The organism is Streptosporangium sp. DT93, from assembly GCF_049844535.1.
Lineage (GTDB): Bacteria > Actinomycetota > Actinomycetes > Streptosporangiales > Streptosporangiaceae > Streptosporangium.
Window position 1 is genome coordinate 165011 of the sequence record NZ_JBNCLF010000013.1, and the last position, 115343, is coordinate 280353.

General features: G+C 73.8%; 93 protein-coding genes, 1 pseudogene and 1 riboswitch (2 of these 95 running past the window's edge). Of the genes and pseudogenes, 51 read left to right on the top strand and 43 right to left on the bottom strand.

Annotated elements, in window-relative coordinates:
* From ACLQ2R_RS26035 to ACLQ2R_RS26045, 3 genes are all read right to left on the bottom strand, one after another.
* Positions 1-41 carry the 5' portion of a (2Fe-2S)-binding protein gene (locus ACLQ2R_RS26035; RefSeq protein ID WP_425963210.1) on the bottom strand. The gene continues 658 nt to the left of window position 1, outside the view, so 41 of the gene's 699 nt are visible here — the first part of the coding sequence; its start codon is at positions 39-41; its stop codon lies off the left edge, out of view.
* A 79-nt stretch (positions 42-120) separates the two neighbouring features.
* Positions 121-1503, bottom strand: coding sequence for a hypothetical protein (locus tag ACLQ2R_RS26040; RefSeq protein WP_425963211.1), 1383 nt, complete (start codon positions 1501-1503; stop codon positions 121-123).
* 196 nt (positions 1504-1699) lie between these two features.
* The gene (locus tag ACLQ2R_RS26045; protein WP_425963212.1) at positions 1700-2656 is read right to left on the bottom strand and encodes a proline dehydrogenase family protein; all 957 of its coding nucleotides are present in this window, start codon (positions 2654-2656) and stop codon (positions 1700-1702) included.
* A 202-nt stretch (positions 2657-2858) separates the two neighbouring features.
* Between ACLQ2R_RS26045 and ACLQ2R_RS26050 the strand changes: the two genes are divergently transcribed.
* Entirely contained in the window at positions 2859-3827 is a 969-nt protein-coding gene (locus ACLQ2R_RS26050; RefSeq protein ID WP_425963213.1) for a helix-turn-helix domain-containing protein, read from the top strand.
* Between the two features lie 232 nt (positions 3828-4059).
* Here the strand turns inward: ACLQ2R_RS26050 and ACLQ2R_RS26055 are convergent, their stop codons facing one another.
* The gene (locus tag ACLQ2R_RS26055) at positions 4060-4908 is read right to left on the bottom strand and encodes a universal stress protein (protein WP_425963215.1); all 849 of its coding nucleotides are present in this window, start codon (positions 4906-4908) and stop codon (positions 4060-4062) included.
* 383 nt (positions 4909-5291) lie between these two features.
* On the opposite strand from ACLQ2R_RS26055, the gene ACLQ2R_RS26060 reads away from it, so the two are divergent.
* Positions 5292-5441: a hypothetical protein gene (locus tag ACLQ2R_RS26060; protein ID WP_425963217.1), complete on the top strand. Its 150-nt coding sequence runs from the start codon at positions 5292-5294 to the stop codon at positions 5439-5441.
* Positions 5441-6427 (top strand): Acg family FMN-binding oxidoreductase, encoded by a 987-nt coding sequence (locus ACLQ2R_RS26065; protein WP_425963218.1) that lies wholly within the window; start codon positions 5441-5443, stop codon positions 6425-6427. The genes ACLQ2R_RS26060 and ACLQ2R_RS26065 overlap by 1 nt, the downstream gene beginning before the upstream one ends.
* A 123-nt stretch (positions 6428-6550) precedes the next feature.
* On the opposite strand, the gene ACLQ2R_RS26070 is transcribed toward ACLQ2R_RS26065, so the two are convergent.
* On the bottom strand, positions 6551-6967 hold the full coding sequence (locus tag ACLQ2R_RS26070) for a pyridoxamine 5'-phosphate oxidase family protein (RefSeq protein WP_425963335.1): 417 nt from the start codon (positions 6965-6967) through the stop codon (positions 6551-6553).
* A gap of 161 nt (positions 6968-7128) precedes the next feature.
* Here ACLQ2R_RS26070 and ACLQ2R_RS26075 point away from each other — a divergent pair, with 161 nt between their 5' ends.
* From ACLQ2R_RS26075 to ACLQ2R_RS26085, 3 genes are read left to right on the top strand one after another with little or no spacing between them, the layout of a single operon-like run.
* Positions 7129-8172: an iron-containing redox enzyme family protein gene (locus ACLQ2R_RS26075; protein ID WP_425963219.1), complete on the top strand. Its 1044-nt coding sequence runs from the start codon at positions 7129-7131 to the stop codon at positions 8170-8172.
* Positions 8169-9194: a glycosyltransferase gene (locus ACLQ2R_RS26080; RefSeq protein WP_425963221.1), complete on the top strand. Its 1026-nt coding sequence runs from the start codon at positions 8169-8171 to the stop codon at positions 9192-9194. The genes ACLQ2R_RS26075 and ACLQ2R_RS26080 overlap by 4 nt, the downstream gene beginning before the upstream one ends.
* A 52-nt stretch (positions 9195-9246) precedes the next feature.
* Complete coding sequence (locus ACLQ2R_RS26085; RefSeq protein WP_425963222.1) at positions 9247-10044, top strand: NAD-dependent epimerase/dehydratase family protein; 798 nt, start codon at positions 9247-9249, stop codon at positions 10042-10044.
* Between the two features lie 52 nt (positions 10045-10096).
* On the opposite strand, the gene ACLQ2R_RS26090 is transcribed toward ACLQ2R_RS26085, so the two are convergent.
* A complete protein-coding gene (locus ACLQ2R_RS26090; RefSeq protein ID WP_425963223.1) occupies positions 10097-10720 on the bottom strand; it encodes a TetR/AcrR family transcriptional regulator in 624 nt (207 codons plus the stop codon).
* A 92-nt stretch (positions 10721-10812) separates the two neighbouring features.
* Here ACLQ2R_RS26090 and ACLQ2R_RS26095 point away from each other — a divergent pair, with 92 nt between their 5' ends.
* Entirely contained in the window at positions 10813-11757 is a 945-nt protein-coding gene (locus ACLQ2R_RS26095) for a quinone oxidoreductase family protein (RefSeq protein ID WP_425963224.1), read from the top strand.
* 261 nt (positions 11758-12018) lie between these two features.
* On the opposite strand, the gene ACLQ2R_RS26100 is transcribed toward ACLQ2R_RS26095, so the two are convergent.
* Positions 12019-12870 carry an amidohydrolase family protein gene (locus tag ACLQ2R_RS26100; RefSeq protein ID WP_425963225.1) on the bottom strand — a complete coding sequence of 284 codons (852 nt, stop codon included), beginning with the start codon at positions 12868-12870 and terminating at the stop codon, positions 12019-12021.
* Between the two features lie 87 nt (positions 12871-12957).
* Between ACLQ2R_RS26100 and ACLQ2R_RS26105 the strand changes: the two genes are divergently transcribed.
* From ACLQ2R_RS26105 to ACLQ2R_RS26140, 8 genes are all read left to right on the top strand, one after another.
* Complete coding sequence (locus ACLQ2R_RS26105; protein ID WP_425963226.1) at positions 12958-13971, top strand: LysR family transcriptional regulator; 1014 nt, start codon at positions 12958-12960, stop codon at positions 13969-13971.
* Between the two features lie 233 nt (positions 13972-14204).
* A complete protein-coding gene (locus tag ACLQ2R_RS26110; RefSeq protein ID WP_425963227.1) occupies positions 14205-15446 on the top strand; it encodes a methyltransferase domain-containing protein in 1242 nt (413 codons plus the stop codon).
* 107 nt (positions 15447-15553) lie between these two features.
* Positions 15554-16606, top strand: coding sequence for a LacI family DNA-binding transcriptional regulator (locus tag ACLQ2R_RS26115; RefSeq protein WP_425963228.1), 1053 nt, complete (start codon positions 15554-15556; stop codon positions 16604-16606).
* A 241-nt stretch (positions 16607-16847) separates the two neighbouring features.
* A complete protein-coding gene (locus ACLQ2R_RS26120; protein ID WP_425963229.1) occupies positions 16848-19016 on the top strand; it encodes a carbohydrate-binding protein in 2169 nt (722 codons plus the stop codon).
* A gap of 76 nt (positions 19017-19092) precedes the next feature.
* Complete coding sequence (locus tag ACLQ2R_RS26125; protein ID WP_425963230.1) at positions 19093-21243, top strand: alpha-galactosidase; 2151 nt, start codon at positions 19093-19095, stop codon at positions 21241-21243.
* A 67-nt stretch (positions 21244-21310) separates the two neighbouring features.
* A complete protein-coding gene (locus ACLQ2R_RS26130; RefSeq protein WP_425963232.1) occupies positions 21311-22627 on the top strand; it encodes an ABC transporter substrate-binding protein in 1317 nt (438 codons plus the stop codon).
* Between the two features lie 105 nt (positions 22628-22732).
* Positions 22733-23689: a carbohydrate ABC transporter permease gene (locus tag ACLQ2R_RS26135; RefSeq protein WP_425963233.1), complete on the top strand. Its 957-nt coding sequence runs from the start codon at positions 22733-22735 to the stop codon at positions 23687-23689.
* A 92-nt stretch (positions 23690-23781) separates the two neighbouring features.
* The gene (locus ACLQ2R_RS26140; protein WP_425963234.1) at positions 23782-24681 is read left to right on the top strand and encodes a carbohydrate ABC transporter permease; all 900 of its coding nucleotides are present in this window, start codon (positions 23782-23784) and stop codon (positions 24679-24681) included.
* Here ACLQ2R_RS26140 and ACLQ2R_RS26145 read toward each other — a convergent pair.
* Entirely contained in the window at positions 24659-25147 is a 489-nt protein-coding gene (locus tag ACLQ2R_RS26145) for a MarR family winged helix-turn-helix transcriptional regulator (RefSeq protein ID WP_425963235.1), read from the bottom strand. The two genes, ACLQ2R_RS26140 and ACLQ2R_RS26145, sit on opposite strands and share 23 nt — an antisense overlap.
* A 70-nt stretch (positions 25148-25217) precedes the next feature.
* Between ACLQ2R_RS26145 and ACLQ2R_RS26150 the strand changes: the two genes are divergently transcribed.
* The 7 genes from ACLQ2R_RS26150 to ACLQ2R_RS26180 all read left to right on the top strand — a co-directional run bounded on the left by ACLQ2R_RS26150 (position 25218) and on the right by ACLQ2R_RS26180 (position 31238).
* The gene (locus tag ACLQ2R_RS26150) at positions 25218-25646 is read left to right on the top strand and encodes a MarR family winged helix-turn-helix transcriptional regulator (RefSeq protein ID WP_425963236.1); all 429 of its coding nucleotides are present in this window, start codon (positions 25218-25220) and stop codon (positions 25644-25646) included.
* Positions 25647-25896: 250 nt separating this feature from the next.
* Positions 25897-26487: an RNA polymerase sigma factor gene (locus tag ACLQ2R_RS26155; RefSeq protein ID WP_425963237.1), complete on the top strand. Its 591-nt coding sequence runs from the start codon at positions 25897-25899 to the stop codon at positions 26485-26487.
* Positions 26484-27350, top strand: a complete 867-nt coding sequence (locus tag ACLQ2R_RS26160; RefSeq protein WP_425963238.1) for a zf-HC2 domain-containing protein — start codon at positions 26484-26486, stop codon at positions 27348-27350. The genes ACLQ2R_RS26155 and ACLQ2R_RS26160 overlap by 4 nt, the downstream gene beginning before the upstream one ends.
* On the top strand, positions 27320-28222 hold the full coding sequence (locus ACLQ2R_RS26165; protein WP_425963239.1) for an ABC transporter ATP-binding protein: 903 nt from the start codon (positions 27320-27322) through the stop codon (positions 28220-28222). Before ACLQ2R_RS26160 ends, ACLQ2R_RS26165 begins: the two co-directional genes overlap by 31 nt.
* Positions 28219-29670 (top strand): hypothetical protein, encoded by a 1452-nt coding sequence (locus ACLQ2R_RS26170; RefSeq protein ID WP_425963240.1) that lies wholly within the window; start codon positions 28219-28221, stop codon positions 29668-29670. The genes ACLQ2R_RS26165 and ACLQ2R_RS26170 overlap by 4 nt, the downstream gene beginning before the upstream one ends.
* Positions 29661-30314 (top strand): hypothetical protein, encoded by a 654-nt coding sequence (locus ACLQ2R_RS26175; protein ID WP_425963241.1) that lies wholly within the window; start codon positions 29661-29663, stop codon positions 30312-30314. The genes ACLQ2R_RS26170 and ACLQ2R_RS26175 overlap by 10 nt, the downstream gene beginning before the upstream one ends.
* A 156-nt stretch (positions 30315-30470) precedes the next feature.
* Positions 30471-31238, top strand: a complete 768-nt coding sequence (locus ACLQ2R_RS26180) for an MBL fold metallo-hydrolase (protein WP_425963242.1) — start codon at positions 30471-30473, stop codon at positions 31236-31238.
* A 156-nt stretch (positions 31239-31394) separates the two neighbouring features.
* On the opposite strand, the gene ACLQ2R_RS26185 is transcribed toward ACLQ2R_RS26180, so the two are convergent.
* Entirely contained in the window at positions 31395-32027 is a 633-nt protein-coding gene (locus tag ACLQ2R_RS26185; RefSeq protein ID WP_425963244.1) for a TetR/AcrR family transcriptional regulator, read from the bottom strand.
* A gap of 65 nt (positions 32028-32092) precedes the next feature.
* Here ACLQ2R_RS26185 and ACLQ2R_RS26190 point away from each other — a divergent pair, with 65 nt between their 5' ends.
* From ACLQ2R_RS26190 to ACLQ2R_RS26215, 6 genes are all read left to right on the top strand, one after another.
* On the top strand, positions 32093-32755 hold the full coding sequence (locus ACLQ2R_RS26190; protein WP_425963246.1) for a hypothetical protein: 663 nt from the start codon (positions 32093-32095) through the stop codon (positions 32753-32755).
* A gap of 67 nt (positions 32756-32822) precedes the next feature.
* A riboswitch (guanidine-III (ykkC-III) riboswitch) is annotated at positions 32823-32889 on the top strand.
* Between the two features lie 18 nt (positions 32890-32907).
* On the top strand, positions 32908-33231 hold the full coding sequence (locus tag ACLQ2R_RS26195; protein WP_425963248.1) for a DMT family transporter: 324 nt from the start codon (positions 32908-32910) through the stop codon (positions 33229-33231).
* A gap of 104 nt (positions 33232-33335) precedes the next feature.
* Positions 33336-33812 carry an NUDIX hydrolase gene (locus ACLQ2R_RS26200; protein ID WP_425963250.1) on the top strand — a complete coding sequence of 159 codons (477 nt, stop codon included), beginning with the start codon at positions 33336-33338 and terminating at the stop codon, positions 33810-33812.
* 175 nt (positions 33813-33987) lie between these two features.
* Positions 33988-34578: a helix-turn-helix domain-containing protein gene (locus ACLQ2R_RS26205; protein WP_425963251.1), complete on the top strand. Its 591-nt coding sequence runs from the start codon at positions 33988-33990 to the stop codon at positions 34576-34578.
* 257 nt (positions 34579-34835) lie between these two features.
* Positions 34836-36176, top strand: a complete 1341-nt coding sequence (gene nhaA / locus ACLQ2R_RS26210) for a Na+/H+ antiporter NhaA (protein ID WP_425963253.1) — start codon at positions 34836-34838, stop codon at positions 36174-36176.
* Between the two features lie 212 nt (positions 36177-36388).
* On the top strand, positions 36389-37030 hold the full coding sequence (locus ACLQ2R_RS26215; protein ID WP_425963255.1) for a response regulator: 642 nt from the start codon (positions 36389-36391) through the stop codon (positions 37028-37030).
* A gap of 321 nt (positions 37031-37351) precedes the next feature.
* On the opposite strand, the gene ACLQ2R_RS26220 is transcribed toward ACLQ2R_RS26215, so the two are convergent.
* Together ACLQ2R_RS26220 and ACLQ2R_RS26225 are read right to left on the bottom strand one after the other, a co-directional pair.
* A complete protein-coding gene (locus ACLQ2R_RS26220; RefSeq protein ID WP_425963256.1) occupies positions 37352-38908 on the bottom strand; it encodes an arabinofuranosidase catalytic domain-containing protein in 1557 nt (518 codons plus the stop codon).
* A 1116-nt stretch (positions 38909-40024) separates the two neighbouring features.
* Complete coding sequence (locus ACLQ2R_RS26225) at positions 40025-41329, bottom strand: cytochrome P450 (RefSeq protein WP_425963257.1); 1305 nt, start codon at positions 41327-41329, stop codon at positions 40025-40027.
* 100 nt (positions 41330-41429) lie between these two features.
* Here ACLQ2R_RS26225 and ACLQ2R_RS26230 point away from each other — a divergent pair, with 100 nt between their 5' ends.
* A complete protein-coding gene (locus ACLQ2R_RS26230; RefSeq protein WP_425963258.1) occupies positions 41430-42608 on the top strand; it encodes a TetR/AcrR family transcriptional regulator in 1179 nt (392 codons plus the stop codon).
* Positions 42609-42651: 43 nt separating this feature from the next.
* On the opposite strand, the gene ACLQ2R_RS26235 is transcribed toward ACLQ2R_RS26230, so the two are convergent.
* Complete coding sequence (locus ACLQ2R_RS26235; RefSeq protein WP_425963260.1) at positions 42652-44358, bottom strand: GAF domain-containing protein; 1707 nt, start codon at positions 44356-44358, stop codon at positions 42652-42654.
* A gap of 204 nt (positions 44359-44562) precedes the next feature.
* Between ACLQ2R_RS26235 and ACLQ2R_RS26240 the strand changes: the two genes are divergently transcribed.
* A complete protein-coding gene (locus ACLQ2R_RS26240; RefSeq protein WP_425963261.1) occupies positions 44563-45024 on the top strand; it encodes a pyridoxamine 5'-phosphate oxidase family protein in 462 nt (153 codons plus the stop codon).
* Positions 45025-45062: 38 nt separating this feature from the next.
* Here ACLQ2R_RS26240 and ACLQ2R_RS26245 read toward each other — a convergent pair whose 3' ends face one another.
* A complete protein-coding gene (locus ACLQ2R_RS26245) occupies positions 45063-45890 on the bottom strand; it encodes a putative protein N(5)-glutamine methyltransferase (RefSeq protein WP_425963262.1) in 828 nt (275 codons plus the stop codon).
* 257 nt (positions 45891-46147) lie between these two features.
* Between ACLQ2R_RS26245 and ACLQ2R_RS26250 the strand changes: the two genes are divergently transcribed.
* The 4 genes from ACLQ2R_RS26250 to ACLQ2R_RS26265 are packed head-to-tail and all read left to right on the top strand — an operon-like array spanning position 46148 to position 49375.
* Entirely contained in the window at positions 46148-47263 is a 1116-nt protein-coding gene (locus ACLQ2R_RS26250) for an acyl-CoA dehydrogenase (protein ID WP_425963263.1), read from the top strand.
* Positions 47260-47985, top strand: coding sequence for a PIG-L deacetylase family protein (locus ACLQ2R_RS26255; RefSeq protein WP_425963265.1), 726 nt, complete (start codon positions 47260-47262; stop codon positions 47983-47985). The genes ACLQ2R_RS26250 and ACLQ2R_RS26255 overlap by 4 nt, the downstream gene beginning before the upstream one ends.
* Entirely contained in the window at positions 47982-48617 is a 636-nt protein-coding gene (locus tag ACLQ2R_RS26260; RefSeq protein ID WP_425963266.1) for an SAM-dependent methyltransferase, read from the top strand. The genes ACLQ2R_RS26255 and ACLQ2R_RS26260 overlap by 4 nt, the downstream gene beginning before the upstream one ends.
* Positions 48614-49375, top strand: coding sequence for a glycosyltransferase (locus tag ACLQ2R_RS26265; RefSeq protein ID WP_425963267.1), 762 nt, complete (start codon positions 48614-48616; stop codon positions 49373-49375). Before ACLQ2R_RS26260 ends, ACLQ2R_RS26265 begins: the two co-directional genes overlap by 4 nt.
* A gap of 61 nt (positions 49376-49436) precedes the next feature.
* Here the strand turns inward: ACLQ2R_RS26265 and ACLQ2R_RS26270 are convergent, their stop codons facing one another.
* Positions 49437-50078: a disulfide bond formation protein DsbA gene (locus tag ACLQ2R_RS26270; protein ID WP_425963268.1), complete on the bottom strand. Its 642-nt coding sequence runs from the start codon at positions 50076-50078 to the stop codon at positions 49437-49439.
* A 17-nt stretch (positions 50079-50095) separates the two neighbouring features.
* Positions 50096-50419 (bottom strand): DUF6183 family protein, encoded by a 324-nt coding sequence (locus ACLQ2R_RS26275; RefSeq protein ID WP_425963269.1) that lies wholly within the window; start codon positions 50417-50419, stop codon positions 50096-50098.
* Positions 50420-50680: 261 nt separating this feature from the next.
* On the opposite strand from ACLQ2R_RS26275, the gene ACLQ2R_RS26280 reads away from it, so the two are divergent.
* Positions 50681-50884: a DUF5999 family protein gene (locus ACLQ2R_RS26280; RefSeq protein ID WP_425963270.1), complete on the top strand. Its 204-nt coding sequence runs from the start codon at positions 50681-50683 to the stop codon at positions 50882-50884.
* Between the two features lie 241 nt (positions 50885-51125).
* Here ACLQ2R_RS26280 and ACLQ2R_RS26285 read toward each other — a convergent pair whose 3' ends face one another.
* From ACLQ2R_RS26285 to ACLQ2R_RS26295, 3 genes are all read right to left on the bottom strand, one after another.
* Complete coding sequence (locus ACLQ2R_RS26285; protein ID WP_425963271.1) at positions 51126-51737, bottom strand: dihydrofolate reductase family protein; 612 nt, start codon at positions 51735-51737, stop codon at positions 51126-51128.
* 156 nt (positions 51738-51893) lie between these two features.
* Positions 51894-52085: a DUF6203 family protein gene (locus ACLQ2R_RS26290; RefSeq protein ID WP_425963272.1), complete on the bottom strand. Its 192-nt coding sequence runs from the start codon at positions 52083-52085 to the stop codon at positions 51894-51896.
* Positions 52086-52147: 62 nt separating this feature from the next.
* Entirely contained in the window at positions 52148-52975 is an 828-nt protein-coding gene (locus ACLQ2R_RS26295; RefSeq protein ID WP_425963273.1) for a TetR/AcrR family transcriptional regulator, read from the bottom strand.
* A gap of 63 nt (positions 52976-53038) precedes the next feature.
* Between ACLQ2R_RS26295 and ACLQ2R_RS26300 the strand changes: the two genes are divergently transcribed.
* Positions 53039-55390: an ATP-binding cassette domain-containing protein gene (locus ACLQ2R_RS26300; RefSeq protein WP_425963275.1), complete on the top strand. Its 2352-nt coding sequence runs from the start codon at positions 53039-53041 to the stop codon at positions 55388-55390.
* Positions 55391-55574: 184 nt separating this feature from the next.
* Here ACLQ2R_RS26300 and ACLQ2R_RS26305 read toward each other — a convergent pair whose 3' ends face one another.
* The 7 genes from ACLQ2R_RS26305 to ACLQ2R_RS26335 form a co-directional block, all read right to left on the bottom strand.
* Entirely contained in the window at positions 55575-56978 is a 1404-nt protein-coding gene (locus ACLQ2R_RS26305; protein ID WP_425963276.1) for a family 16 glycosylhydrolase, read from the bottom strand.
* A gap of 336 nt (positions 56979-57314) precedes the next feature.
* Complete coding sequence (efeB, locus tag ACLQ2R_RS26310; protein ID WP_425963277.1) at positions 57315-58589, bottom strand: iron uptake transporter deferrochelatase/peroxidase subunit; 1275 nt, start codon at positions 58587-58589, stop codon at positions 57315-57317.
* A 102-nt stretch (positions 58590-58691) separates the two neighbouring features.
* Complete coding sequence (gene efeO, locus ACLQ2R_RS26315; RefSeq protein ID WP_425963278.1) at positions 58692-59846, bottom strand: iron uptake system protein EfeO; 1155 nt, start codon at positions 59844-59846, stop codon at positions 58692-58694.
* A 20-nt stretch (positions 59847-59866) separates the two neighbouring features.
* A complete protein-coding gene (gene efeU / locus ACLQ2R_RS26320) occupies positions 59867-60718 on the bottom strand; it encodes an iron uptake transporter permease EfeU (protein WP_425963280.1) in 852 nt (283 codons plus the stop codon).
* A 325-nt stretch (positions 60719-61043) separates the two neighbouring features.
* Positions 61044-62318: a lysine N(6)-hydroxylase/L-ornithine N(5)-oxygenase family protein gene (locus tag ACLQ2R_RS26325; RefSeq protein WP_425963281.1), complete on the bottom strand. Its 1275-nt coding sequence runs from the start codon at positions 62316-62318 to the stop codon at positions 61044-61046.
* A 201-nt stretch (positions 62319-62519) separates the two neighbouring features.
* The gene (locus ACLQ2R_RS26330; RefSeq protein WP_425963283.1) at positions 62520-63557 is read right to left on the bottom strand and encodes an iron-siderophore ABC transporter substrate-binding protein; all 1038 of its coding nucleotides are present in this window, start codon (positions 63555-63557) and stop codon (positions 62520-62522) included.
* Positions 63558-63651: 94 nt separating this feature from the next.
* Positions 63652-76047 carry an amino acid adenylation domain-containing protein gene (locus ACLQ2R_RS26335; protein ID WP_425963284.1) on the bottom strand — a complete coding sequence of 4132 codons (12396 nt, stop codon included), beginning with the start codon at positions 76045-76047 and terminating at the stop codon, positions 63652-63654.
* A 184-nt stretch (positions 76048-76231) separates the two neighbouring features.
* Here ACLQ2R_RS26335 and ACLQ2R_RS26340 point away from each other — a divergent pair, with 184 nt between their 5' ends.
* On the top strand, positions 76232-77545 hold the full coding sequence (locus ACLQ2R_RS26340; protein WP_425963285.1) for a salicylate synthase: 1314 nt from the start codon (positions 76232-76234) through the stop codon (positions 77543-77545).
* Between the two features lie 221 nt (positions 77546-77766).
* Here ACLQ2R_RS26340 and ACLQ2R_RS26345 read toward each other — a convergent pair whose 3' ends face one another.
* Together ACLQ2R_RS26345 and panD are read right to left on the bottom strand one after the other, a co-directional pair.
* On the bottom strand, positions 77767-79458 hold the full coding sequence (locus ACLQ2R_RS26345) for a (2,3-dihydroxybenzoyl)adenylate synthase (RefSeq protein ID WP_425963286.1): 1692 nt from the start codon (positions 79456-79458) through the stop codon (positions 77767-77769).
* 3 nt (positions 79459-79461) lie between these two features.
* On the bottom strand, positions 79462-79869 hold the full coding sequence (gene panD, locus ACLQ2R_RS26350; protein WP_425963287.1) for an aspartate 1-decarboxylase: 408 nt from the start codon (positions 79867-79869) through the stop codon (positions 79462-79464).
* A gap of 56 nt (positions 79870-79925) precedes the next feature.
* On the opposite strand from panD, the gene entS reads away from it, so the two are divergent.
* On the top strand, positions 79926-81224 hold the full coding sequence (gene entS, locus ACLQ2R_RS26355; RefSeq protein ID WP_425963288.1) for an enterobactin transporter EntS: 1299 nt from the start codon (positions 79926-79928) through the stop codon (positions 81222-81224).
* A gap of 103 nt (positions 81225-81327) precedes the next feature.
* Here entS and ACLQ2R_RS26360 read toward each other — a convergent pair whose 3' ends face one another.
* From ACLQ2R_RS26360 to ACLQ2R_RS26375, 4 genes are all read right to left on the bottom strand, one after another.
* Entirely contained in the window at positions 81328-84903 is a 3576-nt protein-coding gene (locus ACLQ2R_RS26360) for an amino acid adenylation domain-containing protein (RefSeq protein WP_425963289.1), read from the bottom strand.
* 95 nt (positions 84904-84998) lie between these two features.
* Positions 84999-86027 carry a FecCD family ABC transporter permease gene (locus ACLQ2R_RS26365; protein ID WP_425963291.1) on the bottom strand — a complete coding sequence of 343 codons (1029 nt, stop codon included), beginning with the start codon at positions 86025-86027 and terminating at the stop codon, positions 84999-85001.
* Complete coding sequence (locus tag ACLQ2R_RS26370) at positions 86024-87073, bottom strand: FecCD family ABC transporter permease (RefSeq protein ID WP_425963292.1); 1050 nt, start codon at positions 87071-87073, stop codon at positions 86024-86026. Before ACLQ2R_RS26370 ends, ACLQ2R_RS26365 begins: the two co-directional genes overlap by 4 nt.
* Positions 87074-87252: 179 nt before the next feature.
* On the bottom strand, positions 87253-88860 hold the full coding sequence (locus ACLQ2R_RS26375; RefSeq protein ID WP_425963294.1) for a helix-turn-helix domain-containing protein: 1608 nt from the start codon (positions 88858-88860) through the stop codon (positions 87253-87255).
* 246 nt (positions 88861-89106) lie between these two features.
* Between ACLQ2R_RS26375 and ACLQ2R_RS26380 the strand changes: the two genes are divergently transcribed.
* Positions 89107-89697 (top strand): cation:proton antiporter, encoded by a 591-nt coding sequence (locus ACLQ2R_RS26380; RefSeq protein ID WP_425963295.1) that lies wholly within the window; start codon positions 89107-89109, stop codon positions 89695-89697.
* A 53-nt stretch (positions 89698-89750) separates the two neighbouring features.
* Positions 89751-90188, top strand: a complete 438-nt coding sequence (locus tag ACLQ2R_RS26385; RefSeq protein ID WP_425963296.1) for a cation:proton antiporter — start codon at positions 89751-89753, stop codon at positions 90186-90188.
* Between the two features lie 66 nt (positions 90189-90254).
* Here the strand turns inward: ACLQ2R_RS26385 and ACLQ2R_RS26390 are convergent, their stop codons facing one another.
* Both ACLQ2R_RS26390 and ACLQ2R_RS26395 read right to left on the bottom strand, forming a co-directional pair.
* Positions 90255-91076 (bottom strand): SRPBCC family protein, encoded by an 822-nt coding sequence (locus tag ACLQ2R_RS26390; RefSeq protein ID WP_425963297.1) that lies wholly within the window; start codon positions 91074-91076, stop codon positions 90255-90257.
* A complete protein-coding gene (locus ACLQ2R_RS26395; protein ID WP_425963298.1) occupies positions 91073-91861 on the bottom strand; it encodes a helix-turn-helix domain-containing protein in 789 nt (262 codons plus the stop codon). Before ACLQ2R_RS26395 ends, ACLQ2R_RS26390 begins: the two co-directional genes overlap by 4 nt.
* 52 nt (positions 91862-91913) lie before the next feature.
* On the opposite strand from ACLQ2R_RS26395, the gene ACLQ2R_RS26400 reads away from it, so the two are divergent.
* Positions 91914-92483 carry a hypothetical protein gene (locus ACLQ2R_RS26400; protein ID WP_425963299.1) on the top strand — a complete coding sequence of 190 codons (570 nt, stop codon included), beginning with the start codon at positions 91914-91916 and terminating at the stop codon, positions 92481-92483.
* Positions 92484-92674: 191 nt separating this feature from the next.
* Here ACLQ2R_RS26400 and ACLQ2R_RS26405 read toward each other — a convergent pair whose 3' ends face one another.
* Both ACLQ2R_RS26405 and ACLQ2R_RS26410 read right to left on the bottom strand, forming a co-directional pair.
* Positions 92675-93085, bottom strand: coding sequence for a RidA family protein (locus tag ACLQ2R_RS26405; protein WP_425963300.1), 411 nt, complete (start codon positions 93083-93085; stop codon positions 92675-92677).
* A 187-nt stretch (positions 93086-93272) separates the two neighbouring features.
* The gene (locus ACLQ2R_RS26410; RefSeq protein ID WP_425963301.1) at positions 93273-94145 is read right to left on the bottom strand and encodes a TetR family transcriptional regulator; all 873 of its coding nucleotides are present in this window, start codon (positions 94143-94145) and stop codon (positions 93273-93275) included.
* Positions 94146-94240: 95 nt separating this feature from the next.
* On the opposite strand from ACLQ2R_RS26410, the gene ACLQ2R_RS26415 reads away from it, so the two are divergent.
* Positions 94241-95458: an FAD-dependent monooxygenase gene (locus ACLQ2R_RS26415; RefSeq protein ID WP_425963303.1), complete on the top strand. Its 1218-nt coding sequence runs from the start codon at positions 94241-94243 to the stop codon at positions 95456-95458.
* Between the two features lie 34 nt (positions 95459-95492).
* Here the strand turns inward: ACLQ2R_RS26415 and ACLQ2R_RS26420 are convergent, their stop codons facing one another.
* Entirely contained in the window at positions 95493-96521 is a 1029-nt protein-coding gene (locus tag ACLQ2R_RS26420) for a LacI family DNA-binding transcriptional regulator (RefSeq protein ID WP_425963304.1), read from the bottom strand.
* A 252-nt stretch (positions 96522-96773) separates the two neighbouring features.
* Here ACLQ2R_RS26420 and ACLQ2R_RS26425 point away from each other — a divergent pair, with 252 nt between their 5' ends.
* The 4 genes from ACLQ2R_RS26425 to ACLQ2R_RS26440 all read left to right on the top strand — a co-directional run bounded on the left by ACLQ2R_RS26425 (position 96774) and on the right by ACLQ2R_RS26440 (position 103676).
* Complete coding sequence (locus tag ACLQ2R_RS26425) at positions 96774-98264, top strand: alpha-N-arabinofuranosidase (protein ID WP_425963305.1); 1491 nt, start codon at positions 96774-96776, stop codon at positions 98262-98264.
* 232 nt (positions 98265-98496) lie between these two features.
* Complete coding sequence (locus ACLQ2R_RS26430; RefSeq protein WP_425963307.1) at positions 98497-99279, top strand: pyridoxamine 5'-phosphate oxidase family protein; 783 nt, start codon at positions 98497-98499, stop codon at positions 99277-99279.
* A gap of 306 nt (positions 99280-99585) precedes the next feature.
* Entirely contained in the window at positions 99586-101562 is a 1977-nt protein-coding gene (locus ACLQ2R_RS26435) for a serine/threonine protein kinase (RefSeq protein WP_425963308.1), read from the top strand.
* Entirely contained in the window at positions 101559-103676 is a 2118-nt protein-coding gene (locus tag ACLQ2R_RS26440) for a protein kinase domain-containing protein (protein WP_425963309.1), read from the top strand. Before ACLQ2R_RS26435 ends, ACLQ2R_RS26440 begins: the two co-directional genes overlap by 4 nt.
* A gap of 82 nt (positions 103677-103758) precedes the next feature.
* Here the strand turns inward: ACLQ2R_RS26440 and ACLQ2R_RS26445 are convergent, their stop codons facing one another.
* Positions 103759-104790, bottom strand: coding sequence for an ATP-grasp domain-containing protein (locus ACLQ2R_RS26445; protein WP_425963310.1), 1032 nt, complete (start codon positions 104788-104790; stop codon positions 103759-103761).
* 8 nt (positions 104791-104798) lie between these two features.
* Positions 104799-105008 (bottom strand): hypothetical protein, encoded by a 210-nt coding sequence (locus ACLQ2R_RS26450; protein ID WP_425963311.1) that lies wholly within the window; start codon positions 105006-105008, stop codon positions 104799-104801.
* Positions 105009-105190: 182 nt separating this feature from the next.
* Here ACLQ2R_RS26450 and ACLQ2R_RS26455 point away from each other — a divergent pair, with 182 nt between their 5' ends.
* Positions 105191-106774, top strand: a complete 1584-nt coding sequence (locus ACLQ2R_RS26455; RefSeq protein WP_425963313.1) for a serine hydrolase domain-containing protein — start codon at positions 105191-105193, stop codon at positions 106772-106774.
* Here ACLQ2R_RS26455 and ACLQ2R_RS26460 read toward each other — a convergent pair.
* Positions 106729-107268 (bottom strand): response regulator transcription factor, encoded by a 540-nt coding sequence (locus ACLQ2R_RS26460; protein ID WP_425963314.1) that lies wholly within the window; start codon positions 107266-107268, stop codon positions 106729-106731. The genes ACLQ2R_RS26455 and ACLQ2R_RS26460 overlap by 46 nt on opposite strands.
* Before the next feature lie 114 nt (positions 107269-107382).
* Here ACLQ2R_RS26460 and ACLQ2R_RS26465 point away from each other — a divergent pair, with 114 nt between their 5' ends.
* Positions 107383-107901, top strand: a complete 519-nt coding sequence (locus ACLQ2R_RS26465) for a hypothetical protein (protein WP_425963315.1) — start codon at positions 107383-107385, stop codon at positions 107899-107901.
* Positions 107902-108315: 414 nt separating this feature from the next.
* Positions 108316-109305 (top strand): annotated as a pseudogene (locus ACLQ2R_RS26470) (RNA polymerase sigma factor); the annotation flags it as partial.
* Between the two features lie 231 nt (positions 109306-109536).
* On the opposite strand, the gene ACLQ2R_RS26475 reads toward ACLQ2R_RS26470, so the two are convergent.
* Positions 109537-109941: an SRPBCC family protein gene (locus tag ACLQ2R_RS26475; protein WP_425963316.1), complete on the bottom strand. Its 405-nt coding sequence runs from the start codon at positions 109939-109941 to the stop codon at positions 109537-109539.
* Positions 109942-110610: 669 nt separating this feature from the next.
* Between ACLQ2R_RS26475 and ACLQ2R_RS26480 the strand changes: the two genes are divergently transcribed.
* Positions 110611-111549, top strand: coding sequence for a CPBP family intramembrane glutamic endopeptidase (locus ACLQ2R_RS26480; RefSeq protein ID WP_425963317.1), 939 nt, complete (start codon positions 110611-110613; stop codon positions 111547-111549).
* Positions 111550-111951: 402 nt separating this feature from the next.
* Here ACLQ2R_RS26480 and ACLQ2R_RS26485 read toward each other — a convergent pair whose 3' ends face one another.
* The 3 genes from ACLQ2R_RS26485 to ACLQ2R_RS26495 form a co-directional block, all read right to left on the bottom strand.
* The gene (locus ACLQ2R_RS26485; RefSeq protein ID WP_425963318.1) at positions 111952-112947 is read right to left on the bottom strand and encodes a substrate-binding domain-containing protein; all 996 of its coding nucleotides are present in this window, start codon (positions 112945-112947) and stop codon (positions 111952-111954) included.
* A gap of 155 nt (positions 112948-113102) precedes the next feature.
* Positions 113103-114134 carry a LacI family DNA-binding transcriptional regulator gene (locus ACLQ2R_RS26490; RefSeq protein ID WP_425963319.1) on the bottom strand — a complete coding sequence of 344 codons (1032 nt, stop codon included), beginning with the start codon at positions 114132-114134 and terminating at the stop codon, positions 113103-113105.
* A 343-nt stretch (positions 114135-114477) separates the two neighbouring features.
* On the bottom strand, positions 114478-115083 hold the full coding sequence (locus tag ACLQ2R_RS26495) for a TetR/AcrR family transcriptional regulator (RefSeq protein ID WP_425963321.1): 606 nt from the start codon (positions 115081-115083) through the stop codon (positions 114478-114480).
* A 60-nt stretch (positions 115084-115143) separates the two neighbouring features.
* Between ACLQ2R_RS26495 and ACLQ2R_RS26500 the strand changes: the two genes are divergently transcribed.
* Positions 115144-115343, top strand: partial view of an NAD(P)-dependent oxidoreductase gene (locus ACLQ2R_RS26500; RefSeq protein WP_425963322.1) — the beginning only. Its footprint extends 469 nt past the window's final position; 200 of the gene's 669 nt are visible here — the first part of the coding sequence; the start codon lies at positions 115144-115146; the stop codon falls past the right edge of the window.

Below are 115343 nucleotides of genomic sequence, written 5' to 3' on the forward strand. Positions count from 1 at the left end.
GCGGCGACCGATTCCGGCGGGGCGGGACGCGGTGGTGCCATGAACGGGGTCATACCGGTCCGCGCGGCAGGGGTGACGCCGCTCCGTGCGGCCGGCACGACCCGGTGGCGGCCATCTCGGTCACGCGTGTGATCGTTCGACCAGCGCCCTGTGCAGGAGGGTCTCCTCGGAGGTGACCCAGTGGTATCCGGGGCGGACGACACGGACGGGCGTTCCCGGTTCGAGCGTGCCGATCAGGGGTTCGTGGGCCGCCGGGTCGAAGCCCGTCTCCTCGCCCGCGGTGCCGATGGGACGCAGGGCCTGCAGCGCCGCGAGGTCCCGTACCCGTCCCACCACGGTCTCCGGGGTCGCTCCGGCGGTCACCATCTCCTCGGTCTCGGCCGCGAGATCGGCGAGCGCGCGGACGCCGTCGAGCCGGATCCGGCGTTCCTGGGCGGTACGCAGGCCGGTCGCCCTGTCCTCGGCGGTCCGCAGATCACGTTCCAGGCGCTCGTACCGTTCGGCGAGCGCCTGGACCCGCTCCTCCGCCGCCTCGGACGGACCGGACCGGCCGACCGGAACGGACGGGCCGGCCGCCTCGTCGCCCTTCGGAGCGTTCTTCCGACCGGCCTTCTTGTCGGCCTTCCGATCGGCCTTCTTATCGGCGGGGTCGTTCTCGCGGCTCGGCGCGGCCGTCCTCGACACGTCCGCCTTCTCCGGCACCTCGCTCACCGCGGCCGCGGAAGCCCTCGCGACCGCGGAAGCCTGCGGGATCGCGGGGCCCGTGGAGGAGGTTCCCGACGACGTCGCCTCGGGAACCGCGGAAGCCTCGCGGGGAGCGTCAAGGACCGTTTCGGGAACCGCGGAAGCCGCCCGGGAGGGCTCGGGGGCCGGTTCGGAGACCGCGGAAGCCGCCTGGAAGGGCGCGGGAACCGATGTGGGAGCCGGGGAACCGGCCGCCTCGGGAGCCGGAGAGCCGATCACTTCGGGAGCCGGGGAACCGGCCGCCTCGGGAGCCGGAGCCTGCGGGGAAACGTCCGGTGCCGAAGGCTCCGGGGAGGCGGGAGCCGACGAGGGGGCGACCGCGTCCCTGGTCCGGTCCGGCCGCTTCCACCGGTAGGTGTTCGCCTTGATCTGCACGTCGTCGTGCCTGGCCAGTCTCGCCTGCAGGCTCCGCCACGTCCGGTCGACGATCGCCGGGTCCAGGCCCAGCTCGACGAGCAGCTCCTTGATCGCCGGCGCCTTGAGTCCCTTCGGGCTCTCGCGAAGGAGGTCCAGGACCACGGTGACGGGATCGGCCGTGAAGCGCTCGATGAGGGAGGGCAGGTCCATCAGGAACTGGTGCCGCCGGGTGCCGACGACGGCCAGGAGGTTCTCACCGCCGAGCCGTACGTTCTCCTCCACCACGTCGTCGTCGTTCCACCGGACCCTGGCGAGGGTTCCGGTGCGCGAGAGCACCGCTCCCACGCGGAGCCGCTCATCCGGACCCTGCGGCCTGCGTACCGCGACCTCGACTCGATCCACGACAGCAACTGTAGGGGCATCGGCCCGGTGCCACGGTCACCGGGACGGACACCCGAGAGGGACAGGCACCCGAGAGGGACGGACGCTCGGCGGGGGCCTGGACGCCGCCGTCGCCGCGCGAGCGGGGCGTCCCCGGCCGGCGCGGCCGTCGCCGCGCGGGCTCGGCACGTGACCCGCCGTCCCGGTGGCGGGGACCTCAGGCGGCGGCGTCGGCGAGAGCCTGGAACAGGCGCCGGGGGTCCTCGGCCAGGCGGTTGCACACGTACAGCCACCATTCGGTGCCGAAGACGACGTACTCGCGGGTGGGGTGGCCGCGCTCGGCCATCGCGGCGAGACGGTCGGGCCCGAGGCCCAGCAGGGTCTCGAACTCCCACGGCGCGCTCTCGTGGCCCTTCCCGCCGAGGTGGTGGTCGATACGGTCGATCAGGTCCCGGTCGTGGGTCGCGAACGAGCACACGTGCCCGGAGTCGGCCAGCGTCTCGGCGTGGCGCAGGTAGGCGGCGGGGAGCGCGGCGTCCTCGCGGGCGTAGGCGACGTCCTCCGGTTCCAGGAAGGCCCCCTTGACCAGGCGGATCCGGCCCGGCAGGGTCAGGAGCGCCTCCAGGTCGTCGCCGGTGCGGTGCAGCCTCGCCTGGACGGTGATCCCGACGTGGTCGAAGTGCTCGCACAGTGCGCGGTGCACCGCCAGGACCGCGTCGGTGCGGTCGGAGCCCTCGGCGGAGACGACCATCTCCCGGCCGGTGGCGGCGGTGGCCCGGGCGATGCGGACGGCGTTCTCCAGGGCGAGTTCCCGGTCGATCGCCAGGCCGATGTGCGAGAGGTCGAGGGAGACCGAGCAGCCCCGCGGGAGGCGGTGGGCGGCGTCGACGAACACGTCCGTCTCGGCGCGGGCCCGCTCGGGGTCGCGGCAGCTCTCCCCCATGTACTCGGCGTTCGCGCGGTGGCCGCTCGCGATGATCTCCGCCACGCGGCCCAGGGCGTCCTCGAGGTCGTCGCCGGCCACGAAGCGCCGGGCCACCCGCCGGGCGATGGGGCCGAGCACCGGGTCGGCGGGGACGCGCCACTTGAGGTCCTCGTCCAGCGCGAGCGTGCGCAGGACCTGGGCCGCCCGCGCGGAGGCGTCGTCGGTGCCGGTGAGGTGGTTGATCGTCATCGTACGCCTAGCTGTCGCAGGTGGGGAGGGAGAGGGGGGAAAGCCGCAGGAGCGGGACCGCGCCGATCCGTCGGCGGGCCGGACGGCCACCTCCAGCCTTCCAGCCCTCTCCCTCATCAAAAAGTGGCAGGAATGCCTAATATAGTGAAATTACTGCCACTGAGGCTTGTAAAACCTGCTTCCACCCGCCAGGAGGATCCCCATGCTGAGCGACGTCGCCGTTCTGGCGCTCGACGGCGGGCACGCGTTCGAGCTCGGGGTGTTCTGCGAGGTCTTCGGCATGGACCGCGGTGACGACGGCCTGCCGGGCTACGACTTCGCCGTCGTCTCGGCCACGGGAGGAAGGGTGCGGACCAGGCACGGCTTCCACGTCGAGACCCCGCACGGGCTGGAGCGGCTGGAGTCGGCCGACCTCATCGGCGTCCCGGCCTCCGATCCGGACGTACGCCACCCCGAGGAGCTGTACGAGGCACTCCGGGCGGCGGTACGGCGCGGGGCGCGCGTGCTCAGCATCTGCTCCGGCGCCTTCCTGCTCGGCGAGGCCGGGCTGCTGGACGGCCGCCGCTGCACCACCCACTGGCGCTACGGCGACGAGCTCGCCCGCCGCTACCCGCGTGCCCGCGTCGAGACGGACGTCCTCTACGTCGACGAGGACCCGGTCATCACCGGGGCCGGCACCGCGGCCGGGATCGACACCTGCCTGCACCTGGTGCGCAAGGAACAGGGCAGCGCCGTCGCGAGCGACATCGCCCGGCGGATGGTGGCCCCGCCCTACCGCGACGGCGGCCAGAGCCAGTACGTCAAACGCCCGGACATCACGCCCGGCACCGGCCACCTGGCGCCGCTGCTCGTCTGGCTGGAGGCCAACCTCCACGAGGAGCTGACCGTGGACGGCATGGCCCGCCGCGCCGGCATGTCCCCGCGCACGTTCGCCCGCCGCTTCCACGAGGAGATCGGGACCACACCGCTCCAGTGGCTCACCGGCCAGCGCGTCCTGCTGGCCCAGCACCGCCTGGAGAACACCGACGAGCCGATCACCATCGTGGCCGAACGGGCCGGGTTCGGCTCGGTCGCCACGCTGCGCCACCATTTCGCCCGGCGCGTGGGAACCACGCCCCATGGGTACCGGCGCGCCTTCCGCGGCCTGGCGGACGACCGGTCCCGGCGGTAGGCGGCACTCCCATGAGCCTGCCCGCCCAGCGGCAGGCGACGTCCCGCAAGCCTGTCCCCCCTCCGGCAGGCGACGTCCCACGAGCCCGTCCCCCTCAGGCAGGCGACGTCCCACGAGCCCGTCCCCCTCAGGCAGGCGACGTCCCACGAGCCCGTCCCCCTCAGGCCGGGGGCCGCGTCCCCCACGAGCACGCGGCCCCCGGCGAACCGCGCGGCCTCCGCCCCCCGGTCTTCTACGAGCGCACGACCGCCACGGTGCAGCGGGCGTGGTGCAGGACGCCCCGGGAGACCGATCCCAGCAGCAGCGAGCCCAGGCCACCGCGGCCGTGGGAGCCGACGACGACCAGGTCGCCGCCCTGGGACGCCTCGACGAGCGCGTCGACGGGGTGCGCGCAGCGGACGTCCTCGACGAGATCCACCCCGGGGTACTTCCGCCGCCAGGCGGCGAGCCGGTCGGCCACGACCGCGTACTGGGCGGCGCGGATGTCGTCCATGGCGTAGGCGACCTCCGGGGCGAAGGCGTGCACCGGAAGCTGCCAGGCGTGGACCGCGCGCAGTGTGGCGCCGCGCAGACCCGCCTGGTGGAAGGCGTAGGCGAGGGCGGGTTCGCAGGCGTCGGAGTCGTCGACGCCGACCGTGATCTCGTCGCGCGCCGGCCCGGTGACCGGACGGACCACCACGACCGGGCAGTGCGCGTGCCCGGCGACGTGCATGCTCACCGAGCCGAGGAGGGCCGCGGCGAAGCCGCCGAGCCCCCGGGTGCCGATGACGACCTCCTCGGCCCCCTGCCCCTGGTCGCGCAGGACCAGCGAGGCCGCTCCCTCGATCAGGGCGGTGCTCACCTCGACGAGGGGGCGCCGGGCGCGCGCCGTGGCCTCGGCCTCGGCCAGCACCCGGCGGGCGTCCCTGGTGATCACGTCCTCCTCCAGGACGATGGACCTGGGGATGTCGTACGGGCGGCGCAGCACCGCGGTGACGACGCGCAGCGGCAGACCCGTGCGGGCGGCGTCGTCGGCGGCCCACTCGACGGCTGCGGTCGCACCGGCGGAGCCGTCGGTTCCGACGATGATCGGACCGGACATGGCCGTTCCCCTTCCTGTCCCGGAGGGTCCCTCGGACCCTTCCCCACCATCGGACCTCGGCCGGGGGCCCGGCCCCCAGGGTCGCAGGTCCCGACCTCACCGCCTCAGGACAGGGCCTTTCGTCCCTCCGCGCAAGGAGACCCGCCGCACGCGACCGAACGGGCCGTACGAGGTCCCCGCCCGCGGCCGTCCTCCGCGCCGGAGACCCCGCCGCACGCGACCGGCGGCCCCGCGTGGGAAGACCCCGCCGCACGCGACCGAACGGGCCGCCGGGTCCGTGGGACCGAAGTCCCGGGTGAGAGGGTCCTTCGGCCGCTGCGGGGATCGCCGGGCCGTGGTCGTATGGGGGCGAACCGAGGATCGGACACGTCGAGGAGGCCCGCATGACGGCGTACGCGATGGTGGGAACGGACGGCTCGGTCCCGGTGGGCGGGGCGGCCGTGCCCGGCCCGGCCGGTCACGGCGTCCGGCGCCACGTCCGGCACCACGTCCGGCACCCGGTCGCCGTGACCCGCGCCGCCGGGGAGGCGTGATGGAGACCTCCCCGGAGATCGCCTCGGTGCTGCGGGCGGCGGTCGAGGCCGGCAGGTGGGCACCGTCGGTGCACAACACCCAGCCCTGGTCGTTCGTCGTCGACGGCCCCGAACTCGCGCTGCGCGCCGACGACGAGCGCAGGCTGCGCCTGGGCGACGCCACCGGCCGGCAGATGCTGATCGGCTGCGGAGCGGCCCTGCTCAACGTCCGTCTCGCGCTGCGCGCCCTGGGCCACGAGCCCGTGGTGCGCGTCCTGCCCGACCCCGACCGGCCCGCCCTGGTGGCCACCGTGCGCGCCGGACGGGCCGTGGCCGCCGACGACGACACCCGGTCGCTGTACGCCGAGATCGAACGCCGGCGCACCCACCGGGCCGGTTTCACCGATCTTCCCGTCCCCGACCGGCTCCTGCGGGCCCTCGTCGCCCGCGCCGCGAGCGAGGGGGCGCACCTGCACCCGGTGACCTCCGGGACCGAGACCCGCATCCTGGCCCAGATCACCGGCGCCGCCCAGGACGCCCTGTCGCGCGACCGGCCCGCCGACCTGGAGGTGGCCCGCTGGGCCCGTCCCCCGGGCGGCGCCCGCACCGACGGCGTACCCGCCACGGGGTATCCCCGCGAGCCCCGGACCACCCGGCCGCACTTCGCCCAGCGCGACTATGCCCACGGTCATCCCTGGGGCGGGGACGACGACCAGTCCCTCTCCGCCTCGACGGGCGTGGTCGCGGTCCTCACCACCGCCGGTGACCTGCGCGCCGACCAGGTCGCCGCCGGGCAGGCCCTGCAGCGTCTCCTGCTGCACGCCTGCGCCCACGGCGTCAGCGCGGCCTTCCACACCCAGGCCCTGGAGAACCCCCACCTGCGCGCGTTCCTGGGCGAGGAGCTCTGCGCCGGACGCCACCCACAGATGATCATGAGGTTGGGCGTCACGTTCGACCGCCCCTCGGCCGTCCGGCGCCCCGTCGGCGACATCCTCGACGAACGCTGACCGACGGGCGTGCCGGCCGGGGGCGTCCGGCTCCCGGCACGCTCCCCGAAGTTCCCACCCGGCAGCCCTGGTCCGCGCCCCTGTTCTGCGGCCCTGTTCCGCGGCCCTGGTCCGTGACCCCTGTCAGACCTCCACCGAGGACAGGCGGCGGCCGGTGATGTGCTCGGTCCCCACCACGATGTAGTGGTCCCGGCCTCCCGCCGCCCAGGTGTGCAGCGGGAGCCCGGCCAGGTACTCGATCTCCTCGGGTTCGCACACCGCCCGCGCGGGCCCGACCACCGTCACCGACCACCCGGTACGCGTCACGGGGGCGAACGCGTCGGCCTCGAACGCCACGATCGCGTCCCGTGCCGCCACGGCCAGCTTGGAGCCGAGCGCGGTACGGATCACCACCCGCTCGGCGTCCAGGGCGAAGTTGACCGGCTGCACCGCGGGCAGGGCGCGATCGGTGAACACGATGCGCCCGATCGGGACCGACCCCAGAAGCGCCAGGCATTCCTGCCGGGAAAGGATCTGCAGACCTGCCGAGTCGAGCCTCATGCCCTCCAGGCTGCCTCGCGCCCCCGGGCGGACGTCAGAGGCCAAAGTCCCCTCCTTCGCGGCGATCCGCCCCGGCCGCCCGGCACCGCCCCTGAGCAGGCGTTCTCACCATCGGTTTCCCTCACGGGTTAGCCACCGCGACGTGAGGGCACGAGGAGGATATGGCACAGGTGTTCGACCAGCGGGAGCCCGCGATGAAGCTGCCCACACCCCGAGGTCCCCTCACGACCCTCCTCTTCGAAGAGCTGGCGAGCCCGCCGCACCGTTTCGACCCGCCCTCCTTCTCCCCTCGGGGACCGGCCCTGTACGACGAGGACCTGCAACTGGCCCTGTTCGCCTGCTACGAGCTGCACTACCGGGGCTTCGACGGGGTGGACGACGCGTGGGAGTGGAACCCCTCGCTGCTCGCGCTGCGACAGGACCTCGAACGTATTTTCGAGGAGGGCCTGCGCCGCGTCGTCCCCCTCCCGCCCTCTCCTCCGTCCGGCACGCCCATGCGCCACGCGCTGGCCGATCTGGTGGCGGCCACCGACGGCGGCCCCGGGCTCGCGGCCTTCCTGGCCAGGAAGGCCGACCTGGAGCAGTTCCGGGAGTTCGTCGTCCACCGCTCCGTCTACCACCTCAAGGAGGCCGATCCCCACACCTGGGCCATCCCCCGGCTGCACGGCCGCGCCAAGGCGGCCCTCGTGGAGATCCAGACCGACGAGTACGGCGGCGGCCGCCTCGACCGCATGCACTCCGAGCTGTTCCGCGCCACCATGCGCGCCCTGGACCTGGACGACTCCTACGGCGCCCACCTGGACCGGGTCCCGGCCCTCACCCTGGCGATCGGCAACACCATGTCGCTGTTCGGTCTGCACCGCCGCCACCGCGGAGCCCTGCTCGGCCACCTCGCCGCCTTCGAGATGACCTCCTCGCTGCCCAACCTCACCTACGCCCGGGGGCTGCGGAGGCTGGGCGGCGACGACGCGGCCTGCCGCTTCTACGACGAGCACGTCCAGGCCGACGCCGCCCACGAGCAGATCGCCGCCCACGACATGTGCGGCGGGTTCGCCGCCGCCGAGCCCGCCCTCGCCCAGGACGTCCTGTACGGCGCGGCCTGCGGCCTGACCCTGGACCGCCTCTTCGCCGAGCACCTCATGGACAGCTGGCGGCACGGCGCCACCTCGCTGCGCCGGGCCGACCTGATGGCGGCGGGCCGGTGAGCGGGCCGGCGGCGACCATGGAGTACGTCCTGCCGCTGCGCTGGGAGGAGGACGGCGGCCTGGACGAGCTCACCGCCTACCTGCGCGGGCTGGCCCGCCTCGTGGACGTCACCGTCGTCGACGGCTCGCCGTCCCCCCTGTTCGAACGGCACGCCGGCCGCTGGAGGGGCCTGGTGCGCCACGTCCGCCCCGACGCCGACCTGTGCTTCGCCAACGGCAAGGTCAACGGGGTGGTCACCGGCATGCGCCTGGCCCGCGCCGAGCGCGTCGTCATCGCCGACGACGACGTGCGCTACGGCGAGGCCGAGCTCGCCAGGCTCGGCGACCTGCTGGGCGCCGCCGACCTGGTCCGCCCGCAGAACTACTTCGACCCGCTGCCCTGGCACGCCCACTGGGACACCGCCCGCACCCTCCTCAACCGTGCCCTGGGCGCCGACTATCCCGGCACGTTCGGCATCCGGCGCTCGACCTTCGAGGCGATGGGCGGCTACGACGGCGACGTGCTGTTCGAGAACCTCGAACTCATCCGCACCGTCCGCGCCCACGGCGGGCGCGAGGACCGCCCGCTGGACCTCTACGTCCGCCGCCTGCCCCCGGACCCGGCCAGGTTCTGGTCCCAGCGCGTCCGCCAGGCCTACGACGACATGGCGCAGCCGGCCCGGATGGCGCTCTTCCTGGCCGTCGCCCCCCTGACGGCCGCCGGCCTGCTGCGGCGCCGTCACCGCCTAATCCTCGCCGGTGCCGTCCTGACGATCGCGATGGCCGAGAGCGGCCGCCGCAGGGCGGGCGGGCACAGGGTCTTCCCGCCGGCCAGTGTTCTGTTCGCCCCCGTCTGGGTGCTGGAACGCGCCGTCTGCGTCTGGTTGGCCCTCGCCTCCCGCCTCGTCCACGGCGGCGTGCACTACGCGGGCCGCCGCCTGCGGACCCCCGCGCATCCCGTACGCCACCTCAGGAAGTCCCTCCGCGGGCGGGCCGGCGCCCCTCACCGCCCGCCGCCGGGCGGCACCGCCGGTGACCGGTGAGCGAAGGCGCCGGCGGGTGGGGGCACCGGCGGCCGGTGACAGACTCGGAGGCATGAAAACGGAAACGGTCGTTCTCACCGGTGCCGCGGGACGGGTCGGGTCCGCGCTGCGGGAGCCGCTACGCGGCCGACTGCGCCGGTTGGTCTCGGTCGATCGGGCGCCGCTGTTCTCCGGGGGTCCGAACGAGGAGGTCCGCCGGGCCGACCTGTCCTCCGTCGAGGACGTGGCGTCGATCGTCGAGGGCGCAGACGCGGTCGTGCACCTGGCCGGCGTGCCGGACGAGGCCCCGCTCCCCGACCTCCTGGAGGGCAACGTCCTGGGCACCCACCACGTGCTGGAGGCCGCGCGGCGTGCCGGCGTCGGGCGCGTGGTGCTGGCGAGCAGCAACCGGCTGACCGGTTTCCATCCGGCCGGCCGGACGATCTCGGCGGACGCGCCTCCCCGCCCGGACGGCCTGTACGGCGTCAGCAAGGTCGCCGTGGAGGCGCTCGGCCGCCTGTACGCGGACAAGTTCGGGCTCCAGGTGGTCTGCCTGCGCATCGGCAGCATGGAACTCGAACCCACCTCGCCCAGACACCTGGCCACCTGGCTGAGCCCCCGCGACTGCGCCGGCTTCGTCTGGGCCGCGCTGACCGCGCCGGACGTCACGTTCACCGCCGCCTACGCGGTCTCGGCCAACACCCGCCGGTTCTGGGAGCTGGACGAGCGGCTCGGGTACCGTCCGCTCGACGACGCCGAGATCTACGCCGGCCGCTTCCCGGGGACGGCGGGCCACCTGAGCGGCGACGACCCCCAGGGCGGCGACTTCGCCGCCGCCGACTTCACCCTCCGGCACCTCTCCGGCGGGTGAGCACCGGCCCCGCGCGTGCCGGAATAGCGGCGGCCGGCCCGCAAACGGGCCGTCAGCGCCGCGCGTAGTCGCCCAGCCCGGGGGCCAGCAGGCTGAAGGCGCTTCGGGCGCCCCCGGCCAGGTACGCGTGGACCTCCTCCTGGCCGACGCCGCGGGCGGTCAGGCAGAGAGCCTCGTGGAGAAGGACGCGGTAGATCGCGATCATCTGGCCGGCCGCCAGCCGGGGCATCGGATCGCCCGGCGCGGGGCGCGTCTCCCGGATGAGAACGTCGGCCAGCGCCCGCTCGCGTTCCTCGTGGATCTCGCGCAGGCGGGCCAGCAGCGCGGGGCTGCCCAGGAGCATCGCGGCGAACGGCGCTCCGGAGAATCCCAGCGCCGGATCATACCGGTCCAGGGCCTCCAGGAAGTGGCGGCGCAACGCGTCCAGGGCGGACTCCCCCGCCGACCGCGCGCCGACCGCCCGGGCCGGGCCTGCGACGAGCTCCTCGTGCAGGTCGAGGACGAGGTCCTCCTTGCGGGGGAAGTGGTTGGTGACCGTCATCTTGGCCACCCCGGCCGCCGCCGCCACCTCGGCGATGGTGATCGCCTCAAAGCCGTGTTCGAGGAACAGCCGGGTCGCGACGTCCGAGATCAGCTCGCGGGTCCGCAGCTTGTTGCGCTCGCGCAGGCTCGCCATGACCCCACGATAGCCCGGACACACTTATTAGGTTTGACCTAATAATTATGTTCGACCTAATGTATCGGTGGCCACGAGAGAGGGAGGGTCACATGCGCGCGATCCGTGTCGAGCGGACGGGGAACGAACGGTGTTTCCCGATCGACGATCTCCCCGAGCCGGTTCCCGGCCCCGGAGAGCTCCTGGTACGCACCGAGGCGATCGGGGTGGGGGTGACCCTGGTCAGATCGCTGCGCGCCGGGACGGGCGCGACCGGCGCGGAGCTCGTCGGGCGGGTCGCCGCGCTCGGCCCGGGCACGCGGGGGTTCCGGGTCGGGCAGCGGGTGGGCGGCGTCGTCATGCGGGACGCCTTCGCCGAAGCCGCGGTGGCCCAGGAGTCCTTGGTGTCGCCGGTGCCCGAGGAGGTGGACGCCGCCCCGGCGCTCTGCCTGGTCCGCGGCGGGCTGATCGCGCTGAGCGCGCTCCGCGCGGGGCACCTCGCCAGGGGGGAGTCCGTCCTGGTGACGGGGGCCGCCAGTGGCGTCGGACATCTGGCCGTGCAGCTCGCCAGGGCCCTGGGCGCCGGTCGGGTCGTCGCCGCGGTCGGCTCACCGGACAAGGCCGGGTTCGCGTACGGCTGCGGCGCGGACGAGGTCGTGACCTACGACCGGCCGTCGTGGGGCGATCCGGTCGACCTGGTCCTCGACGGGGTCGGCGGCGACCTCGTCCAGCGCGGGGTGGACGGACTGCTGCCCCTGGGCCGGCTGGTGGCGTTCAGCGCGGGCGGCGGCGTCGTCGACACCGGCGGCCTGCTCTCCGGGCCGAAGACCGTCATCGGTTTCTCCATCGGCCCGCTCGCCCGGCGGGACCCCGGGCTGATCGCCGAGCGCCGGGCCGGGCTCTGGGAGATGCTGGCCGCCGGCGACCTGCGTCCCGCCCACACGGCGTTCCCGCTCGAACGGCTCGCCGACGCGGTCACACTGGTCGGGGCACGCCGCAACCTGGGCCGGGTCCTGCTGCGGACGGCCGGGGACGGGAACGGCGCCCCGCGCCCGTGACGGCGCCGGACACCGCGACCGCGGTGTCCGCCTTCGACGCCCTGCCTCGGCGGGCCGAAGGCGGCGGCCGGCACCCGGGCGGGGATCGCCGGGGCCTCCGCGCCCGGCGATCCCCGTCCGACGATCCCCGTCCGACGACCCCCGCCCGCTGTCCCCTCCGGCGGCCCGCCCGCACGTCGTGGACGGCGGCTGGTCCCCGCACCCGCCCACCCCGTGAAGGTCCCGCCGGTCTCGCGGGCGCGGGCCGTCACGCCCGCCCCCTCACCTTCCTCTCCGCGGGACCCTCCCCCCGGGCAGGCGGAACACGCGACGCGCGGTGCCGCCGAGGAAGTCGGCGCGGGCCTCGTCGGTGAGCGGCAGGGACGCGACCTGGGCGAGCGCCTCGGCGTGCGGAAGCTGCGGCCAGTTCGTCCCGAACATCACCTTTCCCCGGCCGTAGGTGTTCATGAAGTGGACGAGCTGCCCGGGGTAGTAGCGGGGCAGGTGGGCCGAGGTGTCGATGTACACGTTGTCGTGCTTCCAGGCGACGCCGATCATCTCCTCCGTCCAGGGATGCCCGATGTGACCGGCCACGATCGTCAGCTCGGGGAAGTCCAGCGCGACCCGGTCCAGGTAGGGCACGGGCCGGCCGGGCTCGGACGGCATGAGCGGCCCGGTGTGCCCCGCCTGGGTGCAGAACGGCAGGCCGAGTTCCACGCAGGCCGCGTACAGCGGGTAGTAGAGCCGGTGGTCCGGCGGGAGGTCCCAGAGCCAGGGCACCACGCGCAGGCCCACGAACCCCAGCTCCCCCACGGCCCTGCGGAGCTCGCGCACGGCCGCGACGGGCCGCGACAGGTCCACCGAGGCGACACCGGCGAACCGGTCGGGACGGGCCCGGACGAACGCGGCCACGTCGTCGTTGCTGATCACCCAGCCTCCGGGCCGGTGCCAGGCCGACAGCAGCAGCAGGTCGACCCCGGCCTCGTCCATCAGCCCGGCCAGCTCGTCCGGCCCGAGCGGGGCCCGGAGCAGCTCCGCGCTGCCGGACTTCTCGAACAGGCGGGTGATCTCGGGGGCGGCGAGGCGGCCGGGGCGCTCACTCGGGACGGGCTGCGCCCAGACGTCGATGACCATGCCCCCACGCTCTCCCGGCACCCGCCGGCGGAACAAGAACGAAGTCCTGAAGCGTCGATCAGCCAGGCTTATTGGTATACCGGAGGCATGGACTTCAGGGAGATCGAGACGTTCCTCACCCTGGCGCGCACCCTGCACTTCGGCCGCGCGGCCGAGGAGATGCGGCTGTCCCAGGCACGCGTCAGCCAGCTCATCCGCGCCCTGGAGAGGCGGGTGGGGGCGCCCCTGTTCGAACGCACCAGCCGCCGCGTCGCCCTGACCGGCCTGGGCGAGCGGCTGCTCGGCACGGCGAGACCGTCGTTCCACGCGCTGGAGCGGGCCCTGGAGGACGCGAGGGCCCACGCCAGGGACCTGTCGGGCGACCTGCGCGTCGGTCACCTGCCGAACCTGGCGGGCGCGCCGCTCACCGGGATCGCCGACGCCTTCCGCCTCGCCCACCCCGGCTGCGCCGTGCACCTGGTCCAGGTGACCATGGACGGCCTGCGCGAGGCATGGGACGGCGGCGTCGACATCCTGGCCACGTTCCTGCCGGTCGAGGACCCGGAGGTGACCGTCGGGCCCGAGCTGGGCTCCCACGACCGCGTCCTGGCGATCGCCGAGGACCATCCGCTGGCGGCGGCGGGCCGGGTGACGCTGGAACAGCTCGGCGACCTCACGGTCCCGGCGATGCCCCGCACGATCCCGCCGCGCCTGCACGCGTCGTACTGGCCGCACAGGACACCCTCCGGGCGGCCGATCCGCCGCGCCCGGGTGGAGGGCACGTACCTGGACTCCCTGCACATGGTCGCGCGCGGCGAGCTCGTCATCCCGGTGGACACCGGCACGACCCGTTTCCGCCGCTATCCGGGCGTCACCTTCATCCCGATCGTGGACATGCCGCCCGCGAGGGCCGTCCTCACCTGGCGCACGGCCCGTACCGGCCCGCTGATCGAGGCGTTCGCCGCCGTGGCCTCTGCGGCGGCCCCGGCGACCTCCGCGACCTCCGCGGCCCCGGCCCCGGTCCCGGTCCGCAGCGACAGGTCCCCCCTCCCCGCGCCCTCCGCCGCCCCGGCCCCCGTCCCTCCCGTCCCGGCGTCCCTGTCCGCGGTGTCGCGCCGCTGAGGCGGCGGGGCGTCCGGTTGCCGGTACGGTCCCGGCCGATTACGATCTCCGTCATGACGTTCGCGTTCTTCTTCACCCTGCGTTAGGCCCCCACCGGCGAGACGAGGCCGTCCCGTCGCCGGTGACGCGAGGCGGCGCAGCGCCGCCTCGGGCCGACGTGGGAGAAGAACGATCATCATGCGCGAACGCGCACGTTTCCTCACCGCTCCGCGTCCCAGCGTCCTCGCCGTCCCGTGACGGCGGCGCGCCTGGTGGCGCGGTGCGTCCGTGGTCTGGAGCAGGCGGTCGCCGCCGAGATCCTCCAGCCCGGCCTCTCGACGGTCACCCGTCTGGGGCATCGCGAAGTCCACTTCCACACCCTCCTGGCCGGGCCCGGGGCCTCCCGTCCGGCCACCGCCGACGACGTGTTCCTCCTCGCCGCGCGGGGTCGCGACATCGGTCCCGCCAGGGACGGGCTCCCGGGTCTCGCCGATCTCGCCGCCGAGGCCGACCTGGAGGCCCTGATCCGGTCACGGCGCCGGTACGGCGGTTCCGGCCCGGTCACCGGCGTCGAGGTCTCGGCGTCGTTCCTGGGCGGGCGGAACTTCAACCGTCACGACGCCGAGGACGCGGTCGGCCGGGTCCTGGCGCACCGGCTGGGAGTGGGGTACCACTCGCGCCGGGGCGGGCTCGCGCCGCCCGCCGGTCACACCGGGTGGCGGCTCACCCTCGACGGCGCGCGGGCCACCCTCATGCTGAGGATCGCCGACCGGCCCCTGCACCGGCGCGCCTACAAGCGGTTTTCCCTGGCGGGGACCCTGCACCCGCCGGTGGCCGCCGCCATGGCGCGGATGGCCGACCTGCGGCCGGGCCTGACGGTCCTCGACCCGTGCTGCGGGGCCGGGACCCTGCTGATCGAGGCCGCGGCGCAGCAGCCTCAGGCGCTGCTGCGAGGCTTCGACCTGTCCCCGGACGCGGTGCGGGCGACCAGGGAGAACGCGGGCGCGCTGGCGGTGACCGCCGGGCGGGCCGACGCCGGACGCCTGCCGCTGCCGGACGGCGGGGCCGACCGCGTGCTGTGCAACCCGCCCTGGGGCGGGCAGGTCACGGCGGGCGGACTGCTCGCCTCCTCCCCGGAGCGCTGGTGGGCGGAGCTGCGGCGCGTCCTGGCCCCCGGTGGCACGGCCGTGCTCCTGCTGCCCGGCGCCGGCGACATCGCCACCGGCATCCGGTGGGGCCTCGTCCCGGCGCAGGTGCAGCGGGTCCGGGTGTCGGGCGCGCAGCCGTTCATCGCCCGGTTCACCGCACCCGGCCGGCCGGAACGGCGATCCACCGCGCCCGCGCGCACGGAACGCCCGGGGCGGGCCGAGGCGGGTCTCCAGGCCGGGCCCGTCGCGCCCGGGCGGACGGAACGCCCCTCCCTCCCGTCCGGCCGGCCGGAACCGCGACCCACGCCGCCCGCGCGCACGGAGCGTCCGAAGGCCGCGGGGAGGTGAGAGCCGGGACGGCCCCGGGCGGGGCGCGCGGGCCTCCCGCCCGGCGGGGTGTCGCGGCGGCCGGGTCGCGTTTGACCTGGAGGTCGCCGACCGCCCACGATGGCGAGGTGACCCGACCGCACGCCGACCGACCCCCGCTGCCCCGGCGCAGGGACGCCGCCCCCAGCATCCGTGACGTGGCGGCGGCGGCGGGGGTGTCGTACCAGACGGTCTCGCGGGTGCTGAACGAGTCGCCCAGGGTCAGCCCGGTGACCCGGCAGTCGGTGCTGGAGGCCATCGGGCGGCTGGGGTACCGGCCCAACCGGGCCGCCCGCGCGCTCGGTTCCGGCCGGGCGAGCGCCGTGACGGTGGTGACGTCGGAGACGACGCTCTACGGCTACGCCTGCACGCTGCAGGGCGTCGAGGAGGCCGCGCGGGTGGCCGGGCTGGCCGTCGGGGTCCGGGTGATCGAGTCCGACCGCGCCGCCGACGTGCGGAACGCCGCCGAGTACGTCAGCGACCCCAGCGCGGGCGGGATCGTGGTCGTCGCCTTCGACCGGGCCGGTTCCGCGCTGCTGAGGGCGCTGCCGGAGAGCGTGCCCGCGGTGGCCGCGATCGAGGCAGGAGCGGCCGTCCCGGTCGGGCGGACCACCATCTGCCTGGACGAGCGGCTCGCCGCGGCGGACGCGACGCGGCACCTGCTCTCGCTGGGACATGGCACGGTCCACCACGTGTCGATTCCGTCGGAGAACACCGGCAGCGGGCGCCAGGCGGGCTGGCGGGACGCGCTGGGCGACGCCGGGGCCGCCGTGCCGCCGGTGGTGACGGCCGGGTGGGACGCGCGCTCGGCCTACGAGGCCGGGCGGCGGCTGGCGGCCGACCCGGGGGTCACCGCGATCCTGTGCGGCAACGACGACACCGCGCTGGCCGTGCGCCGTGCCCTGTACGACGCGGGGCGGGACGTGCCCGGCGAGGTGAGCATCGTGGGCTTCGACGACGTCCCGGGCTCGGCCTACTGGACGCCCGCCCTGACCACGGTGCGGATGGACTTCGCCGCGCTGGGACGGGCGTGCCTGGCCGCGGTGGTCGCCGAGGTCACGGGCCTGCCGCAGCCGCCGGTCTCGCTGGTCGCGCCGAACCTGGTGGTGCGGGAGTCGACCGCGCCCGCGCGTACCCGCTAGACATGTGCCGGTAACAACCTGGTAACGCCCTCTTTTCCTTCGGCGTGTGACCGATCACACTCGTGCCCACGGATGATGTGACCGGTCACATGATCGCGGATCCCCGCGAGACGGCCCCGGAGCGCGACCTCGTCCCCGTGTCCCCGCGTGCCCTTTCGCCCGTCCCCGCGAGCCCGTGACCGGTCCGTCGCCTCCACCCCCCGGGGCGTCACCCGCCCAGCCACAAGGAGGTTCCACCGCAATGAGATGGACGAGATCCAGACGAGCGTGGTCGGCGGCGACGGCCGCCGCAGTCGTGGCGAGCCTGCTGTCCGCGCCGCCCGCCGCGGCGGCCTCCCGGCTCGTCGTCGACCTGGCGGCCCCGACCGGCGCGCTGCGCTACGGCGCCACCGGCTTCCTGTACGGGCTCGGGGACGAAGGCATCCCCAACGAGACCATGCTGGCCGCGCTCAAGCCGCAGGTCACCGCGCAGAAGGCGCCCGACGGCCTGCAGCACCCCAACGGGGACGCGCTGAGGATCGCACCGATGTTCAAGCGGGCCGGCGGACGCGAGATCCAGATCTACATGCAGGACGTCTACAAGCAGTGGCCGTACGAGAACCTCGGGATCGACGACTACCTCGCCAAGATCGACACGATGGTCAGGAAGGTCGTCGCCGACCCCCACCGCACCTCGTACGTGTACGTGCCGTTCAACGAGCCCGACCAGATCTGGTACGGCGGCAACCTGCCGGGGTTCCTCGCCCACTGGAAGCTGGCCTACCGGAGGATCCGCTCGATCGACCCGGGGGCGCGGATCGCCGGGCCGAACTTCGCCTCCTACCGCTCGGCCGACATGCGGGCGTTCATGACCTACGCCCGCGACAACGGCGTGCTCCCCCACGTCACCACCTGGCACGAGCTGGGCGACGACTTCTTCACCGGCTGGTACTCGCACTTCTCCGACTACCGGGCGATCGAGACGAGCCTGGGCATCCCGGCGCGGCCGATCAGCATCAACGAGTACGGGCGCTTCTCCGGCGACCTCGGCGTACCGGGCAACCTGGTGCAGTTCGTCTCCCGGTTCGAGAACAGCAAGGTCGACGGCTGCCTGGCCTACTGGACGACGGCCGGCGGGCTGAACGACCTGGTCACCAGGAACAACCAGGCGACCGGCGCCTGGTGGCTGTACAAGTGGTACGGCGAGCTGACCGGCACCACGGTGGCGGTCACCCCGCCGTCGCAGAACGGCTCCCTGCAGGGCCTGGCGGCGCTGGACCCGGCGAAGAAGCAGGCCCGGGTGATCTTCGGCGGCAACCAGACCGTGAACGGCACCTACGACACCGACGTCACGGTCAAGGGGCTGGGCGCGGCCTCCTACCTGGGCTCCACGGTGCACGCCACGGTGTGGGGCGTGGACACCTCCGGCCTCAACCCCTCCGCGGGCCCGTACCTGGTCTCCGAGGGAGACTACGTCTCCTCCGGCGGGCAGATCTCCGTCCCGCTGACCGGCCTCAAGGGCGCCTCCGCCTACCAGGTGATCGTCACGCCGGACAAGGACCTGTCGGCGGCGGGACCGGCCTCCCGCTACCAGGCGGAGTACGCGGCCCTGGCCGGTTCGGCCCGCGTCGTCTACGGGCCCAGCACCGGCTACACGGGCACCTCCTTCACCGAGGGGTACGGCGCCGGCACGAACGCGAGCACGAAGTTCGTGGTGACGGCGCCCGCGGACGGCTACTACACCGTCGGCCTGCGCTACTCGGCGGGCCCGTACACCGGCGCGCCGGCCGACCGGTCGATCCGGCTGCGGCTCAACGGCGCCGACCTCACCACCCTGGCGCTGCCGGGGACGGCCGACTGGAACACCTGGCGGACCGCCACCGCCAAGGTGTTCCTGACGGCCGGCATCAACAGGATCGACGTCAACGCCTACGCTTCCGACGGCCGTGACGCGATCAACGTCGACCACCTCGACGTCGCGGCGACCGGCGGCACGGTGACGGCGTACCAGGCCGAGGCCGCCGGCAACACCCTGTCGGGCGCGGCCGTGGTGACCTCCGACCCCGCCGCGTCCGGCGGCCGCTACGTCGGCTACATCGGCGCCGGGGCGGCCAACACCCTGCGGTTCAACAACGTCACGGCCCCCGCGGCCGGCCGCTACCGGATGGTCGTCACCTACGCCAACGGCGAGCTGGGCGAGGGAGCGTCCAACTACAACAGCAACATCGTCGACCGCTACGCCGACATCGCCGTGAACGGCGGCACGGCCAGGCGGAGCTACTTCCGCAACACGCTGGGCTGGTCGAACTACCGCACCACGGTCGTCGACGTGGACCTGGCGGCGGGCGCCAACACGATCACCTTCGGCAACGCCTCGGGCGGTTACGCGCCCAACATCGATCTCATCCAGATCGCCGCCCCGCTCGGCTGACCCCCGGACGGCTCCGCGCCGGGTGGGACCACCGGCCGGATGACAGAGTACCGACGAACGCGACAGGGAGCAGCAGTTGACCTCATCGGAGAGCACGCCCGTCCTGATCTGGGGACATCCGGCGTTGCGGGTCGTCGTGGACGTCCCGCCGGACGGCCCGGTGGCCCTCAGGAGCCTGTCCGCCACCGACGGCAGCGACGGCGGTAACAGCGGTGACAGCGACGGCGGCGGGCGCCGGGCGGGCCAGCCGCTGGTGGAACTGCTGACCCCCGGCGCGGGGCACGCGCGGGCCTCGCACCGCTTCTCCGAGACGGCCGTCGGCCGCCGCCTGGCCTTCACCCGCGAGCGGCGGTCGCGCGAGGGGATCTGGCACGTGCTGACGATCGAGCTGCGCGACGAGGCGAGCGGCCTCGGGGCGGAGGTCGACCTCCGCTCGGCGGACGGGGTCGGCGCCTGCCAGGTCCGCACCCGGGTGACCAACCACGGCCCCGAGGCGGTGACGCTGCTGGGCGTCACCTCGTTCGCCGCGGGGTTCCCCGACGGCCCGGCCGAGACGCTCGACGTGGTGCGGGCCGACGCCGAGTGGCTCGGCGAGGGCCGCTGGAGGCGCCATCCGCTCCGCGAGGGCGCCCCCGTCCTCAACCTCCCGCTGCACGGGCAGGACGGCCGCGGGCGCCTGGCGGTCGTCAGCGCCGGGACCTGGTCGACCGGCCGGCACCTGCCCACCGGCGGGGTCGTCCACCGCGACGGCCGGGCGTGGCTGTGGCAGATCGAGCACAACGGCGCGTGGCGCTGGGAGATCGGCGAGCGGCGGGAGGGCGCCTACGTCGCGCTGCTCGGCCCGACCGACATCGACCACCAGTGGCGGCACGTGCTGGAGCCGGGAGGGTCCTTCACCACCGTGCCGGTCTCGATCGCCGTCTCCGGCGACGGCCTGGCCGGGGCCGCCGCCGCGCTCACCGCGCACCGGCGGGCGGTCGTCCGCCCGCACCCCGACCGGGCCGGCCTGCCGGTCGTGTTCAACGACTACATGAACACCCTGATGGGGGACCCGACCACCGCGAAGCTGCTGCCCCTGATCGACGCCGCCGCCTCCGCGGGCGCCGAGGTGTTCTGCGTCGACGCCGGCTGGTACGACGACGACGGCACCTGGTGGGACAGCGTCGGCGAGTGGCAGCCGTCCCAGAGCCGTTTCCCCCGGGGCATCGAGGAGGTCCTCGCCCGCGTCCGCGCGCGCGGCATGGTGGCGGGCCTGTGGCTGGAGCCCGAGGTGATCGGGGTGCGCAGCCCGATGGCCGACAAGCTCCCCGCCGAGGCGTTCCTGCAGCGCGACGGCGTACGCCTGGTCGAGCACGACCGCTACCACCTCGACCTGCGCCACCCCGCCGCGACCGCGCACCTGGACCAGGTCGTCGACCGGCTGGTGGAGGAGCTGGGCGTGGGCTACCTCAAGCTCGACTACAACATCGACCCGGGCGCGGGCACCGACCTGGACGCCGACAGCGCCGGCGCGGGACTGCTGGCCCACAACCGCGCGCACCTGGCGTGGCTGGACGGGCTGCTCGACCGTCATCCGGCCCTGGTGCTGGAGAACTGCGCCTCCGGCGCGATGCGGATGGACTACGCGCTGATGTCCCGGATGCAGCTGCAGTCCACCAGCGACCAGCAGGACCCCCTGCTGTACCCGCCGATCGCCGTGGCGGCACCCATGTCGCTGCTGCCCGAGCAGTCGGCGAGCTGGGCCTACCCGCAGCCGGAGATGTCCGACGAGCAGATCGCCTTCACCCTCTGCACCGGCATGCTGGGCCGCCTGTACCTGTCGGGTCGCCTGGACGTCATGCGGCCGGAGCAGCTGGAGTCCGTGCGCGCCGCCGTCGCCGTCCACCGCGACATCCGCGCGCGCCTGGCCGAGGCCGTGCCGCTGTGGCCGCTGGGCCTGCCCGGCTGGGAGGATCCGTGGCTCTGCCTGGCCCTGCGCGACGGCGAGGACACCTACCTGGGGGTGTGGCGGCGGCCCGGCGCCACCGCTTCCACCGAGCTCTCCCTGCCGCACCTCGCCGGTACGCGGCCCGCGATCGACGTCCTCTACCCGAGGCACCTGCCGGCCTGGGAGCAGGGGTGGGATCCGGGCACCGGGTCGCTGACCCTGACCTCCCGCGGCGACGGGCCGGCCGGCGCCCGCATCCTGCGCCTCCGTTCCGGCACGGACCTCCCCCCTGGCGACTGAACCGCCCTCCCCCGATCGCCCCGGTCCGCGTCGCGGCCCGGCATCCCCCGGAAAGAGAAGTCACACCATGAAGACACGAACGGCCCTCGCGGGCGCGGCGGTACTGGTCCTGGGCCTCGCGGCCTGCAGCGACCCCTCGGCGGGCGCGCCCGCCGCCACCACCACCGCAGCCGCGACCTGGCCCGACCCGGCCGCCAGGCTGGACGGCGTCACGCTGACGATCTGGGCGGCCCAGAACAGCAACACCGTCCCGAAGCAGGTCGTGGACGCCTTCCAGAAGGCGACCGGCGCCAAGGTCGAGGTCGTGACGATCCCCGACCCCTACGAGCAGGGCGTGCAGACCAAGGTCGCCACCGGCGACAAGCCCGACCTGGCGTTCTGGCAGCCCACCGCGTCCATGCTGACCGCGCTCAACGCCACGACCAACCTGCAGCCGCTCACCGACGCGCCCTGGCTGTCGAAGTACGCGCCGGACCTGCGCGACATCACCGGCATCCTCAACGACACCCGCTACGCCACGCTCGTCACCAGCCCCGCCGTGGAGGGCGTCTACTACAACCGGGAGGTCTTCGAGGCGAACGGGATCACCGGGACGCCGAAGAACTTCGACGAGATGATCGAGGTCGCGCGGAAGCTCAAGGCCAAGGGCGTCACCCCCTTCCACGAGATGGCCGGCGACAGGTGGGGAACCCAGTGGTGGGTCCAGGTCCAGCTCGCCGACGCCGCCAAGGACGGCCTCTGGGAGCGGATCAACACCGGCAAGGAGACCTTCGAGGGCCCCACCGTCCTCGGCGCGATCAAGAAGTACAGGTCGCTGATCGACGAGGGGCTGTTCAACGCCGACATCAGGACCGCGAAGTTCGAGGACCAGGGGGCGGCGCTGCTGTCGGGCAAGGCCGCCATGGCCGTGCAGGTGAACTCCTTCTTCGGCCTGCTGCAGGCGAGCTCCGACACCGCCACCCTGGACAAGAGGATCGGGTTCTTCCCGATCTCGCCGTCCGGCAACGTCGGCACCTCCATCCCCGACCAGTCCAACGCCCTGGTCGCCTTCAGGACCGGCGACGCCGGGCGCGAGGCCGCGGCCCGGCAGCTGCTCGCGTACTGGATGGGCCCCGGCTACCCCGCCTTCGTCGCCGACCGCAGCACCGTCTCGCTGCAGACCGCGGTGCCCAGCCCGCCGGACGTGCCGCGCGCGCTGCTCGACGTGCACGCCTCGCTGCCGTCGTCGGTAGGGTCCATGCAGTCGCAGGCCGTCGCCAACCCCGACCTGTACCTGAACCTGGCCGACATGATCACCGGGACGCTGTCCCCGGAGAAGGTGGCCTCGGCCACCCAGAAGCAGTTCGAGCAGCTCGCCAGGGCCGCCGGAGCGACCGGCTTCTGACCCCCGTCCCGTACGGGAACACGGAAAAGACGCGCGGAAGGGCGGGCGCGGGGGCCGTCACGCCCCCGCGCCGTCCCGCCCTCCGCTCTCACGAAGGAAGCACCCATGGTGACGGTCAAGGACCCGGCCGCGAGGGAAGGACCCGCCCGGCCGGTTCCCCAGGCGGCGGCCCGCCGGCGGCGGGCGACATCGGCGATCAGGCGGCGGACGCACCCCATGTGGTTCCTGGCGCCCGCCTTCGCCATCCTGTTCCTCTTCTTCTTCCTGCCGACGGTCTTCAACTTCGTCTACGCCTTCACCGACTGGTCCGGCTTCAAGAGCGAGATCCGGCCGGTCGGGCTGGACAACTTCGACGACCTCGTCTCCGACGGCACCCTGCTGCGCGCGTTGCGCGTCACCGTGGTGTACGCGCTGCTGGTCGCCCTCTTCCAGAACGCGTTCGGCTTCGCCCTCGCCGTCCTGCTGGAGCGCGACACCTGGCTCAACCGCGCCGCCCGGGTGTTCTTCCTCATCCCGGTGCTGATGTCCGCGCTCGCCGTCGGCTACCTCTTCCAGGCGTTCCTCAAGCCCGGGGGCGCCCTCAACCGGTTGCTCGGCGTGCTCTCCGGAAGCGAGGTCGACTACGCCTGGCTCGGCGACACCACCTGGACGATCGTCGTCCTGGCCGTGATCCACGCCTGGAAGTGGATGGGGCTGGCCATGCTCATCTACCTGGCCGGGCTGAAGACCATCCCCGAGGAGATCACCGAGGCGGCCCGCATCGACGGCGCCTCCCGCGCCCGGACCTTCTGGACGGTCAGGTTCCCGCTGCTGGCACCGGCGATCACCTTCAACGTCACGACGGCACTGCTGGGCTCCATGAACGGCTTCGACATCGCCCAGGCCACCACCGGCGGCGGCCCGGCCCGCACCACCGAGATCCTCAACATCTTCATCTACCGCACCTTCGGGCAGGGGCTGTTCGCGCAGGCCACCGCCATGAGCCTGGTGCTGTTCCTGCTGGTGGCCCTGCCGGCCTTCCCGATCGTCCGCATGCTGCGCAAGCGGGAGGAGATCCTGTGACAGCGCCCCCGACGCCCCCGGCACCCCCGACGCCCCCGGTACCCCCGGCGCGCCCCTCGTCCGCGGCACCCTCGACGTCCCACGCCCCTTCGGTGTCCCCGTCGTCCTCCGCTCCTTCGACCCCGGCGCCCGGCGCCTCACCTGCGGGGCGTTCCGCGCCGGCCCTGAGCGACGCGGCCCTGTGGAGCCGGCTGCGCCCCGCCCTGGTGGTCGTGCTCACCGCCGCCGTCGTCGGCGTCCCGCTCTGGCTGGTGGTGGTGACCGCCGCCAAGTCCCGGGGCGAGGCGCTCTCACCCGACCTGTCCCTGCCCGGCCGGTGGCTGCTCCTGGAGAACCTGGGCGAGGTCTGGAACGCCGGGCGGGTCCCGGCCGCCCTGCTGGGCAGCCTGCTCGTCGTCGCCCCCGCCGTGGCCGGGGTGCTGGTGTTCGGCTCGATGGCGGCCTGGATCCTGGCCCGCCGCGTCACCCGGTTCACCGCCGTGCTGTACGCGCTCGCCATCAGCGGGATCGTGCTGCCCCCGGCGGTCGTCACCATGGTGCTGCTCCTGCGGCACCTGGGCCTGGCCGGCAGCGCGGCCGGGATGATCGGCGTCTACATGGGCATCTACATGTCCACGGTGATCTTCTTCGTCACCGGGTTCGTCCGCACCATCCCCTCCTCGCTCGAGGAGGCCGCGCAGATGGACGGCGCGAGCCCCGCGCAGGTGTTCCGGCTCGTGGTGCTGCCCCTGCTGCGGCCGGTGCTGGCCACGGCCACCATCCTGGTCTGCCTGTACGTCTGGAACGACGTCTTCTACGCGTTCTTCGTCGTCGGCGGGCGGCTCGACACGCTGCCCCTCAACCTGTTCCGCGTCGCCGGCGCCGGTCTCCACCTCAACAACTGGCACCTCATCTTCGCCTACGTGCTGCTGATGAGCCTGCCCCTGGTCGTGGTCCTCGCGGTGGCCCAGCGGAGGATCATCTCCGGCATCACCGGCGGCGCGGTGAAGTAGCCGATCGCGCTCCCAGCTCCGCCACGAAGGCGGTGAGCAGGCGGGCGAACTCCCGCCGGTCGTGCTCGGACCAGCCGCGCATCGCCGCGCCGAAGACCTCGCGGCGGAAACGATGAACCCTCTCGGCGTGCCCGGCACCGAGCGCGGTGAGCTCCAGCGTGCTGCGACGGCCGTCGGCCGGGTCGGCCACCCTCCTGACCAGACCCGCGCCGACCGCCCTGGCCACCAGGCGGCTGGCGCGGGGCTGGTCGACGCCCAGGCGGTCGGCGACCGAGGTGACCGTCACGTCGCCCTCCCCCTCCTCCACCGCGTCGATCACCCCGAACAGGGCGGGGTCGAGCGGGACGGACGCTCCGGCGCCGTCGTCCGCCCCGGCCGCGAGCCGCTGGACGGCACGGCGGGTCTGGCTGCGCCGGATCTCCACCATGGCCCGTTCGACGGCGGCGACCGCCTGCTGATCCTCCATGCCTCGATGATACATGTGAAAGTACATGTTATTGTCAAAATACATATATCTGCGGAGAAAGGCGATCACCATGGAGACCTCCGAGATCATCGGCCAGAGCCGTCCCCTCGGTTACTGGATCAAGCATCTGCACGGCCTCCTGGAGGGTTCCCTGGACGACCATCTCTCCCGCCACGGGCTGACCCGCCGCCACTGGCAGGTCCTGAACGTCGTCGCCGTCGGCTCCCCCACCCCCGCCGAGCTCGACACCACCCTCGCCCCCTTCCTCGACGAGGAGGTGCCGACCCTGCGGCCCGTCACCGGCGACCTGCGCGAGCGCGGCTGGGTGCGCGGCGAGGACCGGCTCACCCTCACCCCGGCCGGCGTCCAGGCGCACGAGGAGGTGGGGGCCCTGGTGAACACCACCCGGGCCCGCGCCACCGAGGGGGTCGGCACCGAGGAGTACCTGACCGCGATCGGCGTCCTGGAGCGGATGTCGGCCAACCTGGAATCCCGCTGACCTCGGAGACCGGCATCCCCTGACACGGCACGACCGGCGTTCCCCGCCGGGGCACGACCGGCTCTCCGGCACGGCACCCGCCCGCCCGTGAAGGGGGCGCCGCCCCGGAGACACCGCTCCCGCGAGGGTGCCGGTCCCGCGGGGACGCCCTCCCGCGAGGGCGGCGACGCCCCCCGTGGTCACCCGCTCCCCCGGCGCGAATTCCGGTCCGGGGGAACCGGACGGGCACGCCCCTGCGATAGACCGGGATGTGCGATCTTTTCTTTCGCGTCGCGACCGGCCGCCGATCGGACCGCTCAGTGACGACACCGAACTGCTCGCGGCCGTCGCCGCCGGGCGGGCGGAGGCGCTGAGGATGCTGCACCAGCGGCACGCCCCATGGTTGCGGGCGCGCCTGGCCCGCCGCTGCGCCGACCCCGACCTCGTCGACGACGCGATCCAGGACACCTTCGTCGCCGTCTGGCACGACGCGCGCCGGTACCGCGCGTCCGAGGGGCAGGCGGCGGCGTGGATCTGGACCATCGCCGTCCGCAGGCTCGTCTCCGCGCTGCGACGGCCCGGCGCGGGCCGCAGCGGCGTGCTCCTGGCGGAGGAGAACTGGCCCCACGTCCCCTCCGCGGTCACCCAGTCGGCCGAGGACGCGGTCCTGGTCGGGGTCGAGCACGGTGACCTGGGCGGCGCCCTGGCCCGGCTCTCCCCCGACCTGCGCGCCGCCATCCAGGCCACCGTGCTCGACGGCCTCACCGTGCGGGAGGCCGCCTGCCTGCTCGGCGTTCCGGAAGGCACCGTCAAGACCCGCGTCATGCGGGCCAAGGCCCGGCTCAGGGGGTATCTGGCGTGAACACGCGGTGGCATCTGCCCGGTGAGCTGATCGAGCGCTACACCACGGGCCGGCTGGAGCCGGTTCAGGTCATGTCGGTGGAGTCCCACCTGATGGGGTGCGCGCGCTGCCGCGAGGCGGTGCCGTACGAGCGGGAATGGCTCGCGACCGGCTGGGAGAGGATCGAGGAGGTCGTGGACCGGCCGCGGCCGAGGGTGGCGGCGCGCCTCCTGCGGCGGTGCGGCGTCCCCGAGCACGTCGCCGTCTTCCTGGCGGCGACCCCCGCCCTGGCGAGGGGCTGGCTGGTGGCCGTGGCCGCGACGGTGGCCTCCGCCGTGGCCGTGGCCCACCTCGTCGACTCCGAGGGCGCGGCGCGGACCGTCCACCCGCTGCTGTTCTTCCTCGCGGTCGCCCCCGTGCTCCCCCTGGCCGGGATCGCGCTGGCCTACGGGCCGCGCGTCGACCCCGTCCACGAGACGCAGGCCGCCACGCCCATGGCGGGGTCCCGGTCGCTGCTGCTGCGCGCCCTCGCGGTGCTGGTGTGCGCGATCGTCCTGACCGGGCTCGCCACTCCGCTGCTGCCGGGCCCGCCGGGCCTGGCCGCCGCGTGGCTGCTGCCGGCCCTCGCCCTGACCGCCACCACGCTCGCCCTGGCGACCCGCGTCGCCCCGCAGGTCTCGGCGGCCGTGCTCGTCGCGGCCTGGTTCGGCGCGGTGGTGGCCGCCGGGGAGCTGACCGGCGACCGGCTGGCGCTGTTCTCCCCCGCGGCGCAGATCCTCTACGGCGCGGCGACCGTGCTCCTGATCCCGTTCGTCTACCTGCGGCGTGCCCGCTTCGACTCTGGAGAGCCACGATGGAACCAACCGTCAGCGTCTGGGACCTGACCAAGAGATTCGGCCGCAGGACGGTGCTCGACGGGCCGACGCTGCGCTTCGGACCCGGCGTGACCGGACTGCTCGGCCCCAACGGCGCGGGCAAGACGACCCTGTTGCGAATCCTGGCGACCACGCTCGCCCCCGACGGCGGCCGGGTCCGCGCCCTGGGCCTGGACCCCGCCGACCGCGCGCAGCGCACCGAGCTGCGCCGCCGCCTCGGCTACCTCCCGCAGGACCCCGGCTTCTACCCGCACTTCACCGTCTTCGAGCTGACCGAGTACGTCGCGATCCTCAAGGAGCTGAACGACCGGCGCGAGCGTCACCGGGAGGTGCGCCGGGTGCTGGCGGAGGTCGACCTGACCGACCGCGCCCGGACGAAGGTGCGCAAGCTCTCCGGCGGGATGAGGCAGCGGCTGGCCCTGGCCCAGGCGCTGCTCGGCGATCCCGGCCTGCTCATCCTGGACGAGCCCACGGTCGGGCTGGATCCCGAGCAGCGGATGCGGTTCCGCGCCCTGGTGTCGCGGCTCGGCGAGAGCCGTACCGTGCTGCTGTCGACCCACCAGACCGAGGACGTCGCGGCCCTGTGCGAACGGGTGGTCGTGATGAGGGGCGGCCGGGCCGTCTTCGAGGGCACCCCCGCCGGTCTGGCCGCCACCGCCGCCGGGCGGGTCTGGTCCTCCGACCGCTCGCCGGCCGCCTCGGAGGTGTTCTGGCGGACCGCCGACGGCCGTTACCGGACCCTGGGCACCAAGCCGCGGGGAGCCGTCCCGGCCGAGCCCGGCGTCGAGGACGGTTACCTGCTGCTGCTCGGCGGGGACGCCGGGGACGCCGGAGACGCCGGAGACACCGGAGACACCGGAGACTCCGGGGCCGCCGCGTGAACCGGGCGCTGGTGCTCTTCGAGGCGCGGCGCCTGCTGCGCCACCCGATCCCCTGGACGGCGGCGGCGTCGGCGCTGGCCGTGGTGGTCGCCGGGAACGCCTCCTGGCTGCCGGACCTGACGACGACGGCGATCGACACGGTCGCCGGCTCGGCGCTCGTCGCCGCGGCCATGCTGGTCGTCGCCCACCTCGCCGCGAGCCGGGACCGCAGGCACGGCCTGCCCGAGAGACTGGCGGCGATGCCCGTGCGCGAGGCGGTGCGCACCCGGGCGGTGGTCCTGGCCGCCCCGGCCGTCGGCGGCCTGGTCGCGGCCGCGATGATCTTCCCGTACCTGCTGACGGTGTCGGCGTCCGGGACGGCGGCGGGGCGGCTCGACCTCTACGAGGCGTTCGGCGGGGTGGCGCTGGCGATGCTCGCGGCGTCGGCCGGTGCGGCGCTCGGCCGCTGGACGCCCTGGCCGGTCGCGCCGCCGGTCGCGATCTTCCTGGTCGCGTTCGCCCTCGTCGGCGATCCCCGGGGCGAGTACGGGGGCTGGTTCCTGCCGGTGGTCTCCGCCCACGACGTGAGCTGGGGGGACCGGCCCACCGGGTGGCACCTGGTCTACCTGCTCGCGGCGGCGGTGCTCTGTGCCGCCGTGGCCCTGTTGCGGCACGGCGCGCGACCCGCCCGGACCGTGGTGGCGCTGGCCGCCCTGCTCGTCGCGGTGCCGGCGGGAGCGTCGGCGACGGCCTCGGCCCCGGCGCCGGGGACGGCGTCGCGCGCCGCCGCGGACCCGTCGGGACAGGTGTGCGAACGGCACGACGGCGTCTCCTACTGCGCCTACCCCGGCTACCGGCCGTGGATCGGCGTGTGGGCGCGGGCGGTACGGCCGATCGTGACGGCGGTGCCACGACGGGCGCTGGAGCGGATCCCGGTCATCCGGCAGGGACAGGCCCACGACTCCTCCCTCGACGATCCGGCGACGCCGCGGACCTGGACGGTCTGGTCCACCGACCCCGGCCGGCACGGCACCCTGCTCGCCGGGAGGGTGGCCGCCGCCGTCACCGGCCTGGACGTCACCGGCTCCGAAGGCGGGTGCGGCGACCTCGGCCGGGCCCGTACCGTGGTGGCGCTCTGGCTCGCCGGGCGCGCCGGGCCGCTGCTGGAGGCCCCCGGCCCGGACGACTGGCGCGGAGCGCCCTCCGAGGAGGTGGCGCCCGCGTGGCAGCTCCGGGTGAGGATGGGCGGCAACGGCCACGAGCTCCGGCTTCCCGGCCAGCTCGGCGTGCGCTACGGCGCGGCCGAGGTCGGCTACGCCCGCCGCCTGCTGGAGCTGCCCGACGCGGACCGGCGGGTACGGGCCGGCTGGGACGTGCTCGTCGCCCCCGGGACGACGATCGAGCAGGCGCTGCCGCTGCTGGGCCTGCGCCCGGAGTTCCCGGCCGGAAAGGACGTCCCATGCCCGTGACCCGCCCCGCGCACGGTCCGCTGTCATCGGTGCCCGCGTTGCTGTGCCCGCTGGTCCGGGCGATCGACTGGCTGCCGCCGGCGGTGGCGGTCCCTCTCGTCGCCGCTCTCGCGGCCGTGGTCCAGCCCGGGGAGCCGGTCGATCCCCGTCTCGGGCTCCTCGTCCTGCGGATGGCCGCGCTGCTGCTCGGCGTGGCCGCCGCCTTCGCCCTGGTGGACGCCATGGACACCGGCATCGCGGCCGCTCCGGTGCCCCGCTGGATCCGCCAGTGGGTACGGACCCTCCTGGCCGGCGCGGTCGCCGCCGCGGGCTGGGGCGTGGCGTACGCGATCGTCGCCGTGCGGCTCGCCCCCGGCGACGTGCTCCCCCTGCCCGGCGTCGCGGTCGAGGCGGCCGGGTGCGTGCTGGCGGCCCTGGCCGGAGCGGCACTCGCGGTACGGCACCACCCGGGCAGGCAGGCCGCTCTCGCGGGCATGCTCGTGCAGCTCGCGCTCGTCGTCGCGCTGTGGCTCGCGGGGGACGCCGGGGACACGACGTGGCCGGATCCCGGCGACCCGCACTGGGACACGGTCCACGCCTGGTGGTCGGCGGCGCTGCCGCTGCCCGTGCTGGTGCTCGTGCTGGCTCATCGCGACGTGCGCTGAACACGGCGCCGTACGCGATCCCGGCGGGCCCGTGTCGCCGGGATCGCCAGGCCCGCCGGGACGGGCGGGATCGTCGGGACGGTCGGGATCGTCGCGTCCGCCGGGCGTGACCGCCCGCTCCCCGGACCCTCGGGTCACGTGTTCTACGCTTTCCGGATGGCCGACGATCTCCGTCTCACCGTTCTCGGGTCCGCGACGCCCTACCCGGACGTGGACAACCCGTGCTCGGGTTACCTGCTGTCCTGCGGCGGCACGCGGGTGTGGATGGACGCGGGAAGCGGCACGCTGGCCTCGCTCCGGCGGCACACCCGCCTGGACGAGCTGGACGCGATCTGGATCTCGCACCTGCACGCCGACCACAGTGCCGACCTGCTCACCGCCTACTACGGCGCCCTCTACGCGGACGTGCGGCTCGCCGCGCCGATTCCCCTGTACGGTCCGCCGGGCATCGCCGACCGGCTGGCGCACTTCCTCACCAACGGCCCGGCCCGCAGCCCGGTCGAGTCGGCCTTCGCCGTCCAGGAGCTGCACGACGGGCATCGGGTGCGGGTGGGCCCGCTCACTCTGACCAGCCGGGAGGTGGCGCACGGCATGCCCGCCTTCGCCGTGCGCGCCGAGGCCGCAGGGGTCTCCCTGGTCTACTCCGGGGACACCGCGCCGTGCGCGAACCTGACGAGCCTGGCCCGGGGGTGCGACGTGCTGCTGTGCGAGGCCGACAGCGCGCATGTGCCGGCCGAGGGCGAGCGGGTGCACCACACGCCCGAGGACGCCGGTGAGACGGCCGCCTCGGCCGGGGCGGGCCGGTTGATCGTCACCCACGTGGGCCCGTTCCTCACGCCGCGGCAGGCGGTGGCGCGCGCCTCCACCCGGTTCGCCGGCCGTGTCGACCACGCCGCCCCCGGCGCCGTCTTCCCGATCGGTTAGGACGTCACCGCCCCCGGGGCGTCCGGGGCCCGCCCCTGCGAACGCGCGGTCAGGGCGACGGGGGACGCCGCGCTCCGTTCTCCCGGCGGTCAGGGCGGTGAGGTGGCGCCGGGTTCACGGGCTCCCGGCGGTCAGGGCGGTGAGGTGGCGCCGGGTTCACGGGCTCCCGGCGGTCAGGGCGGTGAGGTGGCGCCGGAGCACGGCGAGCATCGCCTCGGCGTCCAGGCGGCCCGGGTGCAGCACCGCCTGCAGGGACAACCCGTCGAGCAGGGCGCACAGCCGGCGGGACTCCAGCGCGACGTCGGCGTCCCCGGGCAGGCGACCGGCGTCGCGGGCCCCCCGCAGAACACGGGTGACCAGTGAGAGCAGCCCGTCGTACAGCTCGTCGGCGTGGGAGCGCAACTCCGGGCGGGTGCGGGCGGCGGTGACGAAGGCCAGCCACACCACCGTCTCGCGCGTGCGTTCCCGGTCCAGCGGAAGCACCTCGGCGAGCATGCGCACGACCGCCTCCTGCCTCTCGTGCGGCTCCCGCGGCGGCGCGTCCGCGCCCAGCAGGCGCTCGGCGTGCGCGACCAGCCTGTTCCTCACCCGTTCGCTCATCGCCCGCATCGCGAACACCATCAGCTCGGCGTGCCCGTCGAAGTAGTGCCGTACCGAGCCGATGGCGAGCCCCGCCTCGGCCGCGACGTTGCGCAGCGACGCCTGCTCCAGGCCGTCGCGCTCCACCACCTGGAACACCGCCTCGACGACGGCCAGGCGACGCTCCCCGGGGTCCACGATCTTCGGCACCCCATCTTTATAGCACGATCGTGCTACATTTAATTAGCAGTGTCGTGCTACAAACGGAGGTACGAGTGAACGGAACATGGTGGACGGTCGTCGTGGCCGTCCTGGTGGCCGGCGTGGTCGTCAGACGGTTCACCGGGGAGCCGCTCGACGCCCGGGACCTTTTCGTGCCGCCCGTCGTCCTCATCGGCATCGGCGTCCACACCCTGGTCAAGGACACGCACCCGGGCGCCCGGGACGTCGCGTGGATCGTGGTGGCCGCCGCCGTGGGCCTGATCCTCGGCGCGCTGCGCGGCCTGACCCCGCGCCTGTTCACCAGGCGCGGACACCTGTGGCAGCGCTACACGCCCTGGACCCTGCTGGTCTGGGTGGTGTCGATGGCGGCCAATCTCGGGACCGGCGCCCTCGCCGTGGCGGCGGGCGCCTCGGAGCAGGCGAGGCCGATCACGCTGTCCATAGGCGTCGGCCTGCTGGGGGAGGCCCTCACGCTGGGCCTGCGCGCCCTGGCCGCCGGCGTGCCCTTCTCCCCCGGGACCGCCTCGCTCCCGGACCGCCTTCGGCGCTCCGCCGCCCGCCCTTCCGGTACGGCCGGCGCCGCCCCCGGTACGGCCGGCGCCGGCCCCGGCCCGGCCTCGGCCCGCCCCGGAGTCCCGCGCACCCCGGGTCGCGGCACGGCCCTGGACGCCGCCTCGCGCGTCGTCGCGCGGTGGGCCGGCGACGGGCGGGCCTGAGACGAGAGGCGGATCGGATCCTCCCGTGACCGGAGGGAATCAACCTGGGGCCGCCGCCGTTGTCACGGGTGCGGCCCCGGACGGGGTCCGCCCGGACGAGACGCGCCGTACCCGGTCTGAAAAGACGACGCTCCCGATGAAAGGGAGTCGTCATGGCCTGGATCATGATCGTCGTCGCGGGGTTGTTCGAGGTCGTCATGGCCTACTCGCTCAAGCTCAGCGACGGTTTCTCCGTGCCGCTGGCGAGTGCCGGCTTCGTGGTCTCCGCCGTTCTCAGCTTCGGCCTTCTCGCGTTCGCCCTCAGGAGCCTCGACGTCGGCACGGCCTACGCCGTCTGGACGGGCATCGGCGCCGTCGGTACCGCAACGCTGGGCATGGTCCTCCTGGGCGAGAACGCGTCCCCCCTCAAGATCGTCTCGATTCTCCTGATCCTCTGCGGGGTCGTCGGCCTCAACCTGGTGGGCGGAGGTCACTGACCGGCGCTCCTCGCGCCCACGGTACGCCCGCACCGGGGCGCCGGCGGGGCGGGAACGGCTCATCGACGGTCCGGCCTGGCGCTTCCCGCGTAAAGTGATCGTCCATGACGGACGCGTACACGCCTGACATGAAGCCCTGCACCACCGAGGGCGGCCGGCCGGCCTTCGTGGTGAACGTCGAGGTCTTCCTGAGCAGGGGTGACCGCCTGCTGCTCATCCGGCGGGGCGCGCGGGAGGCGCACGCCCCCGGCACGCTCGCCGGGGTCGGCGGCAAGGTCGAGACCGAGGGTGCCGGGGCCGACGTGCTCGAGGAGACCGCGCGCCGGGAGGTCCTGGAGGAGGTCGGCGTCGACCTGACGGGGGTCGAGCTCACCTACGCGGGGAGCGGTTTCTTCGTGACCGACGACGGCGATCCGGTGATCAACGTGGTGTTCTCGGGCCCGATGCCGGATCACGGCCGGCCCGCCGCCGCCTCCCCCGAGGAGGTGGCGGAGGTGATCTGGCTCACCGTCGCCGAGGCCGGGGCCGACCCGGCCTGCCCGCCGTGGCTGCTGCGCACCCTGCGGCGTATGGCGTCGTGAACATCACGGGGGCGCCTGTCCGAATCAGGGGACCGACCGACAGTGGATCATGGCCGAACGGGACCCGGCAATCGTCCGGCAAAGTGGAATGACCTGCGCATATGCATTGTTAGCCCTCACGCCAGAGCACTCCTCCGGTTCATCGAGGCTCTGCGACGACAGGGGGAAAATGACCATGACGATGATCGTGCCCGCACAGGCTCATGAGCAGGTGACCCGCGCGGCGCTCGAACTGTTCGCGGCGAACGGCTACGAGCGAACGACCCTGCAGATGATCGCCTCGGCCGCCGGCCTGTCCGGCAGAGCGATCACCGGCCTGTTCCGGACCAAGGACGCCCTGCTCGACGCGGCGCTCGCCCCCGCGCTGGCCGATCTCGAACTCCTCTCCGAGGAGAACCGGTCGGTGGGTGCCCGACCGCCCCTGGAGGGTCTCGTCGGTTTCCTGGTCAAGCACCGGGCCGTGATCGCCCTGATGGACCGCGACCCCACGGTCCGTACCGTGCCGGTCATCAGCGCGCGGATGAACCGCTACTGCGACGAGGTACGCGGCCTGTTCGACGACGGGCGCGCCGACGCGTGGGAACGCGTCTACCTGACCGCCGCGCTGGGCGGGCTGATCGGCGCCGCGGCGTCCTTCCCGGAGATGTCCGACGAGGAGTTGCACCGCAGCCTGCGGCTGACCGGCATCCGCCTGCTCGGACGAGGACGCAGGACCCCCCGCCCGGCCCCCGCCCGCACCACCGCCCTGGTCTCGCAGACGTGGTGAGAACGATCACGGCGTACACGGGCACGGACCTGGGAACGATCACGGCGGGCCTGTCACGGCGGGCACGGGGACGACCGGCACCATCGTGGCGGACGCGCGCGACGAACACGATCGTGAGGAGTTCGGAGACCCGGTGGAGCCCGCCGGGCACGTACCCGCCCGGCGGGCTCCACCGGGCCCACCGATAGGCTGAACCCCACGGGTGCGCCGGGAAGTCTGGTCGGCAGTCGCTGACCCGACCCCGAAACGGAGCCCTCATGTCCAACCCCCTGTCCGGCACGTCAGGTCTGTTCAGCCGTGGCTCATGGGCCGAGACCAGCCGGATCACCGCCATCCTGCGCAGGGAGACCGTCGGCGGGGCACTGCTGCTGGTCGCCACGGTGGTGGCGATGGCCTGGGCGAACTCCCCCTGGTCGGGCGGGTACCAGGCACTGCGCGAGATCACCTTCGGGCCCGCCGCGCTGCACCTGGATCTGACCCTGTCCACCTGGGCCGCCGACGGCCTGCTGGCGATCTTCTTCTTCGTGGCCGGGCTGGAACTCAAACGCGAGTTCGTGGCAGGCGACCTGCGCCACGTACGGCGGGCGGCGGTGCCGGTGGCGGCCGCGCTCGGCGGCGTGATCGTCCCGGCCGTGCTGTACCTGCTGCTCACCCTGAACGCCGGGGACGGGGCGGGACGGGGCTGGGCCGTCCCCACGGCCACCGACATCGCGTTCGCCCTGGCCGTGCTGGCGGTCGTCGGCCGCCACCTGCCCTCGGCGCTGCGCACCTTCCTGCTCACCCTGGCCGTGGTCGACGACCTGGTGGCCATCGTCATCATCGCCGTCTTCTACACCGCGCAGCTCTCGGTGCTGCCGCTGCTGGGCGCCCTGGTGCCGCTGGCGGTGTTCGCCCTGCTGGTGCAGCGCCGGGTGCGCAGCTGGTGGCTGCTGCTGCCGCTGGCCGCGGCGACCTGGGCACTGGTGCACGCCTCGGGGGTGCACGCCACCGTCGCGGGCGTGCTGCTGGCCTTCACGGTCCCGGTCGTGCGCAGCGAGAAGGCGGGCGGGCCCGAGGCGGGACCCGGCCTGGCCGAGCACTTCGAGCACCGGCTGCGTCCCCTGTCGGCCGCGGTGGCCGTGCCGGTCTTCGCGTTCCTGTCGGCCGGGGTGACCCTCGGCGGTCTGAGCGGCCTGGCCTCGGCCCTGGCCGACCCGGTCTCGGTGGGCATCGTCGCCGGGCTGGTGGTCGGCAAGCCCCTGGGCATCATGATCGCGACCTGGGTGGTGGCCCGCTTCACCCGTGCCCGCCTGGACGAGGGCCTGGCCTGGGTGGACGTGGCCGGGCTGGCGGTCCTGGCCGGGATCGGATTCACGGTCTCGCTGCTCATCGGGGAGCTGGCCTTCGGGGTCGGCAGCGAGCGCGACGAGCACGTCAAGGTGGCGGTCCTGGCGGGTTCGCTGGCCGCGGCGCTGCTGGCGACGGTGATCCTGCGCCTGCGCAACCGCGTCTACCGGCGCATCACCGACGCCGAGACCGCCGACCACGACCACGACGGCATCCCCGACCTCTACCAGACCGCCCCACCCGACCGGGAACGGCCACGGGACGTTCCCTGACCGCGTGACCGCCTCCCCGGAGGTCTTCCCTCTCCGGCCGGACCGGCGCATGCCGGGCCCGGGACGTTCCGCGATCGCCGCTCCGGAGGTCCCCGTCTCCGGCCGGACAGGCCCGGACCAGGCCGGACCAGGCCGGACCAGGCCGGGGCTCCGGGCCGGTGGGGACCTTGGCCTCTATGCGATCCGTCCGGGCAGCGGCTAGCGTGCGGAGCATGATTCGCGTTTTCCTGGTGGACGACCACGAGGTGGTACGGCGGGGTGTGGCCGCGCTGCTGGGCTCCGAGGACGACATCGAGGTGATCGGCGAGGCCGGTACCGCCGAGTCGGCCATCGCCCGCATCCCTGCCCTCACCCCCGACGTGGCCGTGCTGGACGTGCGCCTGCCCGACGGCAGCGGGGTGGACGTGTGCCGCGAGGTCCGCTCCCGGCTGCCGGGGCTGGCGTGCCTGATGCTGACCTCCTACGCCGACGACGACGCGCTGTTCGAGGCGGTCATGGCCGGGGCGTCGGGGTACGTGCTCAAGCAGATCCACGGCTCGGACCTGGTGGGCGCGGTCCGCACCGTGGCCGCCGGGCAGTCGCTGCTGGACCCGCAGACCACCGCCTCCATGCTGTCGCGGCTGCGGGAGAGGTCGCACAGACAGGATCCGCTGGCGGCCCTGTCGGACCAGGAGCGTCACATCCTGGAGCTGATCGGCGAGGGCCTGACGAACCGGCAGATCGGCGAGCGGATGTTCCTGGCCGAGAAGACGGTCAAGAACTACGTCTCCAACCTGCTGGCCAAGCTCAACATGCAGCGCCGTACCCAGGTGGCGGCCATGGCGGCACGGCTGAAGACCGAGCACCGGCGGTGAGCCGGGACCGGCCGGGGGCCGGTCGGCGCCCCATCGGGCCCCGGTGAACGAGGCGGCTTTATGTTAACGCTAACATCTCGGGTCGGGTGTCTGAGGGGAACATCGGCGGATGAGGTGGAGTAAACACGGGCCGGAAGGAGACGTCAAGGGCGCGAGGTGTCGCGGGAAGCCGACGCGACGGGCCTCGCCCGCGTGGCGGCGGCCTCCTCGAAGGCCGTTCGCCCGGCGGGCCGGGCGGATGCGGGGGAGGTTCCGTCCGCCGCTCCGCCGCCGGCCACCGCCTCCCCGTGGGGGCGGGCGGCCGGCGGCGGACAGATGCGATCAGCGGTACCCGGCGGCGACGACGTCGGCCTGGACGGCGTTCTCCGTGGCGTCGGAGGGATACCCGGCGACCATGGCCCCCTCGTAGAAGGTGCCCGCGCTGAGGTTGGCGCCTCCGTCGGGCTTGCAGCAGTCACCGCCGCTGCCCAGGATGATGGCCCCCTGCTTCTTCATCGGGCTGTAGCCGCCCGGAAGCGAGCCGTCGTACAGGGTGTAGAGGTTCCCGGACTGCGCGTTGCTGCCCTTGATGGCGAACCGGCTCGTCCCGTTGTTCTTCAGCGTGGCGGTGACGAACTTGTGGGGAAAACCCCTCTGGTTGGGGTTCCACGACTGGCTTCCACCGGGGAAGAGCCCCCATTCCAGGTCGGCCTGGACCCAGGGACCGCTGCCCTGGCATCCGCCGAACCAGCACTGGGTGCTGAAGTTGATGGCGTCCATGGCCCCGGCGGCGTCGGCCTTCCGGGTCGTCTCGCTGTTGCCGTAGTCGAAGCAGCAGCCGCTGTTGACGTGGGTGCCGCTGGTGACCATGTACATGCCCTCGGGCGCGCTGCCGGTGGGGATCCCCGTCAGGTGGCCGTCCCGCCAGTAGCTGTTGCCGGGGTTGATGTAGAGCGAGTAGGCCTTGTTGCCGCCGACCGTGAGCGACTCGGTGGTCGCGGTCGCGGGCCTGCTCTGCGGGGAGCCGGGGACCACGCTCGACCCCTGGTACCACAGGTCGTTGCCGCGGCCCGACTGGTCGTACACGACCGTGATGACGCACGCGGTACCGGCGCAGAAGGAGTCCTGGGCCGAGGCGTTGGCGGCCCCGCCCGCCGTCAGAACGGCGATGTTCCGGGTGGAGTTGTCCGAGGAGCGCCTGACCTGGTAGAGGTTGCCGCCGTAGGAGCCGTAGAGCGCCCGTGTCGTGCTGTGCGCGGCCACGCACGGCGTGCCGCCCGAGGCGTAGATGTCGCACGAGCGCGCGCCGGGCGGCTGCGGGCTGGGCGTCACGGTCGGCGTCGGGCTGGGCGTCGGGGTGGGCTGGGCGCCGGTGGTCCATTTCTGGTTGGTGGCGCCGGTGCAGGTCCAGATGTGGACCTTGGTGCCGTTGGCCGTGCCGAGACCGGAGACGTCCAGGCACTTGTTCGCGCCGACGGCGGTGATGCTGCCGTCGGAGTTGAGACGCCACTTCTGGTTGTTCTGGCCGTTGCAGTCCCAGATGAGCACCGTGGCGCCGTTGGCGGTGCCGGCGGCGTTGACGTCGAGGCACTTGGTGCCGTAGACGCGCAGCTCCTGCGCGGCGGTGGTGGTCCACTGCTGGTTGGCCTGGCCGTTGCAGTCCCAGATGAGCACCGTGGCGCCGTTGGCCTGGGAGGCGCCGTTGACGTCCAGGCACCGGCCCGAGCCCGTGCCGATCAGCGGGGTGGTGGCCGCCGAGGCCGGTACCGACCACGTCAGGGCGGTCGCCAGCAGGGTCGCCAGTGCCGCCACGACGGCCACGACGGCGGTCGCGGCGGCGGCCGATCGAGAGCTCCACCGTGCCGGACGGCTCGATGGGCGGTCGGGTAGGGGCTGCATGTCGTGCTCCTCGGGGTAGGCATGGCGAAGACGGTCGTGGGCGGGAAGCCGCGGGGCCTCACATGGGCGGCCGGAGGCGGTACGGGCTCGTCCGGTCGGCGCGACGGAGGAGGCGCGAAACGCCGCTCGGACGCCGATCGTCACCTGGTCGAGTCGACTCGCCGAAGGCGGCGATCCGTCGAGCGGAAAAGAGGGCGTGTACGGCGAAGCAGATACAGGAGGCGGATCATCTGTCAAGTTCCGGCCCTTCCCGCCGGCTTCGAGAACTCCGCCGTATGGGACCTGTGCTGCGACGACGCCGATCGAGGTCGATGAAACGTTCAGCCGTCACCCGTTCCCGGCGGTGTTCCGCCACCATCCCGGGAAGGGCGCCCCGAAGCCGGGGCCGCCGGAGACGACGTGACCGCCGCGTCCGGCCGGGCGTCAGGGCACGGACGCCGCCCCGCCTGCGGGCCCGAGTCAGTACGAAACATGTGAGCGGTTTGTGTGGCCGGACCGGTCCGACGAACACACTTCCCCGTATCACCGCTGGTCGAAGAGTCGCGCTGGTTCACAGTGCTCCGAACGACCGAGTGCGCCGGATGAAATAAGTGTGCTTAAAGTCTTGACAGGTATCGGCGCGACGAACGTAATGGGTAACGAGGTCTCAGGAGGCGGCGCTCCGACGAGTACCTCACGGCCGGATCACGAAGGCGGAACGGAGGCGCGTCGGCACCTCCGCATCGTGGCCGGCCACACATCCCCGGATTCCTCCCCGGCCTGAAGGCCGGGGCATCCTCCGGTTTATCAGGTGACCGACCGACCCCCCACGCGGACCGGGCTCCGCTCCCGATCAGGCGCGGACGCCTCCGCCCATGCCGTGACATGACATGACCTTCGTCGGGTGACCGCCCACGGTCACGCCGATCACCTCAGGCGGACCTCCTGCGCCGCTCGCGGGGCACGACCCCGGCGAGCGGGTCCCGTTCCTCGCCTTCCCCTCGGGGCGGGACGCCGGCCGGGCCCGCGATCAGCCGTGCGACCGCCTGTCGCCCTTGCCGCGGAACGTGCACCTGGGCAGGGCGTCGCGGTCACCGTGCCGTGCCGTGCCGTGGCAAGCGTCTCCTCGCGGCGGTGTCAGAGGGCCACGGGAAGCGAGACCAGGCGCCAGGTGCCCGGGTCGAGGGCACGACCGGCCCCCTCCTCCGGCCGGACGAACGCCAGGTCCGGGAAGCGGCGCAGCAGCTCCGTGATCGCGACGTCGGTCTGCACCCGGGCCAGCGAGGCCCCCAGGCAGAAGTGCGCGCCGTGGGCGAACCCGAGGTGCCCCGGCGACCCGGCGGGCCTGGTGAGGTCGAACCGGTCGGGGCCGTCGAACGCGCGCGGGTCGCGGTTGGCGGCGGCGACGACGGCGGTGACGGGCTCGCCCTTGCGCACCGGCACGCCGAAGAGCTCGACGTCCTCGGTGGCGTAGCGGGGGATCGACAGCAGCACCGGGCCGCACCAGCGGGTCAGCTCCTCGACGGCGCGGGGCATCAGGGAGGGGTCCTCGCGGAGCACGACGAGCTGCTCGGGGTGGGAGAGCAGGAACTCCACCGCGTTGGCGATGAGGTTGGCGGGGGTCTGCCCGGCCAGGACGAGATGCCAGACCAGGGTGACGAGCTCGACGTCGTCGAGCCGGTCGCCGTCCTCGGCCTGGGCGCGGATCAGATCGGAGAGCAGGTCGTCGCCGGGCTCCTCGCGCCGGCGGGCGACCGCCGCCCTGGCGCCCTCGATGATCCCGGGGACGGCCGCGGTGAACTCCGGCCCCATGACCGACGCCACGGTGAGGCCGTACTCACGCCAGCGCATGCGGTCGGACTGGGGGATGCCCACCAGTTCGCAGATCACGTCCATCGCCAGCGGCCTGGCGAAGTGCGGCAGCAGGTCGACCGTGCCGTTCTCGGCGTGGCCGGGCAGGGCGTCGAGCAGGCGGGCGACGAGCGGCTCGATCCTCGGACGGAACCGCGCTGCGCGGCGCGCGCTGAACGCGGGCGAGACCAGCCTGCGCAGCCGGGCGTGCTCGGTCCCGTCCATCTCGCTCATGGTCCGCATGTACGGAACGCAGTCCTCGGGGACGTCGGGCCGCATGAAGCTGCCGGCGGTGATCTCGAACCGCGGGTCGCCCAGCAGCGCCTTGGCGTCCTCGTGGCGGGTGACGGCCAGCATGGGGCCGAAGCCCGGCGCCGACAGCCTCGCCAGCGGGGACCGCTCCCGCGCCCGCCCGTAGACGGCGAAGGGGTCGCGCATCACCTCCGGATCGGTGAGGGCGATCTCCGGGATCTCCGGGGTCTCCGGGACGTCCGAGGGCTCCGGGACGTCCAGGGGCTCCGGGGCCGACGGGATTCCTGAGGTCTCGGTGCTCGCGGAGGTGTCGTCCAGGTGCCGGTCGGCGGCGGTCATGTGCTCTCCCGATTTCGAATGTTCTGATCATATGATCTCATCATCTGAGTGGTCACGGTATCTTGGTTCGTCATCGGCGGCAACGAGGGACGGGAGGACGATGGGCCGGCTCAGCAGGGCGCAGTCGCAGGAGCACAACCGCGCCAGGGTGCTGGCCGCGGCCAGGGAGGAGTTCGCCGAGCGCGGCTTCAGGGACGCCAAGATCGACGGCATCGCCGAGCGCGCCGAGCTCACCCGGGGCGCGGTCTACTCCAACTTCTCCGGCAAGCGGGCCCTGTACTTCACGGTCCTGGCCGACCTGGCCGAGCGTGCCCCCGAGCCGCCGCACCAGGAGCCGGGGCTCACCCCCCGCGAGGCCCTCGGCGCACTGGCCCGCGCCTGGCTGGCCCGGCTCCCCCTCACCACCGACGGGCACCGCGGTCTGGCCCGGCTCGGCATGGAGCTGATGCCCGAGATCCTCGCCGACGAGCGGCTCCGGCTGCCGTTCGCGCAGCTGATGAGACTCGACGCGATCCTGCTCGGACTGGCCCTGGAGCGGCTGCGCCCGCCCGCGCCGTCCGACGACCGCCTGGTGTGGATGGCCGAGGCCGCGCTCACCACCCTGCACGGGGCGAGCCTGATGGCCGCCGCCGCGCCCGGCTTCACCGAGCCGTTCAACATCGTCAGCGCCTGCGAGCACCTGACGGAGCTCTCCCTCGACGACCGCCGGATCCCCACCCCGTGGAACACCCGGGCGCGACCGGCCGACGAGCCCTGGTCACCGCCCGAGGCGACGGACGCGGTACGCGGCGAGCCCGCCTCGCTCACCGGCGACGGCGTGACGGCGATCCTCGGCCTGCACCGGCTGGAGGCCGCCGAGGAGGCCGTACGGGCCGCGCCGCCGGGGACCGCGATCACCGTCGTGCCGGTCACCGGTGGCTCCGACGAGCTGGCGCCGCTGGCCCGGCTGGCCGTCGCCGACCTGTGCGGCTGCCTGCGCCAGGCCTTCCCGCGACCGGCCTGGCCGCACCTGCGGGTGGTCTTCGACGAGCGGGGCGCGATCGCCGCGGCGGCCGGTCTGCCCGCCGTCGGCGAGGGGACCGAGTCGGCGATCCTCGTCCGGTCCGGCCGGATCGTCCTGCGCGCCGACGGCCGCGGCGCGTGCCACATGATCGCCTCGGCCGCCGCCACCTCCGGCACCGGCACCGACCCCGACCCCGGTGCCGGCGTGCCCAGGTCCGACGGCCGGACCTCGCCGGACGGTGCCGTTCCTCCCGGGCGGGCGGGACGGCGCGGCTGACGGCCGCGGCCCCGCCGGGAAGCCCGGGGAGGTCCCCGCGTTCTCAGTCCAGCGGTACGTGCCAGGTCAGCCGGGTTCCGCCGGTCGCGGACGGGCCCGCCTCGAAGGAGCCTCCCAGCGCGAGGGCCCGGTCGTGCATGTTGCGCAGGCCGCTGCGCCTGCCCTCGCCGGGCAGGCCGACCCCGTCGTCGGTGACGATGAGGGTGAGAGTGTCGGCGGTGGCCTCGGTGAAGACGTCGGCCCGGCCCGCCCTGGCGTGGCGCACGATGTTGGACAGCGCCTCGCGCAGCACGGCCAGCAGGTGCTCGGCGATCGGCGCGGGGACCCTGTTGTCGAGCTGTCCCTCCATCCGCAGGCCCGGCATGAAGCCCAGGTGCCCGCGCGCGCCCTCGACCAGCTCCACGATCCGCGCGCGCAGGCTCGGATCGTCGGCCTGGCGGGGGGTCTGCAGGGCGAAGATGGTCGAGCGGATCTGGCGGATCGTCTCGTCCAGCTCGTTGATCCCGTGCTGGAGACGGTCGGACGCCTCGGGGTGCTCGACGAAGCGCACGATGCTCATCAGCGTCATGGCCACGGCGAACAGGCGCTGGATGACCACGTCGTGCAGGTCCTTGGCGATCCGGTCGCGATCCTCCAGCAGGCCCAGCCGCTCGGCGTCCTGGCGGGCCTCGGCCAGCTCCAGCGCGATCGCCGCCTGCCCGGCGAAGGAGTGCAGGGTGCGCAGCTCGGTGTGGTTGAACGGGATGCGGCCCGGGCGTTTGCCCAGCGTCAGCACCCCGCGCACCGCCCCGGCCGCCCCCAGCGGCACCGCGGCCACCGGCCCCACCGACAGGTGGTCGGCCAGCTCCTTCGGCAGGCCCGCCTCCGGCAGGACGCTGACCATGAGGGGGTCACCGCTCCGCAGGGCCCGCCCCGCCAGGGAGCCCTCCACGCTCACCTCGGCCCCGCCGACCTCCTCGACGTCGAGGCCGTCGGCGATCACCACCCGCAGGACCTTCCGGCCGCTGTCGGGAAGCATGATCATCGTGATGTCGGCTCCGGCCAGCTCCCGTGCCCGTGTCGCGACCAGTGTCAGCACCTGCCGCGGTTCGGCCCCCGACAGCAGGGCCGTGGTGACCTCGGCCGAGGCCTGCAGCCACATCTCCCGCCGCCGGGTCTCCTCGTACAGCCGCGCGTTCTCGATGGCCACGCCCGCCGCGCCGGCCAGCGCGGACACGATCGCCTCGTCCTCCTCGTCGAACTCCCCGCCACCGCGCTTCTCGGTGAGGTACAGGTTGCCGAACACCTCGTCGCGCACCCGGATCGGCACCCCGAGGAAGGACCCCATGGGCGGGTGGCCGGGCGGGAACCCGTAGGAGGCCGGGTGGTCGGTGATGTGCGCCAGCCGCAGGGTCTGCGGTTCCTTGATCAGCAGTCCCAGCAGGCCCAGCCCGTGCGGCCAGTGCTCGATGCGGGCGATCTCCTCCTCGTCCAGCCCCACCGGGACGAACTGCACCAGCGTGCTCTCCTGCCCCACCACGCCCAGCGCGCCGTAGGTGGCGTCCACCAGGGTGGTCGCGGTCTCCACGATCCGGCGCAGCACGACCTCGAGGTCGAGGTCGCTGCCCACCGAGACGACCGCCTCCAGCAGCGCGTGCACCCGGTCCCGGGTGGCCAGCACCGCCTCCAGGCGTCCCTGCAACTCCGACAGCAACTCGTCCAGCCGCATGTTCGGGATCAGGGAACGCGGCCCCTTTTCCGGCTTCGTCATACGGGGAAGTCTGGCACCCGGCGGCGCCGTGCCCCACCTCGTACGAGATCACGATCGCGCGTGTGCCGTCCCCGCCCGGCGTCGGGCGCGCGGCGGGGACCGGCCCACCCTCGGCCCCGCCGGTCATGCCCGGCGGTAACGTTTCCCCCGGGGGATCTCTCCCTCGTGAGGCCAGGGTGAAGGGAAGCGATCGTGGAGGAGCGTATGGGCGAGCAGGTTGCGGCCGGCGACGGGCACGGGGGCGTTCCCGGCGCGCTGGAGACGCTCGACCGCGAGGAGTGCCTCCGGTTGATCAGCGCGGGCGGGGTGGGCCGGGTGGCCTTCGACGACCAGGGCGGGCCGGTGATCCTGCCGGTCAACTACGTGCTGCACGAGGAGACGGTGATCTTCCGCACCGCCGTGGGCGGTCCCTTCGACGCGGGCCTGCGAACCGGCGTCGAGGGCGTCGAATTCAAGATCGCGTTCGAGGTCGACCAGCTCGACGCCGTCGCCAGCCGGGGGTGGAGCGTGCTGGTACGCGGCGGGGTGCACCACCTGTCCACCCCCGAGGAACTGGCCGCCGCGCAGGCCACCGGCGTGCAGCCCTGGGCCGGTGGCGAACGGACGCTCTACGTCAGGATCTCCGCCACCGAGATCACCGGCCGCCGCATCCGCAACGACCGGTGAGCACGGGCCCCTCGCACCCGCGCCGGCACCGGTGACGATCAGCCGCCCCGCCCCCGCCGGGGTGCGGGTGCGGAACCGATGACGACGGTGGCGTCCAGTTCCTCGGAACGGGCCACGCTCGGCTCCAGCCCGTTGCGGGCGAAGGCCGCCACGGTCCGCGGAGCCTGCCGCTCGCTCGTCTCCACCAGCAGGTGACCGTCCGGCGCCAGCCAGAGCGGCGCCCCGGCGGTCACCCTCCGCTGGACCTCGACACCGTCCTCGCCGCCGTCGAGTGCCACCAGCGGCTCGTGCACCCGGGCCTCCACGGGCAGCGATCCGATCGCCTCGGTGGGAACGTAGGGCGCGTTCGCCACCAGGAGATCGACGCGGCCCCGCAACGACGCGGGCAGGGGCTCGTAGAGATCACCCTCGTAGACCCGGCCGCCGGCGCCCACGTTGCGGCGGGCGCACCGCACGGCGGCGGGGTCGATGTCCACGGCGTACAGCTCGGCCTCGCCCAGGGCCGCGGCCAGCGCGGCACCCACCGCGCCGGAACCGCAGCACAGGTCGACGATCACCCACGGCCGGCCGGGCGGGCGGTCCGGGACGGCCAGGCAGGCGGCCCGGTGCACCAGGAACTCGGTACGCCGGCGTGGCACGAACACCCCGGGATCGACCAGGAACCGCGTGCCGCAGAACTCCGCCCAGCCGAGGACGTGTTCCAGCGGAAGGCCGGTGACCCGTCGCTCCACCATCTCGGCGAGTTCGGCGGGCGTGCGCGCGGTGGACAGGAGCAGCCCCGCCTCCTCCTCGGCGAAGACACAGCCGGCGGCACGGAGCCTGGAGACGACGACGGGCAGGGACAGGAACGAGGGAAGAGCCGACATGGAGAACCTTTCGGGAAGCCCGACGGGGCTCCCTCGGTCACCTATGCCGGATGGACCGCGCGGATGCGAGAAGGGAGCACCCGACCTGATGCAGCGGTAATGGGTCTCACCTCCTCGGTAGGTCCGTTCGGACGGCGCAACACTACCGGATCCGCCTCCGCTCCGGGCCCCCGCACGGTAGATCGACAAACGATGCCCGAAATAGTACTAGTTGAGAAGAATGATAGGAATGCTCTCCACGGGGTAGCTCCCCAACCATGAACGGGGAACTTCGGGGGAAGATCGACGCGTCCGGAACCGGCACGCGTCACGCCGGCCGGGACGGCACCGGACCGGACGGCACCACCGTGAACGGCAGCGCCTCGGCCGGTACCGAAGCGTACGGGACCGGCCCGTACGGGAACGGACCGTACGGGAACGGACCGCGCGAGGAGATCGCCGGGAGGTTCGTCGCCGAGGTCGAGTCGGGGCGGCTGGATCTTCCCCTGCCCGGCGCGGGACGGACCGGGCAGCGCTGGGAGGCGCTCGGCGCGCTGGCCCGGCACGACCTGTCGCTGGCGCGGTTGTGCGAGGGGCACGCCGACGCCCTGGCGATCATCTCCGAACTGGACGGCCCCGCCCCGGCGCACGGGAGCCGGTGGGGGGTGTGGGCGGCGCAGCCCCCCGGCCCGCCCCTGTCGGCGCTTTCCGAGGGCGCCGGGTGGCGGCTGCACGGGACCAAGCGGTACTGCTCGGGGGCGCGGGTCTGCACCCACGCCCTGGTGACCGCCGAGACGCCGGACGGTCCCCGCCTGTTCGCCGTCGGCACCAGGGACCTGCGGCCGGTGACCGACAGCTGGCCCGCGACCGGGATGGCGGCCAGCGACACCCTGGACGTCCACTTCGACGCGATCCCCGCCGAACCCGTGGGGCCGGTGGACGGGTACGTCGGACGCCCCGGTTTCCACCACGGGGGCGCCGGCGTCGCCGCGTGCTGGTACGGGGGTGCCAGGGGGATCGCCGAGACGCTGCTGACCGCCGCCGGCGAGCGGGACGTGGGGCCGCACGCCCTGGCCCACCTCGGCGCGGTCGACGTGGCCCTGCGGGCGGCCAGGTCCGCCCTGGAGCGGGCGGCCGACGAGATCGACGCCGATCCGCACGACCTCAAGAAGGCCGGGAGGCAGCGCTCGCTGCGCCTCAAGACGCTGGTGGAGGCGGTGGCCACCGAGGTCATGGGCCGGGTGGGCAGGGCCCTGGGCGCCGGGCCCCTCGCCCACGACGGCGCGCACGGGCGCAGGGTCGCCGACCTGACGGTCTACCTGCGCCAGCACCACGCCGAACGCGACCTCGCCACGCTGGGCGCGCTCGTCGCCGAGCAGGGGACCGCCTGGTGAGCCCGGAGACCGACCTCATCGACGCGCCCGGCACCGGGGAGGCCGAGTGGCGTTCCTGGCCGGGGCTCGGCGCCCTCCCGGTGCTGGCCCACGACGGCTGGCGCAGCGTGGCCGTGATCGCCGCCCACCCCGACGACGAGGTGCTGGGCGTGGGCGGCCTGCTGTCCCTGCTCGCCGCCGCGGGGGTACGGCTCCGCCTGGTCGCCGTCACCGACGGCGAGGCGTCCCATCCCGGCATCGCCGACGTGCCGGGGCTGGTGGCACGGCGGGCGGGCGAGACCCGGTCCGCGCTGCGGGTGCTGGGCGCCGAAGCCGTCGAGATCGTACGGCTGGGCCTGCCCGACACCGGGCTCGCGGACCGCGAGGACGAGCTCGCCGGGGCGTTGAAGGAGGCGTGCGCCGGGTTCGAGGTCTGCCTGGCCCCCTGGGAGGCCGACGCGCACTCCGACCACGAGGCCGCCGGCCGGGCCGCGGCGGCGGCCGGTCTCCGCCCCCTGTTCTACCCGATCTGGGCCTGGCACTGGGCCCGTCCCGGCGACGCGCGGCTGCCGTGGGACCGGGCCGCGCGGGTCCCGCTGCCCCCGGGGGCGCGGGCCGCCAAGCGTGCCGCCATCGACCGCTTCACCAGCCAGCTCGAACCCCGCGGGGACGGCCTGGACGCCGTGCTCCCGCCCGGCATCGTCGCCCACTTCACCCGCGACCACGAGGTGCTCTTCCGTTGACGGACCACCCGCCCACCCTCGGCCCGGAGTACTTCGAGCGCATGTACGCCGCCTCGCCGGACCCGTGGGGGTTCACCTCCCGCTGGTACGAACAGCGCAAGTACGCCGTCAGCTCCGCGATGCTGCCCGCGCGCCGTTACCGCAACGCCTTCGAGGCCGGCTGTTCCATCGGGGTGTTCACCAGCCTGCTCGCCTCGCGCTGCGACCGCCTGCTGGCCTGCGACGTGTCCCCCGACGCGGTCGCGGCGGCGGCCGGACGGACCGCCGATCACCCGGGGACGCGGGTGCAGCGGCGTACGCTGCCCGGAGACTGGCCCCGGGACGAGGGAGGGTTCGACCTCGTCGTGCTCTCCGAGGTGCTCTACTACTTCGGCGGCGCGGACCTCGGCCGGGCGCTCGACCTGACGCTCGGCACGCTGAGCCCCGGCGGCACCCTGCTGGCGGTGCACTGGAGGCATCCGGTCGCCGAGTACCCGCGAGACGGCGACGAGGTGCACCGCGCCCTCGGCGGCCTCGCCGAACGCGGCGAGCTGACCCGGCTCGTCGAGCACCGCGAACCGGACTTCCTCGCCGAGGTCTACCTGCGCGGCCCCGCCGCCCCCTCGGTGGCGCAGGCCGAAGGACTCGTGTGATCCGGGCGGTCGGGGTGGTGGTGCCCGCCCGCGACGAGGAGGCGCTGCTGCCCTCGTGCCTGGCCGCGGTGAAGCTGGCGGCGCGCATGCTTCCCCGGATACCGGTCCACCTGGTCGTCGTCGCCGACAGGTGCGGTGACCGTACGGCGTCCCTCGCCGCCCGGGCCGGGGCGATCGTCGTCGAGGGCAGCATGACCGGCGTCGGGCACGCGCGCCGGACGGGCGCGGAGGTGCTCCTGCACCGGACCCGCGCCCTGGATCCCTCGACCGTGTGGATCGCCACCACCGACGCCGACACCCTGGTCCCGCCCTGCTGGCTCAGCCGCCAGCTCGAGCACGCCTCCCGGGGATGGGAGGCCGTCGTCGGCACCGTCACGGTCACCGACTGGGCGGGCCGTCCGGCGCCGTACCGGGCCGCCTACGCCGAGCACTACGCCCGCGGCATCGGCGCCCCCGCCGACGTCCCCGCCGACGGGGACGGCATGCGGGCGCACGGCGCCTCCCGGTGGCACTCGCACGTGCACGGCGCCAACCTGGGCGTCACCGCCGCCGCCTACCTGGCGGTCGGCGGGTTCAGGCCGCTGCCGACCGGAGAGGACCACGCCCTGGTCGGCGCCCTGGAGTCGGCCGGCAGGCGGGTGTTGCGCACCACCGGGGTGACCGTGACGACCTCGGCACGCCACGACCCACGGGCACCGGACGGCTTCGGCGACTTCCTCGCCCGCCTCGGACACGAGGCCGTCCCGGGCATGAGCTGAGCCCCCGTGGTCGGGGCCCGGGCCCCACCCCGGTCACGACCACACCACACGACCGTCACCGTCACGCAGGACCGGCGGGCGACGGAGGGTCGAGCCGGGGGGCGGCGTGCGGCTGCCCCTTGAGCTCGTGAAAACCGGGTGTGCCGGACACCAGCAGCGTCCCGTCCCACAGGCGGCCGGCCCCCTCCCCCGTGGGAACCTGCGAGATCACCGGGCCGAAGAACACGGCGCGCTCCCCGCCCGTGCCGGTGGCGGCGACCACGGGGGTGCCCACGTGGTCGCCGATCAGGCCGATACCCTCCGCGTGCGAGGCGCGTATCGCCTCGTCGTGGACGGTCAACGCGCCGGCCTCGGCCAGTTCGAGCGGCAGCCCGGCGGCGGTCAGCGCGTCGTGCAGGGACTCGGGCCACTCCTGCCCGCGCTCGCGCCCGGCCGTCCACATCGCGGTGTAGAACCGCGCGAGCGCCTCCTGCCCGTACCGTTCCAGCACGGCGGCGCAGACGCGCACCGGCACCCACAGGTACCCCTCGGTGTCCCCCTCGGGATCGTCGTCGCGTCCCTCGTTGAGCACCGAGAGGCTCATCAGGTGCCAGCGCACCTCGACGGGGCGGACCTTCTCCACCTCCAGCAGCCACCGGGAGGTGAGCCAGGTGTAGGGGCAGGAGGGGTCGAACCAGAAGTCCGCGATCGCCTTGTCCGTCATCGCACGCTCTCCACTCGTCATCGCCGGGCCCCGATCCGGGCCCCGACCATACCGTCACCGCGCCGCCGCGCCGCCGCGCCGCCGCGTACCACCAGTTCCTGCGTCAGGCAGGCGATCAGCTCGGCCCACATGTCCGGCCCGGACGGCGGGTGCCCGAACAGGGGAAGCAGCCGATGGACCGGCAGCGACTCCGCCAGCAGGGCCGCCAGGTCGCGGACGTCGCGCACCCCCCGCGCACCGGTGTACCGGCCGCGCACCAGCTCCGCCGGCGCGGCGGCGTCACCCGGGACGGCGGCCAGGACCGCCGCGTGCGGCTCGTCACCGATCCGGTACGCGCTCACGACGCTTCACACCGCCTCCGGCCGGCGAACCCGCCCACGCAGCCGGTGACCCCGCCCGCAAAACCGGTGCCCCCGCCCGTGGAGCCGGTGAGCTCGTCCGTGGAGCGGACGTGCCCCCCTATTCCCCCACCCGGAACCCTTACCCCGGCGCGGGACGACGTTAGGGGTATTTGTACGAGGACCGTCGCGCGGTCCCAGGGCGATACTGAGAGCGTTCGACGGCGAGCAGCCGTGATCCGAGCCGACCGATCGAGGTCTGCCATGTGTCAGCACGAACCGCACTGCCCCTCCGGATACGCGTCCGACCGCGAGGCCGCGCGCCCGGTCTCCTCCCACCCCGAGCAGGGGTGGACCCTGCTCTGCAACGGCGTCGTCCTGTTCGACGACACCGGCGAACTCCTGCCCGACGGCCGCGCCGTCCCCCCGCACCGGCCCACCCGGACCCTGCTGTCCCCGACCGCCTGACCGGTTCCGTCCAGGATACGGCCATGATCGTCCGTATCGCGTCGGCCGGTGCCGTCCCGGCTCCCGGCTCGGCGTCGCGGCGATGTCCCCGTACCGGCACGTTCCCGGCCTCGACGCCCTGCCGGCCGCGGTCGTCGATCACCTGCCCGCCGAGTCCGCGTCCGAGTCCGGTGGACACGTGGGGCGAGGCGCTGTCCCGCGGGCTTCGAGCAGCGGTTCACCCCGTGACGGACCGGGAACGTCAGGCCGGACCGGGCACGTCCGCTCCCGGCCCCGACGGTTCGTAGGTCGCGATCACCACGCCGGTGGTCGTGGTCACGGAGCCGGCGAGCCGCAGGGCGCCGAAGACCCCGTCCTCGGCGAACAGGCGCCGTCCGGTTCCCAGCAGCAACGGGTGGATCAGCAGGATGTACCGGTCGACGAGGCCGCGCCGCGCCAGCGACCGGACCAGCTCCCCGCTGCCGAGCACCACCAGGTCGCCCCCGGGCCCCTTCCTGAGGCGGGCCACCTCGTCCCCGGCGTCACCGGCCATCAGGACGGAGTTCGCCCAGGGCAGCGGCTCCCGCAGCGTCCTGGACGCGACGTACTTGGGCGTGGCGGCGAGCACGCCGGTGAACGGGTTGTCCCGCTGCCCGGGCCAGAAGGAGTGGAAGTCCTCGTAGGTCCTCCGCCCGAGCAGCAGCGCCCGCGTCCGGCTCATGCCCTCGCCCATCACCCGGCCCGCGACCGCGTCGCTGTAGGGCCCGGCCCACCCGCCGTGCTCGAAGCCGCCGCGCGGATCCTCGTCGGCCCGGCCTGGCGCCTGTGTCACACCGTCCAGCGAGACGCTGTTGACGATCACGACGTTGCTCATCGTCTCTCCGCTTCGGAGTCCCCCGGCCTCGTGCCGGCGTCTCACCTCCTACACGAACGACCGGCGGGCGGATCGACACCGGAGACGACGGGAGCCCGGCCTTCTCTCCGCCGGACCCGGTTTCCCGGGCCCGACCCGCGTGAAGGCGGCCGGTTCTCAGCGGCGGCGGCGCGAACGGGCGACGGGCCTGGTCTTCTGCGAGCCGTAGGCCCGCCGCCCGCCCCGCCCCTGCTCGACCTGGGCGCGCTGCTTGCGCCTGCCCAGCAGCCAGCCCACTCCCAGGACGGCCAGGCCGAACGGCGTACGGGCCAGCCAGCGTGCCACCACGACCTTGAAGAACTTTTTCATGTCACCGTTACTGCCCTGCGAGGGGCCGGTTAGGCGGCCGGGGCACTCCCGGTGCGGGCTTTTCAGGAGCCCCCGCCGGAGGCTCCCCGCGCGGCCCGTCCGGCGTCGTCGCGGCGCACGGCCGCCTCGACGCCGTCGAGGAACACCTCCAGCCCGGACACGAAGGTCTCCCTCGCCTCCTGCTCCAGGTAGGGGACGCTCTCGTCCTCGGAACGGTAGGCGCCCTCGCCCTCCATCCAGGTCAGGACGGGGAAGCGCTCGGCGAAGTCGGGGGCGACCTCCTGGAGCAGGGCCGAGCGGGCGTACCACCACTCGTCGTCGGACATCCCGGTCTCGGCCGGGGCCCGCCGGGTCTCGGCGATCGTCTGCGCCGCCCCGCGCACGAAGTGCGTCAGCGCCCCGACGACGCGGCGCAGCACACCGGCCGGCAGTCCGGTCTCGCGCAGCGCGCGCAGCACCGTCTCCAGCATGACGTACTCGTTGGGGCCGAGCACCGGCCGCGCCTGGGAGACCTGGAGCATCCACGGGTGGCGCAGGTAGAACTCCCGGACGTCCCCGGCCCAGGCGGTCACGGCCGCCCGCCAGCCCGCCGCGGTGTCGTAGCCGGTGGGCAGCTCGGCCAGCGCGCGGTCGTACATGAGGTCGACCAGCTCGCTCTTGCTCGGGACGTAGGTGTAGAGGGCCATGGCGGTGCGCCCGAGCCGTTCGCCCACCGCGCGCATGGACAGGGCGGCCATGCCCTCGGCGTCGGCGACGGCGATGCCGGCCGCCACGATCAGGTCCACGCTCAGCGCCGGTTTGGGGCCGGGACGCACCTGCGGGGGGCCGGTGGTGCGCCAGAGCAGGGCCATGGAGCGGCCCGCGTCCCCCTGGCCGGCGAAGACCACCACTTGCAACTCCTTACGACATAAACTAACTTGTCCGAGCCATCTCCTTACAGCATAAGGATATCAATGAGAAGGTTCGCATTCCCGTCCGGCCGGCCGGTGTCCGGCGGCCGGGCCCGGTGGCGGGCCCGCGCCGCGGACGCCCACGACGTGATCGAGGTCCGCGGCGCCAGGGAGAACAACCTCGCCGACGTCTCCCTGGACATCCCCAAGCGCCGCCTCACCGTCTTCACCGGCGTCTCCGGGTCGGGGAAGTCCTCGCTGGTCTTCGGGACGATCGCCGCCGAGTCGCAGCGTCTGATCAACGAGACCTACACGGCCTTCATCCAGTCGTTCATGCCGAGCCTGGGCAGGCCCGACGTCGACTCCCTGCGCAACCTCAGCGCCGCGATCGTCGTCGACCAGGAGCGGATGGGCGCCAACTCCCGCTCCACGGTCGGCACCGCGACCGACGCGCAGACCATGCTGCGGATCGTCTTCAGCCGGATCGGCGTCCCGCACGTCGGTACCTCCAGCGCGTTCAGCTTCAACAGCGCCGAGGGCATGTGCCCGGAGTGCGAGGGGCTGGGCCGGGTGTCGGACATCGACGTCACCGCCTTCCTCGACGTCGACCGCTCGCTCAACGAGGGGGCGATCATGGCCCCCAACTTCACCGTGGGCTCCTGGTACTGGCAGAACACGGCCCTGTCCGGGTTCTTCGACCCCGACGTCAAACTCAGGGACTACACCTCCGAGCAGTGGGAGGACCTGCTGAACAAACCCGCCACCAAGATCAAGATCGGGACGACGAACACCAGCTACGAGGGACTCCTGGTCAAGATCCGGCGGACCTACCTCGGCAAGGACCGCGAGTCGCTGCAGCCGCACATCCGGGCGTTCGTGGACCGGGCGGTGACCTTCACCGGCTGCCGCGCGTGCGGCGGCACCCGGCTCAACCCCGCCGCGCTGTCGTCGAAGATCGGCGGCCGTGACATCGCCGAGTGCTCGGCCATGCAGATCAGCGACCTGGCCGCCTTCGTCGCGGGCGTCGAGGACGCGTCGGTGGGACCGCTGATCGCCACCCTGCGCAACACGCTGGACTCGCTGGTGGAGATCGGGCTGGGCTACCTGAGCCTGGACCGCGAGTCCGCCACCCTGTCCGGCGGCGAGGCCCAGCGGGTGAAGATGGTCCGCCACCTCGGCTCCAGCCTGACCGACGCCACCTACGTCTTCGACGAGCCCACGGTGGGACTGCACCCGCACGACATCGAGCGGATGAACGGCCTGCTGCTGCGCCTGCGCGACAAGGGCAACACGGTCCTGGTCGTCGAGCACAAGCCCGAGACGATCGAGATCGCCGACCACGTGGTCGACCTGGGCCCGGGCGCGGGCACGGCCGGGGGGCGGATCTGCTACACCGGCGACGTGGCCGGGCTGCGGCGCTCGGGCTCCCTCACCGGCCGCCACCTGGACCACCGCGCCCGGCTGCGCGAGCGGGCGCGCCGGCCCTCCGGCGTGCTGGAGGTCAGGGGCGCCGCCCTGCACAACCTCAGGGACGTGGACGTCGACATCCCGCTCGGCGTGCTGACCGTGGTCACCGGCGTCGCGGGCTCGGGCAAGAGCTCGCTGATCCACGGCTCGCTCCCCCGCTCCGAGGACGTGGCCGTGGTCGACCAGAGCCCGATCCGCGGCTCCCGGCGCAGCAACCCGGCCACCTACACCGGGCTGCTGGACCCGATCCGCACCGCCTTCGCCAAGGCCAACGGGGTGCGGGCGGCCCTGTTCAGCGCGAACTCCGAGGGGGCCTGCCCGAACTGCAAGGGCATCGGCCTGGTCTACACCGACCTGGCGATGATGGCCGGGGTGGCGTCGGTGTGCGAGCAGTGCGAGGGGCGGAGGTTCACCCCCGAGGTGCTCACCCACAAGCTGCGCGGCAAGGACATCAGCGAGGTGCTGGCCATGTCGGTGACCGAGGCGCGCGACTTCTTCGGGCCGGGTGCCGGGGCGGGCGCCGGTTCCGGCGCGGCGCGGGCCGTCCTGGACCGGCTCTCCGACGTGGGCCTGGGCTATCTCGGCCTGGGCCAGCCGCTGACCACCCTGTCCGGGGGCGAGCGGCAGCGGCTCAAGCTGGCCATCCGGATGGCGGAGAAGGCCGCGACGTACGTGCTGGACGAGCCCACCACCGGGCTGCACCTGGCGGACGTGGACCAGCTCCTGGCCCTGCTCGACCGGCTCGTCGACGACGGCAACACGGTCGTCGTCATCGAGCACCACCAGGCCGTGATGGCGCACGCGGACTGGATCGTCGACATGGGACCGGGGGCCGGTCAGGACGGGGGCCGGGTGGTCTTCACCGGCACCCCCGCCGAACTCGTCGCGCGGGGGGACTCGCTCACCGCCCGGCACCTGCGCGCCTACGTGGGCAAGGACGCCCCCTGACCGGCGGCGTCCCGGCCGTGCGCGGTCTCACGTGACCGCGGGGACGGCGGGCGGGAGGACCCGGAGCGCGCCCGCCGTCCCCGCGCCGTCCCCGTGCCGTCCCCGCGGGTCCTGGCCGCCGCGGCGCGTGGCCGCGGCGGCCGGGACGGGCCCGTCGTACGCGAGGACGGCACACCCGTGTGTGCTAGCGCTGCCAGACCCGCACGTACTCGACCTGGAAGTCGGCCGGGAAGGTGGTCGTGGCGTCCGGGTCGCCCAGCCATCCGCCGACCTGGAAGTTCATCCGCAGGTTGAACGTCCGCCTGTAGTTCAGGTCCCCGCCCAGGGTGTCCTTGAGCCAGGTGGGCGAGTTGCCCTCGCGGCGCCAGATCTCCCTGCCGTCGACGTACCAGCGGATCACGCCCGGCTCCCACTCGGTGGTGTAGGTGTGGAAGCCGTCGCCGGGGTAGCCGCTCGGGAACGTGTGGCGGAAGTCGTTCTTGGTGGGCGTGTAGTCACGGAAGATCGCCGCCGTCGAGGCCCGGTAGTACTGCGGGCCGCCGGGGAGCTCGGTGACGTCGATCTCGCCGTTGCCCCCGTCGTCGGGCCTCATCCAGAACGCGGGCCACAGGCCCTTGGAGTTGCCCGGCCCGTTCGGGGACTTCGCGCGGATCTCGAACCGGCCGTAGGTGAAGGATCCCTTGCCCCGCATGGTGTCGAGGTAGCCGGTCGTGTAGTGACGGGTCGTGCCGGCGCACGTACGGTCCTCCTTGAGCACCCGCATGATCAGCTTGCCGTCGCGCACGAACTGGTTCTGCGGCCTGCTGGTGATGCAGGCGCGGTCGTAGTCCACGGAACTGTCCCTGGTGTTCCACTTCTTGGTGTCGATCGCGGTGCCGTTGAACTCGTCCGCCCACACGAGCCGCCAGCCGGGCGGGTTCGTGGGGGTCGCCGTGGGGGTGACCGTGGGCTTGACCGTGGGGGTCGCCGTGGGCTTGACCGTGGGGGTCGCCGTCGGGGTGGGACCGGGCGTCGCGCCGGTGCCGTACGACACCACCAGGCGCGGCCGGATCGCCGCGTTGGCGTTGTCGGCGGACGCCCAGTACGTGCGGGTGGTCCGGCTCGACTGGCGCACGGCGAAGGTGACCGTGCCGTTGCCGGTGACGGCCGAGGAGACGTCCCAGGCGTTGTACCCCTTGGTGACCGCCGTGTTGGCGTCGAGCGCGGCGCCGAGCGTGGGCCGGCCTCCCCAGGTGCCGGCGCCGGAGGCCCCGCCGGCCTCGTACGCGGTGGTCGTGGTCTGCGTGAACGGGTTCCAGGAGTACAGCTCCAGGCGGGCCGTCACGCCCCTCGCGCCCGCGGGAAGGCCGGTGACGTCGAACCCGACGACCGCCTGCCGCTCGCCGGAGGAGTTCCCCTCGCAGGAGCGCGGGCAGGTGGCCAGGGTCGTCCTGGCGCTGCCGTCGCCGTCCTGGGTCACCTGCGAGTAGGTCGTGTCGGCGGCCGGTTCGATCGTGACGCTCGCCGCCGAGGCGGTGGCCGTGCCGCCGCCGCAGAGCGCGATGACGCCGGTCGCGGCCATGACGACCGCGAGTGCGCGTTTTCTCACGAAGAGTGATAGTGCGTGTTTTCTCACGAAGAGTGACCCGGTCGAATGCGGATGAGTCATCTTCCGCCCCCTTGAATGTCGCCGGACCGCCGCTGCAAGCGGTCCATGATCATATGAATTGGATGACCATAACAGCGAAAATCACGCCCTGATGCTTTTCAGGATTTTGGACGGTTCCATCTGCTGAGCAGCGCGAACAGGGCTTCCACGAAGGCGCGTGTCGCGCGCCCGCGAAGGGGATGGCCGGCAGTGCCGTCACCCTGAAAGGCGCTGAGAGAACACTCGTCCCGTTTCACCCGATCGGCGCCGACAGGCTCGGCCCGGTCGTGTGACGGGTCAGGCGAACAGGGCGCGGCCCCAGAAGTCGCCCGCGTCACGGACGCCCGGCGGGCAGGCGAACAGGGCGCTGGAGACGTGCCTGATGTACTCGTTGAGCGAGTCGGCCCCGGCCAGGGAGCGCTGCACGGTGACGAACTGCCGGTGCGGGTCGCGCTGGTAGGCCATGAAGAACAGTCCCGCGTCCAGGCGGCCCAGCCCGTCGGAGCCGTCGACGTAGTTGTAGCCGCGGCGCAGCAGCCGCGCTCCCCCGTTGTGGGAGGGGTGGGCGAGCCGTACGTGCGCGTCGTCCTTGACGAGCGCCTGCCCGTCGGGGCCCCTGAGGGTGAAGTCCATCTCGTCGAACTCGGCCTTGCGGCCCAGCGGGGCACCCTCGCCCTTGTCGCGGCCGAAGATCTGCTCCTGCTCGGCCAGCGGGGCGCGGTCCCACGTCTCGATCAGCATCCGGATCTTGCGGGTGACCAGGTAGCTGCCGCCGGTCATCCAGTCCTGGCCGTCGCCCGGCGCCACCCAGAGGTGATCCCTCAGCAGCGCCACGTCCTCCAGCTTGAGGTTGGCGGTGCCGTCCTTGAACCCCATCAGGTTGCGCGCCGTCGCCTGGGAGCGCGACGTCGAGGACGTACGGCCGAAGCCGAGCTGGGTCCAGCGGACCGAGACGCGGCCGAAACCGATGCGCGCCAGGTTGCGGATGGCGTGCACCGCGACCTGCGGGTCGTGCGCGCACGCCTGCACGCACAGGTCGCCGCCGGAGATCTCCTTCAGCAGCGCGTCCCCGGGCAGGTGCGGCAGGTCGGCCAGCGCGGCCGGCCGGCGCGCGGCCAGCCCGAAACGGTCGTCGAACAGCGAACCGCCGAAGCCGGCGGTCAGCGTCAGGCCGGAGGCCGGCAGGCCGAGCGCCTCGCCGGTGTCGTCCGGCGGTGCCTCGCGCTCCCCGCCGACCGCGCCGAACACGCCGGCCTCCTCCCCCCGCGTCATCCGGGCCGCGGCGGCGGTCCACTCCTGGAGCAGATCGACCAGTTCGGCCCTCTTCTCGGTGACCACGTCGAACGAGACGAAGTGCAGCCTGTCCTGGGCCGGGGTGACGATGCCGGCCTGGTGCTCGCCGTAGAAGCCGACCGGGTCGGCGGCGGAGGCGAGGCGCGCGGCGGGGGCCGGCTCTCGCCCGTCCCCTGCGCCGCCTCCGGTGCCGCGCGCCACGAGCACGCCGGCGCCGGCGGCCGCCGCCCCCGCGGCACCCATCCCCAGCAGTCCCCTGCGGCTGATCCGCCCGCTCATCGCGCCTCTCCCTTCTCGGGTCCCCGGAGTGACCCGCCGTCCGCCGTCACCGCGACCTGCCTGCCGTCACCGTGACCCGTTCCCCGCCGGCGTGATCCGCCACTACTTCGCCACGACCGCGGCGATCTTGCTGATCGGCTCGGAGAGCGCGTTGATCGCGTCCGAGAGCTTCTTGAGGTCGTCCTTGGACAGCTCAGTGTGCAGCTTCCAGCCGTCGCCCTCGCGGTGCTCGCCGAGCGCGGCCTCGGCCGCGGCGAACTTCTCGTCCAGCGTCGTGACCAGCTCGGGGGCGCGCTGCTCCAGGACCGGGCGGAGCGCCTGCACCGCCGCCTTGGACCCCTGCAGGTTGGCGTCGAAGTCCCACAGGTCGGTGTGGGAGTAGCGGTCCTCCTCGCCGGTGATCTTCCCGGAGGCGACCTCGTCGAGCAGGCCCTTGGCCCCGTTGGCCAGCAGCACCGGCGAGAGCTCGGCGGCGTTGGCCTTCTCCACGATCGTCGTGATGTCGGTCATCAGCTTGTCGGCGATCGGCCCGTCCTCGCCGATGTCCCCGCCGACCCACAGGTCCTTCTCGATGCGGTGGAAGCCGGTCCACTTCTCGCCCTCGGCCACGTCGTTCTCGCGGGCGTCGATGGCCGGGTCGAGGTCGCCGAAGATCTCCGCGACCGGCTCGATCCGCTCCCAGTAGGTGCGCGAGACCGGGAAGAGCGCCTTCGCCTTCTTGACGTCGCCCGCCTTGACCGCGTCCACGAACTCCTGCGTCTTGGTCAGCAGGGTCTCGCTCTGCGACCTGATGTAGCGCTTGTAGCCCGCGGTGGCCGCCGCGAGCTCGGCGTCGTCGCTGAGCGGCTTGTGCTCGCCGGTCACCTTGAGCGGCCCGCGGACGCCCTTGCCGATCATGCCGGGCTTGCAGGCGGTCTGGTACGTGCCGGCGGGCAGCTCGACGATCACCTCGCGGGTCAGGCCGGGCACGATGTTCTCGACCTCGCCCATGACCCGGTCACCGGCCGCGTAGACGTAGAACTCGGTCACCTTGGTGCCGCCGTTGGTGACGGCGAACGTCGAGGTCCCGGCGGGGACCTCGGTGACCGCGACCTTGCACTCGGTGTCGTTGGCGGCGACCGCGACGGGACCGCCCGCGGCCGGTCCGCTCGCCGCGGGGGCGGCCCCGGCGCCGGTGGCCGGCGCGGGGCCGGAGGCGCAGGCGGTGAGGGTGGCGAGCGCGAGCGCGCCTGCGGCGATGGAGAGGGAGGTACGCATGGTCGTCCTGTTCGGGAAGGTCATCCCGCGTGTTGCGGGTCGGTCACGGAGGTCCTGGAGAGGGGGACCGGGCGGCTTCGCCGCGGCCACAGGAAGAGCACGAGCGTGGGCAGCGCGTAGGCGGCCCACGCCACCGTCTCCAGCACGCTCGGCTGCGGGGTGATGTTGAACATCCCGGCCAGCAGCGTGCCGTACCAGGAGTCGGCGGGAAGCACGCCGCTGATGTCGAAGGCCTGGTCGGTCAGGCCGGGCAGGACGCCGGCCTCCTGCAGGTCGTGCACGCCGTACTTGAGGATGCCGGCGGCGACCAGGATCAGCAGCAGGCCGGTCCAGGTGAAGAACCTGGTCAGGTTGATGCGCATCGCGCTGCGGTAGATACCCCAGCCCAGCACGACCGCGGTGAGCAGGCCCAGGCTGATCCCGGCCAGCGGGACGGCCGTGGTGGCGGCGCCCTGCGCGGAGGCGAAGAACAGCAGCGCGGTCTCCAGGCCCTCGCGCGCCACGGCGAGGAAGGACACGACCACCACCGCGGTCGCGCCGACCTCCAGGGCCTCGCCGAGCCTGGCGCGCAGCTCGCCGGAGAGGGTACGGGCGGCGCGGCGCATCCAGAAGATCATCCAGGTGACGAACGCGGCGGCGAGCAGCGAGGTGATCGCCTCGAACAGCTCCTGCCGGCTGTACTCCAGGTGGGCGACGGTGAAGGTGAGCAGCGCGCCGAACGCGACCGACAGGGCGACGGCGGCGCCGACCCCGGCCCACACCAGGGGCAGCCGGTCCCGCCGGTCGCTCTTGACCAGCAGGGCGACGAGCACGGAGACGACGAGGGTCGCCTCCAGGCCTTCGCGTAATCCGATGAGATAGCTGGCGAGCACCGTCACTCCACGAAAGCTGAGAACCACCTGAAAATAAGCTTAGGGTAACCTTAGTCACTCGGTTGGAGCGGTGCATCACCGGGGTACACCCAGGTGACATGGGAGGCTCTGCGACACGCCGTGCCCGGGTGGGCGGCGGGGAACCCGGCGTGGACGGCGCATGCGGGTCCAGGGCCGCGACCGGCGGCCGTTCCCGACCTCGCCACCGCCCCTGGGCGATACGCGGTGAGCTCCGCGGCCTGCGCCCAGAGCCGGCGCGCCAGGACGGCGTCGGCCGCCACCGGGCCCCGGAGACCTCTCCCGAGCGGGGCCCGCGAGGGCCGCGTCACGGCTCGGCGCCCTGCGGAACCTGCGCCGAGCGCCGGACGATCGAGCGCACGATCTCGCCGGTGCGCACGGCCGTCATGGACAGCAGGGACGAGGCGATGCCGTGGGTGTCCTCGGTGGCGCCCTGAAGGTAGACGCCCCAGCTCTTGCGGGGATCGACGGCGATCCGGTAGTCGCGCTCCACCAGCAGCTCGCCCGCCTCGCCGGTGAGGCAGTGCTCGCGCGCCTCGCCGAGCAGGTCGAGCGGGTTGCGCTCGCGGTAGCCGGTGGCGCACACGACCGCGTCCGCCTCGATCGTGCTCACCTCGCCGGTGGGCAGGAAGCACATCCGGACGCGGGCGACCTCGCCGTCCTCCTCCACGCCGAGCAGGCGGGAGGCGTTCAGCATGCGCAGGCGCTCGACGCCGGCGACCTTCTCGGCGTAGGAGCGCCGGTAGAGCTCGTCGATGAGGTCGAGGTCCACCACGGAGTAGTTGGTGTTGCGGGAGTAGGCCAGCAGCATGCGCTTGACCTCCTCGGGGGCGGCGAAGAAGTGGTCGACGGCCTCGGGGTCGAAGATGCGGTTGGCGAAGGGGCTGTCGTCGGCGGGCGAGTAGCCGTACCGGGTGAAGAGGGCGCAGACCTCCGCGGAGGGGTAGGTGCGGTGCAGGTGCTCGACGGTCTCGGCCGCGCTCTGCCCGGCGCCGACCACCACGAACCGTCCGGGCTCGCGCCCGCCGAGTCCCTTCAGCCGGGACAGCAGCTCCTCGGTGTGCCAGACCCGCTCGCCGGAGCGCACGCCGCCGGGCAGCACCGGGTCCAGCCCGACCGCGATCACCAGGTTGCGGGTCAGGCAGGTGTGCAGCTCGTCGCCGCGCTGCACGACGACCTCCAGCGTGTCGTCGTCGTGCGGGCGCACCGCCACGACCTCGGAGTCGTAGCGCACCAGGCGCGCGAAGGAGGCCGCGACCCACTCCAGGTAGTCGTGGAACTCCAGGCGGGTGGGGAACATGGTCTTGTGGTTGATGAAGTCGATCAGCCGGCCCTTCTCCTGGAGGTAGCACAGGAAGGAGTGGTGGCTGGCGGGGTTGCGCAGGGTGACCAGGTCCTTGAGGAAGTGGACCTGCATGGTGGCGCCGTCGAGGAGCATGTTGCGGTGCCAGCCGAACCTCGGTTGCCTCTCGAAGAACACCGCGTTCACGCCGGAGCCGTACTCCTCCTCCAGCGCCACCGCGAGCGCCAGGTTGGAAGGACCGAAACCGATGCCCACGACGTCATAGACCGGGCTCGACATGTTCGCCTCTCACGTGCTGAGGAACGGTCCCCCGTGGCCGGGCGGCGGCGGGGGAGGTGAAGGTGCGTGGGACCGGACGGCCCTTCCGGGGCCGCCCCCGGGACGGCCCGCTCCGGAGCGGATCGCTTCCGGAGCGGGCCGTTTCCGGAGCGGGCCGTCCCGGAGCGGGCCGTTTCCGGAGCGGGCCGGAAGGGAGGGGCCTCAGGAGGAGCCGGCGGCCTCGGCGGCCTTGGCGACCTGGGGCACGAGCTGGTCGACCACGTAGGGGATCGCCAGCGGCGTCGGCGTGCGCAGCGGCCAGAACGCCTTGAGGTCCAGCGGCACGTACGAGCCCCGCTTGACCACGTCCAGGCCGGAGAACAGCGCGTTGGCCTCGATCTTCTTCTGGGTGGCGGCGTCGTCGTTGTAGTGGCTGAGCAGCACGTCGACGTCGAGGACCTTGACCTTCTCCATGCTCAGCTCGGCCGCGAAGCCCTCGCCGGGGAGGGCCTTGAGCTCCTCGGGCAGCACCATCCCGAACTGGTCGAAGAGCTTGACGCTGATGTCGGCGTCGGACTTCATGACGCCGATGTTGCCGGAGGGGAAGACGCTGGTCAGGGCGTACTTCTTGCCGGCGAGCCCGGGGTGGTCGGTCTTCACCGAGGCGATCTTCGCCTCGACGTCGGCGACGAGCTTCTCCCCCTCGTCGGCCTTGCCGACGGCCTTGGCGACCTGGCGGGCCACCGTCTGCCAGGAGTCCTCGGCCGGGCCGGTCTCGTAGGCGGTGGTCGGCGCGAGCTGGGAGAGGCCGGCGTACTCCTTGTCGACGTAGTAGTCGCCGCCCGCCAGGATCAGGTCGGGCCTGAGGGCGGCGATCTTCTCCAGCGAGAAGCCGGCCTCGCCGGCCTTCAGCAGTTCCGGCTTGGCGCCGGTGAGCCTGGGAGCGGTCCAGGGGGTGAGACCGTCGGGCTGGATGCCGGTCAGCTCCGCCATGCCGACCGGCTGCACGCCCAGGGCGAGCAGGGTGTCCTGGTCGATCTCACCGAGGGCGACGATACGCCGGGGCGCGGATTCGATCGTGGTGGTGCCGAGCTTGTGCGTGATGGTGACCGGAAATCCGGAGCCGGCCTGGGCCGCGGGCGCGGTGGGGGTGCTCGCGGCGGTCTGCCCGCCACCGCCGTCGGCGCCGCACGCGCCGACCAGGCCGAGCCCCAGCAGAAGTGTTCCGGCTGCGGCCAGGCGGCGCATCGTGTCGCGCATGGGTATGGGTGTCCTTCCAGAGCTCATGGGAGCTCCCACTTTAGGTAAGCCTCACCTAACCTAACAATCTTTGCCCTCTCTGGGAAGCGGTTCGTCACAGGCGATCCACGAGTTCGGCCACGCTCTGGGCCGTCATCAGCGTCGCGATCCGCACCCCGGCGCACCCCGGCTCACGCCGGATCCTGCGGACGAGCCCCATGGCCAGCAGCGAGTGCCCGCCCAGGTCGAAGAAGTTGTCGTGCGGCCCGACCGCGTCCACCTCCAGGACCTCGGCGAACACCGCGCACAGGCGCGCGGTGAGGTCGTCGTCGCGCCGGGACGCCGTTCCACCGGCGGCGGCGGTGACGGTACGGGCCTCCAGTCCCGCGGGCAGCTCGCCCAGGCGCGTCCCGGGTTCCGCGGCGACGCGCTCCAGCACGTCCAGGAGGGCCCCGATCATGGTGTCCACCGTGGACGGGTCGAACAGGTCGGCCGAGTAGTCGACGACGAGGTGGAGCTCCTCCCCCCTCTCCCGGAAGATGAAGTCCAGGTCGAACTTGGCCGCCGGCGGGCTGAACAGCGCCTCCCGCTGCCGCAGCCCGGGGAGGTCCACCTCGCCCGTCGCCTGGTTCTCGTAGCCGACCATCACCTGGAAGAGCGGGTTGCGGCCGGGCACGCGCGGCGGGCGCAACGCCTCCACCAGCGCCTCGAACGGCAGGTCCTGGTTGGCGAGACCCGCCAGGTCGGTGTCGCGGACGCGGGCGAGCAGCTCGGCGAAGGTGGGGTCGCCGGAGGTGTCGGCGCGCAGCACGAGCGTGTTGACGAAGAAGCCGACCAGGTCACCGGTGGCCTCGTCGGTGCGGCCCGCGACCGGGCTGCCCAGCGGGATGTCCTCCCCCGCGCCCGTGCGGTGCAGCAGCGCGGCCACCGCGCTCTGGCAGACCATGAACATGCTGGCCCGCGCCGTACGGGCGAGCTCGCGCAGCCGCCCGGTCAGCGCCGCGGGCAGCCGCCTGGTCGCGGTCCCGCCGCGCTGGCCGACGGTGGCGGGCCGGGGCCGGTCCACCGGCAGCGGGATCTCGTGCGGCATGCCGGACAGGGTGCGTGCCCAGTAGGCGAGCTGGCGGGCGTGCACGCTGCCCGGGTCGGCGGGGTCACCGAGCAGCTCGCGCTGCCAGAGCGTGTAGTCGGCGTACTGCACGGCGGGCGCCTCCCCGGCGGGCGCGGCACCCTCCAGCCGGGCGGCGTAGGCGCGGGCCACGTCCCTGGCGAACGGCCCGAAGGACCACTCGTCGAACGCGATGTGGTGGAAGACCGCCAGCAGCAGGTGCTCGTCCTCGCCCTCCGGGATGAGCGCGACCCGCAGCGGGACGCCCGTGGCGAGGTCGAACGGGCGGGCGATGACCTCCTCGGGCGTGGCGGTGGTGATCTCCAGCTCCGGCCGCGCCTCCTCGGGGGACAGGACGCGCTGGTAGGGCACGCCCTCGTGCTCGGCGAAGACGGTCCGCAGGCTCTCGTGCCTGGCGGTCACGTCGCCGATCGCGGCCCGCAGCGCGGCCACGTCCGGCTTCCCGCTCAGGTGCACGGCGAGCGGCAGGTGGTAGGCCTCGCGCGGCCCCTCGTCCTCGCGCAGCATCTGGTCGAGCAGCCACAGGCGGCGCTGGGCGTACGACAGCGGGACGCGCTCGGGCCGCTCGGCGGGCACCAGCGGGGGCCGCAGCGGGGTCCCGGCCCGCTCGTGCAGCCGCCCGGCCAGGTCGGCGACGGTGGGCGCCTCGAACAGGTCGCGGATGGCGAGCTCGGTGCGCAGCACCGCGCGGACCCGGCCGACCAGCCGGGTCGCCAGCAGCGAGTGGCCGCCCAGCTCGAAGAAGTCGTCGTCGACGCCGACGCCGGAGACGTCGAGCACCTCGCCGAACAGCGTGCACAGCAGGTGCTCCACGGCGGTCCTCGCGGCCCGCCCGCTCCCGCGCGGGCCGTGCCGGTCGGGGGCGGGCAGGGCCCTGCGGTCCAGTTTGCCGTTGACGGTCAGCGGCAGCGCGTCCAGCGTCACGATCGCGGCCGGCACCATGTAGCCGGGCAGCCTGCGCCTGAGTCCCTCGCGCACCCGGGCGGCGAGCGCCCCGTGGTCGCGGGCCGCGGCCGGGTCGTTCGCGTACGAGGCGGGCGCGCGTCCGGGGCCGGCCGGGGGGTGCGCGGCCCCGCCGCCGAAGACGGCGTCGTAGTAGCCGATCTCGGCCGAGGGGGTGATGACCACGCCGGGGTCGAGGGCGTACAGCGACTCGGGGTCCACCCCGCTCGGGGGTTCGCCCAGCAGCGCGCGCGCCCGCGCCGGGGAGGCGCCGCCCTCCAGGGCGCGCAGCGCGGCGAGCTCGCCGGACAGGCGCGGGTCGGGGATGCCCCGCACCCGCAGCGGCCCCGCCGGGCCGCCCGCCGGCAGGGTGCCCGGCCCGGCCCAGTCCACGACCGGGGTCTCCTCCGGCGGTACGGCGGGCGGCGTGACGGGCGCCTTCCACAGCGTCACGTCGTAGCGGTGCCTGCTGAGCTCGTTGTGGTGCGTGCCGCGCTTGGCGCGGACCTCCACCCGCGCGGCCACGCCGAGGGCGGTGAAGAACGCGGGGTCGAGCAGGAGTTCCTTCTCCATCCGGACGGCGCGGCCGATCGCGGCGATGACCGCCCGGGGATCGCCGTCGTCCCCGGTCCCGCCGCCGTCACCCGAAGCGCCGTTACCCGTGGCACCGCTGGAAGCGCCGTCGCCGAGGCGGCCCAGTCTGATCGCCGCGTGCAGGCAGCGCACCGACCGCAGGTCGCGGACGTCGCCGACGAACAGCGCACCCCCGGGGACGAGCAGGCCCATCGCGGCGCCGATCACCTCGGCGAGGTAGCCGGCGCTCGGGAAGTACTGCACGACCGAGTTGACGACGACGACGTCGAAGTGCCCGGCGGGCAGGCCGGAGGTGTCGTGCGCGGGCCGGCAGCTCAGCCGTACCGGCGAGTCCGGGCCGAGGTCGGCCTGGAGCTTGGCGATGACGGGGGCGGCGAAGTCGGTGCCCCAGTACTCCTCGCAGTCGCCGGCGAGCCGCGACAGCAGCAGGCCGGTGCCGACGCCGATCTCCAGCACCCGGCGGGGCCGCAGCGCGGCGATCCTGGCCACGGTGGACGCGCGCCACTCGCGCATGTGCTCCAGCGGGATGGGCAGCCCGTCGTAGCTGCTGTCCCAGCCCGCGAAGTCCTCGGCGTGCACGGCCGTGCCGATCTCGGTGTACTCGGCGTCGTAGATCTGCCGCCACTCCGCCAGGTGCTCGGCCTCGGCCTCGGGCCGCGCGGCGCCGTCGGGCACCACGTAGCCGATGAGGCGTTTGACCCCGGGCACGTCGGTGCTCGCCGCGACGACCGCGGCCTGCCCGACGCCCGGCTCGGCCGCCAGCGCGGTCTCGACCTCCTCCAGCTCGACCCGGTAGCCGCGGAGCTTCACCTGCTCGTCGGTACGGCCCAGGAAGTCGATGTTGCCGTCCTCGCGGACCCGCACCAGGTCGCCGGTGCGGTACATCCGCTCCCCCGCCTGGAACGGGTCGGCCACGAACCGTTCGGCGGTCAGTCCCGGCCGGTCGAGGTAGCCGCGGGCCAGTCCGGCGCCGGTGATGTACAGCTCGCCGGGCGCGCCCGGCGGGACCGGCCGCAGCCAGGCGTCGAGCACGTAGCCGCGGGTGTTCCAGATGGGCCTGCCGACGGTGGGGGTGGCGCTGTCGCCGGTGCCGCCGCCGAGGGTGTTGATGGTGTACTCGGTCGGCCCGTAGAGGTTGTAGCCGAGTGTGCCCTCGGCGCTCGCGAGCCGGTCCCACACGGCCGCGGGGACGGCCTCGCCGCCCAGCAGCACCAGCGGCGGCCGGTGCTCGCCCTCCAGCAGGCCCTCCTCCAGGAGCTGCTGCGCGTAGGTGGGCGTCACGTTGATCACGTCGACGCGGTGGCGCCGCAGGTACTCGGTCAGCGCCTCGGCGTCGCGCCGCAGGTCCTCGTCGCAGACGTGCACCTCGTGGCCCTCGATGAGCCAGAGCAGCTCCTCCCACGACATGTCGAAGGAGAACGACACGGTGTGCGCGATCCGCAGCCGCCGCCCGGCCGAGGCCACCACCGGGTCGAAGATGTTGGCCCGGTGGTTGAACTGCATGTTGGTCAGGCCCCGGTAGGGGGTGACCACGCCCTTGGGCCGCCCGGTCGACCCGGAGGTGTAGATCACGTACGCGGGGTGCTCCAGCCGTCCGGGGACGTCCCTGCCGAAGCCGGGCAGCTCCTCGCCGGTGGGCGCGGTGCCGGGCAGGTGCTCCAGGCGCTCGCGGACCGCCGGGTCGTCGAGCGCGATCGTCTCCCCCGGGCAGGTCAGCCCGGCGGCGACGGCCCGGTGCGAGACCAGGCAGACCGGGGCGGCGTCGGCCAGCATGAAGTCCAGCCGGTCGGCCGGGTAGTCCAGCTCCAGCGGCAGGTAGGCGGCACCGGTCCTGAGCACCGCGAAGAGCGCGACGACCATCTCCGCCGACCGGGGCAGCGCGAGGGCCACGACCCGTTCGGGACCGGCACCGTGCGCGAGGAGCAGCCGGGCCAGGCGGTTGGCGGCGGCGTCCAGCTCGGCGTAGGTGAGCCGGGTGTCGGGCTGGGAGACCAGGGCGAGCTCGTCGGGGGTGCGCGCGGCCTGCTCGGCGAGCAGCTCGGCGATGGTGAGCTCGGGCACGAACCGCTCGGCCTCCGCCCAGTCGCGGCGCAGCCGGTCGTGCTCGCCGGGCAGCAGCAGGTCGAGCCGGTGGCAGGGCATGGCCGGGTCGGCGGCGACGGCCTCCAGCACGCGCACGTAGCGGTCGGTGAGGCGCGCGGCCTCGGCCTCGGTGAAGGCGTCGCCCCGGTACATGACGCGCAGGCCCGCGCCGGGCTCGACGACCATGGTGACCGGGTAGTGCGTCGCGTCGCGGACCTCGCGGCCGGTCACCCGGACGTCGCCGCCGGGGCCGAACCCGCGCCCGGTGGGCATGCCGGGGAAGTTCTGGAACACGAAGAGGGTGTCGAACAGGGTGCCGAGGCCGGTCTCGCGCTGCACGTCGGCCAGCGCGACGTAGGAGTGGTCGAACAGCTCCGACTGGAAGGTCTGCACCCGCTCCAGGACGGTACGGAGCGGGTCGGCCGCCGAGGCCCGCACCCGGACCGGGACGGTGTTGAACAGCAGGCCGACGATGGACTCCACCCCGTCGACGTCGGGGTGGCGGCCGGAGACCGAGACGCCGAAGACCACGTCGTCGCGGCCGGTCAGGCCCGCGAGGAGCAGTCCCCAGGCGCTCTCGTACAGGGCGGCGAGGGTGAGGCCGGACGCGCGGGCCAGTCCGGCGAGGCGGGCGGCGAGGTCGCCGGGCAGCGGCCGGTGGATCTCCCCGGCACCCGCGAGGTCGGCGGGGCGGCCGGCCAGTTCGGGCCGCAGCAGGGTCGGCTCGTCGAGCCCGTCGAGGCTCCTGGCCCACGCCTTGAGCGCGGCCTGCCGGTCCTGGGCGTTCACCCAGTCGAGGTAGGCGTGGAAGGGGACGGCCGGGCGGGCCCGCTCGGCGTCGGCGTCGGTGTAGAACTCCAGCAGCGAGGTGACCAGCAGGCCGCCCGACCAGCCGTCCAGCAGGATCAGCTCGGAGGTGAGCACCAGCCGGAAGTCCTCCGGTCCGACCCTCGCCAGGGCGAAGCGGATCAGCGGCGGGGAGTCGGGGACGAACGGCCGGGCGCGCTGGGCCTCGACGAACGCCTCCAGGTCATCGGCGCCGCCGGTGCCGCCGGTGCCGTCGGTGCCGTCGGTGCCGCCGCTCCCGTCGGTGCCGTCGGTGCCGTCGGTGCCGTCGGTGCCGTCGGTCCGGTCTAGCTCGGCGTAGGTCCAGTCGACCTCGAAGCGGTCGGGGACGAACTGCACGGTACGGCCGCCGTCGGTGCGGAACCCGGCGCGCAGGTTGGGGAACCTCAGCAGGACCTGGCGCGCGGCCTCGGCCATCCGGTCGGCCTCGACCGGGCCGGTCAGGGTCACCACGGCCTGCTGGACGTAGATGTCGCGGTCCTCGCCGGCCAGCATCAGGTGGAAGAGCAGGCCCTCCTGCAGCGGGGAGAGCGGCAGCTCGGCCCGCGCCACGGCGGAGCCGCTCCCTCCGGAGGCGTCCCCGGCAGGGGCATTCCCGGCGGGAGCGCCCGGCACGAGCGCGTCGGGCGTGGATGCGTCCGAGGTGGATGCGTCCGGGGTGGATGCGTCCGGGGTGGATGCGTCCGGGGTGGAGGCGTCCGGCGCGAGCACGGGCGGTGCGGTCCCGGCGGCGGGGATCCGGGCCAGGGCCTCGACGGTGCGCAGCCGGAACACGTCGCGGACCGTGAAGGAGAAGCCCGCGCGGCGGGCCCGCCCCACCAGCAGGGCGGCGCTGATGCTGTCGCCGCCGGTGCGGAAGAAGTCGTCGTCGGCGTCGACGCCGTCGCGCCCGACGGTCTCGGCGACCAGCCGGGCCAGGGCGCGCTCGGCGCCGGTCTCCGGGGCCCGTCCCGCGCGGGCGGCGGGCTCGGGCAGTGCCCGCCGGTCGAGCTTGCCGTTGGGGGTCAGCGGCAGCCGGTCCAGGCCGACGAGCAGGGCCGGGACGAGGTGGCCCGGCAGGATCTCGCCGAGCCCGGCGTGCAGGACGTCGAGGTCGGTGCCGGGGTCGGTCTCGACGTAGCCGACCAGGCGCGGGCCCGAGCGGAGCGCCACCGCCGCCCGCCGCACCCCGGGCCTGGCCGACAGCACCGCCTCGACCTCCCCGGGTTCGACGCGGAATCCACGGATCTTGATCTGGTCGTCGGCGCGGCCCAGGAAGTCCAGGGATCCGTCGCGGCGGCGGCGTACCCGGTCGCCGGTGCGGTAGAGGCGCGAGCCAGGCGGGCCGAAGGGGTCGGCGACGAACCGCTCGGCGGTACGGGCCGGGTCGCCCAGGTAGCCGCGCGCCAGGCCGTCGCCGGCCAGGTAGAGCTCGCCGACGGCCGCCTCGCGGAGCCCGGCGTCCAGCACGTACGCCTCGGTGCCGGCGATCGGGACCAGTCCCCCGTCGCCCTCCGCGATCAGGCTGTCGCCGGCCGCCTCGGAGCAGCCGTACAGGTTGACCAGCCGGGCCGGGATCCGTGCGGCCAGCGCGGCGGGCAGGGCCTCGCCGCTGCTGACCCAGGTGGTCACCGAGTCCAGCGCCCCGCTCCCCCCGGCCTCGCCGGTCTCGCCGGCCTGCAGGAGCGCGGCCAGCAGGCCCGGCACGACCGTCACCAGGTTCACCCCGTGCCGGCGGATCAGATCGGCCAGGGCGAGCGCGTCGACGGCGGTCTCGTCGTCGGCGACGACGACGGTGTCACCGACGACGAGGCCGCCGAGCAGTTCGGTGCTGCCGTCGATGAAGGCCGGTGAGCTCTTGGCGACCCGCACGCCGACCGGGGCGAGACCGGCACCCCAGGCCAGGCGGTTCGCCAGGGCCCGCTGGGTCCCGGCGACGGCCTTGGGCGTCCCGGTGGACCCCGACGTGAAGATCACGTACGCGGGGTGGTCCGGCAGCGGCCGGGTCCGGGCGCGGGGCGGCGCGTCCGGGAGCGGCGCCTCGCCTGCGCCCAGGACCAGCAGGGGACGGGCCGCGCCGAGCATCAGGTCGATCCGGGAGCGCGGGTAGGTCGTGTCGATCGGCAGGTAGGCCGCGCCCGTCTTGAGCACGGCGAGCACCGCGACCACGAACTCGGCGGAGCGGGGCAGCGCGATCGCGACGATCCGCTCCGGCCCGGCACCCGCCGCGGCGAGCCGGTCGGCGAGGGCCTCGGCGCGCTCGTCCAGCTCGGCGTAGTCGAGCACGGTGCCGCCGTCGGCGGAGACGACCGCGCGGGCGTGCGGCGTCCGCGCCACCTGGGCCTCGACCATCTCGGCCACGGTGAGGCCGGCCGTCCCGGCCTCGGGGAGCGCGCGGGCGCGCCGGGCGGACGGGTCGCCGAGCGCCGACAGCCGCCGCGACGGGTCCTCGACGGCCCGCTCCAGCAGCTCGGCGAGGTCGTCGAGCAGGCCGGTGACGGTCTCCGCGTCGTAGAGGTCTGTGGCGTAGGCCACGAACCCCTCGATGAGCTCCTCGCCCTCGGAGAAGTAGACGTCCAGGTCGAACTTGACGCCGCCGGTCTCCGGCAGGAACGGCTCGGCCCGCACGCCCGGCAGCCGGAGCCGCACGTCCTCCAGCCGCTGGTGGACGATCATCACCTGGAACAGCGGGCTGCGGGCGAGCGACCGCTCCGGCGCCAGCCGCTCCACGACCCGCTCGAACGGCACGTCGGAGTGGGAGAACGCGGCCAGGTCGGCCCGGCGGACCCGCTCCAGCAGCTCGGTGAAGGCCGGGTCGCCGGAGACGTCGGTGCGCAGCACCACGAGGTTGACGAACACGCCGACCAGGTCGGAGAGGTCGGCGTCGGCACGGCCCGCGACGGGCGTGCCGAGCGCCACGTCGTCACCGGCGCCGGACCGGTGCAGCAGCGCGGCCACGGCGGCGTGCAGGACCATGAACACGCTGGTGCCGGTCCTGCGGGCCAGCCGCCGTACCCCGTCCAGCGGCAGCCGGAACGCGGCGAGGCCGCCTCGGTGGCTCGCCTCGGCCGGTCGGGGCCGGTCGGGCGGCGGCGCGCTCTCCTCGGGCAGCCCGCGCAGCGTCCGCTCCCAGAAGGCGAGCCGGTCGGCCGGGTCGGGTGCCTGGCCGCACCAGACGGCGTAGTCGGCGTACTGCACCGGCAGGGGCGTCCAGCCGGGCGCGGCGCCAAGGGCGCGGGCGGTGTAGGCGTGCGACAGGTCGGCGAGCAGCGGCGTGAACGACCACTCGTCGGCGGCGGCGTGGTGCTGGAGCACCACCAGCGTGGACTCCTCGGCGGAGACGCGCAGCAGGGTCGCGCGGATCGGCAGGTCCGAGGCGAGGTCGAGGACGTGCGAGGTGGCCCGCCTCTCGGCCTCGCGCAGCCACTCCTCCGACCGGCCGCGCGCGTCCACCACGTCGAGGGCGACCTCGACGTCGGTGAGGATCCGCTGCACCGGCAGCCCGTCCTCGCCCTCGACGAGCAGGGTGCGCAGCGCCTCGTGGCGGCCCACCACGTCGGCGAGGGCGGCGCGCAGCGCGTCGGCGTCGACGTGGCCGCGCAGGCGCAGGCCGAGCGGGAGCGCGTCGGCGGACGAGGGGCCGCGCAGGCGTTCCTCGAACCACAGGCCGCGCTGGGCGGGTGAGGCGGGGACGACGGCGGGGCGGACGACGTCGCGGACCCGGGGCCCGGCGCCACGTGTCAGGCGGGGGGCGAGGGTGGCGACCGTGGGCGCCTCGAAGACGTCGGCGATGGTGAGCTCGGCGCCCATCGCGGCGCGCACCCGTGCGGCCAGGCGGGTGGCGAGCAGGGAGTGGCCGCCCAGCGCGAAGAAGTCGTCGTCGATGCCCACCGTGTCCAGCCCGAGCGTCTCGGCGAAGACCTCGCGCAGCGCCGCCTCGCGCCCGTCGCGCGGCTCCCGGCCGGAGACGCGGACCTCGGGGGCGGGCAGCGCGGCCCGGTCGAGCTTGCCGTTGACGGTACGCGGCAGCGCGTCCAGCAGGACGGTCGCGGCGGGCAGCATGTACTCGGGCAGCGCCCCGGCCGCGGCGGCCCGCAGGCCGGCCTCGACCAGGCCGTCGTCCAGGCCCGGACGCGGCACGACGTAGGCGACGAGCCGCCGGTCGCCGGGGGTGTCCTCGCGGACCACGACGGCGGCCCGCGCGACGCCCGGGTGGGCGGCGAGCACCGCCTGCACCTCGGCGGGCTCGATCCGGAACCCGCGGATCTTCACCTGGTCGTCGGCGCGTCCGAGGAACTCCAGGGAGCCGTCGCGGGAGCGGCGGGCCAGGTCGCCGGTGCGGTACATGCGCTCGCCGGGCGGGCCGGAGGGGTCGGCGACGAAACGCTCGGCGGTCAGCGCGGGACGGCCCGCGTAGCCCCGGGCGAGCTGGACGCCCGCGAGGTAGAGCTCGCCGGGCACGCCGACCGGCACCGGGCGCAGCGCGGCGTCCAGGACGTGGGCGCGGGTGTTGGGGAACGGGTGGCCGATGCCGTCCGACGGCAGCTCGGCGGAGGTCGCCCAGACCGTCGCCTCGGTCGGCCCGTACAGGTTGACGGCCGAGGCCGCGACGGCGTGCAGGGTGCCGGCGAGCGCGGGCGGCAGGGCCTCGCCGCCGACGAGGACCCGCAGCCCGGCCAGCGCGGACGGTTCCAGCGACCCCAGCAGCGAGGGGGTGCCCTGGACGACGGTCGCCCCGGCCAGCAACCGGCCCAGCGCCGCCGGGTCGCGCACGGTCGCGCGCCCGGCGGGCACCACGGTCGCGCCGCTGATCAGGGGGACATACAGCTCCAGCGCGGCGATGTCGAAGGCGATCGTGGTGACCGCGACCAGCCGGTCCCCGGCGCCCAGCGCCAGGCGCTCCCTCATGGTGAGCAGGAAGGCGGTGAGGGCGGAGTGCGGCACGGCCACACCCTTGGGCCTGCCGGTCGAGCCGGAGGTGTAGATGACGTACGCCAGGTCGCCGCCCCGCACCGGCCGCGCCTCGGCGGGCGCGCCCTCCGGGACACCCGACCCGGTGCCGGAGGAGGTGGACGAGGGGTCGTCGAGAAGGAGCAGGCCGGTTCCCGGCGGGAGGAGCGCGGCGGTCTCCGCCGTCGCGAGCGCGCAGACGGGGGCCGCGTCCTCGATCATGTAGGCCAGCCGGTCGGCCGGTTGGTCCAGGTCGAGCGGCAGGTAGGCGGCGCCCGCCTTGAGCACGCCCAGCAGGGCGACCACCAGGTCGGGGGTGCGCGGCAGGGCCAGCGCGACGACCCGGTCGGGCCCGGCGCCGCGCCCGCGCAGCAGGCGCGCGAGGTCGCCGGCGCGCCGGTCCAGCTCGGCGTAGGTGAGCGCGCCGGTCTCCCCCTCGACGGCGACCGCGTCCGGGGTGCGCGCCACCTGCTCCTCGAACAGGGCGACGACCGTGGTGTCCGGCACGGGGCGGGCGGTGTCGTTCCACTTCTCCAGCAGGGCCGACTCGGCCGCGTCGAGCAGCTCCAGCTCGGAGATGGGCGTGTCCGGCGCGTTCACCGCGCCGCCCAGCAGCGTCTCCAGGTGGACCAGGAGGGCGTCGATCCGCTCGTCGTCGAAGAGCTCGCGCCGGAAGGTGGCCTCGACGGTCATGCCCTGGGGCCGGACGAAGGCCTCCAGCGACAGGTCGAAGTGGGTGGTGCCGTTGTGGATGTGCGTCCAGCTCGTGGTGACGCCGGGCAGGTCCAGCTCGCCGATCTCCTGGGCGAGGAAGAGCAGCATGGTGTCGAAGAACGGGGACCCTCCGCGCCTGCGGGCCGGTCGCAGCTCCCGCACGATCGTGTCGTACGGCAGCGTCCGGTGCGCGAACCCCTCGGTGCAGGTCTCGCGTACCCGGTGCAGGACCTCGCGGAAGGTGGGCGCGCCGGACAGGTCGGTGCGGAGCACCAGGGTGTTGCCGAAGTTGCCGGCCAGCCGCTCGACCTCGGTGTGCTCGCGGTTCATCACCGCCGAGCCGATCGCGATGTCGGTCGCGCCGGTGTAGCGGTGCAGCAGCACCGCGTGCGCGGCCAGCATCACCATGAACGGGGTGACGTTCTCCCTGGCGGCCAGCGCGCGCGTCCCGGCGGTGACGGCGTCGTCGAAGCGGCGGGCCCGGCGCCCGCCGCGCTCGGAGGCGACGGCGCCGCGCGGGCGGTCGGCGGGCAGCTCCAGGGGGGCCGGGGGCGGGTCGAGGCGGCGCCGCCAGTACTCCAGCTCCTCGGCGGCGTGCGGGCGGCCCTGCTCCCAGGCGGCGTAGTCGGCGTACTGCACCGGCGGCGGGGCGAGGCCGTCCGGCTCGCCGGAGACGGCGGCGCGGTACAGCGCCGACAGGTCCCGGGAGAGCGACCCCCAGGTCATGCCGTCCCAGGCGATGTGGTGCACGACCAGGACCAGCGCGTGCTCGCCGGCGCCGAGGCGGAGCAGTTCGAGCCGGATCGGCCGCTCGGTCCGCAGGTCGAAGGGGAGCGCGGCGAGCCGCGCGGCGCGGGCCTCGGCGTCGTCGCAGTCGTGCGGCCGCAGGTCGAGGAAGCCGGGGGAGCCGGGAGGGTCGGGGGGCAGGACGCGCTGCACCGCTCCCCCGGCGTTCCCGTCGCGCTCGTCACGGTCGTCGCTCTCGTCGTAGACGGTGCGCAGCACGGCGTGGCGGCGGACGAGGCCGCGCAGCGCCTCGCGCAGCGCGTCCACGTCGAGCGGGCCCGTCATGCGCACGAGCAGGCAGACGTTGTAGGCGGGGCTGTGGGGGAACGTCCGGTGGTGCAGCCACATGCTCTGCTGCGCGTAGGACAGCGGTGCCGGTTCCGCGGGGTCGCGCGGGGTGATCCCGTCCTTTCCGGGACCGAGTCCCGCCTCGGCCATCATCCGTCGCATGAGTTCGCGCCGCCGTGCAATGTCCTGCTGTTCCCGCACGCTCAACTCTTTCTTTCGGTCCGGGGCCGGGCACTGTCCCGCATCTGGCTTAGGTTAGCCTTGCCTCTTAAATTCACACAAGGTTAGGCTTACCTAATCGACGGGAAGTCCGAGTGGTTCGTCCCGCGGAGGGGTGGGTCTTTTGTCCTTTGGTGTCAGCACCGACGAAATACGCGCTGAAGTAATGGTCGAGGGCGCGTCCGACCCGCTTTCGCTGGTCACGCGCCTGGCGGGATCCGGCCTTTTCACCGACTACGTGGTGTACGAGCGGCCGGATCACTGGATCTTCGCGGGCGGGGTGGCCGGCGAGGTGATCCTCGAGGCCGGAGTCGTGCGCAGCCGGTGGGCGGACGGTCCCGCCGAGGAGGACACCTGGACGGGACGGCCCTCCGCGGCACTGGAGGCGGCACTGCACGCGGCTCCCCCGCGGGACTGGAACGCCTACGGGTGGATCGCGTTCGAGTTCGCCTCGGACACCCCCGAGGGCCGGCTCGCCCACCTGGTCGTGCCGCGCACCGAGGTACGGATCGAGGAGGGCCGCGTCCTGGTGACGAGCGCGGACCCGGGCGAGGCGGAGCGGGTCGCCGCGCTGCTGTCCGTACCGCCCGCGCCGGCGTCCGGGACCGTGCCGGAGACGGCGGCCGGGACGCTGTCAGGGGCACCGCCCGTGACGCCGTCCCCGGTCGACGTGCGTTCCGGCGGGGACGGCTACCGGTCGCGGGTGGCGCGGGCCGTGGCCGAGATCGGGGCCGGGCTCTACCAGAAGGTGATCGTCTCCCGCCGGGTGCCCGTCCCGTTCCCCGTCGACGTCGTCGCGACCTACGCGTGCGGCCGCGCGGCCAACACGCCCGCCAGGTCGTTCCTGTTCGACCTGGACGGCTTCCGGTCGGCCGGGTTCAGCCCCGAGGTGCTGGTCAGCGTCGACGAGGGCGGCACCGTCACCACCCAGCCGCTGGCCGGGACCCGCGCCTTCGGGCGCGGGGAGAGCGCCGACTCGCGGACCCGCCGCGAGCTGCAGGAGGACCCCAAGGAGATCTTCGAGCACGCGGTCTCGGTACGCGCCTCGCAGGAGGAGCTGTACCGGGTCTGCTCGCCCGGCACGGTCCGCGTCACCGGCTTCATGACCGTCAAGGAGCGCGGCAGCGTGCAGCACCTGGGCTCCAGCGTCAGCGGCGAGCTGGCCCCCGGCCGCACCGGCTGGGACGCCCTCGACGCGCTCTTCCCCGGGGTGACCGCCTCCGGCATCCCCAAGGCGGAGGCGCTCGACGCGATCGCCCGGCTGGAGGAGCCCCGCGGGCTCTACGCGGGCGCCGTCGTTGCGGTCTCGCGGGACGGGGCGCTGGACGCCGCCCTGGTGCTCCGCGCCCTCTACAGCGAGAACGGCCGGGCCTGGCTGCGGGCCGGCGCCGGCATCGTCTCCGGCTCGACACCCGAGCGGGAGTACGAGGAGACCTGCGAGAAGCTCTCCAGCATCGCCCCGTACGTGGTGCGTGCCTGAGCACTCCTGTTCCCGTGCCACCCGGGCGGTTCACCTCCCGCCCGGGTGGCACGCGGTCCCTCCCCCGGAACGCGCCCGCCCGGACCGGGAACGGATCGCACCCCCTGCCGCCGAATAGCGGGTCGCCTTCGTCTCCGATCGGGGGTCGCATCTTTGTCCTCCTACCCGGAGGTCGCGTCCCTCGCGCGGACGTCCCGGGCGGGACGTCCGCGCGAGGGCGTTCAGCGCAGGCCCGCGGCGAGGTCCTTCTTGCTGACCTTGCCGACCGGGGTGCGGGGGAAGGCCTCGACCGGCTGGACCCGGTCGGGCCACTTGTACGCGGCCACGCCGCGCTCCCTGAGGAACGCCTTGATCTCCCGCAGCGTCGGCGCCTGCCCCCGGACGATCAGGAAGGCGCAGGTCCGCTCCCCCATCGCCGCGTCCGGGATGCCGACCACCGCCGCGTCGTGCACCGCCGGGTGGGCCAGCAGGTGGTTCTCCAGCTCCTCGGCCGAGATCTTGTCACCGCCGCGGTTGATCTGGTCCTTGGCCCGGCCCTCCACGACGAGGTGCCCCGAGGGCAGTCGCCGTACCAGGTCACCGGTGCGGTAGAAGCCGTCCGGGGTGAAGGACCGCGCGTTGTGCTCGGGCGCGCGGTAGTAGCCGCGCAGCGTGTACGGGCCGCGGGTGAGCAGCTCGCCGATCTCCCCCGGGGCGACGTCGGCCCCCTCGGAGTCGACCACCCGGATCTCGTCGGCCGGGGAGAGCGGCCTGCCCTGCGTGGTGTCGACCAGTTCCCCGGGGTCGTCCAGCCGGGTGTAGTTGAGCAGCCCCTCGGCCATGCCCAGCACCTGCTGCACCGCGCAGCCCAGCACGTCGGGCACCTGGGCCGCCCGTTCGGCCGCGAACTTGGCGCCGCCGACCTGGAGCAGTTCGAGCGAGGACAGGTCCTCCGTCGACCAGGAGACCGCCTCCAGCCAGAGCAGCGCGATCGGCGGCACCATCGCGCAGATCGTGACCCGCTCCCGCTCGATCAGGGGGAACGCCTCGTCGGGCGAGCCGGAGGGCGCCAGGACGACCGTGCCGCCCCTGGCGAACACGCCGAGCACCCCCGGGCAGGCCAGCGCGAAGTTGTGCGCCACCGGGAGCACCACGAGGTAGACGGTCTCGGAGGTGAACCCGCACACCTCGGCGCTGGCCTCCAGGTTGTAGACGTAGTCGCGGTGGGTGCGCGGGATGAGCTTGGGAAGGCCGGTGGTGCCTCCGGAGAGCAGGAAGACCCCGACGTCGGCCGGGTCCGGCCGCTCGCAGGACACGGAGGCGCCGCCGGAGCCCGCGGTGAGACCGGCCTCGGAGGCGACACCGGAAGCGACCCCGGCGTCCGCACCAGGATCCGCTTCCGTGACGGGACCCGCGTCCGTGACGGGATCCGCTTCCGTGACGGGATCCGCGTCGAGGTCCGCCAGCGCGAGGAACTCCTGGGCGTCCCCGTCCACCACGACGTGCTCGACGGGGAGCGAGCGGGCCAGCTCGCGGTGGTCGAACCCGCCGTGCACGTCCGGGATGACGTACGCCCTGGCCTCGCTCAGCTCGCACAGGTAGCCGATCTCGCTGCTGCGGTGCGCGGGCAGGGCCAGCACCGGAGCGGCGCCGATGCGCACCAGCGCCAGGAAGACGACGATGAACGAGGAGGTGTTGGGCAGCTGCACCACGACGCGGTCGCCGCGCCGGATGCCGAGCCGCGCGAAACCGGCGGCGGTGCGATCGGCGCGCCGGTCCAGCTCGGCGTAGGTCAGCCGCTCGTCCCCGGCGACCAGCGCGGTGCGCTCCGGGTCGCCCCCGCGCAGCACGTCACCGAGGAGCCGGTCGCTCCAGTACCCCTCTGCGACGTAGCGCGCCTCGAACTCCGGCGGCCAGGGCGTGAATCCTTCCACGTGTCACCGCCCCGCGAGCTGGGCCGGCTCACCGGGGACCGGCGCGGCCGGGTCGTCGCCGACCGCGACGACCCGGTTGCCGGCGTCCACGTGGACCACCCTGGGCAGGTGCGCCCGCGCCTCGGCCTCGTCGAAGGTGCCGTACGTGATGACGATGACCAGGTGTCCGGGGTGGACCAGGTGAGCGGCGGCGCCGTTGACGCCGATGACCCCGCTGCCCGCCTCGCCGGTGATGGCGTAGGTCACCAGGCGGGCGCCGTTGTCGATGTCGACGACGTGGACCTGCTCTCCCTCGGCGATGTCGGCGGCGGCCATCAGTTCGGCGTCGATCGTCAGCGACCCCACGTAGTGCAGGTCCGCCTGTGTCACCGTGGCACGGTGGATCTTTCCGTTCATAAGGACCCGCTGCACCGTCTGCCCTCTTTCGTAAAGGTCAAATAAGGTTAGCCTCACCTTAATCATTTCGCGTGACGAGGAGAACCCCGAAGATGCTCCGCCGCCTGGCGATGGACGTCAGCCCCCTCCGTACCAGCAGGGCCTTCCGCGACGTGTTCGTCGCGCGCACCGTCTCGGTCTTCGGCATCGGGATGCTCATGGTCGCGGTCCCGGTCCAGGTGTACGCGATGACGGGCTCGACGGTGCACGTCGGCGCGGTCTCCTCGGCCGAGGGCTTCGCCCTGCTGGCGGGCTTCCTGTGGGGCGGGGTGCTGGCCGACCGGCACGACCGGCGCCGGTTGATGCTCGTCGCGCGGACCGCCGCCGGGCTCGGCTTCTCGCTGCTGACGCTGAACGCCTTCCTGCCCTCCCCCTCGCTGGCGGCGATCTACGTGCTCGCCGCCTGGGACGGGCTGGCCACCGGTGTCAGCGTCACCGCGCTGCTGGCCGCGACCCCGGCTCTGGTGCCGCCCGACCGGCTGGTGGCGGCGGGCGCGCTCAACGCGCTGACCGTACGGCTCGGCTCGATGCTCTCCCCCGCGCTCGGCGGGCTGACCGTGTCGGCGTTCGGGGTCGGCTGGAACTACGCGGCCGCGGCCGCCGGCACGCTGGCGACCCTCGGCCTGCTGACCAGGCTGCCCGCGCTCAGGCCGGTCACCGAGGTCACCGAGAACCCGCTGAGGGCGATCGGCTCGGGGCTGCGGTTCGTGGCCACGCACCGCGTCGTCGGCTCGCTCATGCTGCTCGGCCTGCTGTACATGGTGGCGGGCGGCATCCCGGTGCTGATGCCCGCGTTCGCGACCCTGCAGCTCGGCGGCGGCCCGGCCACGGTCGGCCTGCTGTACGCGGCACCGGCCTGCGGCGCGGTGCTCGGCGCGGTCACCAGCGGCTGGACGGGACGCTCGCGCGCGCCGGGCAGGGCGCTGCTCGTCGCGTCGGTCTGCGGATTCGCGCTGCTCGCCTGCCTCGGGCTGGCCCGGCATCCCGCGCTCGCCGTCGCCGTCCTCTTCGGGTACGGACTGGTCGCCTCCGTCGAGGAGATCCTGCGCTACGGCCTCATCCAGGCGCACACCCCGGACGGCTACCTCGGCCGGGTGAACGCCCTGTGGTCGGCGCAGGAGACCGGCGGCGAGGCCGTCGGCTCGCTCGGGGCGGGCGTGCTCGGCCGCTATCTCGCGCCCGGCCCCGCGATCGTCGTGTACGGGGCGGCGAGCGCCGTGCTGGCCCTGTCCCTGGCCCTGACGCTCACCGGCCTGCGCGGCGCGACCCTGACCCCCGGCGAGGACGAGGGCCGGGGTGAGGGCCGGGACGAGGAGACCGGGACACGGTGAGGCGGGCCGTCGGGCCCCGCCGGTCCCGAGGCGCTCGTCCGCCGCTCCCGGGAGACTCACCGGGCTCACCCGGCGATCCCGGGAGCGGCGGGACCGGCCGGGTCTACCGGGGCCCGCCCGTCTCCAGGCGTTCGTCGATCTCCTCCTCGGACATGGCCTCCACCGCGAGCCAGATCTCCGCGACCGCCTCCAGCCTGCCGGGGGTCTCCTCCGTCTCGGTGAACCGGTGGGCGACACGTGACACGGTCCGCTCGGTGAACAGCGCCCGCAGCGGCAACGACGAGGCGTCGAGCGCCTCGCGCGACCGGGCGACGACCGTGGTGGCCAGCACCGAGTCCCCGCCGAGCGCGAAGATGTCGTCGTGCGCGCCGACCCTCGGCACGCCGAGCACCTGGCCGACGATCCGGGCGAGCACCCGTTCCAGCGCGGTGCCCGGCGCGGTGTAGGGGACGCCCGCCTGTCCCGCGGCCTCGGCGACCAGGGCGGTGAGCGCCTTGCGGTCCACCTTGCCGTTGGCGGTGAGCGGCACCTCCGGCACCGGCACCAGCAGGTCGGGGATCATGTGCGGGGGCAGCAGCTCCCGCAGGTGCGCGAGCAACTCCCCGACCGTCCCCGGCTCCCCCGGCTCCCCCGGCTCCCCGGACGCGCCCGGCCTCCCGGCCTCCCCGATCTCCCCGGCCCGCGCGGTCTCCCCGGACTCGTCCGGCTCGCCGGTGAGCACCACCGCGGCGGCCAGCCGCGCGCCGGCGAGCAGGCCGACGGCCCTGCCGACCCGGGGGTGGCTCTCCAGCGCCGCCTCGACCTCGCCGAGCTCGATCCGGAAACCGCGGACCTTCACCTGGTGGTCGCGCCGCCCGAGGAACTCCAGCGTCCCGTCCGGCCGGTACCGTGCCAGGTCCCCGGTCCGGTACCAGCGGGTGCCCTCGTGGACGACGAAGCGGTCGGCGGTACGCGCGGCGTCACCGGCGTAGCCGTCCGCGACGCCCGCGCCGCCGATCCACAGCTCGCCCTGCGCCCAGTCGGGGCGGTCGCGCCCGAGCTCGTCCACGACCCGGCAGGCCACCCCGCGCAGCGGCACGCCGTAGGGGACCGACGTCCAGTCGGCGGGCACCTCGCCGTCGACCTCCAGCACGGTCGAGTGGATGGCCGTCTCGGTCGTGCCGCCGAGCGCGGCGAACCTGCACCCGGGGGCGCGTTCCCGCAGCAGCGCGGGCAGGTGCGTGCCGACCCGGTCACCGCCGAGCAGCACCAGCCGCAGGCTCGGCACCGGCCCGGTCTCCAGCAGCATCTCCAGCACCGAGGGCACGCAGTTCAGCACGGTCACCGACCGGCGCCCGGCCAGCTCGGCCCAGCGGGCGGCGTCGCGCCGCTCCTCCTGGTCCGGCAGGACCACGGCGCCCCCGGCCGACCAGAGCGCGAACAGGTCGAACACCGACAGGTCGAAGTCGAGCGCCGAGACGGCGAGCGAGACGTCCTGCTCGCCGATCGAGAACCGCTCGACCAGGTCGCCGATCGTGTTCATCGCGGCCCCGTGCGAGACCTCGACGCCCTTGGGCTCGCCGGTGGAGCCCGAGGTGAACAGCACGTAGCCGACGCGGTCCGGGGCGACGGCCACCGGCTCGCCGAACGGCGCGGGGTGCGTCACGGCCGCCGCCAGCGACGCCGGGGTGAGCGAGACCGCGACCCCGGCCGCCGTGAGGATCCGCGCGCGGCGCGCGGCGGGCTGCCCGGACCCCACCGGGACGTACGCCGCGCCGGCGGCCAGCACGCCGAGCACCGCGACGGCCTGGCCGGGCCCCTTGGGCAGCTCGACCGCGACGCGGTCGCCGGGCCGTACACCCTCGTCCCTCAGGTGGGCGGCGACGCGCAGGGCGCGGTCGGCGAGCTCGCCGTAGGTGAGCGTGCCGTCGTCGCCCCAGTGCAGCGCCGCGCGGCCGGGGGTGGCGCGCGCCCGCTCGAAGAATCCCCGGTGCAGCGTCGTGGCGGGGGGCGGCGGCTGGGCGTTGAGCCGGTGGCGCAGGCGCAGCCGGTCGGGCGAGGGGCCGATCCGCAGGGGTTCGTCCCAGTCCGCGTCGGGCGCGCCCAGCCGGGTGATCGCGCCGGTGTAGGCGGCGAACATCGCGTCGGCGACCCCCTCGGGGAAGGCCGGGTCGCGTACGTCCCAGTTGAGCAGCAGCCCGCCGGAGACCTCGGTCACCTGGGCGTCCAGCAGGACCTGCGGTCCCTGGGAGACGATCCACCCCGGTTCGCCGAAGGCGCGCCTGGCCCGGTCGCCGAACAGCTCGCCGAGGTTGAGCGCGCTGGTGTAGACGATCGGCGCGAGCACCTGCTCGCCGCGCGAGCGCGACAGGTCCCGCAACACCTCCAGGCCGGAGTAGTCGCTGTGCTCGCCGGCCGTGTGCAGCAGCGCCTGCAGCTCGCGGGCGCGTTCGGTGAACGGCAGCTCCCGCGACAGGTCCGCCTCCAGCAGGACGGAGCCGGTGAAGTCGCCGACCAGGGCGTCCACGTCGGGGTGGATCGGCTCGCGGTTGAACAGCGGCAGGTTCAGCAGGAAGCGCGGCGTCGCCGACCAGGCGCCCATGACCTCGGCGAAGACGGCGGCCAGCGCCATGGCCGGGGTGACGCCCTCGCGGTGCGCGCGGGCGATCAGCCGCCGCCTGTCGTCGCGGGCCAGCCAGTGGTGCTTGCGGACGACCAGGTCGCCGGGCTGCGCGACGACCGGCAGCTCGGGCGGCCCGGACAGCTCGCCGAGCCGCCCGGCCCACCAGCGCCGGTCGCGCTCGCGGGCCTGCGCGCGCGGGTCGGCCGCCAGGTAGCGCGCGTAGCCGAACGCGATCGGCGGAAGGCTCTCGCCCTCGTACAGCGCGGCGAGGTCGGCCAGCAGCGTGCGGTAGCTCATCGCGTCGGCGGCGACCATGTCGACGTCCAGGTGCAGGCGGGCCTCGCCGGACGGCAGCAGGCTCAGCCTGGCGTCGAACACCCGGCCCGTCTCGATGGGGAGCCGCTGGGTGGACATCTCCGCGCGTACCCGCTCCAGCTCGGCCCCGGGGTCGGGGGCGGCGCGCAGGTCGTGCACGGTGACGGCCGGTCCCGGGCGCTCCGGCAGGACGAGCTGGGTCCCGTCGTCGCGGATCGCGACGCGCAGCATCGGGTGCCGTTCGACGAGCGCGACGACGGCCCGCTCCAGGCGCCCGGGGTCGATCGTGCGGCCGTCGAGCTCCACGTAGAGGTGCGCGGCGACGGAGCCGAGCGACTGGCCGGAGTCGCGGCCGATCCAGTAGGCGTGCTGCATGAGCGCCAGCGGGAAGGGCCCGTCCGGCTCCGCCCCGTCCGCCTCACGGCCGTGCTCCGCCGTCGCGTCCGGGCCGGCGCCCGAGGCCACGGACGGGACACCGTCCAGAGGTGCGTCGGGAACGTCGGGGGCCTCGCCCGTACCGGGGGAGCCGTCGTCGGCCGGGGAGAGGGCGCCGCGTTCGGCGAGCAGTTCCCACCATTCGGCCAGCGTGGGCCGCCGCGCGAGTTCGGCGAAACCGACCTCGACACCGAGGCGTCGCAGGCGACCGGTCAGCCCCATCAACTGGATCGAGTCCATGCCCAGCTCGATGAGGTTCTCGTGCGCCTCCACCGGCTCCCCGAGCAGTTCTGTCAGCGAATCGCGAAGTTCTTCCCTGGTCAGCACAGAGCTCCCCTTTGGATCAGGTAAGGCTAACCTAATTTAGGTGCTCCGGAGCGTCAACGCCTGCCCGCACGGGAGATCCGAAGATCCTCTCCCGCTCACGCCCTCCCCCTGGCCCCCTCGGTCGACAGCAGCCAGACCAGGTAGACGCCACCCAGCACACCGGTGACCACGCCGACCGGGAGCGGGATCGGCAGGCGCAGCGTCACCAGGTCGCTGACGACCAGCAGCGCCGCTCCCATCAGCGCGGCCGGCACGGGCTGCGTCCCCGGAAGGCCGGTGAGCCGGCGCGCCAGTTGCGGCGCGGCCAGCGCGACGAACGGGACCGGCCCCACCGCCGCCGTCGCCACCGCCACCAGGCCCACGCCGGTCACCACCAGGGCGGCCCTGGTCCGCTGGACCGGCACCCCCAGCGCCAGCGCGGCGTCGTCGCCGAGCTCCCCCATGCGCAGCCGCCGCCCGAACGCCAGCGCGACCGGCGCCAGCACCGCCACGCCCGCGGCCAGCGGCCACGCGTGCTGCCAGTTCCTGCCGTTCAGGCTGCCGGTGAGCCAGAACGCCGCCTCGTACGCCTCGCGCAGCTCGGCGCGGGTGATGAGGTAGGCGTTGAACGATTCGAGCATCGCCGCCGCGGCGACCCCGACCAGGACCAGCCGGTAGCCGTGCACCCCGCCCCGGTAGGCGACCAGGTAGACGGCGAGCGCGGTCAGCACCGCGCCCAGCATGGAACTGGCCGCGATGGCGGCGGTCCCGCCGCCGATGACGAGGATCTGCAGCAGCGCGCCGGTGGCCGACCCCGTGGTGAACCCGATCAGGTCGGGACTGCCGAGCGGGTTGCGCGTGATGCTCTGGAAGATCGCCCCGCTCAGGCCGAGGGCGATCCCGGCCAGCAGGCCGGTGACGGCCCTGGGCAGCCGGAGGTTCAGCACGATGAACTCCGTGGCCCGGTCCCCCTGACCGGTCAGCGCCCCCAGCACCTCGGCGACGGAGAGCGGGAAGTCGCCGGTGCCGACCACGACCACCGCCGCCCCCAGCGCGATCGCGGCCAGCAGGACGCAGACCGCCACCGACCGGGGCCGCCACCTCAGCGAGAACGTCCCGGCGCGCAGGACACGGCTCGCGCTCACAGCTGGGGCACCCTTCCGCGGCGGACCATCATCGCCAGCAGGGGGGCACCCAGGAAGGCGGTGACCAGGCCCGTCTCCAGCTCCCCTGGCGCGGCGACCACGCGGCCGAGGATGTCGGCCCACAGCAGCAGCACCGGCGCCAGCAGCAGCGAGTACGGCAGCACCCAGCGCTGGTCGGGTCCCACCAGCGCCCGGACCGTGAACGGCACCGCCAGCCCGAGGAACATGATCGGCCCTGCCGCCGCGGTGGCGGCACCGCACAGCACCACCACGGCCAGCGCGCCCAGCGCGCGGGTCCTGCCGGGCCGCGCGCCCAGCGCCCGCCCGGTGTCCTCCCCCAGCGCCAGCGCGTTGAGCGGGCGGGCCAGCAGGAGCGCCAGCACCGTACCGGCCAGCAGGAACGGGCCGATCCTGAGGAAGACCTCCAGGTCGCGCCCGGAGAGCGAGCCGACCTGCCAGAACCGGAAGCCCCCGAAGCTGCGCGGGCTGAGCAGCATCAGTCCCGCCGTCAGGGAGCTGAACACCGCGTTGATGCCGGCTCCGGCGAGCACCAGCCGGGCGGGGGAGGCGCCGGAACGGCCGCGCGTGCCGATCGCGTACACCAGTGCCGCCGCTCCGGCCGCCCCGAGGAACGCCGCCCACACGTAGACGAGGACGTCGTCCGCCCGGAACAGGGCGATCACCGTCACGACGGCCACCGCGGCGCCCCCGTTGACGCCGAGCAGGCCGGGCTCGGCCAGGGGGTTGCGGGTCAGCGCCTGCATGAGCGCGCCCGCCAGGCCGAGCGCCATGCCGACGCCCACGCCCAGCAGGGTACGCGGCAGCCGCAACTGCTGGACGATCAGCGCGTTCTCCGAGCCGTCCGGGGCGAACACGCCGGCCAGCGCCTCGCCGGGCGGGATCTGCTTGGCGCCGATCACGATGCTCGCCAGCACGGTGAGCAGCAGCAGGAGGCCGAGCAGGCCCAGACCGGCGGGCCGGTCGGGAATGCAGGCGCTCTTCGCGGGGGGCGGCACGGCGGGAGAGGACACGACGGGGGGAGGCACGCGCTTCAAGTTAGCCCAACCTAAGAGACGTGGCGACGGACATCCCGCCCCGCCGCCGCGTCGTTCACCCCGTCCCCGTCCCCTGCCCCGCCGTTCATCCCGTCCCCGGCTCCGCGACCCTCGCCTCGCTCAGGGCTCGGGGCTCGGGTACGGCGTTCGCCTCCGGTCCACCGCGGCGTTCACCTCACCCCCGGCTCCGCCGTCGCGCCGAGGCCCACCGGGATCGCCGGGCCCGACGCCACGTACCGCGCCGTGACCGGTGACGTCTCGGGACGCGCCGCGACACCGATGATCTTCAGTGCCCTGAGGTAGGCGTTCCTCTGCCCCTCCGGTGATCCGGCCCGTCCCCACAGGTCGCCGATCTCCCGCCAGAGCCGCGCCGCCTCACGGTCGACGGCCGAGGCCGCCGGAGCTGCGGAGTCCCGGCGTCCAGGGGAACCGGCGTCCACGAGGGAATCGGCGAACGCGGTGGGATCGGCGTCCGCGAGGGAGTCGGCGGACGTCGCGGGGTCGTCGAGCAGCCGCTCCGCCTCCGCCAGTGCCGGGCGGGCGTCTTTGGAGCGTGCCAGGTCGATCTCCGCCAGCGTCACGTACGCCATGGCCGGCACGGTGCCGTGTGCGCCGGCGAGCATGCCGAGCGCGCGTTCCACCAGGGCGGCGACATCGTCCACCGGATCGGCGAGCCCCGCCCGGTCCGTACGGCCCGCCCCGCCGAGACCGTGGAGGACACCGTCGAGCCCGTCGAGCCCGTCGAGCCCGTTCGGGACGCTCGGGACGCTCGTGTCCGAGGTGTTCGCCCCGTGGGCGCGCAGCCGCACGCGGGAGAGGACGATCAGGCCGCGGGCGTGCTCGGCCGTTTCCGGCGACAGGTGGGCGAGGGCCTCGGCGGCCGAGGCCGCGAGCTCCCCGGCCCGTGCCAGGTCGGCGTCCCCCGGCCGCGCGGCGGCGAGCCACGCCCAGCGCAGCGCGCCGTTCACGTAGCGGGTGGCCGCCCGCGCCGACCTTCCCGCGGCGAGCGCGTCCTCCGCGAGCACCAGGGCGAGCATGGAGTCCTCCCCCGCCGCGGCCAGGCTCGCCCGCCACAGTTCGAGGATCTCCCGGTGCGGATCGGCGGCGTCGGGAGCCCCGGACGCCGTCAGCACGTGCTCCACGTAGGGGAGGTCGATCTCCGTCTCGGCGAGCACCTCGGCCAGGGCGAGGGCCAGATCCCCCCGGTCCAGCCCGAGCCGGGACGCCAGGGCGAGAGCGTCGGCCCCGAGGTCCCGCGCGCGCAGCGTGTCGCCCGCGCGGTGGTAGCAGCGGCAGAGCGCGACGACGAGCGGGAGGTCGGCGAGGCGTTCGGGGTGCGTCGCGGCCTCCCTGCGGAGCCGCTCGTAGGCCTCGACCGCCTCCGCCGTACGGCCCTGCGCCTCCAGCGCGCGGGCCTGGCCGAACCGCGCCTGCGCGGCGAGCGCGGCGCCGTCGTTGTCCACGGCCTTGATCACGGCGGCGAAGCGGCCCGATGCCAGGGCCGGGTCGCCGTGGAGCAGTTCGAGCTCGGCGTGGCGCAGGGCGAGCCCGGTGTCGACGCGCTGGTGAGGCTCGATGCCGTGGAGCAGGAACTCCACGGTGCAGCCGAGCCGCTCGGCGAGCAGGCGCGTGACGACCGGCGTGGGCGTCCGCTTCCCGGACTCGATGAGCGAGACGTAGCTGTCCGACAGGTCCGGCCCGGCCAGCTGCGCCTGCGACATGTGCTTGTTCACCCGCAGACCGCGGATACGGTCACCGACGGTTCCTTGACCGGCCATCACCGGAGCCGTTCCGCCGGGGGCACGATGAGATCCACGTCCCACTCCTTACGCACGGTTTACTGTCAATTACAGTAGATCGTACTGCTGTTCCTGCCCGTCAGGGTCGTGAGGGTGGACAGTTTTGGACGCTCACCCCTGGTTTCCGCTGAATCGTCACCATGCCGAAACATCACCGGAACATCTCAGCGGAACGGCACCCCGCCGGTAAGCCCTCTCTTGGCCCCTGAGCAGACATCAAGTGGCATGAGGTGCCTCCTCTGCCACCTCGGGTACCTCTTCTATCGTCCTTGTGACGTCAAAGGAGAACGAGGCGGCACGGCCGCCGGGGTCAGTGTCGGCGGCCTCGTCATCCCGCTGGGCCTCGGCATGGGCGCCGGCTTCCTGCTGCCCGGGACACTGATCCCGGAAGGCACCGACACCCTGGTCCTCGCCCTGTTCCTGGGGGTGGCGATGCGCGTCAGCGCGATCCCGGTCATCGCCAAGACCCTGATGGACATGAGGCTGCTGCACCGCGACATCGGCCAGCTCACGCTGACCGCCGGCATGATCGACGACGCCTTCGGCTGGTTCATGCCGTCGATCGTGAGCGCGATGGCGGTCGACGCGGTGTCCACCGGCACGGTGCTGACCTCCCTCGCCTACCTCGTCGCCGTCATCGTGTTCGCGCCCACCCTCGGCCGCCCGCTGGTCAGGCACACGATGCGGATCGCCGCCACGTCCGACGAGGCCGGTCCCACCGTCGCCTCGGCGGCCGTCCTCATCGTGCTCGCCGGCGCCGGGACCCACACCCTGGGCCTTGAGGCGGTCTTCGGCGCGTTCATCTGCGGATCCTGATCGGCACCACGGGCAGGGTCGACCCGTCCAAGCTCGCCCCGCTGCGCACGGTCGTGCTCTCGGGGTTCGCGCCGATCTTCTTCGCCACGGCGGGGCTGCGGATGGACCTCACCGCGCTGGTCAGGCTGGAGGTGCTGCTCGCCGGGCTCGCCGTCCTGGCCATCGCGATCATCGGCAAGTTCGTCGGCGCCTACGCCGGGGCACGGCTGAGCGGGCTCGGCAAGTGGGAGGCGCTCGCGCTGGGCGCCGGGCTCAACGCCCGTGGCGTGATCGAGGTGGTGGTCGCCATGGTCGGCCTGCGGCCGGGGATCCTCAGCGTGGAGGCGTACACGATCGTGATCCTCGTGGCGATCGTGACCTCCCTGACGGCCCCGCCGATCCTGCGGTTCGCCATGGCCAGGGTGGAGCAGACCTCCGAGGAGGAGATCCGCGAGTCCCGGCACCGGGCGTGGACCACGGAGCCGGTGGGCGGTGCCGAACCGCCCCTCTGACCTGTCCCGGAGTCACGATCGGCCGCCGGCGGGCCGGGGGAACCGGCCCGCCGCGGCCTTTCCGGCCTACCCGTCCGAGCCGGGATCGTGAACGGCGGGCCCGTCCGAGCCGGGATCGTGCGGGACGGAATCGTCCGTGGCGGAATCGTCCGTGGCGGGATCGTCCTTCCCCTCGACCGGCGCGGGCGCGGGGAAGGTCCTCCCCCACCAGGCGCTCCAGCGGGATTCGAGGTCGGCGAACGCCGCCTCGCCGAGCCCGTACGTGGTGAGCACCATCATGCCGGCGCCGTCCGGGTTGGTGAGCGAGGGCGGGAGCTCGGCGACGACCAGCAGGCCGTCCCCCCAGCCCTCGACGGTGAGCCCGATCTGGTGGGCCGAGCGGAACCACACCTCGCCGCGCAGCGGCTCGCCGGCGGGACCGGTCACCTCGTACGCCCCGGGGTCCGCCCCGGCCACCGCAGCGAGACCGGCGGCCTCCAGCACCGGCGTGGTCGCGGCTCCCGAGAGGAAGACCGTGCGCCGGTCGGCGCCGGGGTGGCGCTCCAGGGCGAACGCGAGCTGGTGCACGAAGGTGACCCAGCCCTCGTTGATGTCGTCGTAGTAGGCGTCCCACTGCGGATCGCCACCGCGGGGGGCGCGGGTCAGCCGCAGGCGCGTCCGGTCGCCCAGATCGGTGAGCTCGAACACGTCGTTGCTCTGGAGCTCCAGCCGGTACTCGCCGGCCGACTCGACGGCGCCCTTGCGGTAGATGACGTCGATCTCCTCGTCGAGCCCGTCGAAGTGCCAGCCGTGCCAGCGCCGGATCAGGTCGGGATCGCGCAGGGCGTCCCAGACCTCGCCGACGGGCGCGGTGATGGTGACGTCGACGACGAACGGTTCGTCGGTCATTCGGGTGCCTCCGGGGTCGGGGTCGCCGGGGCCGCTGCCCCGGGAAGAGGGTCGGTCGCCGGTTCTCCGTGAACCGGGGTTTTCCTGCCCGCCGGGGCCGGATGGCCACCGGCGACGAGGCGGTAGGGCCGCCCGCCGGGAGTGTCGAAGCGTTCCGCGACGCGGGCCAGGGCCTCGGCGAGCGCCTCGGCGAAGTCGTGCACGTCGCCGGGCTCGGCGAAGCGCACCCGCGCCTCCAGCGTGAACGTCAGCAGCCGGACGCCCTGCCGGTCGGCGGCGTCGGCCATCCGGGTGACGTCGCGTACGGTGTCCGCGGCCGCCTCGACGAGATGCTCGGCCGCGTAGCGGTCGGCGACGCGGCGGAACTCCTCGTCGGTCTCGGCGGCGACCTCGGCCTCGATCCGGGCCGCGCCGGCCCCGCCGCCTTCGCCGCCCGCACCGGCCGCGTCGCTCCCTCGGCCGGTCTCCGCCGCCCCGGTGCTGCCGGTGCTCTCCTCCGGTGCGGCGAGCACGCCGGGATCGACGAGGAACGCCTTGGCGGTGACGCGCATGACGCGCTCGACGAAGCCGCGCCGTGGACGTTCCTCCACCAGCTCGATCAGCCCGGCCTCCTCCAGCACCCTGAGGTGGTAGCCGACCCGCTGCCGTGGCAGCCCGAGATCGGCGGCGAGACCGACCGCCGAGGCGGGCTCACGCAGGCGCCCGAGAAGGCGGCGGCGGATCGGGGTGAGTGCCAGACGCAGACGATCGGGCTCGTCCATGAGCGTCATCTCGGTCGCGGGCATGTCCCCATGAGACCATTGGACAAATTAATCTGTCAAATAGAGGGGGGGAACGATGAGCTCCGGGATCACGACAGGCATCACGACAGGCATCACGACCGGGATCGCCGCCTGGGCGCGGGCGCGGCCCCCCGGGACGGGCGGCACCCGCGTCCTGGCCGTCGAGGGGCGGTCGGGGTCGGGCAAGTCCACCCTCGCCACCGCCGTCGCCGCCGAGCTGGGTGCTCCCGTCGTGCGGATGGACGACCTCTACCCCGGCTGGGACGGCCTGCTGGACGGGGTCGACGCGCTGGTCGAATGGGTGCTGCGGCCGTTGGGCCTGGGTCGTCCCGCGCGGTGGAGGCGCTACGACTGGGCGGCGGGCGGCTACGCCGAGTGGCACGAGGTGCCGCGCGCCGGGATCCTCGTCCTCGACGGCACCGGCTCCGGAGCCCTGGCCGCCGCGCCGTACCTGAGCGGCCTGGTGTGGCTGGAGGCCCCCGGCGAGGTGCGCAGGACCCGCGCGCTCGCGCGGGACGGCGACCTCTACGCGCCCCACTGGGAGCGCTGGGCCGCCCAGGAGGAGAGGTTCCACGCCCGCGACGACGTCCGGGGCAGGGCGGACCTGACGGTCGTCACCGGCTGAGCCGCCGTCGCGCGTTCACGCAGAAGCGGTCGCGCCTTCACGCAGAAGCGGTCGCGCGTTCACGCAGGAGCGGTCGCACCTTCACGCAGGAGCGGGAGCCGGGGCCGGACGGTCACGTGGCGGACGGTCGCGGGGGGGGGACGGTCGCGGGGGGGACGCCCTCTCCCCGCCCGGCGGTGGCACCGGGACGGTCAGCCGCGCGGGACGGCGGCGATGCCCTCGACCTCGATGAGGAGCCCGGGGGCGGCGAGCGCGGCGACCACGATCAGCGAGTGCGCGGGCCAGTCGCCCTCCGGGAACCACCGGGCGAACACCTCCCCCTGCGCCGCGCGCGCCCCCGCCAGGTGCTCCGTTCCGGAGAGCATGGTGAACAGCTTGACCAGGTGCTCGGGCCCGGCGTCCGCGGCGCGCAGCAGGCTCTCGATGTTGGCGAAGACCTGCCGCGCCTGGGACTCGGCGTCCGTTCCCGCGAGGGTGCCGTCCTCCATGACGCCGACCTGGCCGGATATGACCAGCAGCTCGTGGCCTGCGGGCACGGCCGCCAGGTGGCTGTACCGGCCGAGCGGGGCGGCCGGACCGGAGGGGTTCCAGCGGCGGATCATCGGTTCTCCTCATCGTCTGCCGGCGCGCGTCACGGCGCGGTGGTGCACTCCGGGTTCACGTCCCGGCCGGTCCCCCGGACGGCGACGCCGTCCCGAAGCGGCGCCACAACACTAGACCCGGCCCGGCGGGAACCCCCCTCGTCACCCGCCCGCCTCCGTCTCAAAATGTGTCTCAAAACATGTCTCATTATTCTGAGGGCGGTGACAGGTAACGGTAGAGCGTGGCGCGGGAGACGCCGAGGGCGGCGGCGATCTCGGCCATGGTGTGCGAGCCGCCCGCGTCCATCCGCCTGGCCAGTTCGACCATGTCGGGCGTCATCGCACCGGGCCTGCCGCTCCTGTGCCGCCGCGCCGGCGCGCCCGACGCGGGAGCGGCGGACGGGCCGGGCAGGTCGGACGGGCGAGTCGGGCCGGGCGGATCGGGCAGGGCGGGCGGGCGGGCTTCGGCGGGCACCTCCGGCGGACCGTGCGGCCCGTCCCCCGGGGACGCTCCAGATGCGCCGGTCTCCCCGGACTCCGGGAACCCCTCGGCGAACAGGCGGCGCACGCCCGCCAGCACCTCCCTGCGGAGCGCCCCGCCCGGGGTGTCGGCCAGCAGGATCACCGGGTCGCTGAGCATGGCGATGGCCTGGGCCGCCCGTACCCGCTCGCGCAGGTCCGGGTCGGGGCCCGAGACGAGCCGGTTGGCCTCGGTCATGACGGCCACGAACCGCTGGAACGCCGAATCCTGCGCGAACAGGGCGACGTCCCTGAGGATCATGCGCAGCGAACCCCGGTGGGCCAGGTAGACGTCCACCAGGTTCTCCATCAGCGCCCACCGGTCCCGGCCGGGGTCCGGCGGGCCGGTCACGGCGATCGCCGCCTCCAGGTCCCGCAGGAGCGGTTCGGCGAGCGCGTCCAGGATGTCGGCCTTGGCGGGGAAGTGGTACAGGACCGCCGTCTTGGTGAGGTCCAGCCGCTCGGCGATCTCCCGGAGGGAGGTGCGCTGATAGCCGTTCGCGGCGAACAGCGCGCGTGCGGTCTCCAGGATCCTCGCGCGGGTTCCGGGTTCGTCGTTCACGGCCCCCACCCTAGCGCGCTTGCCTAACCGGTGGTCAGTAGCCTACGGTCATCTTACTGACCGCTGGTCAGTCACGGATGAACCTGGAGGGTGTCATGACGGCCAGGAACCGGAACGTGCTGATCTCGGGGGCGAGCGTCGCGGGCCCGACGCTGGCGTACTGGCTGGCCCGCCACGGGTTCCGGCCCGTGGTGGTCGAGCGCGCCGCGGGGCCGCGCGAGGGCGGCTACCCGATCGACGTGATCGGCCCGGCGACGGAGGTCGCACGCCGGATGGGCGTCCTGCCGCGCGTGCGGCAGGCCCGGGTGGAGATGAAGGGGCTGTCGTTCGTGGACCGCTCCGGCAGGAGCAGGGCGAGGGTCGCCACGGGGAGGTTCGCCGCCCCCGGCATCGAGCTGCCCCGCGGTGACCTGGTGAGAATCCTGTACGAGGCCACCGCCGACGACGTGGAGTACGTCTTCGGCGACTCCGTCAGCACGCTCGAACAGGACGGCGACGGGGTGAACGTCACCTTCGAGCGCGGTGGAGCCCGCCGCTTCGACCTGGTGGTCGGCGCCGACGGCCTGCACTCTCTCACCCGCGCCCTGGCCATGGGCGAGGAGAGGCGCTTCCTGCGTCACCTGGACCACTACGTCGCCGCCGCGGACGTGAGCAAGGACATGGGCGTGGACGACGAGGTGCTGCTGTACAACGAGCCCGGCAGGATGGCCGGCGTCTACAGCTATCTCGACCGGGCGACGGCGATCTTCGTCTTCCGCCACCCCGAGCTGGACGGTGCCGACCGGCGTGACGCCGCCCTGCACGGGCGGGTTCTCACCGAGGCGTTCGCGGGTGACGGCTGGCGGGTGCCGGAGTTGCTCGCGCGGGTGACCGCCGCGCCCGACTTCTACTTCGACTCGGTGAGCCAGATCCGGATGGACCGCTGGTCGGCCGGGCGCGTCACGCTGGCCGGGGACGCCGCCCACTGCCCGGCGCTGCTGTCCGGGCACGGCACGACGCTGGCGATGACGGGGGCATACGTGCTGGCCGGCGAGCTGTACGCCGCCGGAGGCGACTATCGGACGGCGTTCGCCCGCTACGAGGAGCGGCACCGCGGGGCCGTCGAACGCGGGCAGGCGAAGATCGCCGAGGGGGCGGGGCGGCTGGTCCCGGGCAGCGCCTCGGCCATCCGCACCAGGAACCTGCTGAGCCGGTTCTGGATGCTGCCGGCCGTCGCGAGCCGGATCGGGAGCCTGCTGCCCCGCCGGGCCCCGGTCCTCGACGACTACGGCTCAGGCGTCCCCGCCACTCCCCCGGCCGCCCGCCCCGCCTGAACCCGTTCCGCGGAACCGGAACCGGAACCGGTGATCAGCCCGGCGGCGGTGCGGTGCTCACCCGCCGCACCAGCGTCGGGACCACGCGGGGCACGGCGCCCGCGGCGTCGTCCTGCCCGTCCATCAGGCGCAGCAGCGTCTCCACGGAACGGCGGCCCACCTCCTCGTGGTCCGGCCTGACCGTGGTCAGCGGCGGGATGAGGTATCCGGCCTCGGGGATGTCGTCGAACCCCACGACGCTCACGTCCCGCGGCACCCTGACGCCGCGCTCGCTGAAGGCGCGCAGCAGCCCGAGCGCCGTGTGGTCGTTGGCGGCGAAGACGGCGGTCACGCCCCGGCGCTCGGCCAGTTCGAGCCCGGCCTGGTAGCCCGACTCCGCGCTCCAGTCCCCCGGCACGACCTGGGGCGCGAGACGGCCCGCCCTCTCCAGGGTCGTCCGCCACGCCTCGACGCGCGCCTGGGCGTCGAGGCGCTCCCTCGGCCCGGAGACGTGCCACACGGTCCGGTGCCCCAGGTGCAGCAGGTGCTCCACGGCCATCCGCACACCCTCGGCCTGGTCGATGCGCACGGTGGGGACCGAGTCGTCGGGGGACGCCTCGACCGCGACGGCGGGCAGGCCCGCGGGCAGGCTGAGCAGCGCGCTCGTGGCCGCCGCCCGGGAGGCGAACACGGTGATCACTCCGGCCACCGTGTGGCTCGCCAGGTCGGCCATCGCCTCGACGATGCCGCCGCGGCCGGAACTCTCCGGGGTGGCGATCGTGACGCCGTAGCCCGCGGCGCGGGCCGCGCGGCCGATGCCCAGCAGCGTGGACGCCGGCCCGAACAGCACCGGGTCGAAACCGATCACGCCGATCGTGTGCGCCTGCCTGCGGACCAGCCCGCGCGCCATCAGGTTGGGGCGGTAGTCGAGCTGCCGGATCGCCTCCTGCACCCGCCGCCGCGTCTCCTCGCGCACGTTGGGACGTTCGTTGATCACGCGAGACACCGTCTGGTTCGACACCCCGGACAGCCGCGCGACATCACCGATCACCGCGGGACGCCCGTCCCGCCGGACACCTGCCACCAGCCGTCCTCCCCCGCACCGACTCCCGTGATAACGATATCAGCGACGCGTACAGGGTGATCGTCACGGTTCACCGGTGCTCCACCGGCCCGGAGCACCGACGCACATGCCCAGGTCGGCACGCCTTTTGGCCGCCGGCGACAGGAGTATCGGCATTCCAGGCGCCACATGCCCGCCCAGGACCTTGACGCACAAAATGATAACGTTAACAATTACCTGGTTCGTACCTGGCCGAATCCCTGGAGTCCAGTAGTGCACACGGCACACCTCACGATCGACCCCGCCTTCCGCGTGGCCCCGGTCCGGCGGCGCACCTTCGGCACGTTCGTCGAGCACCTGGGCCGGTGCGTGTACACCGGCATCTACGAGCCCGGCCACCCCGGGGCCGACGAGGAGGGCTTCCGGCGTGACGTGCTGGAGCTGACCAGGGAGCTCGGGGTCTCCACGGTCCGCTACCCGGGCGGGAACTTCGTGTCGAGCTACCGCTGGGAGGACGGCGTGGGGCCGCGCGAGCGGCGTCCTCGCCGGCTGGACCCGGCCTGGCACAGCACGGAGACCAACGAGGTCGGCGTGGACGAGTTCATGCGCTGGTGCGTCAAGGCCGGGGTGGAGCCGATGATGGCGGTCAACCTCGGCACCCGGGGCATCGAGCCGGCGCTGGACCTGCTGGAGTACTGCAACCACCCCTCCGGCACGACCCTGTCGGACCTGCGCGCGGCCAACGGCGCCCCGGACCCGTACGGCATCACGATGTGGTGCCTCGGCAACGAGATGGACGGCCCGTGGCAGACCGGCCACAAGACCGCCCACGAGTACGGCAGGCTCGCCGCCGAGACCGGCCGCGCCATGCGCACGCTGCACCCCGGCCTGGAGCTCGTGGCCTGCGGCAGCTCCGGCTCGGCCATGCCGACCTTCGGCGCCTGGGAGGCCACGGTGCTGGAGGAGACCTACGACGTGGTGGACCTCATCTCCTGCCACGCCTACTACGAGGAGAAGAACGGCGACCTGGGCAGCTTCCTGGCCTGCTCGACCGACATGGAGTACTTCATCTCCTCGGTGGTGGCCACCGCCGACCACGTCGGCGCGAAGCTGAGGTCCCGCAAGAAGATCGACGTCTCGTTCGACGAGTGGAACGTCTGGTACCTGTCGCGCTTCCAGAACGCCGAGCCGCCCGCGGACTGGCCGGTCGCCCCGCCGCTGCTGGAGGACCACTACCACCTGGCCGACGCGGTGGCCTTCGGCGGACTCCTGATCACGCTGCTGCGCAACAGCGACCGGGTGACGGCCGCCTCCCTGGCCCAGCTCGTGAACGTGATCGCCCCGATCATGACCGAGCCGGGCGGGCGCGCGTGGCGGCAGACCACCTTCCACCCGTTCGCCCAGGCGTCCGCGCTGGCGGCCGGGGACGTGCTGCGCGTCGAGCCGGTCTGCCCCACCTACGAGACCGCCGAGTACGGCGAGGTGCCGCTGCTGCACGCCGTGGCGACCCACGACGGCGAGACGACGACGCTGTTCGCGGTCAACCGCTCGGTCGACCGCCCGCTGTCCCTGCGGATCGACACCCGCGCGCTCGGCGGGGTACGCGTCGTCGAGGCCACCACGCTGACCGACCCCGACGTCTACGCCCGCAACACCGCCGACGAGCCCGGCAGGATCGCCCCCCGGCCGAACCCCGACGTCCAGCACGACCCGGCGACGGTCCTGCTGCCTCCGGTCTCCTGGAACGTGATCAGGCTGGCCTGACGCGGGGCGCTCGTTCCCCGGGGGCCGCGCCACCGGGGCCGGCCCCGGCCCCGGCCGGCTCCGACCCGGCACGGCTCTGACCCGGCACGGCTCTGACCCGGCACGGCTCTGACCTGGGCGGATTAGCGGTGCGCCGGTGCGGGGAGGCCTCAGGTGACGCCGATCGGGGGACGCGGAGCCGGAGGAGCCCCGGACCCGCACCGGCGTCCCCGTTCCCGGCAGGAGACATCTCATGACTGGACGCGTATCGGCCCCGGGCGACCTCGGCCGCCGGATCGCCAGACGGCGCGAGGATCTCGGCCTGACCCGGGAGGAACTGGCCCTGCGGGCCGGGATCGACCCCGGGTACCTCGCCTACCTGGAGGAGGCCGTGGCCTCGCCGAACCCCGGCACCGTGAACCGGGTGGCCACCGCCCTGGACACCCGTCCGGAGGAGCTGCTCGGCGGGAGCACCGGCCCGCCGCCCGGAGGGGGCACGCGGCCCGGACAGGGCACGCCGTCCGCGTGGGGCGCGACGTCCGGACACGGCGCACCGGCCGGACACGACGCGTCACCCGGACACGACGGGCCGGTCGGGTACGGACGGGCGGCCCCGACGGCGCGGGCGCAGGTCCTCGACCGGGACGAGTGCCTGCGGCTCATCACCCCCGGCGGGGTGGGGCGGATCGCCTTCGAGGGCGCGGGCGGGCCGGTGATCCAGCCGGTCGACTACGCCCTGCACGGCAGCTCGCTGATCTTTCGTACCGCCTTCGGCGGCCCGTTGGAGGAGTCGCCGCACATCGGTCGTGACGGCGTCGAGACCAAGATCGCCTTCGAGGCCGACCGGATCGACGACGCGGGCCGCGAGGGCTGGAGCGTGATGGTGCGGGGCGGGATCGACCACGTCTCCTCCGACGAGGACCGGGCCGCCCTGGCGGCGCTGGGCGTGCGGCCGTGGACGGACGACGGGCGGGAGCCGTACCTGCGGATCTCCGCGACCGAGATCACCGGCCGGCGCATCCGGCGCCACGCGTGACCTCCGCCCGCGACGCCCGAAAAAAGATAAAAACCGACAATATGTATATAAGTCCGAAAAGCAGGCGTCATTGAATCGGTGAGCCGGAAATCACGGAAGAGAGGTGCCGAAAACCCGGGCCGGGGCCGCGCGGCCCGGTGGAACGGCGTGTCCGCGCATGTCCCGCGATGTTCCCGGTTTTCTCTTTCATGGATTCTCCACTTTGGCCAGTTGAATCTCCATAATTGGTGATCTCAATGGAGTCCGCGGAGAGGAAGCCGGACCATGCCGGATATCGGCCCCTTACAGGCGGGGGATCCCGAGCGCGTGGATCCGTACCGGATCACGGGCCGCCTCGGTGAGGACGTCTACCTCGCCACCGCCCCCGAGGGGGACCGGGTCGTCGTGCGGTTGCTCCCGGCCGACGTCGACCGCGAGCGGCTCCGGGAGGCGATGGAGCCGCTGCGGGAGATCCCCGCCTTCTGCACCGCGCAGGTCCTGGGGAGCGGGACCCACGGCGACAGGCCGTACATCGTCAGCGAGTACGTCGACGGCCCCACCCTGCCGGAGGTCGTGGCCTCGGAGGGGGTCCTGGACCCCGCGGCGCTGCACCGGCTGGCCGTCGGCACGATGACCGCGCTGGTCGCCCTGCACCAGGCAGGGACGGTCCACGGCGACCTGGACCCGGCCCGGGTGGTGTTCGGCGCCGACGGGCCGCGGGTCATCGGCCTGGGCATCGCGCGGGCCCTGGAGGCGACCGCCTCGACCACGACCCGCAAGGTCGGCGTCCCCGCCTACAGCTCCCCCGAACGGCTCAGGGGCGCCTCCCCCGACCCCGCCGGGGACCTGTTCTCCTGGGGTGCGACCCTGGCCTTCGCGGCCTCGGGCCGCTCCCCCTTCGACGCCGGGTCGATGTCGGGCACGGTGAACCGCATCGTCAACGACGATCCCGACCTCGACGCGCTCCCCGACGACCTGCGCGGCCTGGTCGCCGCCTGCCTGGCCAAGGACCCCGCTCGGCGGCCGCGCGCGAGCGACGCCCTGCTCCGCCTGGTCGGCGAGCTCCTCACCTCCGACCTGGCGCACACCGCCAAGGACGCCGCCAAGGACGCCGCCAGGAACGCCGCCGGGGACGCCTCCGGCGCGCCCGTCACCCGCCCGTCGCGGCGGCGGCGCCCGCTGTCACTGGTCGCGGGGGCCCTGGCCGTCGCCCTGGTCTCCGGCGGCGCGGTCTACCTCGTCCTCTCCCGGAACGCGACCGGCGCGACCGGCGCGACCGGCATGACCGGGGCGACGGGCGCGACGGGCGCGCCGCGCTCCCCGGCCGGTACCGCCCAGGGCGCGCTCGCCCCGGCCTTCACCCCGCAGCCCGCGCTCAGCCCGAACGTCACCGAGCCGCCCTGGCAGAAGGTGGAGAAGGCCACCACGGACATCGAGCTGCCCGGGACGGGCATCACCCTGCACGAGCATCCCGGGGACCCGGTCCGGCTCGGCGCCTACCTCACCATCGACCAGCCGTTCGGCTCGTTCGCCAGGGAGAAGGGCAAGGACACCTTCAAACAGGTCGGCAGCACGCTGATGGCCGCGCTGTCACCGCGGGGCGAGATGGTCGCGCTGAACCCGATCGCGAAGTTCACCGACTCCTCCTTCGACTACCTGCGGATCTTCGACCTGAGGAACGGCACGCAGTTCACCGTGCCGACCGTCGAGCGGCCCGCGGAGGGCCACACCCCCGTGTGGTCGGCCGACGGTTCCAAGGTCCTGCTGTCGGTGCGGGAGGCGGCCAAGGAGGTGAGCGACGGCTTCGTGGTGGTGGACGTGGCGGCGCGCAGGGCCACCCGGGTACGCACCGAGTCGACCGGCGCCGACACGCTGCCCTTCACGTTCGCGCCGGACGGCTCGGTCGCGCGGGGGTACTTCAACGGCAAGGCCCACGGGGTCGACTTCTACGGCCCGGACGGGCGGGTCCTGCGCACGATGCACTGGGTGGGCAAGCCGCGCAACATCTCCTGGTTCTCCCCCTCGGGCGCGCTGTTCGTCACGGTGTGCCCCAAGGAGGAGAACGTGTGCGTGTGGGACTCGGCCAGGGGCACCCGGCGCTACACGGTCCCCGGCGGTGGTGCCGAGAGGCGGCTGCTGGGCTGGTTCAACGACCAGCACCTGCTCGTGCAGGAACCCGTCAAGAAGGGCTCCAAGGCCTCCAGGATCAAGGTGATCGACTTCTACGGCGAGGTCGTCCGGGTGCTCGCCGACCTGAGGAAGGGCGACACCGCGTTCCTGAGCTTCACCGCGGCGGCCCGGTGACCGGGGTCACGCCCCTGCTTCCGGGTGATCCCGCCCTGATCGGTTCGTACCGGATCGTCGGCAGGCTCGGCCGGGGCGGGCAGGGGACGGTGTACCTGGCCGAGTCTCCGTCCGGGACGAGGGTCGCGGTGAAGGTGCTCGGCCGCGGCGACGCCTCGGACCCGGCCCTGGCGCGCTCCGGCCGGGAGATCGAGCTGGCCCGCCGGGTGAAGCCGTTCTGCACCGCGCGGGTCCTGGAGCACGGCGAGGCCGGCGGCATGCCGTACATCGTCAGCGAGTACGTCGACGGCCCCAGCCTGGCCCAGGTCATCGCGGAACGGGGACCGCTGCGCGGGGCCGAGCTGCGCAGGCTGGCCATCGGGACGCTCACCGCGCTGGCCGCCATCCACCAGGCCGGCGTCGTGCACCGCGACTTCAAGCCCGCCAACGTGCTGCTCGCCCGGGAGGGGCCGCGCGTGATCGACTTCGGTATCTCCCGCGCGCTGGACGCCACCGCGACGGTCTCCGACGGGCTCGTCGGCACGCCGCCGTACATGGCGCCGGAGCAGTTCGACGGGAGCGAGGCGGGGCCGGCGGCCGACCTGTTCTCCTGGGCCTCGACGGTGGTGTGCGCCGCGACCGGGAAGCCTCCCTTCGGCGACGACGCCCTGCCCGCGGTGATCCACCGGATCCTGAACGGCGAGCCCCGGCTGGGCGTCCTGGACGACGAGCTGCGCGACCTGGTGGCCGAGTGCCTGGCCAAGGATCCGCGGGCACGGCCCCCGGCGACGGCCGCGCTGCTGCGGCTGCTGGGTCACCCCGTGGAGCCGCGGCGCCTGCTCGACGAGGGCCGCGAGCAGGCCGTCACCCCGTCACCGCCGCCCCGGCGACCGGCCCGGCGACCGTCCCGCCCGGTGATCGCGGTCCTGGTCGCGGTGGCGCTCGCCGTCACCGCCGGCGTCGCGGCCCTGGCGGCGAGGGCGGGCGAGCCGACCGGCACCGCCGCCGGACGCGGCTCTGCCGCCGACGCCGCCGACGTCCCCGACGTCCCCGACGCCACCGACGCCACCGACGCCACCGACGCCACCGGCGCCACCGGCGCCACCGGCGCGTCCGGCCCGGACTCCGGCACGCCGGCCGGCGCGGACGTCGGGACGATGCCCATGACCTCGACGACCAGCACCCGCATTCCCGGGACGAGGATCGTCCTGCGCGAGAACCCCGCCGACACCGAGCGGGTCTCCACCTACCAGGACCGGCGCGGCCGTACCGGCACGCCCACCTACCTGCGGCGGGGCGCCGGTGCGGACTTCACGTTCCTGGGGACGTTCATGACCGCGATCGCCGCGCCGGGAGGGGCGCGCGTCGCCGTCAACCCGGACAACAAGTTCGAGCTCGGCGAGTTCGACCTGGTACGGGTGGTGGACCCGGCCGGTGGCCCGGAGGTCCGGATCAGGACCGTCGACACCCCGCTGAAGACCTTCGATCCGCGCTGGGACCGGCAGGGACGCAGGATCCTGCTCACGATCCACGACGGGCTGCAGGCGCCCCGGCACACCCGGGGGTTCGTGATCGTGGACGCGGTCTCGCGCACCGCCCGGATCACCCGGGTGCCCGGTGACGGCGTCGACTCCCCGTACCTGTGGGGCCCGGACTCGGCCTCCGTCATGCACGCCGGGCCGAAGGGGTCGGTCCTGTTCCACCGCCTGGACGGCACCCTGCTGCGAACCCTGCCGAAGGTGGGCGCCGTCACCCGGGAGAACGTCCGGAACACCTCGCTGGGGAAGGTCTTCATCACCGAATGCCCGGGCGGGGCCGGTGACATGTGCGTGTGGGACGCCGTCACGGGGGCACGCCGGGCGACCGTCCCGATCCCGAAGGGGACCCGGTTCGGCGGCTGGCTGGGCGACCGTCACTTCCTGGCGACCGTACCCGGGAGGAAGGGGACCACGAAGGTGGTCATGCTGGACCTGCGCGGCGCGACGGTACGGGTCCTCGCGGACGGCCCGGCCGCGGAGCTGGCCAAGATCTCCCTCTGGTACACGCCGGTCGGCACGGACGCCCGCTCACGCCCCGGCGCAATCCCCGCACCGTCCGCCTCCTCCTCCGGGGTCCCGTCCACGACCCCGCCGTGAGCCCCCCGCACCGTTCTCCCGCGAATTCGTGCCGCCGTCCTTACCCCGCGGCGGCCGTCCCCCCGGTCCTCGCCGTCGCCGTTCACACGGCGGTCGTCGCCGCCCTTGTCCCCCGTTCCTCGCCGTCGTCCTTCTCCTGGTGCTCGTCGCCGTCCGCCGCCCGGCGGAGCAGGGCGGCCAGCGCCCCGGTGACGCCCGACGAACCGGTGCGGCGCTCGACGGCGGCGAACATCGGCGAGGGATTGCACTCCAGCACCGCGAACGTGCCGTCGTCACGCCGCCGCACGTCGATGCCGGTGAACGTCATCCCGCACGCCCGCGCCGCCCGCAGGCAGGCGTCGCGCTCCTGCGGGCTCGGCGCGGCCGGGAACACGTCCCGCTCCGCCCCCCTGAAGTCCAGCTCGTCGGAGACGATCTCGTACGAGGCGGCCACCTCGCCGCCCACCACGTACACGCGCAGGTTGCGGCCGGGGATCTCCTCCTGGAAGAGCACCGGCGCGGTGGCGAGCAGCCGCAGCCGCTCGGGGCGCAGGTCCTCGGGGGTCACCCGGCGGCACAGGGCACCTCCCGCGAGCGGTTTGTAGACGATCGGCCCGGTGGCGCGAGCGAAGCCGACGACGGCGTCCGGGTCGTTGGTCGCGAGGGTGCGGGGCACCGGGACGCCGGCCTCGCGCAGCCGCCGGAGCTGTTCGAGCTTGAGGAAGTGCTGGCCGAGGGTCTCGGGAGGGTTGACCAGCGTCGCGCCGCCGCACCGGAGCGCGGTGACGAAGCCGAACGTGAACGAGCGGCGTTCACGCCCCCCGGCGTACGCCGAGCGCTGCTCGCGAACCCGCTCCTCCAGGGCGGGCGGTTCGTCCCGGCCGGGTCTCTCGTCCCGCCCGGGCGGGAGGGCGAAGGGCAGCGGGAGCGGCATGGAACGCAGGTACCACGCGCGGACGGCGCCGACGTCCACCCCCGGGACCGAGGGCAGGTCGTCGAGCAGCGAGAGCCGGGACCTCGCGGGGAACGCCGTCAGGTCGAGGACGACGGGCTCGGCCCCGCGCTCACGGAGAGCGGCGGCCACGTTCGCCACCTGCGGGTCGCCCGGCGGGCCGATGATCCCCCAGCGGGTCACGTCCGCCCCTACGCGCCGGCGCGACCCCAGCCCTGGTCGTCGCCCTCCTCACCGATCGCGTAGGTGGTGAAGTCGTCCCCCTCCTCGCCGATCGCCAGCGTGGTCGGGTCGTCGCCACCTTCCGCCGAGGTGTACGTCATCGCGGCCCCGGACCCCCGGGAGGTCTCCCCCGCCAGGCCGGCGGGGAGGTCGGTGATGAAGTGCGCGAGCTCTGCCATGGTCGTGTCTCCCGGTCGATCCGGTCAGCGTCTGGTGACTGAGGGTAACCATATACGCGCGCGACGTCCCGTGTCACCGAGCGGGGCCGGTCCCTCCCGAGGGGCCACCCTGTGGTTTTCCGCAGGGGACACGGAGGGATCTCGCAATGGTCCTGGCCGGGCGGCGTGCCTACGGTCGGGTGATGCCCGAATTCGACATCACCGGCGGCCGGGTGGTCCGGCGCCTGGCCGCCGCCCTCTCGGCGGCCTGCGTCCTGACACTGACGACCGCCCCGCCCGCCACCTCGTCCTCACCCTCCCCCCCGTCCCCGTCCCCGTCCCCGTCCCCGGACTCTCACTCGCACTCGTCGTCCCCGTCGGACGACCCGCCCTCCTCCCTCTCCTCCGCCGCCGTCGACCGGTTCGTGAACGCCTACCGCGAGGCGACCGGCCTGCCCGGGGTCGCGGTCGCCGTCACCAGGGGCAGCCGGGTCGTGCACGTCGCCGGCTACGGCCGCACCGCCTCCGGCGCCCCGGTCACCGAGCGGACCCCGATGGCGATCGCCTCGCTCAGCAAGTCCTTCACCGCGCTGGCGGTCGTGCAGCTCGCGGAGGAGGGAAAAATCGGGCTCGACGCGCCGGTGCGCGAGGCGCTCCCCGAGTTCACGATGGCCGACCCCCGGGCGGCGCGCATCACCGTCCGGCAGTTGCTGGACCAGACGTCGGGGATGGCCACCTCGACCTTCCACGAGAGGAGCCTGCCCCAGCCGCGCTCCCTGCGCGAGGCGGTCGCGCGCCTGCGCGGCGCACGGCTGGCCGCCGATCCCGGCACGCGGTGGAGCTACCACAACACCAACTTCCAGGTCGCGGCGAGGCTGGTCGAGGTGGTGGCGGGAGTGCCCTTCGCCGACCGCCTGCGGACCCACGTGTTCGGCCCGCTCGGCATGCGCGACAGCGTCACGATCGACACCGACCGGGACCTGCCGGCGAGCGCGCGGGGACACCTGCGCCTGCTAGGCGTCCCGTTCTCCGTCCCCGAGCCGCACGGTTTCGGCAACGGCTCCGGAGGGGTGATCAGCAGCGCGAGGGACATGGCGCGATGGATGATCATGCAGGCCGGTGAGGGCGCGGGCCCCGGCGGTGTCCGCGTCGTCTCCGCCGCGGGCGTGGCCCGGATGCGCACCCCGTCCCGGATCAAGGACTCCTACGCCCTGGGCTGGGCGCTCGGCAGGACCGGGACCGGCGCGCCCGTCGTGGAGCACGACGGCGACCTGTCCACCGCCACGGCCCGGCAGACGCTGCTGCTCCGCTCCGGCCACGGCATCGTCGTGATGGCCAACACCGGTTCCGCCTACGACGGCGCGATCGCCGAGGCGCTGGTGGCCATGGCCGAGGGACGCGCTCCCGGGCCGCCGTCCCCGGCGTTCCCGTTCCTGCTCGTCGATCTCGTGTTCGCGCTCGCCGCCGCGCTGACGCTCGTCCTGGCCGGGCGGGGACTGGCCCGCTCGCGTCGCTGGGCGGCGCGGCGCGCGGGGCGGCCGGGGTGGCGGACGGCGGCCCGGCTGCTGCCGTACGCGGCGCCGGGGGTGCTCTGCCTGACGATCACCGACGTGTTCCGGGTGCTGTCCAGAGGGGGTGACGCCACCTGGACGCAGGTGGCCTGGCTCGTCGTGGCCTCCGCGGCGTGTGCCCTGCTGCTCCTGGCCAGGGTCGGCCGCCTCGTCGTTCCCGCCGGCGCGGGTCAGGCGCCGAGGTGGCGCAGCACGGCCAGGACGCGCCGGCTGTAGCCGGGGACGCGGGCGAGCCCGAGCTTGTCGAAGATCGCGTTGACGTGCTTCTCCACCGCGCTCCGCGAGATGTGCAGGCGCTCGGCGATCGCGGCGTTGACGAGGCCCTGGGCCAGGTGCTCCAGCACCTGGGTCTCCCTCGGGGTGAGCCTGCCGAGCGGGCCGGAGCGGGTGGCGCGGGCGAGCAGCCGCCTGACCACCTCGGGGTCGAAGGCCGTCCCGCCCGTGCCGACCCGCTCCAGCGACTCCAGGAACGCCCGGCCCAGGGCGCCGGTCGCGGCGTACCGGTCGTTCCCGGCGTCCTCAGCGTCCTCGGGGTCCTCGGGGTCCTCGGGGTCCTCGGGGTCCTCGGGGTCCTCGGCACCGGACGAATTGTATTGACCTTCCCTCTCGCCCGGGGAGCACCGGAGGCGGCCGTCCGGCGGCCGGGCGGGTGTGGTCGCGGCCCGGGTCCGCGCACCGTCCGGCCGGACGCCGTGACCGGTGGCGTTCACCCGGATCAGGCGACCGTACGGCCAGAAACGCCCAAAATATACAAAGAGTGCATAAATGGTGTCATGGCCGTGAATTGCATTGACCGATTACTGGAGATTGGTCATATTTGCGCAATGACGAATCTCCGTCTTTTCGCGGGGGCGACCCTAGCCTCCGTTCTGCTGACCGGCTCCATCGCCGCCCCCGCCGCCGCCGCGGCCACCCCGGCCCACGAGACCGTCGCCGTCTCCTCGACCGAGGCCGCCGCGCGGCCGGGCAACGGGAGGATCCTCTACGACCGCATCAGCGGCGGGCCGGGCCGGCTGAAGGTCAAGAACGGCACGAGCAGGGATGCCGTCGTCACGCTGGTCCGCGGCAGGTCCAAGGCGATCAGCGTGTACGTCCGCGCCCGGTCCACCGCCTCCGTCAGAGATGTCAGGGACGGCACCTACACCATCTTCTTCACCTCCGGGCAGTCGTTCAGCGTCTCCCGGGGCAGGTTCTCCCGCAACCCCTCCTACCAGCGCTTCAACAACAAACTGAGGTTCACCACGACCTCGAACAGCTCGACCGTCTGGACCCTGACCCTCAACCCCGTCAGGGGCGGCAACGCCAGGACGAGCGGCGTCAACCCGAAGGACTTCCCGGCCTGATCCGACGGGGTCCGGACCCGCTGCCCGACCCCCGTGCCCGCCGCGTCGACACCCGCCGCGACACCCGCCGCGACACCGTGAGAACCGTGGGGCCGTCCTTCCGAGCGGAAGGACGGCCCCACGGCCGTTCCACGGCGGCTCGGCGTCCCGTCCGGCGGCCGAATGGGACGCTTCGCGCGAACGAGACGATCGTGTCCCTCATCGGGCGTCCCGCCGGAGCTCCCGGCGGCGGAACGGAATAGCCGTGTCCTGGGCGGGAACACACTTGGGCGGCGGAGGCTCTCCGGTAGCGGCGAAGACCACGACGGCGAGCCAGGCGCCGCAGCATCCCATCGCGGGACGTACCTTGAACTGCACGGGTTGTTGGACCTGATCGGACCTGGGGAAGGTGTGAACGCCATGGAAGCCGCCACCGTGGAGGGCACCGTCGACGAAGAGGAAGTCGTCCTCGCCGACGACGACGAGTTGCCCGCAGCCCTGGAGTCGAGCGTCGGCGCCAGCACCGACCCGGTCAAGGACTACCTCAAGCAGATCGGCAGGATCTCCCTGCTCAACGCCGAGCAGGAGGTCGAGCTCGCCCGGCGGATCGAGGCCGGCCTGTTCGCCACCGAACGGCTCAACGAGGCCGACCGGCTCCAGCCCGACGTGCGCGCCGAGCTCGAATGGCTCGCCGAGGACGGCCACCGCGCCAAGAACCACCTGCTGGAGGCCAACCTCCGCCTGGTGGTCTCGCTGGCCAAGCGTCACACCGGCCGCGGCATGCTCTTCCTGGACCTGATCCAGGAGGGCAACCTGGGCCTGATCCGCGCCGTCGAGAAGTTCGACTACACCAAGGGTTTCAAGTTCTCCACGTACGCCACCTGGTGGATCAAGCAGGCGATCACCCGCGCTCTGGCGGACCAGGCGCGGACCATCCGCATCCCCGTGCACATGGTCGAAGTGATCAACAAGCTGGCGCGCGTGCACCGGCAGATGACCACCGACCTCGGCCGCGAGCCCACCCCCGAGGAGCTCGCGGTGGAGCTGGAGATGACCCCCGAGCGGGTCGTCGAGGTCCAGGGGTACGGACGCGAGCCGATCTCCCTGCACAGCCCCCTGGGCACCGAGGGCGACAGCGAGTTCGGCGACCTCATCGAGGACTCCGAGGCGATCACCCCGGAGGACGCGGTGGCCGCCGCGCTGCTGCAGGAGCAGCTCCACACGATCCTGGAGGCGCTGTCGGAGCGCGAGGCCGGGGTGGTGGCGATGCGCTTCGGGCTCGGCGACGGCCGTCCCAAGACGCTGGAGGAGATCGGCCGCGCCTACGGGGTGACCCGCGAGCGCATCCGGCAGATCGAGTCCAAGACCATGACCAAGCTGCGCCACCCCTCCCGCTCCCGCGCCCTGCGTGACTACCTGACCTGAGCCTCCCCGCCCGGCCGGACGACCCGACCCGGGCGTCCCCGGCCGGACGGACGATCCGGCCCGAGCCTCCCCGTCAGGCCGGACGGCATGAAGGCGATGCAACCGGACGGTCTCGGGGACCCGAAACACGGGGCAAGGGCCGGAGGACCACACAGGGACGTGATCTTCCGGCCGCCTGCCTCTCACCGCCCCCGGGACCTCGGCCCCGGGGGCGTCGTGCCGCCTGCGGGATCAGGCGCCCTGGTGGGTCACCTGGCCGGCCAGCTTCCTCAGGCTCTCGCCGAGGGCCCGGTCGACGTCCTCCGCCGGCGGGGCGTGCCGCGCGTCGAAGAAGGACAGGTGGATGGTCACCTCGCTCTCCTCCTCGCCGATTCCCGCCACCTGGAGCCATCCCGCGTACCGCCCGTTGTCGCGGGTGCCCCACTCCATCCGGAGCTGGTCGCGCTCGGCCCTGAGCAGGGCGCGGGCGTCGGTGTCGGTGGAGTCCTCGTGCACCGTCACCGCGGGAGGCCGGTCCCCGGCGTGCACGTGCAGGTCGCGCGGGAGCCAGTCGTCGAGACCGTCCAGGTCCTCGGCCCGGTCGAACACCGCCTCCGGCGGCGCCGCGATCCTCAGGGAACGCTCGTATTCACTCATGCTCAATCCCTCCAGCGTGGAGACCCCCCTGACCGCCCCCGACCGCCCCTGACGGGCCGGCGGCCGGCCACCGTCCCCGTTCGGAGACGTTGATCGTCCACTTACCCCGCCCCGCCGCGTCCATCCACGAAACCCGAGGTCAAGCCGGGTACGGACGAGCGGGACGGGCGGTCGCGCCGTGCCCGCGCCGAGGTCCGCGCGGACCGGCCGAGCACTTTGATCCACTTTTGTCACACGCTGTGGAAAAGGACCGGGACACGACCGGGACGCGCGACGCGGGCCGGGACGCGAGGTGGAACGCTGGGCGGAACCGAAAGGCGGCCGGTGTCGTTGTGCCTGAAGGTGCGCCGGGACCACACGGGGGCACCGGGCGCGCCGGGACGTGTCCCGTCCTCCGCCCCGACGACCTTCCTGAACGCATCGAAACGAAATGAGACCATGCACGTCCCTGAGGATTCCGAGCCCCCGGTGACGCCCTCGCAGACCCCCGGCCCACCGCCCGGCCCACCCCCGGGCCCGTCCCTGGGCCCGTCGTCCGGTCCGTCACCGGGCCCGCCTGCCGGTCCGCCGTTTCCCGGCTCACCACAGGACCCGCGACCCGCCGGCCCCTCGGCGGACCCGTGGGGCTCCGGCCCACCGCCCTGCCCGCCCCCCGGGTACGGGCCGGGCGTGCCGTACCCGCCGTTCCCGCCGGAGCGGGCGCCCTGGGCCGTGGCGGCCCCCTCCGGCACCCGCTACGACCGGCTGGCCCGTACCCGGCTGCACGCCTGGTGGCGGCCGGTGCTGGGCACGCTCGCGGGCCTGGCGGGGATCATGCTCGTGGTGGTCGCCGTGGTCCTCGCCGGTGCGACGGTCGGCGCGCTCGCGGGTGCCGAGGTCGGCCTCTCGAACGATCGGCTGTTCGGCGACCCGGTCCTCGAACTCGGCGTCAACCTGCTGGCCATCGCGGCCACCCTGCCGGTCGTGTACGGGGTCACGCTGTGGATCCAGCGCCGTCCGCCCGGCACCCTCTCCTCGGTCGTCGGCCGCCTGCGGTGGCGGTGGATGACGTGGTGCGCGGGAGTGGCCCTCGCCGCCGTGGTGCTGGGCCAGGCCACGGTCGCCGTCACCTACCTCGTCACCGGCGAGGATCTCGGCGAGCTGTTCGGCTGGGTCGGCTGGGAGCGTTTCCTGCCCGTGCTGGTCGTCACCGTGCTCCTGGTGCCGTTCCAGGCCGCCGCCGAGGAGTACGTCTTCCGGGGCTGGCTGCTCCAGGCGTTCGGCGCCTTTCTCGCCAACCCCTGGCCGGGCATCCTGCTGGGCGCCGCGGGCTTCACCGCCGTGCACGCCTATGTCGACTGGGGGATCGTCGACGTCTTCGCGTTCGGGGTGTTGACGGGCTGGCTGGCGGTGCGGACCGGTGGGCTGGAGGCGGCCATCGCGCTGCACGTGGTCAACAACGTGCTGGCGTTCGGGGTGAGCGGGGCCGACGGGTCGCTGGACGAGGCGTTGAAGCAGGGATCGGTGCCCTGGCAGAGCCTGACCGGGACGGTGGTGCAGCTCGGCCTGTACGCGGTCGTGGTGGTGATCGTGGCCCGAAGGCGGCGGATCGAGACGCTCTCCCCCTGAACGGCCGCCCCTTCCCCGGGACCCGGCGCGTTTCCGCACCCACCGGACCGAGCCCCCGCACTCGTCCGTCCGGCATACCTGCACCTGTCGGGCCGACACGCCCGCACCCGCCGCACCTGCGCTCCTGGGCTTCTCAGACCGAGGGGGGGGGGGGGGGGGGGGGGGGGGGCCCCCCCCCCCCCCCCCCCCCCCCCCCCCGGCGGCCGTTCATCATCCGGTACGCGCACCCGTCCGGTGCGCGCACCCGTTCCGTACACCCGGCCGTTCCGTACACCCGGCCGTTCGTCACACCCGGCCGTTCGTCACGTCCGGCCGCTCGGTGCGCCCGGTCGTTCGTCACGTCCGGCCGTTCGGCGAACGAGGCCGTTCCGTACCGGTGACCGGTCGGTGTTCAGTGACAGATCAGTACTTGCGGTCGGCCAGGACCGCCTTGGCCTGCTCGGGCGTGAAGGTGGTCTCCTCGGTGAGGACGCGCTTCTCGAGCTGCTCGCCCTTCACGGCCTTCTTGACGAGGTCCATCAGTTGCGGGCCAAGCAGCGGGCTGCACTCGGCGATGAAGTTGATCTTCCCATCGGCCAGGGCCTGCATGCCGTCCTTGACCGCGTCGATGGTGATGATCTTGATGTCGGTGCCCGGCTTGAGACCGGCGCCCTCGATCGCCTCGATGGCACCCAGGCCCATGTCGTCGTTGTGCGCGAACAGCACGTCGATGTCCTTGTGCGCCTTGAGGAAGGCCTCCATGACCTCCTTGCCCTTGGCACGGGTGAAGTCACCGGTCTGCGAGGCGATGACCTTGAACTTGGGGTCGGCCGCGATGACCTCTCCGAAGCCCTTCTTGCGGTCGTTGGCGGGGGCGGAGCCCGTGGTGCCCTGGAGCTCGACGATGTTGACCGGCTCCGACTTGCCCTCGTACTCCTTGACCAGCCACTCGCCGGACTTCTTGCCCTCAAGGACGAAGTCGGAGCCGATGAACGTCTGGTAGAGCGAGGTGTCGGTGGAGTCGACCGCGCGGTCGGTCAGGATGACCGGGATCTTGGCGTCCTTGACCTCCTTCAGGACCGTGTCCCAGCCCGACTCGACCACCGGCGAGAAGGCGATCACGTCGACCTTCTGCTGGATGAACGAGCGGATGGCCTTGATCTGGTTCTCCTGCTTCTGCTGGGCGTCGGAGAACTTCAGATCGATGCCCGCCTCCTTGGCCGCCTCCTGGACGGACTTGGTGTTGGCGGTACGCCAGCCGCTCTCCGCGCCGACCTGCGAGAAGCCGAGCGTGATCGTGTCGGATCCGCCGGCCTCGGAGGTCGCGCCGGTCGTACCGGTTCCTCCGCTCGAGCCGCAGGCGGTGAGTACGGCGGCCATGAGCCCCGCGGCCAGTATCGCGGGCAATTTCTTGAACATGGATTCTCTCCTGAGAGGTTTTTCGATATGGACGAACTGTTTCCCGACCGGAACCCGGAACCGGCCCGGAAGGGACCGGAGAGAAGCGGGACGGCTCGGCGGGGCGGAGGGGATCGGCGGGCGGAAAGGGGCTCCGGGCGGACGGCGCGGGAGCGTCAGCAGGGTGCGGGACCGCTGCTCTCCCTGACCACCAGCTCGGGTTCCACGATGCGAGGGCCTCCTTCCTCGGCGCCCTGGATACGGTCGATCAGCAGCCGGAAGGCGTGCCGGCCGACCTCTCCGAAGTCCTGCCTGACCGTCGTCAACGGCGGCCAGAAGTAAGCGGCCTCGGGCACGTCGTCGAAGCCCACCACGCTGACGTCCTCGGGGACGCGCCGGCCCGCCTCGCGAAGGGCCCGCAGCACCCCCAGGGTCATCTGGTCGTTGGCCGCGAAGACGGCCGTGACCGAGGGGTCGCCGGCCAGCTTCTTGCCGAGGCGGTAACCGGAGTACGCGCTCCAGTCCCCGGCCGCCACCTCGGGCACCGGCCGTCCCTCGGCCTCCAGCACCGACCGCCACCCCTCGACCCGCCCTCTGGCGTCTATCCAGTCGGGAGGGCCGGACAGGTGCCAGACGGTCTCGTGCCCCAGGCTCAGCAGGTGCCGGGTGGCCCGTACGGCGCCACCGCGCTGGTCGACCATGACCACGGGGACGGGGATGTCGTCCCCGGCGTCCACCGCGACCAGCGGCAGGCCCGGTGAGAGGTGGCGCAGGCCGTCGGCGGCCGACTCGTGCGGTGCGACGACGACGACGCCGTCGACCGACTGCGCGCGCAACCGCTCCACCCCCTCTCCGATCGATCTGCGGTTCAGTGACGCGAGGCTGGCGACGTTGACCACGTAGTCGTTCTGCCGGGCCGCCTGCTCGATCGCGTAGAGCGTGGAGGCGGGTCCGTACAGGGTGGTGTCGAAGCTGACCACGCCGAGCACGCCCGAGCGGCCCGTGACGAGCTGGCGCGCCGCCGGGTTGGGCCGGTAGCCGAGCTCGTTCACCGCCGCCATGACACGTGCCCGGGTCTCGGGACGCACCCTGTCGGGGGCGTTCAGCGCCCGGGACACCGTCATGGCGGAGACCCCGGCGAGCTCGGCGACGTCGTCCAGCACGGCCGGTCTGGTCCGTGCCCTGCCGTCGTCGGCGCTCGGTGTCATCGGGGAGCCTCGTCATGTTTCGCTGGGGTTACCAGAGTGTTTGCGATAACACTCGCCCTGTCAATACCGCCGATGTCACCTTTTGCCGACGGACCGGATCCCCCCTCCCAGCCGGAGGTCTTTCCGAATCGTGATGCGCGCGACCCTTGACGCCCCCACTGGTAGCGCTAACAATCGGAGCCGCACCCACGGCGCGGAACCCTCACGCGCACCTGGCCGTCCCACGCGGCCGCGACACCCCGGACGGCCGCGGAACCCGCGTGGATCACGACCCCACGCGGGTCGTCGCCCGGCCCTCCCCGCACCCCGCCGGCCCCCGGCGCGAGGACGCCCCGGCCTCCGGTCAGCGCAGGCCGTCCAGGAGCGTCCGGACCAGCGTGACGGCGAACGTGTCGGCGGGCAGGGCGGCCGGACCCTGGGGCGGCCGGTCCCCGGCGAAGGAGTGCAGGAACGCGCGCTGGAAGCAGGCCCCGAGCAGCAGGGCCGCCGCGGCGGCCGGATCGGCGTCGGACCGCAGCCGCCCGGCCGCGCGCTGCTCGCGCAGGTAGGCGGTCAGCGCGTCGAGCGGCCGGTGCGGGCCGCTGTCGAGCCTCGTCATCTCCTCCCCGTGCCGTCGCAGCAGGGCCGGGTCGGAGAACAGCGAGGCGGCGATCGGGAAGCTCGACCCGTAGAACGCCACGGCGTGCCGGGCGACCTCGACCAGCGTCTCCTCGACGTCGCGCCCGTCCGGGCCGCCGCCCTCCAGTTCGGCCATGAGCGGGCCGAACGGCGGCAGGCGTTCCTGCAGGACGAGCACGAACAGCTCCTCCTTGCTCTCGAAGTGCTTGTAGAGCGCGGCCTCCGAGCACCCCGCGGCGCGGGCGATCTCCTTGGTGGTCGTACGGGCCAGGCCGATGGTCCGCATCAGGTGCTCGGCGGCGTCCAGGATGCGGACCCGGGTCGGCTTCATGCGGTGCGCTCCCCCGGAGTTGACGAATGGTGAGTGTTCACCCACCCTATCGGTTAGTGAGTGTTCACCAACCACGTGGAGGATGCCGTGAAGCTGACCGTCTGCGGAGCCACAGGGGGCACCGGGCAGGAGGTCGTCCGCCAGGCGCTGGAGGCCGGGCACGAGGTGACGGCGGTGGTGCGCGACCCCGCCCGGCTGCCGGACGGCCTCACCGGCGCGCGGGTCGTGACCGCCGACATGACCGACCCGCGTGCGCTCCG

Coding starts and splice junctions, on each gene's coding strand:
- ACLQ2R_RS26045 (WP_425963212.1), bottom strand. CDS start 2,656: ATGACGATCAACCACCTCACCGGCACCGACGACGCCTCCGCGCGGGCG.
- ACLQ2R_RS26050 (WP_425963213.1), top strand. CDS start 2,859: ATGCTGAGCGACGTCGCCGTTCTGGCGCTCGACGGCGGGCACGCGTTC.
- ACLQ2R_RS26055 (WP_425963215.1), bottom strand. CDS start 4,908: ATGTCCGGTCCGATCATCGTCGGAACCGACGGCTCCGCCGGTGCGACC.
- ACLQ2R_RS26060 (WP_425963217.1), top strand. CDS start 5,292: ATGACGGCGTACGCGATGGTGGGAACGGACGGCTCGGTCCCGGTGGGC.
- ACLQ2R_RS26065 (WP_425963218.1), top strand. CDS start 5,441: ATGGAGACCTCCCCGGAGATCGCCTCGGTGCTGCGGGCGGCGGTCGAG.
- ACLQ2R_RS26070 (WP_425963335.1), bottom strand. CDS start 6,967: ATGAGGCTCGACTCGGCAGGTCTGCAGATCCTTTCCCGGCAGGAATGC.
- ACLQ2R_RS26075 (WP_425963219.1), top strand. CDS start 7,129: ATGGCACAGGTGTTCGACCAGCGGGAGCCCGCGATGAAGCTGCCCACA.
- ACLQ2R_RS26085 (WP_425963222.1), top strand. CDS start 9,247: ATGAAAACGGAAACGGTCGTTCTCACCGGTGCCGCGGGACGGGTCGGG.
- ACLQ2R_RS26090 (WP_425963223.1), bottom strand. CDS start 10,720: ATGGCGAGCCTGCGCGAGCGCAACAAGCTGCGGACCCGCGAGCTGATC.
- ACLQ2R_RS26095 (WP_425963224.1), top strand. CDS start 10,813: ATGCGCGCGATCCGTGTCGAGCGGACGGGGAACGAACGGTGTTTCCCG.
- ACLQ2R_RS26100 (WP_425963225.1), bottom strand. CDS start 12,870: ATGGTCATCGACGTCTGGGCGCAGCCCGTCCCGAGTGAGCGCCCCGGC.
- ACLQ2R_RS26105 (WP_425963226.1), top strand. CDS start 12,958: ATGGACTTCAGGGAGATCGAGACGTTCCTCACCCTGGCGCGCACCCTG.
- ACLQ2R_RS26120 (WP_425963229.1), top strand. CDS start 16,848: ATGAGATGGACGAGATCCAGACGAGCGTGGTCGGCGGCGACGGCCGCC.
- ACLQ2R_RS26130 (WP_425963232.1), top strand. CDS start 21,311: ATGAAGACACGAACGGCCCTCGCGGGCGCGGCGGTACTGGTCCTGGGC.
- ACLQ2R_RS26135 (WP_425963233.1), top strand. CDS start 22,733: ATGGTGACGGTCAAGGACCCGGCCGCGAGGGAAGGACCCGCCCGGCCG.
- ACLQ2R_RS26145 (WP_425963235.1), bottom strand. CDS start 25,147: ATGGAGGATCAGCAGGCGGTCGCCGCCGTCGAACGGGCCATGGTGGAG.
- ACLQ2R_RS26150 (WP_425963236.1), top strand. CDS start 25,218: ATGGAGACCTCCGAGATCATCGGCCAGAGCCGTCCCCTCGGTTACTGG.
- ACLQ2R_RS26165 (WP_425963239.1), top strand. CDS start 27,320: ATGGAACCAACCGTCAGCGTCTGGGACCTGACCAAGAGATTCGGCCGC.
- ACLQ2R_RS26175 (WP_425963241.1), top strand. CDS start 29,661: ATGCCCGTGACCCGCCCCGCGCACGGTCCGCTGTCATCGGTGCCCGCG.
- ACLQ2R_RS26180 (WP_425963242.1), top strand. CDS start 30,471: ATGGCCGACGATCTCCGTCTCACCGTTCTCGGGTCCGCGACGCCCTAC.
- ACLQ2R_RS26195 (WP_425963248.1), top strand. CDS start 32,908: ATGGCCTGGATCATGATCGTCGTCGCGGGGTTGTTCGAGGTCGTCATG.
- ACLQ2R_RS26200 (WP_425963250.1), top strand. CDS start 33,336: ATGACGGACGCGTACACGCCTGACATGAAGCCCTGCACCACCGAGGGC.
- ACLQ2R_RS26205 (WP_425963251.1), top strand. CDS start 33,988: ATGACGATGATCGTGCCCGCACAGGCTCATGAGCAGGTGACCCGCGCG.
- nhaA (WP_425963253.1), top strand. CDS start 34,836: ATGTCCAACCCCCTGTCCGGCACGTCAGGTCTGTTCAGCCGTGGCTCA.
- ACLQ2R_RS26215 (WP_425963255.1), top strand. CDS start 36,389: ATGATTCGCGTTTTCCTGGTGGACGACCACGAGGTGGTACGGCGGGGT.
- ACLQ2R_RS26220 (WP_425963256.1), bottom strand. CDS start 38,908: ATGCAGCCCCTACCCGACCGCCCATCGAGCCGTCCGGCACGGTGGAGC.
- ACLQ2R_RS26225 (WP_425963257.1), bottom strand. CDS start 41,329: ATGACCGCCGCCGACCGGCACCTGGACGACACCTCCGCGAGCACCGAG.
- ACLQ2R_RS26230 (WP_425963258.1), top strand. CDS start 41,430: ATGGGCCGGCTCAGCAGGGCGCAGTCGCAGGAGCACAACCGCGCCAGG.
- ACLQ2R_RS26235 (WP_425963260.1), bottom strand. CDS start 44,358: ATGACGAAGCCGGAAAAGGGGCCGCGTTCCCTGATCCCGAACATGCGG.
- ACLQ2R_RS26240 (WP_425963261.1), top strand. CDS start 44,563: ATGGGCGAGCAGGTTGCGGCCGGCGACGGGCACGGGGGCGTTCCCGGC.
- ACLQ2R_RS26245 (WP_425963262.1), bottom strand. CDS start 45,890: ATGTCGGCTCTTCCCTCGTTCCTGTCCCTGCCCGTCGTCGTCTCCAGG.
- ACLQ2R_RS26250 (WP_425963263.1), top strand. CDS start 46,148: ATGAACGGGGAACTTCGGGGGAAGATCGACGCGTCCGGAACCGGCACG.
- ACLQ2R_RS26270 (WP_425963268.1), bottom strand. CDS start 50,078: ATGACGGACAAGGCGATCGCGGACTTCTGGTTCGACCCCTCCTGCCCC.
- ACLQ2R_RS26280 (WP_425963270.1), top strand. CDS start 50,681: ATGTGTCAGCACGAACCGCACTGCCCCTCCGGATACGCGTCCGACCGC.
- ACLQ2R_RS26285 (WP_425963271.1), bottom strand. CDS start 51,737: ATGAGCAACGTCGTGATCGTCAACAGCGTCTCGCTGGACGGTGTGACA.
- ACLQ2R_RS26290 (WP_425963272.1), bottom strand. CDS start 52,085: ATGAAAAAGTTCTTCAAGGTCGTGGTGGCACGCTGGCTGGCCCGTACG.
- ACLQ2R_RS26300 (WP_425963275.1), top strand. CDS start 53,039: ATGAGAAGGTTCGCATTCCCGTCCGGCCGGCCGGTGTCCGGCGGCCGG.
- efeB (WP_425963277.1), bottom strand. CDS start 58,589: ATGAGCGGGCGGATCAGCCGCAGGGGACTGCTGGGGATGGGTGCCGCG.
- efeO (WP_425963278.1), bottom strand. CDS start 59,846: ATGCGTACCTCCCTCTCCATCGCCGCAGGCGCGCTCGCGCTCGCCACC.
- ACLQ2R_RS26325 (WP_425963281.1), bottom strand. CDS start 62,318: ATGTCGAGCCCGGTCTATGACGTCGTGGGCATCGGTTTCGGTCCTTCC.
- ACLQ2R_RS26330 (WP_425963283.1), bottom strand. CDS start 63,557: ATGCGCGACACGATGCGCCGCCTGGCCGCAGCCGGAACACTTCTGCTG.
- ACLQ2R_RS26340 (WP_425963285.1), top strand. CDS start 76,232: ATGGTCGAGGGCGCGTCCGACCCGCTTTCGCTGGTCACGCGCCTGGCG.
- ACLQ2R_RS26375 (WP_425963294.1), bottom strand. CDS start 88,860: ATGGCCGGTCAAGGAACCGTCGGTGACCGTATCCGCGGTCTGCGGGTG.
- ACLQ2R_RS26380 (WP_425963295.1), top strand. CDS start 89,107: ATGAGGTGCCTCCTCTGCCACCTCGGGTACCTCTTCTATCGTCCTTGT.
- ACLQ2R_RS26390 (WP_425963297.1), bottom strand. CDS start 91,076: ATGACCGACGAACCGTTCGTCGTCGACGTCACCATCACCGCGCCCGTC.
- ACLQ2R_RS26395 (WP_425963298.1), bottom strand. CDS start 91,861: ATGCCCGCGACCGAGATGACGCTCATGGACGAGCCCGATCGTCTGCGT.
- ACLQ2R_RS26400 (WP_425963299.1), top strand. CDS start 91,914: ATGAGCTCCGGGATCACGACAGGCATCACGACAGGCATCACGACCGGG.
- ACLQ2R_RS26405 (WP_425963300.1), bottom strand. CDS start 93,085: ATGATCCGCCGCTGGAACCCCTCCGGTCCGGCCGCCCCGCTCGGCCGG.
- ACLQ2R_RS26415 (WP_425963303.1), top strand. CDS start 94,241: ATGACGGCCAGGAACCGGAACGTGCTGATCTCGGGGGCGAGCGTCGCG.
- ACLQ2R_RS26430 (WP_425963307.1), top strand. CDS start 98,497: ATGACTGGACGCGTATCGGCCCCGGGCGACCTCGGCCGCCGGATCGCC.
- ACLQ2R_RS26450 (WP_425963311.1), bottom strand. CDS start 105,008: ATGGCAGAGCTCGCGCACTTCATCACCGACCTCCCCGCCGGCCTGGCG.
- ACLQ2R_RS26455 (WP_425963313.1), top strand. CDS start 105,191: ATGCCCGAATTCGACATCACCGGCGGCCGGGTGGTCCGGCGCCTGGCC.
- ACLQ2R_RS26465 (WP_425963315.1), top strand. CDS start 107,383: ATGACGAATCTCCGTCTTTTCGCGGGGGCGACCCTAGCCTCCGTTCTG.
- ACLQ2R_RS26475 (WP_425963316.1), bottom strand. CDS start 109,941: ATGAGTGAATACGAGCGTTCCCTGAGGATCGCGGCGCCGCCGGAGGCG.
- ACLQ2R_RS26485 (WP_425963318.1), bottom strand. CDS start 112,947: ATGTTCAAGAAATTGCCCGCGATACTGGCCGCGGGGCTCATGGCCGCC.
- ACLQ2R_RS26490 (WP_425963319.1), bottom strand. CDS start 114,134: ATGACACCGAGCGCCGACGACGGCAGGGCACGGACCAGACCGGCCGTG.
- ACLQ2R_RS26495 (WP_425963321.1), bottom strand. CDS start 115,083: ATGAAGCCGACCCGGGTCCGCATCCTGGACGCCGCCGAGCACCTGATG.